At 72.2% G+C, this 111,689-nt stretch carries 112 protein-coding genes and 2 pseudogenes (1 of these 114 running past the window's edge); 64 read left to right on the forward strand and 50 right to left on the reverse strand.

Translation table 11 applies throughout. The features are described 5' to 3' along the window. The first annotated feature begins 255 nt into the window (after positions 1–255). The 5 genes from AB0K14_RS31435 (at position 256) to AB0K14_RS31455 (ending at position 6,934) form a co-directional block, all read left to right on the forward strand. On the forward strand, positions 256–744 hold the full coding sequence (locus AB0K14_RS31435; protein ID WP_360457184.1) for a SigE family RNA polymerase sigma factor: 489 nt from the start codon (positions 256–258) through the stop codon (positions 742–744). A gap of 13 nt (positions 745–757) precedes the next feature. After that, the gene (locus AB0K14_RS31440) at positions 758–1,669 is read left to right on the forward strand and encodes a hypothetical protein (RefSeq protein WP_360457187.1); all 912 of its coding nucleotides are present in this window, start codon (positions 758–760) and stop codon (positions 1,667–1,669) included. Positions 1,670–2,297: 628 nt separating this feature from the next. Beyond that, a complete protein-coding gene (locus AB0K14_RS31445) occupies positions 2,298–3,767 on the forward strand; it encodes a non-reducing end alpha-L-arabinofuranosidase family hydrolase (RefSeq protein ID WP_360457190.1) in 1,470 nt (489 codons plus the stop codon). A 372-nt stretch (positions 3,768–4,139) separates the two neighbouring features. Continuing rightward, entirely contained in the window at positions 4,140–4,766 is a 627-nt protein-coding gene (locus AB0K14_RS31450) for a helix-turn-helix domain-containing protein (protein WP_360457193.1), read from the forward strand. 5 nt (positions 4,767–4,771) lie between these two features. Next, positions 4,772–6,934, forward strand: a complete 2,163-nt coding sequence (locus AB0K14_RS31455; RefSeq protein ID WP_360457196.1) for an MMPL family transporter — start codon at positions 4,772–4,774, stop codon at positions 6,932–6,934. Between the two features lie 46 nt (positions 6,935–6,980). Here AB0K14_RS31455 and AB0K14_RS31460 read toward each other — a convergent pair whose 3' ends face one another. Further along, positions 6,981–7,724 (reverse strand): NAD(P)H-binding protein, encoded by a 744-nt coding sequence (locus tag AB0K14_RS31460; RefSeq protein WP_360457199.1) that lies wholly within the window; start codon positions 7,722–7,724, stop codon positions 6,981–6,983. Between the two features lie 81 nt (positions 7,725–7,805). Here AB0K14_RS31460 and AB0K14_RS31465 point away from each other — a divergent pair, with 81 nt between their 5' ends. The 5 genes from AB0K14_RS31465 (at position 7,806) to AB0K14_RS31485 (ending at position 11,077) form a co-directional block, all read left to right on the forward strand. Continuing rightward, on the forward strand, positions 7,806–8,300 hold the full coding sequence (locus AB0K14_RS31465) for an Rrf2 family transcriptional regulator (RefSeq protein ID WP_360457202.1): 495 nt from the start codon (positions 7,806–7,808) through the stop codon (positions 8,298–8,300). 116 nt (positions 8,301–8,416) lie between these two features. After that, complete coding sequence (locus AB0K14_RS31470; RefSeq protein WP_360457205.1) at positions 8,417–8,710, forward strand: hypothetical protein; 294 nt, start codon at positions 8,417–8,419, stop codon at positions 8,708–8,710. Next, a complete protein-coding gene (locus tag AB0K14_RS31475; protein WP_360457208.1) occupies positions 8,710–10,083 on the forward strand; it encodes a putative T7SS-secreted protein in 1,374 nt (457 codons plus the stop codon). The genes AB0K14_RS31470 and AB0K14_RS31475 overlap by 1 nt, the downstream gene beginning before the upstream one ends. A 29-nt stretch (positions 10,084–10,112) precedes the next feature. Further along, entirely contained in the window at positions 10,113–10,598 is a 486-nt protein-coding gene (locus tag AB0K14_RS31480; RefSeq protein ID WP_360457211.1) for a hypothetical protein, read from the forward strand. After that, positions 10,595–11,077, forward strand: coding sequence for a YbaB/EbfC family nucleoid-associated protein (locus AB0K14_RS31485; RefSeq protein WP_360457214.1), 483 nt, complete (start codon positions 10,595–10,597; stop codon positions 11,075–11,077). The genes AB0K14_RS31480 and AB0K14_RS31485 overlap by 4 nt, the downstream gene beginning before the upstream one ends. 149 nt (positions 11,078–11,226) lie before the next feature. On the opposite strand, the gene AB0K14_RS31490 is transcribed toward AB0K14_RS31485, so the two are convergent. After that, complete coding sequence (locus AB0K14_RS31490) at positions 11,227–12,129, reverse strand: acyl-CoA desaturase (RefSeq protein WP_360457518.1); 903 nt, start codon at positions 12,127–12,129, stop codon at positions 11,227–11,229. A 244-nt stretch (positions 12,130–12,373) separates the two neighbouring features. After that, complete coding sequence (locus tag AB0K14_RS31495) at positions 12,374–12,574, reverse strand: cold-shock protein (RefSeq protein WP_360457217.1); 201 nt, start codon at positions 12,572–12,574, stop codon at positions 12,374–12,376. A 474-nt stretch (positions 12,575–13,048) separates the two neighbouring features. On the opposite strand from AB0K14_RS31495, the gene AB0K14_RS31500 reads away from it, so the two are divergent. Further along, positions 13,049–13,201: a hypothetical protein gene (locus AB0K14_RS31500; RefSeq protein ID WP_360457220.1), complete on the forward strand. Its 153-nt coding sequence runs from the start codon at positions 13,049–13,051 to the stop codon at positions 13,199–13,201. Between the two features lie 92 nt (positions 13,202–13,293). Here AB0K14_RS31500 and AB0K14_RS31505 read toward each other — a convergent pair whose 3' ends face one another. The 4 genes from AB0K14_RS31505 to AB0K14_RS31520 all read right to left on the reverse strand — a co-directional run bounded on the left by AB0K14_RS31505 (position 13,294) and on the right by AB0K14_RS31520 (position 17,807). Further along, positions 13,294–14,175 carry a carbohydrate-binding protein gene (locus AB0K14_RS31505; RefSeq protein WP_360457224.1) on the reverse strand — a complete coding sequence of 294 codons (882 nt, stop codon included), beginning with the start codon at positions 14,173–14,175 and terminating at the stop codon, positions 13,294–13,296. A gap of 135 nt (positions 14,176–14,310) precedes the next feature. Next, positions 14,311–15,240, reverse strand: a complete 930-nt coding sequence (locus AB0K14_RS31510; protein ID WP_360457227.1) for a helix-turn-helix domain-containing protein — start codon at positions 15,238–15,240, stop codon at positions 14,311–14,313. Positions 15,241–15,413: 173 nt separating this feature from the next. Then, positions 15,414–16,895, reverse strand: coding sequence for an ATP-binding protein (locus tag AB0K14_RS31515; protein WP_360457230.1), 1,482 nt, complete (start codon positions 16,893–16,895; stop codon positions 15,414–15,416). A gap of 63 nt (positions 16,896–16,958) precedes the next feature. Further along, positions 16,959–17,807 (reverse strand): AraC family transcriptional regulator, encoded by an 849-nt coding sequence (locus AB0K14_RS31520; RefSeq protein WP_360457233.1) that lies wholly within the window; start codon positions 17,805–17,807, stop codon positions 16,959–16,961. On the opposite strand from AB0K14_RS31520, the gene AB0K14_RS31525 reads away from it, so the two are divergent. The 4 genes from AB0K14_RS31525 to AB0K14_RS31540 are packed head-to-tail and all read left to right on the forward strand — an operon-like array spanning position 17,794 to position 21,152. After that, positions 17,794–18,024 carry a DUF4345 family protein gene (locus AB0K14_RS31525; protein ID WP_360457235.1) on the forward strand — a complete coding sequence of 77 codons (231 nt, stop codon included), beginning with the start codon at positions 17,794–17,796 and terminating at the stop codon, positions 18,022–18,024. The two genes, AB0K14_RS31520 and AB0K14_RS31525, sit on opposite strands and share 14 nt — an antisense overlap. 9 nt (positions 18,025–18,033) lie before the next feature. Further along, positions 18,034–19,842, forward strand: a complete 1,809-nt coding sequence (gene recQ / locus AB0K14_RS31530) for a DNA helicase RecQ (protein ID WP_360457238.1) — start codon at positions 18,034–18,036, stop codon at positions 19,840–19,842. Next, complete coding sequence (locus tag AB0K14_RS31535; RefSeq protein WP_360457241.1) at positions 19,839–20,636, forward strand: pentapeptide repeat-containing protein; 798 nt, start codon at positions 19,839–19,841, stop codon at positions 20,634–20,636. The genes recQ and AB0K14_RS31535 overlap by 4 nt, the downstream gene beginning before the upstream one ends. 60 nt (positions 20,637–20,696) lie before the next feature. Further along, entirely contained in the window at positions 20,697–21,152 is a 456-nt protein-coding gene (locus AB0K14_RS31540) for a hypothetical protein (protein WP_360457243.1), read from the forward strand. On the opposite strand, the gene AB0K14_RS31545 is transcribed toward AB0K14_RS31540, so the two are convergent. Then, positions 21,106–23,121: an NACHT domain-containing protein gene (locus tag AB0K14_RS31545; RefSeq protein ID WP_360457246.1), complete on the reverse strand. Its 2,016-nt coding sequence runs from the start codon at positions 23,119–23,121 to the stop codon at positions 21,106–21,108. The genes AB0K14_RS31540 and AB0K14_RS31545 overlap by 47 nt on opposite strands. Positions 23,122–23,297: 176 nt before the next feature. Next, a complete protein-coding gene (locus AB0K14_RS31550; RefSeq protein WP_360457249.1) occupies positions 23,298–24,098 on the reverse strand; it encodes an alpha/beta fold hydrolase in 801 nt (266 codons plus the stop codon). Between the two features lie 91 nt (positions 24,099–24,189). Here AB0K14_RS31550 and AB0K14_RS31555 point away from each other — a divergent pair, with 91 nt between their 5' ends. Continuing rightward, positions 24,190–24,573: a RidA family protein gene (locus tag AB0K14_RS31555; protein ID WP_360457252.1), complete on the forward strand. Its 384-nt coding sequence runs from the start codon at positions 24,190–24,192 to the stop codon at positions 24,571–24,573. A 35-nt stretch (positions 24,574–24,608) separates the two neighbouring features. Here the strand turns inward: AB0K14_RS31555 and AB0K14_RS31560 are convergent, their stop codons facing one another. The 5 genes from AB0K14_RS31560 to AB0K14_RS31580 form a co-directional block, all read right to left on the reverse strand. Next, positions 24,609–25,028, reverse strand: coding sequence for a CoA-binding protein (locus tag AB0K14_RS31560; RefSeq protein ID WP_360457255.1), 420 nt, complete (start codon positions 25,026–25,028; stop codon positions 24,609–24,611). A gap of 127 nt (positions 25,029–25,155) precedes the next feature. Further along, entirely contained in the window at positions 25,156–25,980 is an 825-nt protein-coding gene (locus AB0K14_RS31565) for a serine protease (RefSeq protein ID WP_360457258.1), read from the reverse strand. A 254-nt stretch (positions 25,981–26,234) separates the two neighbouring features. Next, on the reverse strand, positions 26,235–27,734 hold the full coding sequence (locus AB0K14_RS31570; RefSeq protein WP_360457261.1) for an aldehyde dehydrogenase family protein: 1,500 nt from the start codon (positions 27,732–27,734) through the stop codon (positions 26,235–26,237). A 119-nt stretch (positions 27,735–27,853) separates the two neighbouring features. Beyond that, positions 27,854–28,363, reverse strand: coding sequence for a DinB family protein (locus AB0K14_RS31575; RefSeq protein WP_360457264.1), 510 nt, complete (start codon positions 28,361–28,363; stop codon positions 27,854–27,856). 10 nt (positions 28,364–28,373) lie between these two features. Beyond that, positions 28,374–29,966 carry a thiamine pyrophosphate-binding protein gene (locus AB0K14_RS31580; RefSeq protein ID WP_360457267.1) on the reverse strand — a complete coding sequence of 531 codons (1,593 nt, stop codon included), beginning with the start codon at positions 29,964–29,966 and terminating at the stop codon, positions 28,374–28,376. 396 nt (positions 29,967–30,362) lie between these two features. Between AB0K14_RS31580 and AB0K14_RS31585 the strand changes: the two genes are divergently transcribed. The 7 genes from AB0K14_RS31585 to AB0K14_RS31615 all read left to right on the forward strand — a co-directional run bounded on the left by AB0K14_RS31585 (position 30,363) and on the right by AB0K14_RS31615 (position 37,355). Further along, positions 30,363–31,325 (forward strand): hypothetical protein, encoded by a 963-nt coding sequence (locus AB0K14_RS31585; protein ID WP_360457270.1) that lies wholly within the window; start codon positions 30,363–30,365, stop codon positions 31,323–31,325. A gap of 251 nt (positions 31,326–31,576) precedes the next feature. Continuing rightward, positions 31,577–32,182, forward strand: coding sequence for a response regulator (locus AB0K14_RS31590; RefSeq protein WP_053718528.1), 606 nt, complete (start codon positions 31,577–31,579; stop codon positions 32,180–32,182). 278 nt (positions 32,183–32,460) lie between these two features. Then, complete coding sequence (locus tag AB0K14_RS31595; protein ID WP_360457273.1) at positions 32,461–33,636, forward strand: branched-chain amino acid ABC transporter substrate-binding protein; 1,176 nt, start codon at positions 32,461–32,463, stop codon at positions 33,634–33,636. A 126-nt stretch (positions 33,637–33,762) separates the two neighbouring features. Further along, entirely contained in the window at positions 33,763–34,725 is a 963-nt protein-coding gene (locus AB0K14_RS31600; protein ID WP_360457276.1) for a branched-chain amino acid ABC transporter permease, read from the forward strand. After that, entirely contained in the window at positions 34,722–35,888 is a 1,167-nt protein-coding gene (locus AB0K14_RS31605; protein WP_360457279.1) for a branched-chain amino acid ABC transporter permease, read from the forward strand. Before AB0K14_RS31600 ends, AB0K14_RS31605 begins: the two co-directional genes overlap by 4 nt. Positions 35,889–35,920: 32 nt before the next feature. Continuing rightward, positions 35,921–36,661, forward strand: a complete 741-nt coding sequence (locus AB0K14_RS31610) for an ABC transporter ATP-binding protein (RefSeq protein WP_360457521.1) — start codon at positions 35,921–35,923, stop codon at positions 36,659–36,661. Beyond that, entirely contained in the window at positions 36,651–37,355 is a 705-nt protein-coding gene (locus AB0K14_RS31615; RefSeq protein ID WP_360457282.1) for an ABC transporter ATP-binding protein, read from the forward strand. Before AB0K14_RS31610 ends, AB0K14_RS31615 begins: the two co-directional genes overlap by 11 nt. Positions 37,356–37,383: 28 nt before the next feature. Here the strand turns inward: AB0K14_RS31615 and AB0K14_RS31620 are convergent, their stop codons facing one another. After that, positions 37,384–37,944 carry a DUF4352 domain-containing protein gene (locus tag AB0K14_RS31620; RefSeq protein ID WP_360457285.1) on the reverse strand — a complete coding sequence of 187 codons (561 nt, stop codon included), beginning with the start codon at positions 37,942–37,944 and terminating at the stop codon, positions 37,384–37,386. A gap of 85 nt (positions 37,945–38,029) precedes the next feature. Next, positions 38,030–38,482, reverse strand: coding sequence for a hotdog fold thioesterase (locus tag AB0K14_RS31625; protein WP_360457288.1), 453 nt, complete (start codon positions 38,480–38,482; stop codon positions 38,030–38,032). Between the two features lie 51 nt (positions 38,483–38,533). Here AB0K14_RS31625 and polA point away from each other — a divergent pair, with 51 nt between their 5' ends. Beyond that, positions 38,534–41,209 carry a DNA polymerase I gene (gene polA / locus AB0K14_RS31630; protein ID WP_360457291.1) on the forward strand — a complete coding sequence of 892 codons (2,676 nt, stop codon included), beginning with the start codon at positions 38,534–38,536 and terminating at the stop codon, positions 41,207–41,209. A 16-nt stretch (positions 41,210–41,225) separates the two neighbouring features. On the opposite strand, the gene AB0K14_RS31635 is transcribed toward polA, so the two are convergent. Beyond that, positions 41,226–41,591, reverse strand: a complete 366-nt coding sequence (locus tag AB0K14_RS31635) for a hypothetical protein (protein ID WP_360457294.1) — start codon at positions 41,589–41,591, stop codon at positions 41,226–41,228. 301 nt (positions 41,592–41,892) lie between these two features. On the opposite strand from AB0K14_RS31635, the gene AB0K14_RS31640 reads away from it, so the two are divergent. Further along, the gene (locus AB0K14_RS31640; protein WP_360457296.1) at positions 41,893–42,342 is read left to right on the forward strand and encodes a hypothetical protein; all 450 of its coding nucleotides are present in this window, start codon (positions 41,893–41,895) and stop codon (positions 42,340–42,342) included. On the opposite strand, the gene AB0K14_RS31645 is transcribed toward AB0K14_RS31640, so the two are convergent. Next, positions 42,331–42,786 carry a helix-turn-helix domain-containing protein gene (locus tag AB0K14_RS31645; RefSeq protein ID WP_360457299.1) on the reverse strand — a complete coding sequence of 152 codons (456 nt, stop codon included), beginning with the start codon at positions 42,784–42,786 and terminating at the stop codon, positions 42,331–42,333. The genes AB0K14_RS31640 and AB0K14_RS31645 overlap by 12 nt on opposite strands. Before the next feature lie 77 nt (positions 42,787–42,863). Between AB0K14_RS31645 and AB0K14_RS31650 the strand changes: the two genes are divergently transcribed. The 5 genes from AB0K14_RS31650 (at position 42,864) to AB0K14_RS31670 (ending at position 47,287) form a co-directional block, all read left to right on the forward strand. Continuing rightward, complete coding sequence (locus tag AB0K14_RS31650) at positions 42,864–43,367, forward strand: GNAT family N-acetyltransferase (RefSeq protein WP_360457302.1); 504 nt, start codon at positions 42,864–42,866, stop codon at positions 43,365–43,367. Positions 43,368–43,372: 5 nt separating this feature from the next. Then, on the forward strand, positions 43,373–44,683 hold the full coding sequence (locus tag AB0K14_RS31655; protein WP_364339589.1) for a hypothetical protein: 1,311 nt from the start codon (positions 43,373–43,375) through the stop codon (positions 44,681–44,683). Between the two features lie 115 nt (positions 44,684–44,798). After that, positions 44,799–46,091, forward strand: a complete 1,293-nt coding sequence (locus AB0K14_RS31660; protein WP_360457308.1) for a Gfo/Idh/MocA family oxidoreductase — start codon at positions 44,799–44,801, stop codon at positions 46,089–46,091. Between the two features lie 9 nt (positions 46,092–46,100). Further along, positions 46,101–46,697: an AAA family ATPase gene (locus AB0K14_RS31665; protein ID WP_360457311.1), complete on the forward strand. Its 597-nt coding sequence runs from the start codon at positions 46,101–46,103 to the stop codon at positions 46,695–46,697. After that, a complete protein-coding gene (locus tag AB0K14_RS31670; protein WP_360457314.1) occupies positions 46,694–47,287 on the forward strand; it encodes a hypothetical protein in 594 nt (197 codons plus the stop codon). Before AB0K14_RS31665 ends, AB0K14_RS31670 begins: the two co-directional genes overlap by 4 nt. Before the next feature lie 63 nt (positions 47,288–47,350). On the opposite strand, the gene AB0K14_RS31675 is transcribed toward AB0K14_RS31670, so the two are convergent. The 4 genes from AB0K14_RS31675 to AB0K14_RS31690 all read right to left on the reverse strand — a co-directional run bounded on the left by AB0K14_RS31675 (position 47,351) and on the right by AB0K14_RS31690 (position 52,423). Further along, entirely contained in the window at positions 47,351–47,944 is a 594-nt protein-coding gene (locus AB0K14_RS31675) for a TetR/AcrR family transcriptional regulator (protein ID WP_360457316.1), read from the reverse strand. After that, a complete protein-coding gene (locus tag AB0K14_RS31680) occupies positions 47,941–49,836 on the reverse strand; it encodes a YhgE/Pip domain-containing protein (RefSeq protein WP_360457524.1) in 1,896 nt (631 codons plus the stop codon). The genes AB0K14_RS31675 and AB0K14_RS31680 overlap by 4 nt, the downstream gene beginning before the upstream one ends. Before the next feature lie 703 nt (positions 49,837–50,539). Next, complete coding sequence (locus tag AB0K14_RS31685; protein ID WP_360457319.1) at positions 50,540–51,463, reverse strand: GNAT family N-acetyltransferase; 924 nt, start codon at positions 51,461–51,463, stop codon at positions 50,540–50,542. A gap of 120 nt (positions 51,464–51,583) precedes the next feature. Further along, positions 51,584–52,423 (reverse strand): class I SAM-dependent methyltransferase, encoded by an 840-nt coding sequence (locus AB0K14_RS31690; RefSeq protein WP_360457322.1) that lies wholly within the window; start codon positions 52,421–52,423, stop codon positions 51,584–51,586. Positions 52,424–52,615: 192 nt separating this feature from the next. Between AB0K14_RS31690 and rpsA the strand changes: the two genes are divergently transcribed. The 3 genes from rpsA (at position 52,616) to coaE (ending at position 56,067) form a co-directional block, all read left to right on the forward strand. Then, positions 52,616–54,115, forward strand: a complete 1,500-nt coding sequence (rpsA, locus tag AB0K14_RS31695; protein WP_360457325.1) for a 30S ribosomal protein S1 — start codon at positions 52,616–52,618, stop codon at positions 54,113–54,115. Between the two features lie 139 nt (positions 54,116–54,254). After that, on the forward strand, positions 54,255–54,863 hold the full coding sequence (locus AB0K14_RS31700; protein WP_360457328.1) for a hypothetical protein: 609 nt from the start codon (positions 54,255–54,257) through the stop codon (positions 54,861–54,863). Positions 54,864–54,891: 28 nt separating this feature from the next. Then, positions 54,892–56,067: a dephospho-CoA kinase gene (gene coaE, locus AB0K14_RS31705; protein WP_360457330.1), complete on the forward strand. Its 1,176-nt coding sequence runs from the start codon at positions 54,892–54,894 to the stop codon at positions 56,065–56,067. Here the strand turns inward: coaE and AB0K14_RS31710 are convergent. Together AB0K14_RS31710 and AB0K14_RS31715 are read right to left on the reverse strand one after the other, a co-directional pair. After that, complete coding sequence (locus AB0K14_RS31710) at positions 56,043–56,561, reverse strand: hypothetical protein (protein WP_360457333.1); 519 nt, start codon at positions 56,559–56,561, stop codon at positions 56,043–56,045. The genes coaE and AB0K14_RS31710 overlap by 25 nt on opposite strands. Positions 56,562–56,698: 137 nt before the next feature. Beyond that, entirely contained in the window at positions 56,699–57,211 is a 513-nt protein-coding gene (locus AB0K14_RS31715; RefSeq protein WP_360457527.1) for a DUF402 domain-containing protein, read from the reverse strand. A 108-nt stretch (positions 57,212–57,319) separates the two neighbouring features. Here AB0K14_RS31715 and AB0K14_RS31720 point away from each other — a divergent pair, with 108 nt between their 5' ends. From AB0K14_RS31720 to AB0K14_RS31735, 4 genes are all read left to right on the forward strand, one after another. Continuing rightward, the gene (locus tag AB0K14_RS31720; protein WP_360457336.1) at positions 57,320–58,630 is read left to right on the forward strand and encodes a DUF5685 family protein; all 1,311 of its coding nucleotides are present in this window, start codon (positions 57,320–57,322) and stop codon (positions 58,628–58,630) included. A 71-nt stretch (positions 58,631–58,701) separates the two neighbouring features. Next, positions 58,702–60,858 (forward strand): excinuclease ABC subunit UvrB, encoded by a 2,157-nt coding sequence (gene uvrB / locus AB0K14_RS31725; protein WP_360457339.1) that lies wholly within the window; start codon positions 58,702–58,704, stop codon positions 60,856–60,858. A gap of 359 nt (positions 60,859–61,217) precedes the next feature. Further along, positions 61,218–61,559 (forward strand): hypothetical protein, encoded by a 342-nt coding sequence (locus tag AB0K14_RS31730; RefSeq protein ID WP_360457342.1) that lies wholly within the window; start codon positions 61,218–61,220, stop codon positions 61,557–61,559. Next, positions 61,556–62,587 carry a lysostaphin resistance A-like protein gene (locus tag AB0K14_RS31735; RefSeq protein ID WP_360457345.1) on the forward strand — a complete coding sequence of 344 codons (1,032 nt, stop codon included), beginning with the start codon at positions 61,556–61,558 and terminating at the stop codon, positions 62,585–62,587. The genes AB0K14_RS31730 and AB0K14_RS31735 overlap by 4 nt, the downstream gene beginning before the upstream one ends. A gap of 32 nt (positions 62,588–62,619) precedes the next feature. Here the strand turns inward: AB0K14_RS31735 and AB0K14_RS31740 are convergent, their stop codons facing one another. Continuing rightward, positions 62,620–63,012: a hypothetical protein gene (locus tag AB0K14_RS31740; protein ID WP_360457348.1), complete on the reverse strand. Its 393-nt coding sequence runs from the start codon at positions 63,010–63,012 to the stop codon at positions 62,620–62,622. A 45-nt stretch (positions 63,013–63,057) separates the two neighbouring features. Between AB0K14_RS31740 and AB0K14_RS31745 the strand changes: the two genes are divergently transcribed. Next, positions 63,058–63,411, forward strand: coding sequence for an MmcQ/YjbR family DNA-binding protein (locus tag AB0K14_RS31745; protein ID WP_360457351.1), 354 nt, complete (start codon positions 63,058–63,060; stop codon positions 63,409–63,411). Positions 63,412–63,472: 61 nt separating this feature from the next. Here the strand turns inward: AB0K14_RS31745 and AB0K14_RS31750 are convergent, their stop codons facing one another. Both AB0K14_RS31750 and AB0K14_RS31755 read right to left on the reverse strand, forming a co-directional pair. Beyond that, positions 63,473–64,399, reverse strand: coding sequence for an ABC transporter permease subunit (locus tag AB0K14_RS31750; RefSeq protein ID WP_360457354.1), 927 nt, complete (start codon positions 64,397–64,399; stop codon positions 63,473–63,475). Continuing rightward, positions 64,399–67,269 (reverse strand): alpha/beta fold hydrolase, encoded by a 2,871-nt coding sequence (locus AB0K14_RS31755; protein ID WP_360457357.1) that lies wholly within the window; start codon positions 67,267–67,269, stop codon positions 64,399–64,401. The genes AB0K14_RS31750 and AB0K14_RS31755 overlap by 1 nt, the downstream gene beginning before the upstream one ends. Positions 67,270–67,560: 291 nt before the next feature. Between AB0K14_RS31755 and AB0K14_RS31760 the strand changes: the two genes are divergently transcribed. The 5 genes from AB0K14_RS31760 to AB0K14_RS31780 all read left to right on the forward strand — a co-directional run bounded on the left by AB0K14_RS31760 (position 67,561) and on the right by AB0K14_RS31780 (position 72,574). Next, a complete protein-coding gene (locus AB0K14_RS31760; protein ID WP_360457360.1) occupies positions 67,561–68,580 on the forward strand; it encodes a TerC family protein in 1,020 nt (339 codons plus the stop codon). Positions 68,581–68,633: 53 nt separating this feature from the next. Next, positions 68,634–70,544, forward strand: a complete 1,911-nt coding sequence (locus AB0K14_RS31765) for a S9 family peptidase (RefSeq protein WP_360457363.1) — start codon at positions 68,634–68,636, stop codon at positions 70,542–70,544. 72 nt (positions 70,545–70,616) lie between these two features. Continuing rightward, positions 70,617–71,300 (forward strand): Crp/Fnr family transcriptional regulator, encoded by a 684-nt coding sequence (locus tag AB0K14_RS31770; protein WP_360457366.1) that lies wholly within the window; start codon positions 70,617–70,619, stop codon positions 71,298–71,300. Positions 71,301–71,359: 59 nt separating this feature from the next. Further along, a complete protein-coding gene (locus tag AB0K14_RS31775; RefSeq protein ID WP_360457369.1) occupies positions 71,360–71,953 on the forward strand; it encodes a hypothetical protein in 594 nt (197 codons plus the stop codon). A gap of 57 nt (positions 71,954–72,010) precedes the next feature. Further along, positions 72,011–72,574, forward strand: a complete 564-nt coding sequence (locus AB0K14_RS31780; protein ID WP_360457372.1) for a GNAT family N-acetyltransferase — start codon at positions 72,011–72,013, stop codon at positions 72,572–72,574. On the opposite strand, the gene AB0K14_RS31785 is transcribed toward AB0K14_RS31780, so the two are convergent. Both AB0K14_RS31785 and AB0K14_RS31790 read right to left on the reverse strand, forming a co-directional pair. Next, positions 72,556–73,212 (reverse strand): RES family NAD+ phosphorylase, encoded by a 657-nt coding sequence (locus AB0K14_RS31785; RefSeq protein ID WP_360457375.1) that lies wholly within the window; start codon positions 73,210–73,212, stop codon positions 72,556–72,558. The two genes, AB0K14_RS31780 and AB0K14_RS31785, sit on opposite strands and share 19 nt — an antisense overlap. 40 nt (positions 73,213–73,252) lie before the next feature. Beyond that, on the reverse strand, positions 73,253–73,837 hold the full coding sequence (locus AB0K14_RS31790; RefSeq protein WP_360457378.1) for a DNA-binding protein: 585 nt from the start codon (positions 73,835–73,837) through the stop codon (positions 73,253–73,255). A 157-nt stretch (positions 73,838–73,994) separates the two neighbouring features. On the opposite strand from AB0K14_RS31790, the gene AB0K14_RS31795 reads away from it, so the two are divergent. After that, entirely contained in the window at positions 73,995–75,200 is a 1,206-nt protein-coding gene (locus AB0K14_RS31795) for a glycosyltransferase 87 family protein (RefSeq protein WP_360457381.1), read from the forward strand. A gap of 14 nt (positions 75,201–75,214) precedes the next feature. On the opposite strand, the gene AB0K14_RS31800 is transcribed toward AB0K14_RS31795, so the two are convergent. From AB0K14_RS31800 to AB0K14_RS31825, 6 genes are all read right to left on the reverse strand, one after another. Continuing rightward, entirely contained in the window at positions 75,215–76,177 is a 963-nt protein-coding gene (locus AB0K14_RS31800) for a hypothetical protein (RefSeq protein WP_360457385.1), read from the reverse strand. 145 nt (positions 76,178–76,322) lie between these two features. After that, positions 76,323–76,685, reverse strand: a complete 363-nt coding sequence (locus AB0K14_RS31805) for a hypothetical protein (RefSeq protein WP_360457388.1) — start codon at positions 76,683–76,685, stop codon at positions 76,323–76,325. A 5-nt stretch (positions 76,686–76,690) separates the two neighbouring features. Then, positions 76,691–80,884 (reverse strand): hypothetical protein, encoded by a 4,194-nt coding sequence (locus AB0K14_RS31810; protein ID WP_360457391.1) that lies wholly within the window; start codon positions 80,882–80,884, stop codon positions 76,691–76,693. Further along, positions 80,884–81,186 carry a type VII secretion target gene (locus tag AB0K14_RS31815; RefSeq protein ID WP_360457394.1) on the reverse strand — a complete coding sequence of 101 codons (303 nt, stop codon included), beginning with the start codon at positions 81,184–81,186 and terminating at the stop codon, positions 80,884–80,886. Before AB0K14_RS31815 ends, AB0K14_RS31810 begins: the two co-directional genes overlap by 1 nt. 45 nt (positions 81,187–81,231) lie before the next feature. Then, positions 81,232–81,816: a YbaB/EbfC family nucleoid-associated protein gene (locus AB0K14_RS31820; protein ID WP_360457397.1), complete on the reverse strand. Its 585-nt coding sequence runs from the start codon at positions 81,814–81,816 to the stop codon at positions 81,232–81,234. A 93-nt stretch (positions 81,817–81,909) separates the two neighbouring features. Beyond that, positions 81,910–82,284: an FKBP-type peptidyl-prolyl cis-trans isomerase gene (locus tag AB0K14_RS31825; protein ID WP_360457400.1), complete on the reverse strand. Its 375-nt coding sequence runs from the start codon at positions 82,282–82,284 to the stop codon at positions 81,910–81,912. 134 nt (positions 82,285–82,418) lie between these two features. Between AB0K14_RS31825 and AB0K14_RS31830 the strand changes: the two genes are divergently transcribed. Beyond that, complete coding sequence (locus AB0K14_RS31830; RefSeq protein WP_360457403.1) at positions 82,419–84,362, forward strand: beta-propeller domain-containing protein; 1,944 nt, start codon at positions 82,419–82,421, stop codon at positions 84,360–84,362. Positions 84,363–84,371: 9 nt separating this feature from the next. Here AB0K14_RS31830 and AB0K14_RS31835 read toward each other — a convergent pair whose 3' ends face one another. Continuing rightward, the gene (locus AB0K14_RS31835; RefSeq protein WP_360457530.1) at positions 84,372–85,124 is read right to left on the reverse strand and encodes an EI24 domain-containing protein; all 753 of its coding nucleotides are present in this window, start codon (positions 85,122–85,124) and stop codon (positions 84,372–84,374) included. A 112-nt stretch (positions 85,125–85,236) separates the two neighbouring features. On the opposite strand from AB0K14_RS31835, the gene AB0K14_RS31840 reads away from it, so the two are divergent. Together AB0K14_RS31840 and AB0K14_RS31845 are read left to right on the forward strand one after the other, a co-directional pair. Further along, positions 85,237–86,562, forward strand: a complete 1,326-nt coding sequence (locus AB0K14_RS31840; protein WP_360457406.1) for a helix-turn-helix transcriptional regulator — start codon at positions 85,237–85,239, stop codon at positions 86,560–86,562. A gap of 116 nt (positions 86,563–86,678) precedes the next feature. Then, positions 86,679–86,915, forward strand: a complete 237-nt coding sequence (locus AB0K14_RS31845; RefSeq protein ID WP_360457409.1) for a hypothetical protein — start codon at positions 86,679–86,681, stop codon at positions 86,913–86,915. A gap of 82 nt (positions 86,916–86,997) precedes the next feature. On the opposite strand, the gene AB0K14_RS31850 is transcribed toward AB0K14_RS31845, so the two are convergent. Both AB0K14_RS31850 and AB0K14_RS31855 read right to left on the reverse strand, forming a co-directional pair. Beyond that, positions 86,998–87,435 (reverse strand): SRPBCC family protein, encoded by a 438-nt coding sequence (locus AB0K14_RS31850; protein ID WP_360457412.1) that lies wholly within the window; start codon positions 87,433–87,435, stop codon positions 86,998–87,000. Between the two features lie 52 nt (positions 87,436–87,487). Next, positions 87,488–87,670, reverse strand: coding sequence for a hypothetical protein (locus AB0K14_RS31855; RefSeq protein WP_360457415.1), 183 nt, complete (start codon positions 87,668–87,670; stop codon positions 87,488–87,490). Positions 87,671–87,692: 22 nt separating this feature from the next. On the opposite strand from AB0K14_RS31855, the gene AB0K14_RS31860 reads away from it, so the two are divergent. Continuing rightward, on the forward strand, positions 87,693–87,854 hold the full coding sequence (locus AB0K14_RS31860) for a hypothetical protein (protein ID WP_360457418.1): 162 nt from the start codon (positions 87,693–87,695) through the stop codon (positions 87,852–87,854). Positions 87,855–87,905: 51 nt separating this feature from the next. Here the strand turns inward: AB0K14_RS31860 and AB0K14_RS31865 are convergent, their stop codons facing one another. Further along, entirely contained in the window at positions 87,906–88,352 is a 447-nt protein-coding gene (locus AB0K14_RS31865; RefSeq protein WP_360457421.1) for a DUF309 domain-containing protein, read from the reverse strand. Positions 88,353–88,416: 64 nt separating this feature from the next. On the opposite strand from AB0K14_RS31865, the gene AB0K14_RS31870 reads away from it, so the two are divergent. Both AB0K14_RS31870 and AB0K14_RS31875 read left to right on the forward strand, forming a co-directional pair. Beyond that, positions 88,417–89,454, forward strand: a complete 1,038-nt coding sequence (locus AB0K14_RS31870; RefSeq protein ID WP_360457424.1) for a DNA polymerase IV — start codon at positions 88,417–88,419, stop codon at positions 89,452–89,454. Next, positions 89,451–90,008 (forward strand): dihydrofolate reductase family protein, encoded by a 558-nt coding sequence (locus tag AB0K14_RS31875; protein WP_360457427.1) that lies wholly within the window; start codon positions 89,451–89,453, stop codon positions 90,006–90,008. The genes AB0K14_RS31870 and AB0K14_RS31875 overlap by 4 nt, the downstream gene beginning before the upstream one ends. 33 nt (positions 90,009–90,041) lie before the next feature. Here AB0K14_RS31875 and AB0K14_RS31880 read toward each other — a convergent pair whose 3' ends face one another. Next, the gene (locus AB0K14_RS31880; protein ID WP_360457430.1) at positions 90,042–90,839 is read right to left on the reverse strand and encodes an SDR family NAD(P)-dependent oxidoreductase; all 798 of its coding nucleotides are present in this window, start codon (positions 90,837–90,839) and stop codon (positions 90,042–90,044) included. 48 nt (positions 90,840–90,887) lie between these two features. Between AB0K14_RS31880 and AB0K14_RS31885 the strand changes: the two genes are divergently transcribed. Then, entirely contained in the window at positions 90,888–91,286 is a 399-nt protein-coding gene (locus tag AB0K14_RS31885) for a helix-turn-helix domain-containing protein (protein WP_360457433.1), read from the forward strand. Between the two features lie 97 nt (positions 91,287–91,383). Here AB0K14_RS31885 and AB0K14_RS31890 read toward each other — a convergent pair whose 3' ends face one another. Continuing rightward, on the reverse strand, positions 91,384–92,046 hold the full coding sequence (locus AB0K14_RS31890) for a trypsin-like serine protease (RefSeq protein ID WP_360457533.1): 663 nt from the start codon (positions 92,044–92,046) through the stop codon (positions 91,384–91,386). Between the two features lie 178 nt (positions 92,047–92,224). Between AB0K14_RS31890 and AB0K14_RS31895 the strand changes: the two genes are divergently transcribed. Beyond that, positions 92,225–93,058 (forward strand): ADP-ribosylglycohydrolase family protein, encoded by an 834-nt coding sequence (locus tag AB0K14_RS31895; protein WP_360457436.1) that lies wholly within the window; start codon positions 92,225–92,227, stop codon positions 93,056–93,058. On the opposite strand, the gene AB0K14_RS31900 is transcribed toward AB0K14_RS31895, so the two are convergent. From AB0K14_RS31900 to AB0K14_RS31915, 4 genes and pseudogenes are all read right to left on the reverse strand, one after another. Then, positions 93,046–93,906 carry an SRPBCC family protein gene (locus tag AB0K14_RS31900; protein ID WP_360457439.1) on the reverse strand — a complete coding sequence of 287 codons (861 nt, stop codon included), beginning with the start codon at positions 93,904–93,906 and terminating at the stop codon, positions 93,046–93,048. The genes AB0K14_RS31895 and AB0K14_RS31900 overlap by 13 nt on opposite strands. 215 nt (positions 93,907–94,121) lie before the next feature. After that, a pseudogene (locus AB0K14_RS31905) lies at positions 94,122–94,421 on the reverse strand (metalloregulator ArsR/SmtB family transcription factor); the annotation flags it as partial. A 37-nt stretch (positions 94,422–94,458) separates the two neighbouring features. After that, on the reverse strand, positions 94,459–95,208 hold the full coding sequence (locus AB0K14_RS31910; RefSeq protein WP_360457442.1) for an alpha/beta hydrolase: 750 nt from the start codon (positions 95,206–95,208) through the stop codon (positions 94,459–94,461). Positions 95,209–95,226: 18 nt separating this feature from the next. Next, positions 95,227–96,150 carry a sigma-70 family RNA polymerase sigma factor gene (locus AB0K14_RS31915; protein ID WP_360457445.1) on the reverse strand — a complete coding sequence of 308 codons (924 nt, stop codon included), beginning with the start codon at positions 96,148–96,150 and terminating at the stop codon, positions 95,227–95,229. Positions 96,151–96,254: 104 nt separating this feature from the next. Here AB0K14_RS31915 and AB0K14_RS31920 point away from each other — a divergent pair, with 104 nt between their 5' ends. The 6 genes from AB0K14_RS31920 (at position 96,255) to AB0K14_RS31945 (ending at position 100,665) form a co-directional block, all read left to right on the forward strand. Continuing rightward, positions 96,255–97,388 (forward strand): PLP-dependent aminotransferase family protein, encoded by a 1,134-nt coding sequence (locus tag AB0K14_RS31920; protein WP_360457448.1) that lies wholly within the window; start codon positions 96,255–96,257, stop codon positions 97,386–97,388. 89 nt (positions 97,389–97,477) lie between these two features. Further along, on the forward strand, positions 97,478–97,864 hold the full coding sequence (locus AB0K14_RS31925) for a hypothetical protein (RefSeq protein WP_360457451.1): 387 nt from the start codon (positions 97,478–97,480) through the stop codon (positions 97,862–97,864). A gap of 32 nt (positions 97,865–97,896) precedes the next feature. Further along, positions 97,897–98,967 carry a histidine kinase gene (locus AB0K14_RS31930; protein ID WP_360457454.1) on the forward strand — a complete coding sequence of 357 codons (1,071 nt, stop codon included), beginning with the start codon at positions 97,897–97,899 and terminating at the stop codon, positions 98,965–98,967. Further along, positions 98,964–99,569 (forward strand): response regulator transcription factor, encoded by a 606-nt coding sequence (locus AB0K14_RS31935; RefSeq protein WP_360457457.1) that lies wholly within the window; start codon positions 98,964–98,966, stop codon positions 99,567–99,569. The genes AB0K14_RS31930 and AB0K14_RS31935 overlap by 4 nt, the downstream gene beginning before the upstream one ends. A 135-nt stretch (positions 99,570–99,704) precedes the next feature. Continuing rightward, complete coding sequence (locus AB0K14_RS31940) at positions 99,705–100,124, forward strand: hypothetical protein (RefSeq protein ID WP_360457460.1); 420 nt, start codon at positions 99,705–99,707, stop codon at positions 100,122–100,124. A 13-nt stretch (positions 100,125–100,137) separates the two neighbouring features. Beyond that, complete coding sequence (locus AB0K14_RS31945; RefSeq protein ID WP_360457463.1) at positions 100,138–100,665, forward strand: hypothetical protein; 528 nt, start codon at positions 100,138–100,140, stop codon at positions 100,663–100,665. 12 nt (positions 100,666–100,677) lie between these two features. Here AB0K14_RS31945 and AB0K14_RS31950 read toward each other — a convergent pair whose 3' ends face one another. The 3 genes from AB0K14_RS31950 to rnhA form a co-directional block, all read right to left on the reverse strand. After that, positions 100,678–101,871 (reverse strand): hypothetical protein, encoded by a 1,194-nt coding sequence (locus AB0K14_RS31950; RefSeq protein ID WP_360457466.1) that lies wholly within the window; start codon positions 101,869–101,871, stop codon positions 100,678–100,680. Between the two features lie 14 nt (positions 101,872–101,885). Further along, entirely contained in the window at positions 101,886–102,731 is an 846-nt protein-coding gene (locus tag AB0K14_RS31955; protein ID WP_360457469.1) for a hypothetical protein, read from the reverse strand. A gap of 106 nt (positions 102,732–102,837) precedes the next feature. Beyond that, positions 102,838–103,329 (reverse strand): ribonuclease HI, encoded by a 492-nt coding sequence (rnhA, locus tag AB0K14_RS31960; RefSeq protein ID WP_360457472.1) that lies wholly within the window; start codon positions 103,327–103,329, stop codon positions 102,838–102,840. 144 nt (positions 103,330–103,473) lie between these two features. On the opposite strand from rnhA, the gene AB0K14_RS31965 reads away from it, so the two are divergent. After that, on the forward strand, positions 103,474–104,253 hold the full coding sequence (locus AB0K14_RS31965) for a methyltransferase domain-containing protein (protein ID WP_360457475.1): 780 nt from the start codon (positions 103,474–103,476) through the stop codon (positions 104,251–104,253). Between the two features lie 33 nt (positions 104,254–104,286). After that, on the forward strand, positions 104,287–104,886 hold the full coding sequence (locus AB0K14_RS31970) for a hypothetical protein (protein WP_360457478.1): 600 nt from the start codon (positions 104,287–104,289) through the stop codon (positions 104,884–104,886). Positions 104,887–105,036: 150 nt separating this feature from the next. Here AB0K14_RS31970 and AB0K14_RS31975 read toward each other — a convergent pair whose 3' ends face one another. Further along, positions 105,037–105,714 carry an MBL fold metallo-hydrolase gene (locus AB0K14_RS31975; RefSeq protein ID WP_360457481.1) on the reverse strand — a complete coding sequence of 226 codons (678 nt, stop codon included), beginning with the start codon at positions 105,712–105,714 and terminating at the stop codon, positions 105,037–105,039. Positions 105,715–105,830: 116 nt separating this feature from the next. On the opposite strand from AB0K14_RS31975, the pseudogene AB0K14_RS31980 reads away from it, so the two are divergent. After that, positions 105,831–106,769, forward strand: a pseudogene (locus tag AB0K14_RS31980) (acyltransferase); the annotation flags it as partial. A gap of 101 nt (positions 106,770–106,870) precedes the next feature. On the opposite strand, the gene AB0K14_RS31985 reads toward AB0K14_RS31980, so the two are convergent. Continuing rightward, positions 106,871–107,662, reverse strand: a complete 792-nt coding sequence (locus AB0K14_RS31985; RefSeq protein ID WP_360457484.1) for a maleylpyruvate isomerase family mycothiol-dependent enzyme — start codon at positions 107,660–107,662, stop codon at positions 106,871–106,873. A 230-nt stretch (positions 107,663–107,892) separates the two neighbouring features. Here AB0K14_RS31985 and uvrA point away from each other — a divergent pair, with 230 nt between their 5' ends. The 3 genes from uvrA to AB0K14_RS32000 all read left to right on the forward strand — a co-directional run. Continuing rightward, positions 107,893–110,766: an excinuclease ABC subunit UvrA gene (gene uvrA, locus AB0K14_RS31990; RefSeq protein WP_360457487.1), complete on the forward strand. Its 2,874-nt coding sequence runs from the start codon at positions 107,893–107,895 to the stop codon at positions 110,764–110,766. Positions 110,767–110,879: 113 nt separating this feature from the next. After that, positions 110,880–111,347 carry a polyketide cyclase gene (locus AB0K14_RS31995; protein WP_360457494.1) on the forward strand — a complete coding sequence of 156 codons (468 nt, stop codon included), beginning with the start codon at positions 110,880–110,882 and terminating at the stop codon, positions 111,345–111,347. Positions 111,348–111,437: 90 nt separating this feature from the next. Next, a protein-coding gene (locus tag AB0K14_RS32000; protein ID WP_360457497.1) for a hypothetical protein crosses the window boundary here: on the forward strand, positions 111,438–111,689 show its 5' portion. Its footprint extends 639 nt past the window's final position; 252 of the gene's 891 nt are visible here — the first part of the coding sequence; the start codon lies at positions 111,438–111,440; its stop codon lies off the right edge, out of view.

A 111,689-nucleotide genomic window follows, 5' to 3' on the forward strand; every position in this document is an offset into this window, starting at 1 on the left:
CGTCGGCCTACTCCTGGCCACCGGCCAGGCACACACCCGACCAGCCCACCACAAGAAGGGCACCAAACCCCGCCGAACAGCTTAAACGGCAAGCTGAGTGTCCGTTCCCGAGCGTGAGCGGATGAGGCGCTTCGATGCGCGGACGAGAGAACTATCGCTGGGACTTCCGTTCGGATTCATCCCGACCAGAGGCAACCTCGGCGCATCCGAGGCGCGTTCCTGCTGTTGTAAAGGCACAACACAGGAGGTCACCGGGTGAAACGCGCCGAGGAGGACACGTACCGCGAGTACGTGACGGCTCGGATGGAGACGATGCGCCGCACCGCGTACCTCCTGTGCCGGGACTGGCACACCGCGGACGACGTCGTGTCGATCACCATCGGCAAGCTGTACCGGCACTGGCCGAGGGTCGGCGCGACACCCGGTATCGACGCGTACGTCCGCAAGGCGCTGCTGCGCACCTGGCTGGACGAGAAGCGCAGGCCGTGGCGTCGTGAGCAGGCCGTCGAGGAGCTGCCCGAGCTGCCGACGGCGGAGGAGTTCGCCGTGGTCGGCCGGGCACAGCTGCTCGACCTGCTCGACGGGCTGCCGCCCAAGCGCAGGGCCGCGGTGGTGTTGCGCCTCTACTGCGATCTCTCGGTGGAGGAGACCGCCGAGATCCTCGGTTGCTCGGTGGGCACCGTGAAGAGCCAGACCGCGCGAGGGCTCGACACGTTGCGCGCCAAGGCAGCGCAGTCCGACTAGCGAGAGGTGCGTGATGGACAAGCAACTGTTCGACGACGCGATCGGGGAGGTGCCGCCGTCCACGGTCGACGTGGACGCGGTCATCGTCCGCGGCCGCCGCGCGGCCCGGCTTCGCCGCGTGACGCACCCGGCGGTCGCGGCCGGGGTGGCCGTGGTGCTGCTGACCGGTGTGGCCGCGTACTCGATGACACCGGGCGACGACGGTGGCGTGACCGTCGGCACGGCAGCCCCGACGTCTACCACGGCGCCACCGGCCTCGACGCCGTCGCGGCCGAGGGCGCAACCGTCCGGGCACGACCAGCCGGGCGTGGTCACGCTCCCGCCGATCCCGGACCCGGTGCCGCCACCGCAGTGCGAACAGGGCGACCTGGAGACCGTCGCCGAGGCCGCTGGGCGCCTCACCCGGGCCGCCACGAAGGCCGTGCGGGAACGGCGTCCGGACGTGCAGCTCGTGGCGAACGCGGAGTTCCCGGCGGGTACGCCCCGAGGGCCGTTGGAGTTCTACCAGACGGTCGAGCCGGCGTACCCCGACGTGTCCGTCTGCGACGTCCGGGCCACTCTCCACGCCTGGGCGACGGCCAGCACACCACTCGGGGACGGCAACATCGGGTTCGATACCCGGCCCGCCTTCTTTCCCACGCTGAGTCCGCTGTGCGGCGAGGAGGGCACCCTCGACCGGACCCACTGCGCGGAAGTCACCGGACCCCGGGGGGAGAAGATCCTCACCGAGGTGTTCGAGTTCGAGCGGGGCACCCGCAAGCACCAGGTGCAGGTCATCCGCGCGGACGGCACGTGGCTGCGGATCGAGTCCGAGAACGTCGCCACGGTCAAAGGCAGTGGCGGACCGACCGCGCCCGCGCCTCCGTTCACCGTCGAGCAGCTCATCGCCATCGGCACCGACCCGGCGCTGACGCTGTTCCCGTAGGTCGGCGGGCAAGCGCCACCCGAGCCGGCCCCGGACGGGCACCGTCACCGACCCGGCCGGTTCGGGTGGCCACCGACCCGCGACGGGCAGATCACCAGGCCGATCGTCATCTCGCCCGAGAACAGGCGGCCGGCTCCCGGTTCGGGGTCGGTACGGGGGTTCGGTCTGAGCGGCTTTGTCCTTTTCGGACACCTCTGGGTCGGTGAAGACGAACGGGTAGCCGTATATGGCGTCGGGCCGGATCAGGGGGAAGGGTCAGGCCGCCGGCACTCCGAGTCGCGCTACCCGGATCGCGACCTGAGGCAACGGTCGGCGAATGGCGGAGGTTAGCCCGCCGGTCGGGCTTCGACGAGGCCGAGCGTCTCATACGGGACATTCCTCGAAAACCTTCCCGTTACATCTTGACGCGGTCGATGTTATCGCTCACAGTCCACGTGGTGCGGTCAGTCGCACCGCCGGTCGGCCATCCAACACCCACACACCTCAATATCCCGGCACGGATCGTCCTCGAATGTTAGCGCTAACACGTTACTTTTCGAGCAGTTTTCCGTGCGCGGATGTCGTCGGGGTCGGCGCCGATGCGGCCCGCCTCATGTCGGCGGTCCCCCACGATGAAAGGAACGATGCCATGTCGGTTGGGTTTGCGCGCACCGCGAGGTGGCGGCCGGGGTTGGCCGCCGCGGCGGTCCTGGCGGTCCTGGGCGGGCTGCTCACGGTGGCCACGACGCCGGCGTCGGCCGCCACGGTGGACACCACCGCCTGGTACGTACTGGTGAACCGCAACAGCGGCAAGGCCCTCGACGTCAACGGCGCGTCCACCGCCGACGGCGCCAACCTCGTCCAGTGGGCCCGCACCAACGCCAACAACCAGCAGTTCCAGTTCGTGGACTCGGGCGGCGGCTACTACCGGTTGCGCGCGCGGCACTCCGGCAAGGTGCTCGACGTCTTCAACTGGTCGTCGGCCGACGGTGCCGCGGTCGTGCAGTGGCCCGACGGCAACGGTGCCAACCAGCAGTTCCGGCTGGCCGACTCCGACAGCGGCTACGTCCGGCTGGTCAACCGCAACAGCGGGAAGGTGGTGGAGGTGCAGGGCGCCTCGACCGCCGACGGCGGCGGCGTGGTGCAGTACAGCGACTGGAACGGCAGCAACCAGCAGTGGCAGCTCGTCCGGGTCGGTGGGGGCGGCGGCACCTGCACCCTGCCGTCGTCGTACCGCTGGACGTCGACCGGCCCGCTGGCGACCCCGAAGTCGGGGTGGGTCTCGCTCAAGGACTTCAGCGCCGTCGTCCACAACGGCCGGAAGCTCGTCTACGGCACGTCGCACGACACCGGGACCGCCTGGGGAGGCATGAGCTTCAGCCCCTTCACGAACTGGTCCGACATGGCGACCGCCACCCAGAACACGTTGTCCTTCAGCGCCGTCGCGCCGACGCTGTTCTACTTCGCCCCGAAGAACATCTGGGTGATCGCCTACCAGTGGGGTTGGCCGGACACCTTCTCCTACCGGACGTCGAGCGACCCCACCAACCCCAACGGCTGGTCCGCGCAGCAGACGCTGTTCACGGGCACCCTCCCCAAGGGGGCACCTCTCGACCAGACCCTCATCGCTGACGACAGGAACATGTACATGTTCTTCGCCGACGACCTCGGCGGCATCTACCGGGCCAGCATGCCCATCGGGAACTTCCCGGGCAGTTTCGGCTCCAGCTACACGAAGATCATGAGCGACACACCGGAGAACCTGTTCGAGGCGGTCGAGGTCTACAAGGTCCAGGGCCAGAACCAGTACCTCATGATCGTCGAGGCGCAGGGGTCGAACGGGCGCTTCTTCCGCTCGTTCACCGCCACCAGCCTGGACGGCACGTGGACCCCGCAGGCCGACACCCAGGGCAACCCCTTCGCCGGCAAGGCCAACAGCGGTGCCACCTGGACCAACGACATCAGCCACGGCGACCTGGTGCGCACCAACCCCGATCAGACCAAGACCATCGACCCCTGCAACCTCCAGTTGCTCTACCAGGGCCGCGACCCCCGTTCTGACGGCATGGACTACGGCAAGCTGCCCTACCTGCCGGGTGTGCTGACGCTGCAACGCTGACCAGTGGCGTGACGCAGGTCCGGCTCGGGCGTTCCTGACGTCCGCGGGCGAGGACGTACGCCGAACCGGGTGAGCGTCAGGAACGTGTGGAACTGGAGCGGCGGGCTCGGCACAAAGCCGAGCCCGCCCGCGCACGCGGGGAACCCGGGGTGGTCACCGGACGGCGGCGGGGACCTTCTCATTGAGGACGGGCTGAAGGCTGCTTGCAGTGTCCAGGCGCCTATATGGCCTGCTTATGCGGTGTCGCCAGAGGGGGCGCGGCTCTGTGGACGTTTCACCGGCTGGTGCGGGTGCCGGTGAGTGACGGAACCCACCTACCGGGTCGGTCGGCTTACCGACCGAATCGGTCGGTAAGTCTGTACCGTGGTGGACATGGCACGGGCACTGCGCGGGATGACCGAGGACCAGTTGCTCGATCGCGTGGCCGGGCTCTTCGCACGGCACGGGTTCGATCACACGTCGGTGAAGGACCTGGCCGACGCGGTCGGGTTGTCGAAAGCCGGGTTGTTGCACCACTACCCGACCAAGGAAGCGCTGTTCGAGGCCGCGCTGGACGTCGGCCGCACGCACAGCAGGCACCTGCTGGAGCAGGCGGCGCGGATGCCCGTCGGCCCGGCGCGGGACCGGCGGGCGGTGGAGCTGCTGGTCGACTTCGCGTTCGACCGCCCCGGCCTGATCGCCCTGGAGTCACGCGCGATCGGCATGCTGGGCGCCGACGACGTGGACCGCAACCGCCTGGACGCCTTCTCCCAGCACGTCTTCGTGGTGTTCGGCGTCGAGCCGGACGGCGACGACACCGAGCGGCTCGTCCGGGTCGTCGGGATGCTCAGCGCCCTGGCCGTGCTGAGCCTGGCGGCCAACCACGCGGGCGAGAAGACCGCGTGGCGGCCGCACATCATCGCCACCTGCCTGGACGCGCTCGGTCACCGCGACACCTCCCCGGTCGCCCCATCCCCGGCCGGCCCCTCCCCATCCGTCCCCACCCCCGCGGAGGCCTGACCCCCATGGCACGCCTGCTCTACCGACTCGGCCTCGGCGCGCACCGCCGCCGCCTGGTCGTCGTCCTGCTGTGGCTGCTGGTGCTCGGCGGCACGGGCGTCGGCGCGGCCACCCTGGCCGGGCCGACCTCCGGTTCCTTCTCCATCCCCGGCCAGGAGTCCACCACCGCCCTGGACAAGATCTCCGAGGAGTTCGGCACGGGTGGCGGCGCGACCGCACGGGTGGTCGTCAGCGCCCCCGACGGCGGCAAGGTGACCTCTCCCGAACACGCCCAGGAGCTCGCCGCGCTGGTGGGGGAGCTGTCCGAACTGCCGGGCGTCACGTCGGCGACCAACCCGCTCGACCCGCGGGCCCCGACCGTGAACGCCGACCAGGACGTCGCCTACAGCACGGTCACCTTCGAGGCCCCGGTCGGCGAGGTCACCGAGGCGCAGCGCACCGCGCTCGTCGACGCCACGCGGGACGTGCGCGGGCTGACCGCGGAGGTCACCGGCGAGGCCACCCAGGCCCCGCCGCACGTGGGCGGCCCCGCGGAGATCATCGGCGTGGCCATCGCGCTGCTGGTCCTCGCCATCACCTACGGCTCGCTCGTGCTGGCCGGCATGAACCTGCTGACCGCCGCCGTCGGCGTGGGCATCGGCGCGCTGGGCGTCACCATCGCCTCCGGCTTCATGGACCTGCAGTCCACGACACCCATCCTGGCCGCGATGCTCGGCCTGGCGGTCGGCATCGACTACGCCCTGTTCATCATCAACCGCTACCGGCAGGAGCTGCGCCGGGGCCGGGACGTGGGCGACGCCATCGGCACGGCCGTGGGCACCGCCGGCTCCGCGGTGGTGACCGCCGGCCTGACCGTGGTCATCGCGCTGGCGGGCCTGGCCGTCGTCGGCATCCCGTTCCTGACCCAGATGGGCGTCGCCGCCGCGGTGACCATCGTGGTCGCGGTGCTCGTCGCGGTCACGCTGGTGCCCGCCGTGCTGGGCTTCCTCGGCCGCCGCGTGCTGCCGCGCAAGCAGCGCACCGCACCGGTCGAGCAGGTCGAGGACGCCGGGGACGCCGGGCGCGGCTTCTTCCGCGGCTGGATCGGCGGTGTCACCCGCAACCGGGTGGTGGCGCTGCTGCTGGCGGTCGCCGGGCTCGGCGCGATCTCGCTGCCCGTGCTGTCGATGGAGACCACCCTGGTCGCCGCGCCGGCCGCCGACTCGACGCAGGCCCGTGCGGAGCGGACGCTCGCCGACGGATTCGGCGAGGGCTTCAACGGTCCGCTGGTGGTGCTGTTCGAAGGCGACAACGCCGCCGGGACGGCCGCCGCGGCCGCCGGGACCATCCAGGGCGCCGGTGACATCGCGCTCGTCACGCCGCCAGTGCCCAACGCCGACGGCACCGCCGCCATGGTCACCGTCATCCCGAAGTCCGGGCCGGCGACGCAGGCCACCGAACAGCTGGTCACCGACCTGCGCGAACGGCTGGCCGACGTGGACGGCGCGACCACCTACGTCACCGGCGCCACCGCCGTGAGCGTGGACGTGGCCGTCGCCCTGGACGAGGCCATGCCGGTCTACCTGGCGCTGGTCGTCGGCCTCGCCCTGGTGCTGCTGGTCCTGGTGTTCCGGTCGCTGCTGGTCCCGCTGGTGGGCGTGCTGGGGTTCCTGCTCACCATCGGCGCCTCGCTCGGCGCGACGGTCGCGGTGTTCCAGTGGGGTTGGCTGGCCGACGCGGTCAACCTCGACACCACCGGCCCGCTGCTGAGCCTCACCCCGATCCTGATGGTGGGCATCCTGTTCGGCCTCGCGATGGACTACCAGATCTTCCTGGTGTCCCGGATGCACGAGGCGCACCACCACGGCAGGCCGCCGCTCGACGCGATCCGCACCGGTTTCGGGCAGGCCGCGCCCGTGGTGGTCGCCGCCGCGCTGATCATGTTCTCGGTGTTCGCCGGGTTCGTGCCGGCGGGCGAGGGTCCGATGAAGTCCATCGCGTTCGCGCTGGCCATCGGCATCCTGGTGGACGCGTTCGTGGTCCGCATGGTCATCGTGCCCGCCGCGCTGGCCCTGCTGGGCGAGAAGGCCTGGTGGCTGCCGAAGTGGCTGCGCCGGCTGCCGGCCCTCGACGTGGAGGGCGCCGCGCTGGAGCAGGACCGCAAGGAACTGGTCGACGCGACGCGGTGACCGCGACGGGTCCGGCGTCGGGCACCGGCGCCGGACCCGTGCGGGTTCACACCGACTTCGCGAGCCACTCGTCGAACGTGGTCGGCGCGATGCGGGCGCCCTCGCCCGGCAGCAGCGCGTTCCCGGCCATCTCCAAGCCGAACACACCCGACCACGTCGGCACCAGGCGCACGTCCCGGCCACGCGCCTGGTACGTGCGCCGTGCCATGTCGACGAGGTCCTGCGTCTCGGGACCTGCGACGTCCGCGTGACGACCCCGCGGCTCGCCGACGGCGACCTCGGCGAGGATGTCGGCCACGTCCTGCGGCGCGATCGGCTGCACCAGCAGCGGCGCGATGGCGGCGACGCCGTCCCGCTCGGTCCAGTCCGCGACCATCTCGGCGAAGTCGTGGAACTGCGTGGCGGGGACGATCGTCCACGGCACGGGGCTCGCGGCGACCAGGCGTTCCTGCTCGCGCTTGCCCGCGTAGTGCACGTTGCCCTCGATGTCCGCGATGCCGACGATCGACAGCAGCACGTGGTGCCGGACGCCGGCCCGCGCCTCGGCGTCGAGCAGGTTCCGGGTCATCCCGCCGAACAGGCGCACGGTCTCGGCGCGGTCGGCCGAGGGCGCGTTGACCGCGTCGACCACCGCGTCGACCCCGGTCAGCGCCTCGGCGAGGCCTTCGCCGGTCGACAGGTCCACGCCGAGCGAACGGCTGATGCGCACGACCTCGTGCCCGCCCCGTTCCAGGGTGGCCGCGGTGAGGGAGCCGATGTTGCCGGTCGCGCCGGCGACTGCGATCCGCATGACGATCCTTCCGTTCGGACGTGTGCGGTCAACCTATCTCGGACTAAATAGATCTGCAATGTCTTGGATAGACTGGGCGGCGTGAAGCTGCCTGTGAGCACGGAGTGGGTCCTGCACTGCGCGACCACCCTGGCGCAACTCGACCCCGGTGCCACGGCGTCCGCGGCCCAGCTCGCCGCCTACTACGACCTGCCGGCGCCCTACCTGGCCAAGCAGCTCCAGGCCCTGGTCCGGGCGGGCGTGCTGACCGCGACCACCGGGCCGCGCGGCGGTTTCCGGCTCGCCCGGCCCGCGTCGGAGATCACGTTGTTGCACGTGGTCGAGGCCGTCGACGGCGCGTCCTCGCCGTACGAGTGCCAGGAGATCCGCCAACGGGGCCGCGGCGCGCTGCCCGCGCGGGACTGCCAGAACACGTGCCTGCTCGCGGCCAAGATGGCCGCCGCGCACGACGCGTGGCGGCGCAGCCTCGCCGCCGACTCGCTCGCCGACGTCGTCGCCGCGCTGCCGCCCACGGCTCCGGCCCGCACCCGGTCGCTCCTCGCGTCGACCGGGACCGCACCGCGCCGAACGCCCTGAGCGCGCGCTGAGGCCGTCCGCACGAACCGGATTCCGCCGAACGCCTGCGCGCCGACCGGAACCGGCGATATAGGTGTCCCCGGCACAGCAGGCACGGGGACGGGCGGGGTGTGGACGTGAGTGGGTTCGGGGCGGTGCCCGAGGAGTTGCGGCAGGCGGCCGGGAGGATCGGCGACGCGGGCGACCGGACCTCCGGCATGGTGTGGTGCGGGCCGAGCGGCGAGTACGGGCACGACGGGGTCGCCGGCGCGTGGGAGCTGTTCATCGAGGAGATGAAGGCGTACGTCGAGCGGCTGCGCCGGCAGGCCGACGAGCACGCCATCGGGTTGCGTGCGGCGGCGTCGTCCTACGTGGACGTCGACGGCGAGGGCGCGGCCGGGTTCGGTCGGCTCGACGGGCCGGTGTCCTGATGGCCGCGCGACTCGGCGAGACCGACGACCCCAAGGCGCTCGTCCCCGGTGAGCCGGAGCTGATCAGCGGCGACCTGCGGCAGCTGGTGCGGACGCTGCGGCAGGTCGTGGCCGTCGGCGAGGACCTCGCCCGGGTCGACCCCGGCGGCTGGAGCGGTGGCGCGAGCGGCGCGTTCCGGTCGGCCTTCCACGCCGAACCGCCCCGCTGGCTCCAGGCCGGCGCCGACATGGGCGGCGGCGGGCAGCTGCTGGCCGACTACGCCGACGCGCTGGTCGAGAGCCAGGGTGAGGCGCAGCGGGCCGTCGAGCTGTACCTGCAAGCCCGGGCCGCGTCCCGCCTGGCCGCCGCCGAGCACGACGCGATGGTGCTCTCCGGCACGGCCACCGCACCGTTCCGGGACCCCGGGCAGGCGGGCGCGGCCGAGGCGCAGAAGGTGCTCGACGACGCCCGCGAGGGCCTGTCCGGCATCGGCGACGTGGTGGCCAAGGCGCTCGGCTGGGAGTCCGACGGCAAGGGCGGCTACAAGAAGACGTTCGGCAAGGAGAAGTTCGGCGCCTCCCACCGCGAGACCGACGAGGAGGGCGAGGACACCGGCGGCTGGCAGTACGGCGTGGACGGGCGCTCGTACGAGAGCAAGTCCGGCAGCGAGTCCAAGCGCCTGCTCACCGAGGCGATCGGCGAGATCGCCGAGAAGTTCGGCGTCGACCTGCGCGAACGGGAGTGGGGCGAGGACGGGCACGCCGCGGTCAAGGAGGGGGAGGAGGACGGCGACTTCCGGGCCGGCCCGATCTCCGGCCAGGGCCGGGTCAGCGGCACGCTGCTCAGCGCGGAGGCCGAGGCGACCGCGACCGCGAGCTACTCGGGCGTGACGGTCGGCGCGAGCGCGGGCGCGTACCTGGCCACCGCCCACGCCGAGGGCGAGATCAAGGTCGGGCAGCACGCGAGCGTCTCGGGCAGCGCCGACGGCATGATCGGCGCGGCCGGCGAGGTGAAGGGCTCCATCGGGCTGCTCGGCGCCAAGGGCAACGCCGAGGCGTTCGCGGGCGCCAAGGTCTCCGGCGAGGCGGGCGCCGAGGTCGCGGGCATCGGCGCGGGCGTGAACGGCGAGGCCTGGGCCGGCATCGGCGGCCACGCGAGCGGTCAGTTCGGCATGGGCGAGGACGGCAAGTTCCACGTCGGCGGGTCGGTGGGGCTCGCGTTCGGCGTGGGTGGCAAGGTCGGGTTCGACGTCAGCGTCGACCCGGTCGAGGTCGTGGAGACGGTGGCCGACGTCGCGGACGACGTGGGCGAGATCGCGCAGGACGTCGGCCGCGGTGTCGGCAACGCGGCGGAGGGCGCGGGCCGCGCCATCGGCCGCCTGTTCGGCCGGTGAACGGCATGACCCCAGGAGGAGACCCAGGCATGGCCACCACCCTTCCGGTGCCGATCGAGTTCTCGTTGCCCGACGGGTGGCTCTCGGCTCCGCCCGACGAGGTCGGGGCGCCGCAGGCGGCGTTCGTCGCGCTGCACCCCGGTTCCAGCGCGGGGTTCACCGCGAACGTGACGATCAGCGGCGAGGTCCGCGCCGACGACGCCACCCTGGCGCAGATCGCCGAACGGGCCGCGGCCCGGCTGGCCGACGGCGTCGGCCCGGTCGAGGTCGGGCGGCGCAACGAGCTGGAGTCCGCCTACACGCAGGTGGTGCGGCTGACCGCGCCCGTCGGCGGACGTCCGGTGGACCTGGTGCAGTTGCAGGTGTTCCTGGCCATGGCGGACGTGCGCGACGAGCGCAGGCGTGCGGTGCTGCAGATCGTGCTCAGCGCGACGCCCGGCCAGTTCGAGGACCTGGTCGGCGACTTCCAGGCGTTCCTGGAGACCATCCGCCCGGACGAGGGGGCGACCCGGTGACCGAGTCCGCCGACATCCTGCTGCGCCGCATCGAGGCCATCGACACGGCCGCCGCCGACAACCGGTTGCGCGCGGAGTCCTACCGGCGCATGGCCGAGGGGCTCCGGGACGTGGTGGGCACGGCGACGTCACCCGACCGCGTGGTGACCGTGCTCGCCGGGTCGGACGGCGCGGTCAAGTCGATCACGTTCGGCCAGGCCGTGCGCTCGGTCGACCCCGCCGTGCTGTCCACCACCACGCTGCGCACCATCGCGCTGGCCCGCGCGGACGCGGCCCGCAAGCAGGCCGAGGTGGTCCGCGCGGCGTTGGGCGACACGACGCTGCTGGACCAGGTGCTGGCCGACGACCGGCGGGCGTTCGGCGACGAGCCGCCGCAGGAGCCCGTCGCGGTCACCGCGCCGCCCCGGATCGTGCGGCGTGCCGCGCCGGTGGAGGACGACGAGCCGGACATGGCCTACCGGAGTCGCGACGCCTGGTGATGCCGGGGCGTTCGTAGGTCCACTGTGGAGCGGCGGATGTCCTTCGGTGCAACCGGAAGTTCCGCCGGACGGGTGATGTGCCGGCGTGCTCTTCCCGCCAGACGCGGAACCGCCCGTGCCGATCGGGGCACGGGCGGTTCTCGACGGGGTCAGGCGGCGTTGGCCTTGAGCTTGCGCGCCAGGTGCTCGGGCCTGGCCCAGCGCACCTTGGTGGCCCAGCCCAGCTTCTCGAACGCCCAGATCAGGCGGGCCGTGATGTCGATCTGGCCGCGACGGACGCCGTGTCGCGCGCACGTCGGGTCGGCGTGGTGGGAGTTGTGCCACGACTCGCCCATGGAGGCGATGGCCAGCGGCCAGAAGTTGGCCGACTTGTCCCGCGCGGTGAACGGCCGGTCGCCGATCATGTGGCAGATCGAGTTCACCGACCACGTCACGTGGTGCAGCACGGCCACCCGGACCAGGCCCGCCCAGAAGAACGCGGTCAGCGCGCCCCACCAGCTCCACGTCACCAGGCCGCCGATGACGGCCGGCGACAGCAGCGTGACCACGGTCAACGCCGGGAACCAGCGGTTCACGCGCTGGATGTCGGGGTCGGCGAGCAGGTCGGGCGCGAAGCGCGCCGCGTTGGTCTGCTCGCGGTCGAACAGCCAGCCCAGGTGCGCGTGCCAGAACCCCTTGGCCAACGCGCCCGCGGACGTGCCGAACCGCCAGGGGGAGTGCGGGTCGCCGTCGCGGTCGGCGTAGGCGTGGTGCCTGCGGTGGTCGGCGACCCAGTCGATGACCGGGCCCTGCATGGCCATGCTGCCGACGACGGCGAGCGCGATCCGCAACCCGCGGTTGGCGGTGAACGCGCCGTGGGTGAAGTAGCGGTGGAAACCGGCCGTCACGCCCAGGCACGTCAGCGTGTAGAAGAACAGCGCGAGGCCGATGTCGACCCACCCGAGGCCCCAGCCCCAGGCGAACGGGACCGCGGCGGCCAGGGCGAGGGCCGGGACGACGACGAAGAGCTTGACCAGGAACACCTGGGTCGAGGACTTCTCACCGGCGAACATCGGTTCCGGTGCGGTGCGGGAACGGTCCGCGGTGGAATCCGCGGTGGAACCGGTCCGGAGTGCTTCGGTCACGAGCGATACCTCCGTGCGTGCGGTGACGGGGTCTCCGCCGCCGGGGTCTCGGGCGATCGGTGTGGAAATACCCGACGCCCCGCAGTTCCAAACCGGGACCGCGGGGCGTCGGGCTTCGAGTCTCCGTCAGCGTCACCGCCGGTAGGAGCAAGCGAAAGGGGTCAGGCGGACATCAGATGGCGCGGACGCCGACGGCCTGGGGACCCTTGGGGCCCTGGTTGACGTCGAACTCGACGCGCTGGTTCTCCTCCAGGCTGCGGTAGCCGTCGCCCTGGATCTCCGAGTAGTGCACGAACACGTCCGGGCCGCCCTCCTGCGCGAGGAAGCCGAAGCCCTTCTCCGAGTTGAACCACTTCACGGTGCCCTGAGTCATGATCTCTCCTTTGGCGGTGCTGGATGCGGAACCCCGATCGGGGCTCCGGGTCGGATTCAGACGACGACTTCTCCAGCTTGTCCCGCAAGGCAAAGGAAGAACTTCGTCCGCAACATCATTCCCGCGAAACTACGATGGAAACACGGACACAAGATTGACGACCACCCCGTACAACCCGGCGGAGGCCCGGATGGTTCCCGCGGGCCGCCCGGAGTGAGTCAGGTCACCCGTCGGGGAGCCCCGCGCCGGTCCGGCGACCGCCGGGAGGATCCGAAGTGGACGCCTCGGTGCGGGCCCGCCCCCGACACGCTCACCGTAACGCTGTGGCGGTAACGGCACCACGACGTGTACCGTAGTCGCCATCGGGGGCGTTCCTTTCTTCTGAACCCCGAACACCCTCGCTCCGTGCGGGGATCTCCGGACCGGCATCGCCGACCGTGAGCACGCAGCGGACGCGAAGAAAGTCGGAAACACATGTCATCCACGTACCAAGAGCTGTTCAGCCACCCGGACACGGACAAGCCGGAGGACACCAGCGGTCCGCGCCGGGACGAGCAGCGCTCCTACACCGACCTGTTCCGCGAGCCGGCCGACGTGCCGCCGCAGAACACCGGCAGCACCTCCTGACCAGCACTCACTGAGCGTTCAGGTCTGGTGAGGGAACCCCTCGGCGTCCATGCACGCCGAGGGGTTCCCCCGCACGCGTCAGACCGCCGCGCTCACTCCGCGCGCCACAACGCGGGCACGTTCGGTGGTTCCCAGCCCGGCTGGGCGAGGTGCCCCTGCAAGCACACGTACCCGACGCCGTTGTGGGTGACGCGGGCGCCCGCCGCGTAGTTCGTGCCCGCCGCCCACGTGCCGCCGCCCGGCGAGGACGGGGTGGTGGTCGTGGTGGAGGTCGGGCGCGTCGTGGTGGTCGTCTGCGGCACGTTCAGCACGAAGTCGAACTTCGCCTCACGGCCGCCGCCCACGGTCCGCACCTCCATCAGCAGCCGCGGGTCGAAGATGCTGTCGGTGTTGTTGCGCGGCTCGCCCGGGAAGTACAGCTGGGTGGTGAGCACCGGACGACCGGGCGCCTGCACCTTCACGTGGATGTGCCGGGTGCGGCCGGGGTAGAGGCCGGGCACGATCGTGGTCAGCGTGAACGAGCCGTCCGGGTTGGTGAACTGGTGCCCGCGGAAGCGGAAGCCGCTGTTGTCGTACACCCCGTTGACGTCGGCCTGCCAGAAGTCCATCAGCACGTTGCCGATCGGCAGGCACGCGCGCCCGAACACGTAACCGGTGACGGTCAGGCGGGTGCCCGGCGTGCCGGCGTCGACCAGCGACGTGCGGCGCGGCGAGTTCGGCTTGAAGTACGGGCCCTCGGTCTGCGGCGGGGTCGGGTCGTCACCGTCGTCGCACTCCGGCGTCAACTCCACCGGACCGCCGTTCGCACCGACCGTGCGGGCCAACGCGGGCACGCCCATCAGGGCCACCGGCAGCGCCACCCCCGCGGCGACCGCGGCGCGCAGCACCGTCTTGCGGCTGAGGTGGTGGGCGTCCGTACCGTCGCCGGGTGGGTCCGCGGTCGTGCCGCGGGCGCCGTCCGTGGATGCGTCCATAGCCTGCTCCTTTGAGCCAGCTCCTCGTGGGGGCTTGGTCGGGATCAACCCGAACCTACGGACGCGGCCCACCCCCGACGATGGACTGACGCCGCTGGTCGTGGTGATCCTCGCGGTCGCCGTTGCGCGCCGCGCTCACTGTGAACGCCCGGTCCCGGGATGCCTGGCCCGGTCCGCCCGCCGGAACGCGCCGGGGCTCACGCCCGCCTCACGCCGGAAGAACCGGCAGAAGTACGCGGGATCGGCGAAGCCCACCCGGTCCGCCACCTGCCGCACGGTCAGGTCGGTCTTCACCAGCAGCCTTTGCGCCTCCTGCGTGCGCACCTGGCGGACCAGCTGCGACGGTGTCCGCCCGGTCGCCGCCTTCACCGCCTCGGTCAGGTAGCCGGGGGTGACACCGATCCGCTCCGCGTACGCGCGCACCGACCACAGCCGGTGGTCCGTGCGGCCGGCCAGCCGGATGAACTCCTCGGCGACCGCGCCGGGTCGGGTCGGTGGCGTCGCGTCCGGCGTGGCGTCCGGCGTCGCGGACAACCGCGCGGCACGCACGACCAGCACGTGCAGCAGTGCCCGCAGCACCGTCTCGACGCCCGCCTCGGCACGCCGGTACTCGTCGTGCAGCTCGGCGATCGACCGGTCGATCCGGGCGTGCGCCCGCTCGTCCAGCGTCAGCCAGGGCCGTTCGCTCAACCGGCGCAGCAGCTCGCGGTCGGCGGGGTGGTCGAGCAGGAAGTCGTCGGTGAACAGCAGCACTGATCCGTGCAGGTCACGGGCGTCCTCCCAGTGGTGCACCTGGCCGGGCGCGATCACGCACAGGTGCGGCGGGCGCAGCTGCCAGCGGGCGAGGTCGACCACGTGCGTGCCAGTGCCGCCGGTGACGTGCACGATCTCGTGGAAGGTGTGCCGGTGCGGGAACGACGCCCGCGACATCGGCCCGATCGTGTCGAACGTGCCGACCGCGAACGGCAGCGCGTCGGGCACCGGCACCTCCAGCCGGTGCACCGGCAGCTCGCCCTCGCGTGGCGCCCGGCAGGGCGTTCCCGGTAACACCGTGGTGCCGCGCATCGCCGGCCTCCTCTCCGTCGCCGGACCTGAGGTCCAGACCAATTACCCGCTCCGGGACACCCTGGCACGGGCCGTTTCGGAGCGGAACACGTCGGAGCGGGTGGCCCGCGGAGGAGACCGACCCCCCAACGCCCGACCGTCGGGCGCGGGCGGGCGCTCGCGGCCCGCGGCGCTCACCCGCCCGGGTAGAGCCCGGGCTGCGCCACGCCGGCCGCGCGCGGTGCGGTGAAGGTCGGGCCGCGTGGCGCTTCCTGCGGTCCGGGCCGCCCGCCGAGCAGCACGTTGGTCAGCGAGGCCCGTTCGTCGACCATCGCGCGAGCCACGTCGGCGAGCTCGTCGCCGATCACCGGCACGCCGCCCGTGCCGTCGGCGCGCACCGCGCCCAGCACGGCCCGCCGCAGCAACTCCTTGATGAACGACGCCGTGACGCCTTCGGTGACCTCGACCACCGGTGCGAGGTCGGCGCGCAGGTCCACCCCGCGCCCGTAGAGCTCGAGCAGCCTGCGCCGGCCCTCGGCGTCGGGCCGCGGCACCTCGACGGCCAGGTCGATCCGGCCCGGCCGGTCGGCCAGCGCCCGCTCCAGCTCGTCGGCCCGGTTCGTGGTGAGCACGAACGTGACGTCCGCGTCCGCGCCGACGCCGTCCATCGCGTCGAGCAGCGTGAACAGCAGCGGGTTCGCCGGGCCGGCCGCGTAGCCGCGGTCCATGGCCACCAGGTCGACGTCCTCCACCACGACCATCGACGGCTGCAACCGCCGCGCCAACGCCGCCGCCTGGCCGATGAGCCGCATCGCCTGGCCGGTCAGCAGGATCACCGTGCAGTCGCCCAACCGGCTCATCAGGTACCGCACGGTGTGCGTCTTGCCGGTGCCGGGCGGGCCGTGCAGCAGCAGCCCGCGCTTGAGGTGCTGCCCGGCGGCGAGGAGCCGTTCGGAGTGCTCGGCGATGCCGACCACGTGCTCCTCGATCGAGTCCAGCACGCCATCCGGCAGCACCACGTCGTCCGCGTCGAGCGCGGGCCGGGGCAGGAACGTCACCAGCTCGTTGCCCCGGTGCTCGCTCACCCCGAACGCCAGCACCTGACGGCGGAACACGTCGTGCTCGCGCATCAACCGCTCGATCTCGCCGCCCACCGCCCGTGCCGCCGCGCGATCGGCCGAGAGCACCTCCAGCCGGCACATCGGCGGCCCGTAGTCGTTGCTGCCGCGGATGCCGACGAACACCGGCGTGCCGTCGGGGGCGGTGGTCGGCGCCAACCCCAGCTGGACGACCTCCACGCTGTCCTCCGGCCCCACGGCGGCGGTGGCGTAGTCGGCCGCGCCGAGCTCGTAGGCCATCGCGTGCCGGGCCGACAGGATCATCCCCATGATGTCCTCGTGGCCGCGGTGCTGACCTCCGACCCCGAACCACTCGACGTCCGGCGTGTGCGCCGCGAGGTACGCGTCGACACCGCGCTGGAGGTTGACGTGCTCCCACGCCTCGAACCGCGTGGCGACGGACAACACCTGCGACAGGTCGCAACCCAGGTGATCGCGCACGCGCGCGATCAACGGCGCCGCCTCACCGTCCTGCTCGACCATGTTCGCGGCCGCCTGCACCAGGCGCCGCACGCTGCTCGCAAGCGCTTTCGCGTCATCCCCGGAGAGTTCCCCCATGACCTGCCACCCCCTGCACCCCATCATCACGCACGGGGGTCGTCTTGTCGCGCGTCCTGGTCGTCAGCGCACCACGTCGGTCGTGACCGGGTGCCGGAGGCTGCCCGGCGGCACGCCGAACGCGCGCTTGAACGCGCGGGAGAACGCCGCCTCGGACCGGTAGCCGAAGCGGTGCGCGGTGCTGGACAGGGGTTCCGCGGTCCGCCTCAGGTGCGCGTGGGCCAGCCGCATGCGGCACTCGGTCAGGTAGCGCATCGCCGGCTCGCCGACCAGGGCGGTGAACCGCGCCGCGAACGCCGAGCGGGACAGGTTGGCGTGCCGGGCGAGTTCGGCGACGGTCCACGGGTGCTCCGGCGCCCGGTGGATCGACAGCAGCGCCCGGCCCACGTGCTCGTCGCGCACGGCGGCCAACCAGCCCTGGTCGGCCTCGGGCGCCGAGTCCAGCCAGGACCGGATCGCCTGCACGACCAGGATGTCGGCCAGGCGCGTGATGACGGTCTCGCCGCCCGCCCTCGGCGTGCGCGCCTCGAAGGCCATGAACCGCAGGGTGCTGCGCAGCCACCCCGCCGTGTCGTCGTTCCACGTCCCGACGTGCAGGACCAGGGGCAGCTGCCTGACCAGGCGTTGCGCGGTCACGTGGTCGAAGCGGACGGCGCCGTGGTCGACGCGGGTGACCTCGCCGCCGCCACCGTGGCGCAGCACCTCGAAGCGGTCTCCGATCCGCTCGACCGGGATGTCGAACAGGGGTGAGGTCGGCGTGCCCGGCGCGCTGCGCACCCGGTGCGGTGTGCCGTGCGGGATCAAGGTCAGGTCACCCTGCTCCAGCACGCGCGGCTCGGCGCCGTCGACCTCCAGCACGCACCGGCCCGCCACCACCACCTGGAACGTCGGCGCGTTCGTGCCGGGCCTCACCGCCACCGCCGCCGCGCTCGGTGCCCTGATCCACCTCTCCTACGGCCTGTCCCGCCTGCTCGGCGCGGCCGTGGACGGGCTGCCCGCGGCCGGCCTGGTCACCGCCGCCGGGGTGGAGCTGCTCCTCGGCGCCGCCTGCGCCTGCGTCGTCGTCCGCCTCCGCCGCACGAGGGCCGCCGGCGCCGCGTCCGACGGGGGTGTCGGAGGGGTCCGTTAGGATTGCGCGATGGCTTCGCAAGAGGTGCTGCGAAGGGTCTTCGGGTACGAGTCCTTTCGCGGGGAGCAGCAGGACATCGTCGACCACGTCGTCTCCGGCGGCGATGCGCTGGTGCTCATGCCGACCGGGGGCGGCAAGTCGTTGTGCTACCAGATCCCGTCGCTGGTGCGCGAGGGCACCGGTGTCGTCGTCTCGCCGTTGATCGCGTTGATGCAGGACCAGGTGGACGCGCTGCGCGACCTCGGCGTCCGCGCCGGCTTCCTCAACTCCAGCCAGTTCCCCGACGAGCGCGCCATGGTCGAGGCCGAGTTCCTGGCCGGCGACCTGGACCTGCTCTACCTCGCCCCGGAACGCCTGCGCACCGAGCAGACCACCCGGCTGCTGGAGCGCGGCAGGATCGCGCTGTTCGCCATCGACGAGGCGCACTGCGTCTCCCAGTGGGGCCACGACTTCCGACCCGAGTACCTGGCGCTGTCGCACCTGCACGAGCGGTGGCCGGAGGTGCCCCGCATCGCGCTCACCGCGACCGCCACCCCGGCCACGCACGCCGAGATCGCCGAGCGCCTCAACCTCGGTGACGCCAAGCACTTCGTGGCGAGCTTCGACCGCCCCAACATCCAGTACCGCATCGTGCCCAAGAACGAGCCGAAGAAGCAGCTGCTGGAACTGCTGCGCACCGAGCACCAGGGCGACGCGGGCATCGTCTACTGCCTGTCGCGCAACTCGGTGGACAAGACCGCCGAGTTCCTCACCCAGAACGGCATCCCCGCCCTGCCCTACCACGCGGGCCTGGACGGGGGCACCCGCGCGCGCAACCAGTCCCGGTTCCTGCGCGAGGACGGCCTGGTGATGGTCGCCACCATCGCGTTCGGCATGGGCATCGACAAGCCGGACGTCCGGTTCGTCGCGCACCTGGACCTGCCGAAGTCCGTCGAGGGCTACTACCAGGAGACGGGCCGCGCGGGCCGTGACGGGTTGCCGTCCACCGCGTGGCTGGCCTACGGCCTGCAGGACGTCGTCCAGCAGCGCAAGATGATCGACGACTCCGAGGGCGACCAGCAGCACCGCCGCAAGCTCATGGCGCACCTCGACGCGATGCTGGCGCTGTGCGAGACCGTCGAGTGCCGCCGCGTGCGCCTGCTCGACTACTTCGGCCAGTCCGGCACGCCGTGCGGCAACTGCGACACGTGCCTCGCGCCGCCGGAGACGTGGGACGGCACGGTGGCCGCGCAGAAGGCGCTGTCCACCGTCGTGCGGCTGCGCAACGAGCGGCGGCAGAAGTTCGGCGCGGGCCAGACGATCGACATCCTGCTCGGCCGCAAGACCGCGAAGGTCATCCAGCACGACCACGACCAGCTGAAGGTCTTCGGCATCGGCACGGAGCTCAACGAGAGCGGCTGGCGCGGCGTGATCCGGCAGCTGCTGGCCCAAGGCCTGCTCGCGGTGGAGGGCGAGTACTCCACGCTGGTCACCACGCCCGGCAGCGACGAGGTGCTGTTCCAGGGCCGCAAGGTGGCGATGCGGCGCGAGCCGGAGCGCCTGGCCAAGGTCAAGACCGCCAAGCCGGCCAAGGGCGCGGCGGCGCAGGTGGAGCTGACCGCCGAGGCCGTGCCGGTGTTCGAGAAGCTGCGGACGTGGCGGACCGCGCAGGCCAGGGAGCAGGGCGTGCCGCCCTACATCATCTTCAACGACGCCACGCTGCGGCAGATCGCCACGTCCACGCCCACGACGTTGGACGAGCTGAGCGCGATCAGCGGTGTCGGCGAGAACAAGCTGGCCAAGTACGGCCAGGAGATCCTGGACACGTTGAGCGCATGAACGAGCTCCGCGCCGACTGCACCCGCTGCTTCGCCCTGTGCTGCGTGGTGCCGGCGTTCGCCAAGTCGGTCGACTTCGCCCTCGACAAGCCCGCCCGCACACCGTGCCCGAACCTGCGCGAGGACTTCCGCTGCGGCGTCCACGCGAACCTGCGGGACACCGGTTTCACCGGCTGCACGGTCTACGACTGCTTCGGCGCGGGCCAGCAGGTGGCGCAGGTGACGTTCGGCGGCAGGAGCTGGCGTGACGACCCGGCGTCGGCCGCGACCATGTTCGACGTCTTCCCGGTCGTGCGGCAGCTGCACGAACTGCTCTGGTACCTGACCGAGGCGCTGGACCTGGAGCCCGCCCGCGCCCTGCACCCGGCGGCACGGGAGCTGAGGGCGGAGATCGGGGAGCTCACCGCGGGCACGCCGGAGGAGCTGCTCAAGCTGGACGTGGGCCCGTACTGGGAGCGGGCGAACGCCCTGCTGCTGCGGGCCAGCGAACTGACCCGCGGCAAGGGCCGGAACCGACGCGGCGCGGACCTGATCGGCAAGGACCTCAAGGGCGCGGACCTGCGGGCGTCCACCCTGCGCGGCGCGTACCTGATCGGCGCCGACCTGACGAACGCGGACCTGCGGCTGGTCGACTTCATCGGCGCGGACCTGCGCGGCGCCGAGCTGTCCGGCGCCGACCTGACCGGCAGCCTGTTCCTCACCCAGGCCCAGGTGGACGCGGCCAAGGGCGACGGCGCGACCGTGCTGCCGAAGTCCCTGACCCGCCCGGCGCACTGGGTACGTCGCCAGGCGTAGGCGCGCGAGCCGCCGTCGGGCCGACGCGGTGACGAGGTCGTCCCGGCCACGCTGTGCGCCATGAAGCCGAGAGCACGCAAGTCGTGGCTGTTGCTGCACGTCATCTCGTCCGTCGGCTGGCTCGGCGTCACGATCGGGATGCTCGTGCTGGCGATCGCCGCGTTCGACGCGCCGCAGCTCTACCAGGCGATGTCGCTGCTCGGCGACCTCGTCGTGCTGCCGCTGGCGTTGGGCGCGCTGGTCACCGGCTTGGTGCTGTCGCTCGGCACGAAGTGGGGACTGGTGAAGCACCGGTGGGTGCTGGTGAAGTTCGTGCTGACCGTCATCGCCGTCGTGGCCACGACGTTCTCGCTGCGCTCGGGTCTGCACGAGGCGGCGGACGGCGTCGTGGGCACGGCCGGCGGTGACGTCCTGGCGGCGGCGTGCGTGTCGTTGGCGTTCTACACGGTCAACACGGTGCTGTCGGTGTTCAAGCCGTGGGGTCGGACCCGGTGGGGCCGAGTTCGGGAGGGCTGAGCTCGGCGCGCCTGCGCTCGACGTTCGCGGCCAGCTCCGCCGGGTCGCACTCGGCGAGGTGGTCGCGGACCAGGTCGTGCGGGAACCGGTGGGCGTCCACGAGCAGCACCCGGTCCCGCGCGGACTGGAGGATCGCCTTGCGGCGCAACGGGAACTCGTCCAGCGCGAGCGGTCGGGCGAGCAGCTCGGCCAGCGGGTGCCACGGCCGGTTCGTGATCGGCGTGACGGCGAGGCCGACCAGCAGACCGGTCACCGCGCCCCACGCCGACGGGCGGACGTCCGCGCCCGCGAGCGCCGCGAGACCCACCCCGACCGCGCCGGCGGCGGGCAACCAGCGCAGGCCGGTGGCCGGCCGGACGCGCACCCCCGACCACACCTCGCGCAGACCGCCGATGAACGCGCCGACGAGCGCGCCCGACCCGAGCCCGATGCCCACCGCGGCCACCAGGTCCGGCGAGGGCCCGGTCAGCACCATCACCCCGGCGGGCACGAGCGCGCACACCACCGCCCAGTACCGGTCGCGGGTGTTGCCGTACCCGACGGCCAGCGTGACCACGACGACCAGTCCGTAGGCGACCGGGGCGGGCCACCGCGCGGCCAGCGTCCCGAGCAGGCCGCCGAGCGCGGCGACCCCGCCGACCGCCAGCGCACCGGCCACGAAACCCGTTGCCGCCCAGACGTTCCCGCGCCGCGGATCACCACGCGTCACGCGGAAGGCGCTGTGCGGCACGGCGACCGTGATGACGGCGGCGACCGCGCCCGTCACCAGACCGAGCCGCACACCGATCACGAAGCACATCGCCGCCGCCGCACCCGCCAACGCGCCCGGCGCGGCACGCCGGAACATCCGCCACACCACCGCCGAGCCGACGAAGTCCAGCCACACGTGCCGCGCGGGCAGCCGGGACCGGGCCACGAGGTCGCGCTTGCGCCGGGCGATGCGGGCCAGGAACCGCAGCGCCCGCACCGTCCGCTCCGGACGGTGCGGGCCCCGTGCCGCCGACTCGACCACGTAGGTGTCCAGCACACCCCGGTACTCCGCGCGCCCGGCCCGGTAGGCCAGCGCCAACAGGGCGAACGCGAGTGGCGTGCGCACGTCGTCCCACAGGTCGGGGTTCTTCTCCAGCTCGTCGTGCAGGCCGTCCAGGCGCGGTCCGCACGCGGCGATCAGCTCCAGCACCGCGTTGCGCGACAACGGTTCCACCTGGACGACGTCGTAGCGCGGCAGGTGCTCGTGCTCGTCGCCCTCGGTGCACAGCACCACCTGCGGCACGTTCAGCGCGGTGATCCAGGCCAGGCACTCGACCCGGTCGGCCGGCGCCAGCTCGTCCAGCCCGTCGAACAGCAGCACGAGGTTGCGCTCCCGCAGCCACGCGCGGCCGACCCGCGGCGCGATCCGGTACCGGTCGGCGAGCACGCGCAGCAGCCATTCGCCGAAGTCGTCGTCGCGCCGCCACCCGCCCAGGTCCACGACCACCGGTATCGGCTGGATCGGGTCGTTCACGGCCCGCGTGAGCAGCGCCCGGGCCAGCTCCAGCAGCAACGTCGTCTTGCCCGCGCCCGGCCCGCCCACCACGACCAGCGGGTGGCGGACCCGCGTCGGCAGGCGCGGTCCCACCCCGGGCACGACACCGAGCTTGAGCCGCACCTGCTCCGCCAGCGACCCGTCCACCCGCGCCCGGACGAACCGCTCCACCCGGTCCAGCGCCGCCCGCCGGTTGGTCGGGTGCGCGGGACGTCGTCGCCGCAGCAGCGCGCCCAGCGGTTCCCAGGCCGCGAGCAAGGCGGTGACGACCGACAGCGCGCCCAGCGCCGCCCACAGCCACCGCGCGTACGGGCCGAGCACCCGCGGCGCTGATCCGCCGGTGGCGGCGTTGATCGCGACGGGGACGAGCACGAGGAACGTCACCCCGCCGACCACGATCAGGGCGACCAGGCGGGTGGTGCGGCCGAGCCGACGCACGTCCATGTGTCCCTCCACCAGGTCGCGATCGACGGTAACGGCGTTCGCAGCGCGGTGGTAGGAGAGTCTCCGTGGTCGATCGGTCACCGTCGGTGGTCACGTGGAGCACAACGGCGCCCGCGCGTGGGTGGTTCAGTCCCGGACGCGGTACTGGGGTCCGGTCGTGGGACCGGCGCCCGGGCTCAGCCCCGGAGGAAGTCGACCAGCAGCCGGTTCACCGCGGCCGGCTGTTCGAGGAAGCCGAAGTGGCCCGCGTCGGCCACCTCCTCGTACCGCGCGCCCGGGATGGCCGCGGCCACCTCGCGGGCCAGGTGGGCGGGCAGCACCCGGTCGTCGGCGAAGCCCACCACCAGGCACGGCACGGTGATGGCGCGGTAGGCGTCGAGCCGGTCGTCGAACTCGTTCATCTCCATCTGCGCCCGCACGCCCTTGCTCACCGCCGACCCGGTGTACTCGAACACGTCCAGCCAGTCCCGCACGCCCACCGGGTCGCGCAGCGTCGCGGGGGAGAGGTTCAGCACCGCGTTCACCGCCGCGAAGTACCGCGCGGGCAGGGTGATCCCCCGGTCGTGCAGCTCACGCTCGCCCCGCGACAACGCGGTCTGCACGGCGTCGTTGCGGCCCGCTGTCGCCAGCATCACCGCCTTCGACACCAGGTCCGGGCGGGCCAGCGCGAGTTCCTGCGTCACCCGCGCGCCCATGGACGTGCCGACCACGTGCGCCCGCCCGCCCAGCGACTCGATCAGCGCCGCGACGTCGCCGACCAGGTCTCCGATCACCATCCCGGACGCGCACTCGTCGGTCGGCGGGATGCCCCGGTTGTCGACCGTCGCGACCCGGAACCCGGCCGCCCGCAGCGCGGGCACCTGGTGCGCGTGCCACACCCGGCCCGGGCTGCCGGTGCCCATCACCATGACGACGAGGTCGCCCTCGCCCTCCACCTGGTAGCTGAGGTTGATCCCGTTGAGCGCGACGACCGGCATGGCGGGCAGGTTACCCACCGGCTCCATACGCCTGCTATCGCCGCGCGGAAACCGCTGCGAGGTCGGCGTGCGCGCCGCTTATGGTGCACCCATGAGACGAGCGATCCTGTCCGGTTCCACCTTCGAAGAGCAGATCGGCTACGCGCGGGCCGTCGTCGACGGCGAGTGGGTGCACGTCTCGGGCACGACCGGGTTCGACTACACCGCGATGACCATCTCCGACGACGTGGTGGCGCAGGCCGAGCAGTGCCTGGCCAACATCGGTGCGGCGCTGGCCGAGGCGGGGTCCGGCTTCGCCGACGTGGTGCGCGTGACCTACTACCTGCCCGACGCCGAGGACTTCGAGCCGTGCTGGCCCGTGCTGCGGGCGGTGTTCGGCGACGTGCGCCCGGCCGCCACGATGCTGGAGTGCGGCCTGGCCGACCCGAGGATGCGCATCGAGATCGAGGTCACCGCCCGCCGCCGGTCCGGCTGAGCGGGCGGTCCGGCTGAGCGGGCGGTCCGGCGCGGTCAGCGCGGTCCGTGCGCGGACCACTCGATGGCGGGACACCGGTCCATGACCACGTCCAGCCCGGCCGCCGTGGCCCGCTCGTACGCGGCCTCGTCGAGCACGTCGAGCTGGAACCACACCGCCTTCGCGCCGATCTCCACCGCCTCGTCGGCGAATTGGCCGGCGGCCTCGGACCGGCGGAACACGTCGACCACGTCGACCGGGAACGGGATGTCGGCCAGCGTCGCGTAACCCTGCTCGCCGTGCACGGTCGGCGCGTCCGGGTGCACGGGCACGATCCGCTTGCCGCGCTGCTGGAGGAACCTGGCCACGCCGTAGGCGGCGCGGTTCGGGTGGTCGGCCAGCCCGACGACGGCCCACGTCTCGCCGTCGGCCAGGATGCGGCGGATCTTGTCGGTGTCACCCCACGGTTCGGTCATGGCACCAGCGTAGAACGGGCCGACCCGGAGGACGTCCGCACCGACCGGCCCGGCTGCGGACCACCACCGTCGACCGCCGCCGGGGCAACCCGATGGCGGCGGTCCGAGCCTCGTCCGGTGGGCGGTGCTAGCCCGCCTGCGGTCGCGGCAGCCCGCAGCCCGGGGCGGTCAGATCCACCCGGCCGCCCCCGGTCAGGCAAGGCACGATCTGGTGGGTCTGCTGCGCGTACCCGATGCCCTGGCGCACGGTGATCTCGCCGTTCGCGTCGACCTCGCACGGGTTGTTGACCGTGCACCGCTCGCCGTCCTCGTTGCCGGTGTTGTTCACCGCGACCACCTTGCCGGTGGCGGCGTCCACCACCGGCGAGCCCGACGTGCCGCCCCTCGTGCGGCACGCCTCGGTGTAGCGCATGGAGTCCTTCCAGCTCCACCGGCCCTCGCGCAACTCGTGCACGTAGCCGTCGGCCTGGCAGGAGTAGATGTGCTGCCAGTAGCCGGACACCACGCGGACCTCGATGCCGGCGGCCGGGCGCTCCGGCGAGAGCTCCAGCGCCCGCGCGCCCAGCGCCTCGACCTCGCCGTAGGTGGCGGTGAGCCGGTAGAGCGCGACATCGGTGGTGGTCATCGTCGCGTAGACCAGGCCGGCCGCGCGCAGCGTGCCGAGCGAGCCCACGCCGTCGCGGTCGAGCAGGGTGAACCTCCGGTCCGCCGGCTGGTCGACCGTGACCTCGCCGGGGTCCATGAACCGCACGCAGTGCCCGTTCGTCATGACCAGGGCCGGGTCGGACGGCTGGTGGTCGGGCGGCCGGACCACCGAGCCGGAGCAGCCGTTCATCGACACGGCGCCGGTGAAGTCGACGTCCGCCCGCGTGGGGGCCGACGGCGCGGCGGACGCGGTCGCGGCGGGCAGGGACAGCACGAGCGCGGCGAGCACCGCTACCAGATGGCGCATGGCCGTTGATCCAATCAGCCGCCGCCGGACGGCGCACGCCCGTTCACCCGCTAGCGGTACCACCGAGTCCGGGCGGCGGTGTCCTGTGGGTCGGCGGGCTGGCGGACACCCGGAGCGGGTCGGACACCAGCCGCGAACCGCCGAGGTCGGTGGTGGGCCGCAAGCCGAGCGAGTCGGCCGGCGCGAACGCCCCGGCCAGGTCGTTCACCGGCCCACGCCCGCGTCTCGTCACCCCGCTCGCCGCCCGTACCCGGTCAGGACAGCCGGAAGTCGAGGTCCGCCTCGACCGAGAGCGTGTCCACCTGCGCCTTCTGCAACGCCCCCGAGTGGTCCCAGTTCATCGACTGCCAGCGGGTGAACTGGTCGAGCACCCACACCCCGGACTGCCGGGAACCGTTGCCCGACTTGCCGTTCCCGCCGAACGGCAGGTGCGCCTCCGCGCCGGAGGTCGAGTTGTTGACGCTCACCATGCCCGCGCCGGTGCCGGCCCGGAACGCGAACGCCTTCGCCGGGTCGGTGGTGTAGATCGCGCACGACAGGCCGTAGCCGGGCAGGTTGCCCAGCTCGATCGCCTCGTCCAGCGCGCGGTAGGAGGTGACGCCGACGATCGGCCCGAACGTCTCGTGCCGGAACACGTCGTCGTCCGGGCGGACGCCGGCCACCACGACCGGGTGGTAGAACAGGCCGCGGTCCGGGTCGCCGCGGAAACCCTTGCGCGGGTTGGCTCCCGTGATCCGGCCAAGACCCGTGGAGCCGTGCGTGACGTGGTGGTCGCGGATCCAGCCCAGGTGCTCCTCGAAGCCCAGCGCGAACTTCCGGTCCATCATCGGCCCGTACAGCACGTCGTCGAACGGGTCGCCGACGACGGCGGCCTCGGTGGCGGCGGCGAACCGGCGCAGGAACTCGTCGTGCACCTGCTCGTGCACGATGACCGTGCCCAACGACGTGCACCGCTGCCCGCCGGTGCCGAACCCGGAGAACAACGCGCCCCGCACCGCCAGGTCCAGGTCGGCGTCCTCGGTGACGACCATCGGGTTCTTGCCGCCCAGTTCGAGGCACGGCGTCTGGAGGTGCCGCCCGCACAGCTCGCCGATCCGCGACCCCACCGCGGACGAGCCGGTGAACGCCACCTTGTGCACGGACCGCTCCGCGAGCGCCAGTTCCAGGCCCCGGAAGGTCTCCTCGCCGTCGGCGAAAACGAGCTCGACCAGCCCGGCGGGCACGCCGGCGCGCGTCACGAGGTCGTGGAAGGCCTGCGCGCAGGCGGCCGAGTACTCGGCGGGCTTCCACACCACCGAGTTGCCGCACAGCAGCGCGGGCACGATGCTCCACGAGGGCACGGCCACCGGGAAGTTGCCCGCGGTGACGACCGCCGCCACCCCGACCGGTTCGCGGAACGTGAACAACTGCTTGTCCGGCATCTCCGAGGGCACGGTCTGCCCGTAGAGCCTGCGGCCCTCGCCCGAGAAGAACGTGCAGGTGTCCACCACCTCCCGCACCTCACCGCGCGCCTCGGGCAGGGGTTTGCCGATCTCCCGGGCCACGATCCGGGCCAGCGCCTCGGCGTTCGCCTCGACCAGCCGCCCGATGTTCGCCACCACCTGCCCGCGCACCGGCGCGGGCACCCGCGCCCACTCCCGCTGGGCCCGGTGCGCCCGACGCGCGGCGGCGGCGAACTCCTCCGCGCCGACCAGGTCGACACGCGTGACGACATCGGACAGGTCGGCGGGGTTCGTGGACACGTAGGTCGGCATGTGCCCAGCGTCGTCCGCGGGAGGTCGGGTGCCAAGGGGACGATCGGTCGGAACGCGGGTGCGGCCGACGGTGCCGGCTCCGGTGCCGCGCGGGCGGCGGGATCCCGGCGTCGGCGCGGCTACTCGCCCTTCTCGCCGTCCGCCAGTTCGCGCAGGAAGTCCAGGTGACCGACGTGCCGGCCGGTCTCCTGCACCAGGTGGGCCAGCACCCAGCGCACCGTGCGGCCGTTGCCGTCGTGGTCGCCGCGCGTGCGGTCGGCCGGTCCGAGCCCCTCCAGCGCACGGGCCGACCGCTCCCACTCGGCCCGGTACTCGGCGATCACCGACTCGACCGTGTCGCCCTCGTGCAACCGCCACGACGCGTCCGCGTCCTCGCCCCACAGCGACGGCAGCTCCACACCGCCCACCTCGATCGACAACCACCACCGCTCCACCGCCGTCAGGTGCCGCAGCACGCCGAGCGCGCTCACCACCGGCGAGGTCGGCATCGGCGTGGCGGAGGCGTCCGCCCAGCTCAGGCCCTCCACCTTCGCCACCGCCGTCAACCGCAGGAAGGTCAGGAAGTCGGTCAGCAACCGCAGCTCGTCGTCGGCGTCCGCCGCGGGCCACACGCGTTCGTTCGAACTCATGTTCGACACCCTAGGTCACGCCGTTCTTCCGGTACCACCGCGGCGAGGTGGTGACCGGTGGCTTCAGCGCCGCCGTCCGCACGACCAGGACGTTCGGCCCCGGTCGTCCCGCGTACTCGTCCAGCCGCTCGCGGAACGCCGCGCCGAAGCCGTCCACGAGGCAGGCCTCGACCCCGAAGCTGCCGGCCAGCGCGACGAAGTCCGGCGACCGCAGGTCCACCCCGAACGGCTCGTGCCCGGCCCGCGCCTGGTCGTGGCGCAGCATCCCGTACCCGCCGTCGTCCACCAGCACCACGGTCACCGGCAGCCGCTCCTGCGCGGCGGTGGCCAGGTCGCCGCACGCGAACAGGAACCCGCCGTCGCCGCAGACCGCGACCACCCGACCGGTCAACGCCGCGCCCAGCGCCGCCGGGAAGCCGAACCCGAGCGTGCCCCACCCCACCGGGTAGGCCAGCCCGCGCGGCCGGGTGATCCGGCCGAACCCGCCGACCCAGTACCCGGCCACGCACATGTCGGCCACCACCCGGCGCCCCTCCAGCGCCTCCAGCAGGGGCACCGCCCGCGGCTCGTCCGCCTCCACCGCCTTGCGCACCAGGTCGTTCAGCTCGGCCACCCGCCCGGCGACGCCGGTGTCGGCGCGCGCGGGCACCGCCTCGGCCAGCGCCGACACCACCATCCGCGCGTCACCGCGCAGCGTCACGTCGGGCCGGTAGTTGCGGATGGCCTCCACGTTGATGTTCAGCAACCCGGGCGGCGCGGGCTGCAACCAGTTCTGCGTCATCATCCCGTCGAAGTCGCTGCCGACCCCGATGACCAGGTCGGCGTCGTCCCACAGGGCGCCGACCTCGGGCAGCTGCACCGGCCCGTGGACCACGTGCGGGTGGTCGACGAACCCCCGCGCGCCGTACGTGGTGACGATCGGGGCGCCGATCCGCTCGGCCAACCCGGCGACCGCCTCGCCCGCGCCCGACCGCGCGGCGCCGCCACCGGCCCAGATCAGCGGGCGCTCGGCGGCCGCCACCAACGCCACCCCCGCGCTCACGTCCGGCACGTCCGGCGCACGGGTCGGGATGCGGCTCCACCCGCCGGCGTCCGCGGTGAGGAAGTCGGTCGGCACGCCCAGGTACACCGGCCCGTGCGGCGCGGTGGTGGCCAGCAGCGCGGCGCTGTCGGCGTAGGTGCCGATCGACTCGGCCGCCCGCAGCGTCCACCCGCCCTTGACCACCGGCAGGAACATCGCCCGCTGGTCACGCGTCTCGTGCAGGGTTCCCCGGTACTCGCCGGGGCGGCGCAGCGTCGACGGGATGTCGGTGGCGATCACCAGCACCGGCGACCCGGAGGCGTAGGCCTCGCCGGTCGCGCCGAGGCAGTTGGCCGCGCCCGGACCTGTGGTCACCAGCGCGACGCCCAGCCGACCGGTCGCCCTGGCGTAGCCGTCGGCCGCGTACACCGCCGTCTGCTCGTGCCGGACGCCGACCAACCGGATGCCGGAGGTCCGCAGCGCCTCCCAGACGGGCAGGTTGTGCACACCGGGCAGCCCGAACACGACTTCGACGCCGTGCGCGGCCAGCACACCCAGCAACCGCTCCGCCCCGCTCACCATGAGCCAGACGCTAGGGACGCCGGGCCTTCCCGGCAACGCCACAGGCGATGTCACCACGGCCCGTCGAGCCGGACGGCCGCCGAACCGGACGCGCCGGGCGTCCTGGGCGTGCGGGCGTGCCGGGCCTGCGGGAGTGCTGAGCGGGCAGGAGTGCTGGGGTGCGGGAGTTCCGGGGGTGCGGGAGCGCCGGGCGGGCCTGGGCCGTGTCCGCCTTTGCTATCGTCGGCAACGGCGTGTGTGAGCAGACGTGAGGCTGGAGCCACTCCCCGGCAACCGGGTGGCGTGATCCGCCGCGGGGTGAGGGCACCCCTGCTCATGGAGGACCACCGAAAACCGTTGAACGACGCGTGACGCGTCCTTGTTGCGCCGAGCCGGGCGGCGGGAGCGAGGACTGCCATGGCGCGATCGTCGTTGACCGAGCAGCTGGTCGACCTACGCCGGAGCTACACCGGCGAGAACCTCACCCAAGTCGTGCCCGCGGTGAAGGCGGTGCTGCACGACCTGCCCGGCGAACTCCGCGAACGCGTGGTCGACGCGTTGCGCGGCAAGGCCGACGTGCGCGGCCTGTTCCTGCCCGACGCGCAGGGCGACGACCAGCGGGTGCTCGAATGCGTGGTGCTGAAAGCGGGTCTGGACGCCGCCGGGCACCTCCAGCTGCGCCCGCCGGCCAGCATGTTGCGCCCGGCGCACGCGTTCCGCACCGTCGAGCCCGCCGAGCGACCGCGCGTGCACCTCACCGAGCACGCCCTCGGCCCGCTGCTGTACGAGCTGCTGCCGCGCCACGACGAGTCGTGGGTGGCGGGCGTGGCCGGCCTGCGCGTCACCCACCACCCGCGTTCGGTGGAGCTGCGGCTGGTCGGGCTCGACGCCGCGGTGCACCTCGCGGGCGTGGACGAGCGGGCGTGGGCCGAGGGGCTGAAGTACGTGCACAACCTGCTCGAAGGTCGCGGCATGGGCGGCGTGTTCATCGACGGCCCGCTCACCGCGGTCGAGCGCGACCACCTGGACGAGACGCCGTACCCGACGGGCGTGGGCAGCGCGGTGCTGCGCCGCTACCGGCTGTTCGGCGCCGCGCCGTGGGTGCGCGCGTTGGCGCGGGGCGACCAGTGGTGGGTGGAGTGGCCCGCGGGCCTGGGCGTGCCGAAGATCGCCGACCGGCTGCTGCACCCCGTGTTCGGCCTGCCCGGTTCTGTGGAAGTTCCCAGTGCCGGCGGCGGCCTCGGCATCTCCACCGGGTGGTACGACCTGTTCCTGCGCGAGGTCGACGGCCCGGACCCCGAGCACGAGTCCGCGCTGGCCGCGGTCGAGTGGCCGCAGGGCGTCACGGGCTGGTGGGAGCCGCCGCAAGCGGTGCGGTGAGTCCGCACCGCCGGTCCGGTGGGAACCGCCGCGAGCGGTGAGGTGGATCGGCCACCCCTGGCGGGGACGCCCGCCAGGGGTGGTGTCGACCCGTGGCGTTCGGCCGAGCGGATCCGTCCGAGCCGACCAAGTCGGCGCCGGTGGCCGTGATCACGGCCCGACCGAGCGGGCGTGGCCGGGCACGCCGGTAGACTGCGGTTTCGTCCGACGCGACCGCGTCGAGCCGCCGTCAGAGTGTCAGGAGGACCCCGGTGACCCATCAGGCTGCCGAGGCCCAGCCCGAGGTCGCGCCCCGGCGCGTGCTCGTGGCCGAGGACGAAGCCCTCATCCGACTCGACCTGGTCGAGATGCTGCGCGAAGAGGGGTACGAGGTGGCCGGTCAGGCCGCCGACGGCGACGAGGCGGTCACGCTGGCCACCGAGTTGCGGCCAGACCTGGTCATCATGGACGTGAAGATGCCAAAGGTCGACGGCATCGAGGCCGCGTCGGTGATCGCGGGCAAGCGCATCGCGCCGGTCGTCATCCTCACCGCGTTCAGCCAGCGCGACCTGGTGGAGCGCGCGCGGGACGCGGGCGCGATGGCCTACCTGGTCAAGCCGTTCGCCAAGCGCGACCTGGTGCCCGCGATCGAGTTGGCGATGAGCCGGTTCGCGGAGTTGCAGGCGCTGGAGAACGAGGTCGCGGGGCTGACCGAGCGGCTGGAGACGCGCAAGGTCGTCGAACGCGCCAAGGGATTGCTGATGACCAAGCAGGGTCTGTCGGAGCCCGAGGCATTCCGCTGGGTGCAGCGCACCGCGATGGACCGGCGCACGACCATGAAGGCCGTGGCCGAAGCCGTCATCGAAAACTTCGGGTGAGTATCCCCGCGAGTGATACACGTTCGAGTATCGGACAGTCGGCCGGGTCATTCTCGGTTACTGCCCGCATTGGCGTTGTGACCTGCGGCGATTTGAGCTGGATTTAAGCTTCTTAACCGCAGGGCATTTCCCGGTGACTACCGTCACGATGTGGACACAGAGCAGTAAGACCACCTGTTCAGCGAACTCAACTGAAGCTACGTTCCTGCCCTAACCCACGCCCTCGTGTGAGGGCTCCGCCTACCGGCGGGATGGTTGGTGTCATGGGAGGTATTCCGGTGTCAGGAGCACGACTCGGCCGAGTTCTGGCGCTGGCGGCGGCTTCGTCGCTGGTGCTCGCGGCTTGCGCTGGAGGCGGCGGCGGTGGCGACGCGGGTGGCGACGTCACGTCGGTCAAGATCGGGTTCATGGGTGACCTCACCGGTGAGAACTCGGCGATCGTGATCCCGCCCCGGAACGGGGCCGTGATGGCGGTCGAGGAGTACAACGCCAAGAACCCCAAGGTCAAGATCGAGCTGGTGCCGTACGACAGCCAGGGCAAGCCGGACCAGGCGACCTCGCTGATCACGAAGGCGGTCACCCAGGACAAGATCGTCGGCCTGATCGGTCCGGCGTTCTCCGGTGAGTCCAAGGCCATCGGCGGCCAGCTGGAGGAGAGCAAGATCCCCAGCGTCTCGCCGTCCGCCACTAACCCCGGTCTGGCGAAGAACAACTGGACCTACTGGCACCGCGTCGTGGCCAACGACGACGACCAGGGCCCCGGCATCGCCGACTTCCTGGTCAAGGCCAAGAGCCCGAAGAAGGCGTTCGTCCTGTCCGACGACCAGGAGTACAGCGTCGGCCTGGCCGACGCCGTCGCCAAGTCGTTCGAGGGCTCGGGCGTCACGGTCGAGCGCGACAAGTTCGCCAAGGACGCGTCGGACTACTCGTCCACCGTCACGAAGGTCGCCGCGTCCAACCCGGACGTGATCGTCTTCGGTGGCTACTACGCGCAGGCCGGCCGCCTGCTCAAGCAGCTGCGCGACGGTGGCGTGAAGGCCACGTTCGCCTCCGGTGACGGCTCGCTCGACCAGCAGCTGGTGACCGGCGCGGGTACCGAGGCCGCCGAGGGCGCCGTCCTCGCCTGCCCGTGCAAGATCCCGTTCGGTGAGGCCACCGGTGAGCTGAAGACGTTCGCGGACAACTACAAGAAGAGCGCCAACACCGACCCGGCGATCTACGCGACCGAGGGTTACGACGCCGCCACCGCCTTCATCAAGGCCGTCGAGGCGGGCAACACCACCGGCGAGAAGATCAACGCCTACCTGAAGACGATCGAGTTCGAGGGTATCTCCAAGCCGATCAAGTTCAAGGCGAACGGCGAGCCGGAGAACAACGCGATCTTCGTCTACCAGGTCAAGGGCGGGGTTCTCAAGCTGCTCGGTCCGGCGGAGGAAGCGAAGCTGGAGGGCTGATCCGACCAGGATCAGGCAAGCAAGCTAGCGCGCTGGGGAGCGGGAGCGTCGTGGGAACGACTGCTCCCGCTCCCCACCACTATGGCGAAGTTTCTCTCCCCGCCCGTCTCGTGAGGCAAACCTGTCATGCTTGATGATTTCCTCAACCAGTTCCTACCCAGCACGGTGGGCGGACTGGTGTTCGGCTCCATCTACGCGCTCGTCGCCCTCGGCTACACGATGGTCTACGGCGTGCTGCGTCTGATCAACTTCGCGCACTCCGAGATCTTCATGATCGGCACGTTCACGTCGCTCGTGGTGATCACCGCGATCGCGCCCGCGTCGCCGCTGACCGGGATCGCGCTGTTCGGCGTGATGTTGTTGATCATCGTGCTCTCCGCCGCGATCTCCGGCGGCGCCGCGGTCCTGCTGGAGCTGGTGGCCTACCGGCCGCTGCGCAGGAAGGGCGCCACCCGGCTCACCGCGCTGATCTCCGCGATCGGCGCGTCGCTGTTCCTGCAAGAGCTGTTCGCGCTGGTCATCATCCCCTGGTTGACCGGCAAGCCCGGTCGCAACCAGCAGTCCGCGCCCCGCATCGTCGACCGCGACACCGTGTTCACCATCGGCAACGCGGCCATCCGCACCGACCACATCATCGTGGTGGTCGCCGCGGTCATCATGATGATCGCGCTGGACCGCCTGGTGAACAAGACCAAGATCGGTCGCGGCATCCGCGCCACCGCGCAGGACCCCGAGGCGGCGGTCCTCATGGGTGTCAGCATCGACAACATCGTGCGGATCACGTTCCTGCTCGGCGGCGCGATGGCGGGCGTCGCCGGCGCGCTGTACCTGATGGAGTTCGAGAACACAGTTTTCAACGTCGGTTTCGTGCTCGGCATCAAGGCGTTCACCGCCGCCGTGCTCGGCGGTATCGGCAACCTTCGCGGCGCCCTCCTCGGCGGTATCGTGCTCGGTCTCATCGAGAACTGGGGCGCGATCTTCCTGGGTTCGGAGTGGAAGGACGTGATCGCGTTCACCGTGCTGGTGGTCGTGCTGATGTTCCGGCCCACCGGCATCCTGGGCGAATCCCTGCAGAAGGCCCGCGCATGAAAGGCAACGGAGTGACTGGCAACGCGAATCCGTTGAGGCGCCTGGGCGCCCTGTTCGACGGCGCCCGCGACTGGTGGGAACACGCCAAGGTGTGGCAGCGGTACCTCGTGTACCTCGGCGCGATCGTGTTCGCGCTCATCCTGCCCGCGCCGGTGATCGGCGAGTTCATGTCGCCCGGTTCGGACTGGACCACGGTGCTGATCTACCCGATCGGCACCTACATGCTGCTGGCCATCGGCCTGAACGTCGTGGTCGGCCAGGCGGGTCTGCTCGACCTCGGTTTCGTCGCGTTCTTCGCGATCGGCGGCTACTCGGTGGCCTACTTCGCCACCCAGTACGGCTGGAACTACTGGGCGACCGTGGTGTTCGGCATCCTGCTGGCCGCCGTCTCCGGCGTCATCCTCGGCGCGCCGACGCTGCGCCTGCGCGGCGACTACCTGGCGATCGTCACGCTCGGCTTCGGTGAGATCGTCCGCATCACCGCGAACAACACCGACGAGATCGGCGGCGCGCGCGGCATCACCAACGTGCCGCACCCGCCGGACATCCCCGGTGTGGTCGAGTTCGCGCTCCTGCCCGCGCCGTACTACTACCTGATGCTGATCGCCATCGTGCTGGTCATCATCTTCTCGGTGCGGCTGCAGAAGAGCCGGGTCGGCCGCGCGTGGGCGGCGATCCGCGAGGACGAGGACGCGGCCGAGCTGATGGGCGTGCCGACGTTCAAGTTCAAGCTGCTCGCGTTCGCCATCGGCGCCACGATCGGCGGCCTGGCCGGCGGCATCTACGCGGGCAAGGCCGTGTTCATCGAGCCGAACACGTTCCCGTTCATCCTGTCCGCGACCATCCTCGCCGCGGTCGTGCTCGGCGGCTCGGGCAACCTGCCCGGCGTGATGCTGGGCGCGTTCGTCATCGCCTGGCTGCCCGAGCGGTTCCGCGAGGTCGACTGGCTCAAGGCCGCGCTCGGCGGCAAGGACCCGGCCGAGTACCGCATCCTGCTGTTCGGCGGCGTGCTGGTGCTGATGATGGCGCTGCGGCCGGAGGGCCTGCTGCCCTCACGGCGGCGCAAGGCCGAGTTGCACGAGGGCACCGGCGGCATGGGCACCATGGGCGCCGAGGTCCCGGGTCCGGACACCGATGTCTCGACGACGGAGGCGGCCAAGTGAGCACTCCCGTCCTGCAACTGGACAACGTGACCATGCGCTTCGGCGGCGTGGTCGCCCTGCGCGAGGCGAAGCTCAGCATCGCCCCGGGCGAGATCTTCGCCCTGATCGGCCCCAACGGCGCGGGCAAGACCACGGTGTTCAACGTGGTCACCGGCGTCTACCAGCCCACCGAGGGCCAGGTGCTGTTCAACGGCGCGCGGATCGACGGCGACAAGCGGTTCAAGATCACCAAGCTGGGCATCGCCCGCACGTTCCAGAACATCCGGCTGTTCCACAACATGTCGGCGCTGGAGAACGTGATGGTCGGCGCGGACGCGCACCACAAGACCGGTGCGGTCGGCGCCACGCTCAACCTGCCCTGGCACCGCAAGGAGGAGAAGCGCGGCCGCGAGCTGGCCCGGGAGCTGCTGGACTTCGTCGGCATCCCCGGCCGGATGAGCGAGACCGCGAAGAACCTGCCCTACGGCGACCAGCGGCGGCTGGAGATCGCCCGCGCGCTGGCCACGGACCCGAAGCTGCTGCTCCTCGACGAGCCCGCGGCGGGCATGAACCCGGCCGAGAAGGAGTCGCTGCAGGCGCTCATCCGCAAGATCCGCGACAGCGGCCGGACCGTCCTGCTGATCGAGCACGACATGAGCCTGGTCATGGGCGTCAGCGACCGGGTGGCGGTGCTGGACTTCGGCCAGCTGATCGCAGAAGGGCTCCCGCAAGAGGTGCAGAACAACCCGAAGGTCATCGAGGCGTACCTGGGGGTGTCCGAAGATGCTTCTTGAGATCAAGGACATCCACGTCCACTACGGCAAGATCGCCGCGATCAAGGGCATCAGCCTGCAGGTGGAGGACGGTGAGATCGTCTCGCTCATCGGCGCCAACGGCGCGGGCAAGACGACCACGCTGAAGACCATCTCCGGGTTGCGCCCGCTGACCAGCGGGCAGGTGCTGTTCAACGGCGAGGACATCTCCAAGATGCCCGGCCACAAGCGGGTCATGGCGGGCATCGGCCAGTCACCGGAAGGCCGCGGCGTGTTCCCCGGCATGACGGTGCAGGAGAACCTGCTGATGGGCGCCTACACCCGCAAGGACGCGCTGGACGCCGACCTGGCCGAGGTCTACGAGCTGTTCCCGCGGCTGGCGGAGCGCAAGAACCAGTTCGGCGGCACCATGTCCGGCGGCGAGCAGCAGATGATCGCCATCGGCCGGGCGTTGATGACCAAGCCGAAGGTGCTCCTGCTGGACGAGCCGTCGATGGGCCTCGCGCCCATGCTCATCGCGCAGATCTTCGAGATCATCAAGGAGATCAACAAGCGCGGCACGACCGTGCTGCTGGTCGAGCAGAACGCGCAGCAGGCGCTGAAGCTCTCCCACCGCGCGTACGTGCTGGAGACGGGCCGGGTCGTGAAGAGCGCGCCCGGACCGGAGCTGCTGGACGACCCCCAGGTGCGCGCGGCGTACCTCGGCGGTCACTGACCGTCCACCCGGGATCCCGCCGGCCCGGCTACGGCTGGGCCAGCGGGATCTCGGTGCTCGACTCGTCCTTCAGGTCGGTCAGCGTCGGCCCGCCGTACACGCGCAGGGCCAGCGGCTTGGCGTCCTTGGGCAGGTCGTAGTAGACGTCGTACTCCAGGCGCACGTTCGCGCCGAGGTCGATCGTCTCCGGCTGCCGCTTGATCGTCATGGCCTGGCTGTCCGTCGTGTGCTCGACCTCGTGGTCGTCCACCAGCACGTGCCGGCGCGCGGCGAACGACACGCTGCTGCGGCCGTTGTTGACCACGCTCATCCGGATCCGCACGAACTGGCCCTTGGCGTGGAACTCGGCGTGGCTGCCGATCAGCGTCGGGATCTCCGTGGTGAGCCCGACCAGCGTGAACGCCGTGTCGCCGTCCGCGGTGGTGGGTATCTTGAGCGGCTTCTCGTCCGGCCGCACGGTCTGCGGCGGCACCGGGTAGGTCGCCGCCGGCGAGGCCGTCGTCTCGGGACCCGCCACGACCGGCGCGTCCCCGCACCCGGCCGCCACCAGCACCGCGGCCGTCACCGCCACCAGACGCCGCACGCCCACCTCCGACTCGTCGGTTCTCCCCCTGGATCGCACACCCTGAATTGCACACCCTGAATTGCACACCCGGTGGGACCGGACCGCACCTTCACGCCTTCGGTGGGTCTTCGGCCGGGGCGTCGTCCTTCCGGACGTCCTTGAGGAAGCAGGTCAGCCGGGCGGTGCAGGCGCGCCGCCCCTGCTCGTCGGTGATCACGATCTCGTAGGTGGCGGTGCTGCGACCGCGGTGGATCGGCGTGCACACCCCCGTGACGATGCCCTCCGCGACGCCCCGGTGGTGCGTGCAGGACAGCTCCAGCCCCACGGCCAGCCGCTCCGGCGCCGCGTGCATGGCCGCCGCGACCGAGCCGAGCGTCTCCGCCAGCACCGCGTTCGCGCCGCCGTGCAGCAGCCCGTACGGCTGCCGGTTGCCCTTCACCGGCATCGTGCCGACCAGCCGATCGGCATCCCATCGGGTGATCTCGATGCCGAGCTTCGAGGTCAGCTGTTCGTGCGCGACGGCCTGGTCGGCGCCTGGGATGTCCTCGGGTGCTGGCGTCACGGTTGCTCCAGTCGGTGCAGAACTGTCGGACCCCCACCCTAGACTCGGCGCGTGAGCACTTCAGAAGCCTCCCGCCTGCTGCTGGTCGACGGCCACTCCATGGCCTACCGCGCCTTCTTCGCGCTGCCCAAGGAGAACTTCCAGACGGGCACGGGCCAGACCACCAACGCGGTCTACGGCTTCACGTCGATGCTCATCAACCTGCTGCGCGACGAGAAGCCCACGCACGTCGCGGTGGCGTTCGACGTCTCGCGCAAGACCTTCCGCACCGAGGCCTACGCGGCGTACAAGGCCGGTCGCAGCGAGACACCGGACGAGTTCCGCGGCCAGGTCAGCCTCATCGAGGACGTGCTGGGTACGCTGTCCATCCCCACGCTGTCCAAGGCCAACTTCGAGGCCGACGACCTGATCGCCACCCTCACCACGCAGGCCACGGCGCTGGGCTTCGAGGTGCTGATCTGCACCGGCGACCGCGACGCGTTGCAGCTGGTCACCGACAAGGTGACGGTGTTGTACCCGGTCAAGGGCGTCTCCGAGATGGCCCGCTACACCCCCGAGCTGGTGCTGGAGAAGCAGGGCGTGCCGCCCGAGCTGTACGCCGACTACGCGGCGGTGCGCGGCGACTCGTCGGACAACCTGCCGAACACCCCTGGCGTCGGCCCGAAGACGATCGTGAAGCTGCTCACCCAGTTCGGCTCGCTGAACGGGCTCATCGACCACGTCGACGAGGTGCCCGGCAAGGTGGGCGACGCGCTGCGGGCCAACCTGGCCAACATCATGCTGAACCGGCAGCTCACCGAGCTGGTGCGGGACGTGGAGCTGCCCGTGGGGCCAGCGGAGCTGGAGGCCAGGCCGTGGGACCGCGACGCGGTGCACCGGCTGTTCGACGAGCTGGAGTTCCGGGTGCTGCGGGACCGGCTGTTCGCCACCCTGCCCACGGCCGAGCCGGAGGCCGAGGAGGGCTTCACGGTCAGCGGCGGCGCGGTGGGTGTCGGCGAGGTGGCGTCGTGGCTCGACGCGCACGCGCGCTCCGGCCGGGTCGGCATCGCGTTCCGCACCTCCGGTGAGGACCTGGAGGGCCTGGCGCTGGCCGCGGTCGGCGGCGAGGGCGGGTACGTCGAGGTCGCCTCCCTGACCGAGGCCGACGAGAACGCGCTGGCCGCGTGGCTGGCCGACGAGTCGGTGACCAAGGCGGCGCACGACCTGAAGCTGCCGCTGCGCCGGCTGCGGGCGCGCGGCTGGCGGCTGCGCGGCGTGAACAGCGACACGGCGCTGGCCGCCTACCTGGTGCGGCCAGGCCAGCGCTCGTTCGCGCTGGACGACCTGGCGCTGCGCTACCTCAAGCGCGAGCTGCGGGCCGAGGAGCCCGACGACGGGCAGCTGTCGCTGCTGGCCGACGAGGACGAGGAGCGCCAGAAGACCGCGCAGGCCGCGATCGTGCGCGCGTTCGCGGTGGCGGAGCTGGCCGACGCGCTGGACGCGGAGCTGGTCGACACCGGTCAGGAATCGCTGCTGGCGACCCTGGAGCTGCCGCTGATGATGGTGCTGGACGAGGTGGAGGCGGTCGGCATCGCGATCGACGCCGAGCACCTGGCGGCGCTGGAGGCGCACTTCGCGGCGGGCGTGAAGCAGGCCGCGCAGGACGCGTACTCGGTGATCGGCAAGGAGATCAACCTCGGCTCGCCCAAGCAGCTGCAGACGGTGCTGTTCGACGAGCTGCAGATGCCGAAGACGAAGAAGACCAAGACCGGGTACACCACCGACGCGGACGCGTTGCAGAACCTGTTCGAGTCGACCCAGCACCCGTTCCTGCAGCACCTGCTCGCGCACCGGGACGTGACCAGGCTGAAGTCGACCGTCGACGGGCTGCTCAAGTCGGTCGCCGACGACGGCCGGATCCACACCACGTTCCACCAGACGATCGCGGCGACCGGGCGGCTGTCGTCCACCGACCCGAACCTGCAGAACATCCCGATCCGCACCGACGAGGGCAGGCGGATCCGCGAGGCGTTCGTGGTCGGACCGGGCTACGCCGAGCTGATGACCGCGGACTACAGCCAGATCGAGATGCGGATCATGGCGCACCTGTCCGAGGACGCGGGCCTGATCGAGGCGTTCCGCAGCGGTGAGGACCTGCACACGTTCGTCGCGTCGCGCGCGTTCTCCGTGCCGACCTCGGAGGTCACCGGCGAGCAGCGCCGCCGGGTGAAGGCCATGTCCTACGGGTTGGCCTACGGGCTGTCGGAGTACGGGCTGGCGCAGCAGCTGCGGATCTCGGCGGCCGAGGCGCGGGAGCAGAAGGAGGCGTACTTCGCCCGGTTCGGCGGGGTGCGCGACTACCTGCACGCCGTGGTCGAGGACGCGCGGAAGAAGGGCTACACCGAGACGATCCTCGGTCGCCGGCGCTACCTGCCCGACCTCACCAGCGACAACCGGCAGCGCCGGGAGATGGCCGAGCGGATGGCGTTGAACGCGCCGATCCAGGGCAGCGCGGCGGACATCATCAAGGTCGCGATGCTCGGCGTGTTCCGGGCGCTGGAGGAGTCGGGCCTGCGGTCGCGGATGCTCCTGCAGGTGCACGACGAACTGGTGCTGGAGATCGCCGAGGGCGAGCGGGAGCAGGTGGAGGCCCTGGTGCGCGCGGAAATGGGCGGTGCGTACGAATTGTCGGTGGCGATGGAGGTCTCAGTGGGCGTCGGCCGTTCCTGGGACGCCGCCGCCCACTGAGAATTCCGTTCGTCCGTCAGTCGAGGTAGCAGTACCAGCTGTACTCGTCCGCCTCGTCCCAGTAAGCGGGCTTCGCCCATTGTTTGTTGTACTGCCACTGGCAGGCGGCGTACATGTTGATGTCCTCCAGGCTGCCGTCCTGCCGGACGCAGTACCAGGACCAGACGTTGTTCGGGGGCTGGTTGGTGACGTCGCGGTGACCCAGCTTGCGGCAGAACTCCCAGAGGTTCACGCCGCCGAGGACCTGCTGCCGCGGGGCCTCCGAGGCGGTGACCGCGGCGTCCGTCGGCGTGGCGGGTGCGGCGAGCGCGCCGACCGCCGGGCCGAGCGCGAGCGCGATCCCGAGTGCCGTCACCGCCAGCACCTTGGTCATTCTCATCATCGGTTTTTCTCCTCGTCGGGGGATGTCGGCTATTACGCCGAGTCCTTCCGAATATAGGAGTCAAATTTCCGTGTCAGCAATGCCCGGTTAGAGTGTCACTCCGTTGTCCGGTGGCATGCGACAATCACCGGAAAGAGGTGGGAAATGACGGTAACGCACACGAGTGGTGACGCTTTTCCGGTCCGTTACCCACTGCGGGCGTCACCGCCGGGGACGGTCGGCCGTCGTCACGGCTGCGGGTACCCGTACTTCTCTCCGGTCGCCGCCGGGTGAGGATTCCTCGTGACGACGGGGGGCGACGATGGTCGACAGGCCGGTGCTGGACGGTGGGGCCGCGTGGTCGCGGATGTTCCTCCCGATCGGCGTGTTCCTCGCCCTGTTCGGCGTGCTGAACTTCGCCGAGCTCCCCCTGGGCTGGAAGGACCGCCAGCAGCAGGTCGGCCGGTACCTGGACGCCACCCTGGAGCTCGGCGCCGACTGGGTCATGCCGGTGATCTGGTTGGCCAAGCTGGTCGAGCTGGCGCTGGGCCTGGTCGCCGTCGCCGCCGTGCTGCGGCGGAGCACCCGGTGGCTCGCCGCGGCCGTGGTCGGCTGGCTGGCGTGGTTCACCCTGTTCACCGCCATGGACGTGTGGGCGGCCGACCGCGTCGAGCTCCAGGAGCACACCGTCTACTTCGTCATGTTCGCGGTGCTGCTCGGGTTGATCTTCGTGGTCTCGGCCGTGGAGCGGTTCCTGCGCTCACGCGGGTGAGTCGCGCAGCGGCGTGACGCGCACGTCCCGCGCGGTCAGCACGTCGCCGCACCCCTCGCACGACACGTGCACCCCGATGTCCCCGCCGCAGGTGCGGTGGTGCAGGTCGAACGACGGCCCCTCGTCGGGGGACATCCAGCGGTCGCCCCACTTCCGCAGGGCGACCAGCACCGGGTAGAGGTCCAGGCCCTTCTCGGTCAGCCGGTACTCGTACCGCGTCCGCACGTCCTTGTAGGCCTCGCGGCGGAGGATGCCCTCCTCGACCAGCGTGCCCAGGCGCTCGGTCAGCACGCTGCGCGAGATGTCCATCGCGGTCTGGAAGTCCTCGAACCGCCGCGTGCCCAGGAACGCTTGCCGCAGCAGCAGCAACGTCCACCGCTCACCCAGCAGGGCGGCGGGCAGCGACACGGTGCACAGCTCGTCGGCAACCTTCACGTGGGCCATGCCCACTGACGATACCCCTTGCGTTCGAAAAACGGATCCAGCTAGGGTTCGGAATCCGAACTCAAGGGGCGCCCGCCATGAAAGTCCGTGAACTGCACGCCGCCGAGGCGGGCAACGCCGTCGACGCCGTCTTCCAGGGCCTGTCCCCGCGCAGCCGCTACCTGCGCTTCCACGCGCCCGTGCCGCGCCTCACCGCGGCCATGCGCCGCCGCCTCACCGACCTGGACGGCCACCGCAAGGCCGCCGTCGTGGCGGTGTGCCACCGCGAGCCGATCGGCATCGCCCGCCTGATCGCCACCGGCGAGGCCACCGCCGAGATCGCGCTCGCCGTGGTCGACCCGTGGCAGCGCAAGGGCGTGGGCACCAAGCTCGTGGCCGCACTCGGTCGGCTCGCCACCGACCTGCGCTACACCGAGCTGCACGGCGACGTCCTGGGGGAGAACCAGCCGATGCTGCGCCTGGTCGCCCGCGTCTTCCCCGGCGCGCGGCTGACCCGCGACGAGGACGACGTCATCCGGGTGAGCTACCCGTTGACCTTCGAGTTGACCCACGAGGAGCTGGTGGCGGACCTCCGGTGGTGAGCAGAATGGGCGACATGCGACGGATCTTCGGGTTGGCGCTCGTCCTGGTCCTGCTGGCACCACCGGCCGTGGCGGCCACACCGCCCGGTGACCAGCCGCTACCCGGGTACACCATCGACAACCCGCCGCTGCCACCCGCACAGGTGGGCGGCGAACCGTCACGGGTGCTCCAGGGCGTGCACGAGCACGCGGCCTACACCATCGAGGTCCCGCCGCGCTGGAACGGCCGCCTCGCCATGTGGGCGCACGGCTACCGCGGCGCGACCACCGTGCTCACCGTCGACCCGCCCGCCTACGGCCTGCGCCAGAAGCTCCTCGACCAGGGCTTCGCCTGGGCCGCGTCGAGCTACTACGCCAACGCCTACGACGTGAAGGCGGGCGTGCTCGGCACCCACGGCCTGGCGAAGCACTTCCACCGGCTCGTCGGCAAGCCCCGGGACACCTTCGTCATCGGCGTCTCCATGGGCGGCCACGTCATCGGCCGGTCGCTGGAGCAGTTCCCCGGCTTCTACCGGGGCGCCCTGCCGCTGTGCGGTGTGCTCGGCGACCAGGAGCTGTTCGACTTCCTCGTCGACTACAACCTCACCGCGCAGGCCCTCAGCGGCATCCGCGCCTGGCCCGTGCCGAAGGACTACCTGACCGCGGTCGTGCCGCGCATCCAGGCGGAGCTCGGCCTGACCGGCGTCCCGAACGAGCGCGGCGCGCAGTTCGCCGCCATCGTCACCAACCGCAGCGGCGGCCCGCGGCCCGGCGCGGCGCCCGCGTTCACGTTCTGGAAGGACTTCCTGGTCGCGCTCGCGGCGTCGGCGTCCGGCGAGGGCCTGGCCGCCGACCCGGGCCAGGTCGCCACCAACGCCCTGACCCGGTACGAGCCGAACGCGCCGGTCGACGTCAACCGCGCCGTCCAGCGCGTGCTGCCGGAGAACCTGAGGGCCCGCCTCACGCCGAAGCTGACCGAGGTGCCGCGCATCGTCGGGCGCCCGACCGCGCCGGTGCTGTCGCTGCACGGCCTGGGCGACCTGTTCGTGCCGTTCTCGATGGAGCAGGTCTACCAGCGCGACGTCCGGCGCAACGGCAGGGGCGACCTGCTCGTGCAGCGGGCGATCCGCGCGGTCGACCACTGCGAGTTCAGCCCGAACGAAGTCGGCGCCGCCTGGGACGACCTGGTGACCTGGGTCGACACCGGTCGCCGGCCCGCCGGGGACCGGGTGGACGACCCGGCGGTGGTGGCCGCGCCGGACTACGGCTGCCGGTTCAGCGACCCCACCGCCCACACCGTGCCCGGCAACACCCGCCGCCTCTTCCCGGCCTGCTAGGCGGGGGTTTCCCGCGGCCGGTCCGGCGTCGCCGCCCATCGGGTGGGAACCGTCCTTGACGGTGTGCGGTCGTGCCGGGCTAGCGTGTGGAAAACGCTTACCAGGAGGGTTGGGCATGGCACGCAGGCGTTACGCGGTCGTCGGCACCGGCGCGCGGGCGGAGTTGCACGTCGACGCGATCGTCGAGCACGCCGACCAGGGCGAGCTGGTGGCGTTCTGCGACGTCAACCCCACCCGGATGGCCGTGCACAACGAGCGCCTCGACCGGCCCGTCCCGACCTACGCCGCCGAGGACTTCCTCCGCATGATCGAGGTCGAGCGGGTCGACGTCGTCGTGGTCTGCACGGTCGACCGCCACCACGACACCTACATCGTGGAGGCGCTGGACGCGGGCTGCGACGTCGTCACCGAGAAGCCGATGACGGTCGACCCCGCCGGCGTCGGCAAGGTCTTCGACGCGGTGGAGCGCAACGACGGCAAGGTCGCCGTCACGTTCAACTACCGGTACAACCCGGTGCACGAGAAGGTCCGCGAGCTGCTGGCCGGCGGCGCGGTCGGCGAGATCGGCTCGGTGCACTTCGAGTGGCTGCTCGACGTCCGCCACGGCGCCGACTACTTCCGCCGCTGGCACCGCGACAAGGCCAACTCCGGCGGCCTCCTGGTGCACAAGGCCACCCACCACTTCGACCTGCTGAACTGGTGGGTCGGCTCGGTGCCCGAGGTCGTCTACGCGCACGGCCGGCTGTTCTTCTACGGCGACGAGAACGGCAAGCGCCACGGCCACCACCGGCCCTACGACCGGGTGCACGGCTCGCCCCAGGCGCGGGACGACCCGTTCGCGCTGCACCTGGAGCGCGACGCCTGGCTGCGCCGGCTCTACCTCGACGCCGAGCACGAGGACGGCTACCACCGCGACCGGAATCCGTTCGCGCCCGGTGTGTCCATTGAGGACGACATGTCGGTGCTCGTACGGTACGCCGGCGGCGCGAACCTGACCTACCACCTCACGGCCTACTCGCCATGGGAGGGCTACCGGCTGATGGTCAACGGCAGCCGCGGCAGGTTGGAGCTGGAGGTCGTGGAGAACGGCTGGGTCAGCGGGCAGCAGCCCGCGGTGCACGGCCGGGAGGCCAACCCCGAGGAGGGCGGGGTCCGGCTGACCGTGCAACCGCTGTTCGGGCGCGCGGCGGAGATCCCGGTGGAGTCCGGTGGCGCGGGGCACGGTGGGGCCGATCGGCGGATGACCGACGTGCTCTACGGGGCGCCCGGCCAGGACGACCCGCTCGGGCGTCGGGCCACGCACCGCGACGGCGCGTTGTCCCTGCTCACGGGGTTCGCCGCGAACCGCAGCACGGAGACCGGAGGACCGGTGCGCGTGGCGGAGTTGCTCGACCCCGGTTGGCGGTAGCCTGGCGCGGTGCCGCTCCTGGGACCAGCCGACGAGTTGCCGCACCCGCCGCGCCGGGTGCTCGTGGCCGGCACGTCCGGCTCCGGGAAATCGACCCTGGCCAGTCTCGTCGCACGGACGCTCGGCCTGTCCTATGTGGAGATGGACTCGCTGTTCCACGGTCCACAGTGGACCGCGAGGTCGGAGTTCGAGGCCGACGTGCGGCGGTTGGTCAAGGGTGACGCGTGGGCCACGGAGTGGCAGTACAGCCTGGTGCGGCCGGTGCTGCTGGAGCACGCCGACACGTTGCTCTGGTTGGACCACCCGCGGCACGTGGTGATGCGCCGGGTGACGGTGCGCACCGCGGTGCGCCGGATCCGCCGCCAGGAGCTGTGGAACGGCAACGTCGAACCGCCCCTGCGCACGGTGTTCACCGATCCGGAGCACCTGTTGCGGTGGGCGTGGAAGTCGCACGCCCGCACCGGCGAGCGGATCCGCGAGGTGCTCCGGGGCGAGCACGCGGATCGACTCGCGGTGGTGCGGCTGCGCGGGCAGCGTGAGGTCGACCAATGGCGGTCCGGCCCGTTGCGACGGGCCGCGGAGCGCGGTGAGGAGTCGGTGCGATGAGCGGGCGGACGGCGTTGGTGCTGGGCGGCACCGGGATGTTGAAGGGGTGCGCGGACGAGCTGTTGGCGCAGGGGTGGCAGGTGGTGCTGCCCAGTCGGCGGCCCGAGGGCGTGCTGGGCAGTGCGGCCAGGGCGGCCCTGCGCGGCCGCGGCCACGTGCCGCACCTGAGCGGCGTCGAGGGGTCCAAGGTCGCGGTGGCGGCGGACTGGGCCAGACCGGCGGAGCTGGCCGACCGGGTCCGCGAGGTGGTGGACCGGCCGGCCGACCTGCTCGTGGCGTGGGTGCACGCGAGTTACCGGGACGACGTGCTGGGCGCCGTCGCGCCCCTGCTCGCACCGCACGCCCCGGTGGTCGAGGTGCACGACAGCGGCGCGATCCACGCGGTGCGCGGCGTGCCGGACCCGGCCCTGCCGGGCCACCCGACGCAGCAGGTGGTGCTGGGCTTCGTCCGGCACGGCGCCGGCACCCGCTGGCTCAGCCACGAGGAGGCGTCGGTCGGTGTCCTCGAAGCCGTCCACCGCGCCCTGGACAACCGGCCGCCGTCGGTGCACCAGGTGGGCGAGATCGACACCTGGGTGATGCGGCACTAGCGACTCGGGGTCTCGCGCCGGCCGTGCCGCACGTGGTCCCGTCGATCGACCCCGAGCCGGGGCCTAACCCGGCCGCAGGCCCCGGACCAGAGACAACACCGACTCGCGCACCTCGGCGAGGCTGCGTTCGGGCTGGAAGACCTGCCAGTCCAGCGCGATCACCAGCAGCGTGCCGAACAACGCCGCCGACGCCGTGCCGACCTGCACGCCGTCGGGCAGCCGGCCCGCGTCGGAGAGCCGCTGCATCTGGCCGCGCACGATCGACACGATGTCGTCGCGCAGCAGGCTCAACGTGTCGTGCCACTGGCCGGGCGTGCGCCACAGCTCCGAGACCAGCAACTGCCCGAACGCCGGGTACTCGGCGAAGAACCCGAGCATCCCGTCCACCAGCGACGCCATCGCCGACGCCGTCCCGTCCTGCTCCTCGGCCGCCTTCAACCGCGCGGCCAGCAGGTCGACCCCGTGCCGCAGCAGCGCGTCGACCAGCGCGTCCTTGCTGGCGAAGTTGTAGTAGACGGTGCCCTTCGCCACGCCGGCCTCGGCGGCGATCTCGTCCACCGTCACGCTCGCCGCGCCCCGCTCGCCGACGAGCCGCAGCGCGGCGTCGAACAGCTTCTGCTTGGTCGCGGCGGTGCGGCCGGGGCGCGCGCCGGTCACAGCACCAGTTCCGGTTTCAGACGGGTGGGTGTCCACACCCGCTGCTTGTACGCGGCGAGCGTCGCCAAGGCAAGGCCCGCGGCCAGGTAGCCGACCAGGATCAGCGCGTCCCGGCCGACGCCGCCCAGCGACCCGCCGTACATGAGGTGCCGCAGGCCGTCGACGGCGTAGCCCATGGGCAGCCCGTAGTGCAGCGGGTACAGCGGCACCGGGATGGTCTGCCACGGGAACGTGCCGCCCGCGCTGACCAGCTGCAGGATCAGCAGCACCAGGCCGATGAACTTGCCGACCGCGCCGAACAGGGCGTTCAACGCGTGCAGCACGGCCACGAACGTCGCCGACACCAGCAGCAGGAACGCCAGCGCGCCCAGCGGGTGCGACGGCCGGATGCCCACCACCAGCGTGACCGCCGCGTACATCACCACGACCTGCGCCGCGCCGAGCAGCGCACCGGGCAGCCACCCGCCCAACGCCACCCGCAGCGGCGACCGGCCGGCCGCGAGCCCGCGTCGGGACAGCGGCTTGAGCAGCAGGAACAGCACGAACGCGCCGATCCAGGTGGCCAGCCCGAGGAAGAACGGCGCCAGGCCCGCGCCGTAGCTGCCCGCGGACGTCTGGCTCACCCCGCGCACGTTCACCGGGTCGCCGATGGTCCGCGCGGTCGACTCGCGAGTCGGGTCGTCGGGGTTCGGGATCTGCGAGACACCGGCGGCCAGCCCGTCGCGCAGCTGGTTCGCGCCGTCCACCAGCTGCGCCTCCCCGTCACGCAGCCGGCCCGCGCCGTCGCGCACCTGCGCCGCGCCGGACGAGACCTGCGCCGCGCCGTCGTCGAGCCGGGTGATGGCGTCGGTCAACGCCGGTGTGCTCGCGGCCAGGCGCGCCGCGCCGTCGGAGACCTGCTTCGCGCCGTCCGCGAGCGTGCGCAGCTGCCCGGCCGTGCCCTGGACCTTGGCGTTGGCGTCGTCCACGGGCCTGCGGACCTCGCCCACGGCGCCGAGCACGCGCTGGACGTCCTCCTCGGGGAGCCCGAGGGCGCGCAGCCGGGTGGCCAGCTCGCCGTTCGCCGCGTTCAGCCGGTCGACCAGGCCCTGCGCCTTGGCGGCGTAGTCCTCGGCGGTCCTGGCGGCGGTCTCGTTGCCGTCGGCCACCTGCTCGGCCCCGGACGCCAGCTGCTGCGACTGCGCCGGCAGGCCCGCGGTCGAGTCGCGCAGCCGGGTGAGGCCGGACGAGACCTGCGCCGCGCCGTCGGCCAGCGGCCCGGCGCCGTCGGCGAGCTGCCGCGCCCCGGTGTGGGCGTCCTGCTGGCCGGTGGCGAGCTTCGTCGCGCCGTCGGCGGCCTCGGCGGTCTTCTGCCGGATCGTGGAGAAGCCGAGCAGCAACCGGTCCGCGGCCTCCGCGCCCACCCGCACCGACACCGACCGGCGCACCTCGGCCACGACCTGGTTGGCGATGGTGGAGCCGAGGTAGTTGTTCGCGTCGTTCGTGGTCAGCACGATGACGCCCTGCCTCGGGGTGAAGTCGCCGGTCGACAGCAGGGACCGGGAGAAGTCCTCTGGCAGGGTCAGCGCGAACGTGTAGGTCCCGTTGCGCACGCCCTCCTCGGCTCCGGCCGCGTCGACCCGGTGCCAGTCGAACTTGTCGCCGTCGACCAGCTCCTCGGCCACGTCGTGGCCCGCGTCCAGCTGCGTGCCGTCGCTCGCGGTCGCGCCCCTGTCCTCCACGACCAGCGCGGCGGGCACCTGGTTGAGGTGCGCGTACGGGTCTTTGTTGGCGTACAGGTACAGCGCCGCGTAGAGCAGCGGCACCAGCGTCAGCGCCAGCACCGCGAGCCTGGGCAGCGTGCCGGAGGTGATCCGGCGCAGCTCGTTGCGGGCGATCCGGACGGCGGTCACTCGGACTCCTCGCTGTCTTCGCTGGTGTTGTCCTCGCCGATCCGCGCGACGGGGATGTCGAGCACGGCGGCGCTGGTCGTGGTGCACAGGGCGACGACCGACCGGTCGGGCGTCACGTGCCGGCGTGCCAGCTCCACCCACCCCTCCGGGTCGCCGTGGTAGCGGTCGGGGCTGTCCAGCACGAGCGCCGGGGCGGCCCGCGGCCAGCTCCAGCATCAGCGCGCACCGGGTGGCGGCGGGCACCTGCTCGAACCGGCGGTCCAGGTGCTCGTCCGCGCCACGCTCGACCAGCCAGTCGGCCACCGCCCTGCGCCCGCTGCGGGCACCGTTGAGGGCCAGTTCCTCGCCCACCACGCCGGCCAGGGTCAGCGACCCCTCGGGCTCGCTGACGTCGGGTGAGTCGACCAGCACGACGTGCTCGCGCAGCTCGGCGGCCGAGGGGGAGACCTCGCCGGTGCTCGGGCGCATCCGGCCGGACAGCACCAGGCCCAGCGCGGTGTGCCCGGTGCCCGGATCACCGGCCACCAGCACCAGCTCGCCCGGTCCGACCCGCAGCGACGTGGGCTTCAGCAGCGGGCCGTGCGGTCCGTCGACGCCGACGCGCCGGGCGTGGATCTGCACTGCGGACCTCCTTTTGAACTGACTGGTCAGTTCAAATAGTGGTCCGCGTGCGGCCGCCCCGCAACCTGACGCGGTGTGACGCCTAGCGCAGCGCCCCGGCGGGTCGGACCTCCCACATCGTCCACAGTGGACGATAACCCTGGCGCGGCCAGAACACCGAGGAGAGCGGGTTCGGCGGGTTGTAGTACAGGTAGGTGCCGACCGTGCCCAACCGGTGCAGCTCCCGGTGCGCGTGCGCCATCAGCCGGCGGCCCACCCCGGTGCCGCGGGCACCCGGCAGCACCGACACGCAGTTCACGTAACCCCAGCGGCCGTGCGGCAGCCTGGTCGAGGTCCAGTTGCCCGGCTCCGACGTCACCACCGCGCACTCGGCCAGCGCGACCGCGATGCCGTCCCGCTCGGCCAGCCACGCCGGGCCGCCGCTCGCCAGCCGCTCGGCCAACGTCCGCCGCTTGAGCTCCGCCGCGTCCGGCCGGTGCACCGTCGAACCCACCATGGACGAGTAGCGCAGCTCGGCCAGCGCGAGCGCGAGCACCGTCTCCAGGTCCGCGGGCGTGGCCCGGCGGATCGTCACCGCGTCCGTCACCGGCGGGGGAGGGGCCTGCCGCACGGCGATCACGGTCAGCGGCACCAGCCCGTGGTCCAGCATCGCCCTGGTCGCCTCCGCGTCCCGGCTCGGCCAGGTCAGCACGCACGCCGAGTCCCGCTCGGCCGGCGCCAGCAGGTCGAGCCGCTTGCGCCACGCGCGCAGCAGCGCGTCCATGCCCGCCGCGCCCGTGGCACCCAGCAGCGGGGTCAGCTCCCACACCTCGGTGGCCGACCAGAGCCGGGCGGGCGAGCGCCGGTCGTGCACCTGGCGCTGGAGCACGCCCGCGACCCTGGTGCCGTCCGGCAGCGCGGCGGTGATGACGTCGCCGTCCGGCGGTGCGACCACCGCGGGCAGCAGCGGGTCGACGCTCGCGAAGCGCGCGTTCTGCGCCTCCATCAGCCCTTGACCGACGGTCATGCCAGGCAGGCTACTCAGCTCCCCGGGTGATCCCGGCGGACGCGCGGGCGGCGTCCCGGTGATTCGGGTCCCGGGCGGTCGTGCCGGTGGTGCGGGCCCGCACGGCGTCCGCCGGGCTGATCAGGGCCGCGGCGGCTTGCGGGTGCGGAAGATCGCGGTGCCGGGGAACAGCCGGCCGCGCAGCGGGCTCCACTGCCCCCACGTGCGGGTGTGCCCGGCGGGCCACTCCGGCTCCACCACGTCCAGCAGCTCCAGGCCCGCGCCCACGAGCGCGCGCACGTAGTCACCGGTGGTGCGGTGGTGCTCCACGTACGTCGCCCGGCCGGAGTCGTCGACCTCCACGTACGGGGTGCGGTCGAAGTACGACTGCGTGACGGTCAGCCCGCCGGGACCCGGGTCGTCCGGGAAGATCCACCGGATCGGGTGAGTCACCGAGAAGACCCACGGCGCGCCCGGCCGCAGCACCCGTGCCACCTCGTCGAAGACCTCGCCCACGTCGGCCACGAACGGCACTCCGCCGAACGCCGAGCAGGCCGCGTCGAAGCTGCCCGAGGCGAACGGCAGCTGGTCGGCGCTGGCCTGCACCAGCGGCACGGCCACCCCGGTCGCCGCGTTCGCCACCGCCGCGTGCCGCAGCATCCCGGCCGAGATGTCGAACGCCACCGCGTGCGCGCCGCGCGAGGTCAGCCACCGGGCGCACGGCGCGGAGCCGCAGCCGACCTCCAGCACCCGGCGTCCGCGCACGTCACCGAGGTAGCCGGCCTCCTGCTCGCGGACGCCCTCGGGGCACCACACGAAGTCCGCCGCGCCCAGGAAGTCGCCGTGCTCGGCGTGGTAGTCGTCGGCGTCGGCGTCCCACCACATCCGGTTGGCCGCGCGGGACTCGGCCGCGTCGACGCCCCGCTTGGCGATGCCGGTGGTGCCGAGCGCTCGTTCGGCGCTCGCGTGCTGGTCGGACACACTGCTCCATTCAAGGGTGCCGGTTTGCCCGGCGGACGTCGCGCCGCGTACGATATCGCCCGCGTAGTGGGTTCGCGTTGTCCTCGATCGCCTGATCTCCTGGTGAGTCGGTCTTCTCGGTGGGGCGTGCCCTCCGCGTAGCGTTGAACCCGCAGGCCACCAACCCCAATCCGTACCGGAGCCACCTACCTAATGTCCACCGACACCACCACTGTCCCGGTTGCCGCTGCGCCGAAGCAGGTCGCCATCAACGATATCGGGACGGAGGAGGACTTCCTCGCTGCTATCGACAAGACGATCAAGTACTTCAACGACGGCGATATCGTCGAGGGCACCATCGTCAAGGTCGACCGGGACGAGGTCCTGCTCGACATCGGCTACAAGACCGAGGGCGTCATCCCCTCGCGCGAGTTGTCGATCAAGCACGACGTCGACCCCAACGAGGTCGTCAAGGTTGGTGACGAGGTCGAGGCGCTTGTTCTCCAGAAGGAGGACAAGGAAGGTCGGCTGATCCTCTCCAAGAAGCGTGCTCAGTACGAGCGCGCCTGGGGCACCATCGAGGCGCTCAAGGAGAAGGACGAGCCCGTCAAGGGCACGGTCATCGAGGTCGTCAAGGGCGGCCTCATCCTGGACATCGGCCTGCGCGGCTTCCTCCCCGCCTCCCTCGTCGAGATGCGTCGCGTCCGCGACCTCCAGCCCTACGTCGGCCGCGAGCTCGAAGCGAAGATCATCGAGCTGGACAAGAACCGCAACAACGTGGTCCTGTCCCGCCGCGCGTGGCTGGAGCAGACCCAGTCCGAGGTCCGCAGCGAGTTCCTCAACCAGCTGCAGAAGGGCCAGGTCCGCAAGGGCGTCGTGTCCTCCATCGTCAACTTCGGTGCCTTCGTGGACCTGGGTGGCGTGGACGGCCTGGTGCACGTCTCGGAGCTGTCCTGGAAGCACATCGACCACCCCTCCGAGGTCGTCGAGGTCGGCCAGGAGGTCACGGTCGAGGTCCTGGACGTCGACATGGAGCGCGAGCGCGTGTCGCTGTCGCTCAAGGCGACGCAGGAAGACCCGTGGCGCCAGTTCGCCCGCACCCACGCGATCGGCCAGATCGTGCCGGGCAAGGTCACCAAGCTGGTTCCGTTCGGCGCGTTCGTCCGGGTGGACGAGGGCATCGAGGGCCTGGTCCACATCTCCGAGCTGGCCGAGCGCCACGTCGAGATCCCGGAGCAGGTCGTGCAGGTCGGCGACGACGTCATGGTCAAGGTCATCGACATCGACCTGGACCGCCGCCGCATCTCGCTGTCGCTCAAGCAGGCCAACGAGGGCTTCACGGTCGACTCCGAGTTCGACCCGACCCAGTACGGCATGGCCGCCGAGTACGACGACCAGGGGAACTACATCTACCCCGAGGGCTTCGACCCGGAGACCCAGGAGTGGCAGGAAGGCTTCGACAAGCAGCGCGAGGAGTGGGAGCGGCAGTACGCCGAGGCCCACACGCGCTACGAGGCCCACATGAAGCAGGTCGCCAAGGCCGCCGCGGCCGAGGAAGAGGCTGCGGGGGAGACGAACTACTCCTCCGGTGGCGAGGCCCCGGCCGCGACCGCGACGTCCAGCAGCACGGGCGCCCCGGCTCAGGCCGGCGGCACCCTGGCCAGCGACGAGCAGCTGGCCGCGTTGCGCGAGAAGCTGTCGGGCGGCGCCTGAGCAGCACCGGTCGGCGGATCCTCGCCGGCTGACTGAACGACCGATCGCCCCTCGCCCACCTCGGGCGGGGGGCGATCGTCGTTCACTCCTTCGGGGGTTCGTAGGCGTTGTCGTGCGCTAAGTTGAGAATGCTATGAGCATGCGGACGACGGTGTTGGCGGCGATGGTGGTGCTCTTGTGCGCGGGCTGCGCCGCCGTGCAGCAGGGGCCGGTGGCACAGCCCGCGATCCCGACGATCCTGCCGCCCACCACGATCAGCCGCGTCCCGCAGATGGTGGACCGCCCGATCCCGGACGACTGCGAGCTGGTCGTCCCGGTCGAGGTGTTCCACCAGCGCCTCGGGCGCGAGCTGCCGGGTGAGCTGAAGACCATCATCGGCATCCCCGAGCCGTCGCTCGGCCGCACCGGCAAGATCGACTGCTACTACGCGGTGCCGGAGCGCCAGCCCATCGCCAACGCACCCGTCGTCATCGGGTTGGCCACCTACGCCGACGAGCCGACGGCCACCGGCCGGGTCGCCGAGAGCGTGACCCTCGAACGCCAGGAGGGCGCCACGGTGGCCGAGGTCGACGTGGGCAAGAAGAAGGGCCAGTTCGTCAGCACCAAGGACGAGCGGTTGGTCATGGGTTCGCTGGGCAAGACCACGTACGTGGTCCGCGCGAAGGCCGGTGTGCTGCCGGACGACGCGATCGGCGGCTTCCTCGCGGCGCTGGCCCAGCAGTCGATGACGCCCATCGAGGGCGCCTGAGGATCTTCCGCGTGGCAGGCTGGTCGTCATGTTGCGCGTGGGTCTCTCCGGGGGAATCGGGTCGGGCAAGTCGACGGTGGCGGGCAGGCTCGCCGAACACGGCGCGGTGGTGGTCGACGCCGACCTGCTGGCGCGGGAGGTGGTCGAGCCGGGCACCGACGGCCTGCGCGAGGTCGTGGCGGCGTTCGGCGCGGAGGTCCTCGGTCCGGACGGGGCGCTGAACCGGCCCGCGCTCGCGGCGAAGGTGTTCGGCGACGAGCAGGCCCTGGCCACCCTCAACGGCATCACGCACCCGCGGATCGCGGCCCGCACGGGCGAGCTGATCGCCGCCGCGCCCGACGACGCGATCGTCGTGCACGACGTCCCGCTGCTGGTGGAGAAGGACATGGCGCCGCTCTACCACCTGGTGGTGATCGTGCACGCGGAGCTCGACCAGCGCATCGCCCGGCTGCGCGACCGCGGCCTGGCGGAGGAGGACGCGCGCAAGCGCATCGCCGCGCAGGCCGACGACGAGCGCCGCCGCGCCGTCGCGGACGTGTGGCTGGACAACTCCGGCACGCCCGACCTGGTGCTGGCCGAGGTCGACGCGCTGTGGGCCGACCGGTTGGTGCGCTACGAGTCGAACGTCCGGCTGCGCCGCTACGCCGCCGGCGCCCCGATCGTGGTGCCGTACGACCCGACCTGGCCGGTGCAGGCCGAGCGGATCGCGGCCCGCGTCCGGCTCGCCGCCGGTGGCCGCCGGGTCGAGCACATCGGCTCCACGTCCGTGCCCGGTCTCGCCGCGAAGGACGTGCTGGACTTCCAGCTGGCCGTGCGGTCGCTGGAGGAGGCCGCGGAGCTGGAGGAGGCGTTGGCGCAGGCGGGCTTCCCGGGCCTGGGCCTCGTCGAGGACAGCGTGAGGTACGAGGGCGACGCGCCGGAGGACTGGCACAAGCGGCTGCACGCGGGCGCGGACCCGGGACGACGGGTCAACCTGCACGTCCGGGTGGAGGGCGGTCCGCCGTGGGACTGGGCGATGAGGTTCCGCGACTGGCTGCGGGCGGACGCGGCGGCGCGGGACGAGTACGCGGCGCTGAAGCTGGAACTGGCGCGCAAGCACCGGGGTGACGCGGAGGGTTTCGCCTACGGCGAGTCGAAGGAGCCGTGGATGGCCGCGGCGACCGCCCGGGTGGACGCCTTCTACAGGGACGGCCAGGCGTCGTAGATGCCCCGGTGGGTCAGCCACGCGCCGAGGTCGTGGCGGTGGAGGCTGACCTCTTCGAGGGTGCGGTGCACGATGCGCAACGCCTGGTCGGCGTCGTCGGGTCCGAGGACGCGCCCGGCGACGGCGGCGGCGAACTCCTCGCAGCGCACGATCCGCGCGGTCGTGCCGCCCGGCACGGCCAGGCCGAGGAGCAGGTCGGTGGTGCGCCACGAGCGGCCGTCGCGCTGCACGCGGACCGCGCTGAGCACGCTCGGGCCGCTGCGCGCGTGTCTGGACCGGGGGCGGTGGTGCGTCAACCGGAGTCCGAGGTCCGGCATCAACCAGGTGACCTCCGAATCGGAGAACGGGTCCTCCGGCGTGGGGCACTCCAGCCGCAGTCCCCAGTGCTCGACCCGGCACGTCGACAGACGCCGCGACATGCCGCTGGAGTAGCTGCGAACTGCGCTGATGGTGTCGACCACGTCGACGAGCTGAGGTGTGATGACCGCTCCCACGCGACCCGAGGGTAGCCGGAAGTGTGCTCCCGGTAACTAAGCGGGTCGATTCGTTACATCACGGTCTGTGTGGTATGCGGTCTCTATCGGGTGACGGGACACGGATGGCGGTTGACCAGCGAGTGTGACGTTCTGTACTACCGGCGACGCCAGGTAGTGATCGTTCCCTGGGCCGCGAGCCAGCGCACCGCGTCGTGCCCGTGCGCGGCGATGCCGGCCACCGCACGGTACGTCGTCTCCAACGCCCACTGCGCCCGGTCGGCCTTGATGAGCCCTTGGTCCAGCGCGGTCAGCAACTCGTCGGTGTCCAGCACGGTCACGCTGCGGCCGGTGCGCACCACCAGGTCCAGGTAGAGGTCGACGGTCTTCCACACCGACCCGCTGGAGCTGATCTCCACCACGTCCACGTACAGGTCGTAGTCGCGCTCGTGGCCGGGGTGCCAGGACTGCCGGGTGACGCGCAGGCCGTGCGCGGGCAGCAGCCACGACTCGAAGTGGGACAGGTGCGGGTGGCCGGGCACCGGGCGGAACATGTAGAGGCCGTGCCCGGTGAGCCGGTACTCCTCGACGCCGCGCAGGTGGCCCTTGGGGTCGGTGTTGCTCTTGGCGTCGAGGTCGAAGTACTCGATCTTCGGCGGGTGGATGTGCATGCGTGTCCCGGCGGCGCTCGACGTCACAGCGCCGACCTTAGATACCGACACCGGCCGAACACCCCTTCCTGTCACCCGAAAGTAGGATGATCGCTTACTCTTCCCGCCATGTTCGGCATCATCCGCCCCTGCCGCAACCGCCTGGGCCCCGAGCTGCGCGAGTCGTGGCTGGCGCACCTGTGCGGGCTGTGCCTGGCGCTGCGCGACGACCACGGTCACCTGGCCCGCGTGGTCACCAACTACGACGGCCTGGTGATCTCCGCGTTGGTGGAGGCGCAGGCGGGACGGTCGCGGCGCTCCGCCGGGCCGTGCGCCCTGAGAGGCATGCAGTCGGCCGACGTCGCCGTGGGCACGGGCGCGCGCCTGGCCGCGTCGGTGTCCCTGGTGCTGGCGTCGGCGAAGGTCGGCGACCACGTGGCCGACGGGGACGGTGTGTTCGCGCGGGCGCCGATGCGCGGTGTGGGCAGGCAGGTGGCGCGGCGGTGGGCGGCGCAGGCGTCGGAGACGGGCCTCGACCTGGGCTTCGACACCGCCGTGCTGGTGGACGCCGTGCGGCGGCAGTCGGCGGTGGAGGCCTCGGCCGGGCCCGGCTCGTCGGTGCTGGCCGTGACGGAGCCGACCGAGACGGCGGCGGGCGAGGCCGTGGCGCAGACCGCGGTGCTGGCCGGGCGTCCGGGCAACGCGGGCCCCTTGCGGGAGGTCGGGCGGCTGTTCGGGCGGTTGGCGCACCTGCTGGACGCGGTGGAGGACCTGGCGGCCGACCGCGCGTCCGGCGCGTGGAACCCGCTGGTGGCGACCGGCACGACGCTCGACGAGGCGCGGCGGCTGTGCGACGACGCGGCGCTGGGCATGAAGCTCGCGATGAAGGAGGTCGAGTTCGCCGACGACCGGCTCGTGCACACGCTGCTGGTGCACGAGGTCCAGGAGTCGATCCGGCGGGCGTTCGGCGACCCGCACTCGCACGGGCCGCACTCGCACGGGCCGCACTCGCACAACCCGCCGCCCCCGCCCGGCTGGCAGCCCGCGCCGGGCATGTACCCGCCGCCCGGCCAACCCGGTCCCCACGGCCACCCCGGCCCGTACGGCGGCCAGGTGCCGCCTCCCGGTCCCGTGCCGCCGCCGTCGGCGCCCGGCCACGGCGGACCGCCCGTCCCGCCGACGGGCAGCCGGAAGGGTCGGCGCGGCGGTGGGCCACCCCCGCCCGGCAGCGGCCTGTGGTGCTGGCCGAAGCTGAAGGTGCCGCCGGTGACCCGCGGCGCGTTCCTCGGCTGCCTGGCCGTGCTCTACCAGTGCGGCACGTGCCAGTACTGCTGCCGCGACCCGTACCCCGGCCCGTTCAGCGGCAAGCCGCGCGAGGCGTGGTGCAACTGCGACTGCGGCTCCGGCTGCGACTGCAACGGCTGCGACTGCAACTGCTGACCCCGCTCCCGCGACGGGTGTGACCTGGTCCGGATCGAAAATTGTCGTACCCACGGCGTACCGTCGTAGCCGTGGCATTCCCAACCGAGATCCCGGTCAAGGCGCACTCGTCGCACCGTCCCGTCGGTGACATCCCCCGCACCGAGGGGAAGTTCCGCGTGGTCAGCGACTACCAGCCGGCGGGCGACCAGCCGGCGGCGATCGCGGACCTCGAACGGCGCGTCCGCGCCGGGGAGAAGGACATCGTGCTGCTCGGGGCGACCGGCACGGGCAAGTCGGCCACCACCGCGTGGCTGGTGGAGAAGGTGCAGCGGCCCACGCTGGTGATGGCGCCGAACAAGACGCTGGCGGCGCAGCTGGCGAACGAGCTGAAGGGGTTCTTCCCGGACAACGCGGTGGAGTACTTCGTCAGCTACTACGACTACTACCAGCCCGAGGCGTACATCCCGCAGACCGACACCTACATCGAGAAGGACTCCTCGATCAACGAGGACGTCGAGCGGTTGCGCCACTCGGCCACGATGAGCCTGCTCACCAGGCGTGACGTGATCGTGGTCGCGTCCGTGTCGTGCATCTACGGCCTCGGCACGCCGCAGTCGTACCTGGACCGGTCGATCAAGCTGGAGGTGGGCGTCGAGGTCGAGCGCGACCTGCTGCTGCGCGCCCTGGTCGACATCCAGTACACGCGCAACGACATCGCGTTCAACCGCGGCACGTTCCGCGTCCGCGGCGACACGGTGGAGATCATCCCGGCGTACGAGGAGCTGGCGCTGCGGGTCGAGTTCTTCGGCGACGAGATCGACAAGCTGTACTACCTGCACCCCCTGACCGGCGACGTGGTCAAGGAGGTGGAGGAGCTGCGCATCTTCCCGGCCACCCACTACGTGGCCGGGCCCGATCGCATGGAGAAGGCGATCCGCAACATCGAGGCCGAGCTGGCCGACCGGCTGGCGACCCTCGAACGGCAGGGCAAGCTCCTCGAAGCCCAGCGGCTGCGCATGCGCACCTCCTACGACATCGAGATGATGCGCCAGGTCGGCTTCTGCAACGGCATCGAGAACTACTCGCGCCACATCGACGACCGCGGTCCCGGCACCGCGCCCGCGACCCTCATCGACTACTTCCCGGACGACTTCCTGCTGGTCGTGGACGAGTCGCACGTGACCGTGCCGCAGATCGGCGGCATGTACGAGGGCGACGCGTCGCGCAAGCGCAACCTGGTGGAGCACGGCTTCCGGCTGCCCAGCGCGCTGGACAACCGCCCGCTCACCTGGGAGGAGTTCGCCGACCGGATCGGCCAGACCGTCTACCTCTCGGCCACGCCCGGTCCGTACGAGATGGGCCAGACCGGCGGCGAGTTCGTCGAGCAGGTCATCCGCCCGACCGGGCTGATCGACCCGGAGGTCGTGGTCAAGCCGACCGAGGGCCAGATCGACGACCTGGTGCACGAGATCCGGGTGCGGGCCGAGAAGGACGAGCGGGTGCTGGTCACCACGCTGACCAAGAAGATGGCCGAGGACCTCACCGACTACCTGCTCGAACTGGGCATCCGCGTCCGCTACCTGCACTCCGAGGTCGACACCCTGCGCCGGGTGGAACTGCTCCGCCAACTCCGCCTGGGCGACTACGACGTGCTGATCGGCATCAACCTGCTCCGCGAGGGCCTCGACCTGCCCGAGGTGTCCCTGGTCTCGATCCTGGACGCGGACAAGGAGGGCTTCCTCCGCTCGGGCACCAGCCTGATCCAGACCATCGGCCGCGCGGCCCGCAACGTGTCCGGCCAGGTCCACATGTACGCCGACCGGATCACCGACTCGATGCGGCACGCGATCGACGAGACCAACCGCAGGCGGGCCAAGCAGGTCGCCTACAACGAGGAGCGGGGCCTCGACCCGCAGCCGTTGCGGAAGAAGATCACCGACATCCTGGAGCAGGTCTACGCCGAGGCCGAGGACGCCATCGCCCCCGGCGGCTCGGGCCGCAACGCCTCGCGCGGCAAGAAGCCGACCGGCGACCCCGGCGCGAACGGCCGCGCCAGCTCGGGCGTCCTGGCCGACCGCGACACCGGCAACATGGCCCGCTCCGAACTGGCCGACCTGGTCCAACAACTGACGGACCAGATGATGAACGCGGCCCGCGAACTGCAATTCGAACTGGCCGCCCGCCTGCGCGACGAGATCCAGGACCTGAAGAAGGAACTGCGCGGCATGGACGCCGCCTTCAAGTAGCCCGCGCCCTCGGCGGCGCCAGACCGGCTCGGACCCGCGATCCACTCGTGGTGGGCTGGTGCCGGACACCACGCCCGACCCAGGTCGTCTCCAGCCGGCGACGACCTGGGGACGGTGGGATCGTGCCCGGGTACGCCCGACCTCGGCGGCGGCGGGTCACTCGCGGTGCGGTGATGCCGGTGCGCATCCGGCCCCGAGGGGCTCAGTTGGCGCGGCCGGCGAACTGTTCGCGGTGCGGCGGCGCGCGGTCGCTCGGTTGGTCGATTACATCGGATTCCCCCACTCCGGCTACTCCTGGTCGCCGAACGACTACATTCCAGGGTTGGGCAGCGGTGGACCCGGGAGGCGGTCGAGCGCGGATGAACTGGCTCACGCCCGTCCTCGCGCTGGTGGCGGGGACGATGACCGCCACGGCCGCCTTCCTCGGCGCGAGGATGACCGCTCGGCAGCGCGACCGCACGGACCAGCGCGAGGAGTGGTTCCGGAGGTTCCAGTGGGCGACCACGCTGTGCCTGTCCGAGTCGAGCAGGGAGAGGACGGTCGGCCTGGACATCCTGGACGAGATAGCGAAGTCCAGGTTGGCCGGACCGGACGAGTGGAAACTGATCGAGAAGTTCTCCGAGGCCGCGCTGGCCAGGTACCCACAGCAGGTCGACGCTCCCGCGGAACCGGCCGGTGAAGAGGGCGGGGAGGCGCGGTGAACCACAAGCCCCCCTCGCCTGAGGTCCGTGACGAGATGATCGCCGCCGCCCGCCTGCGGCAGACGCTGGACGCGAAGCTCGGGAAGAACACAGCCGAGTCGGTCGCAAGCCTGGCGGCCGAGACACCGCACGGCCCGCGACAGCACCGCACGACCGAGGAGATCGCGGCCGCCGCTCGGCTCCGGAACACCCTTGACGAGCGGCTCGGGAGGACCAGGTCGCGATCGAGGCGCGTTGCCGCGGTTCAGCGCGTCGACCACCGGACGCTCAACGCCGTGTCCGCCCGCAGGACGCCGCCGCGAGGTGGGGTTCTCGCCACCCTGACCGTTCCCGTGCGCCGGGAGTCGTCGCCGGAGGAGACGCCTCGTCATCGCTGGGGCCTGGCCTCGTTCCTGCTCGTCCAACCCCTCCTGCTGGTGTCGCTGACCCTGTCCGGACCTCCGGAACAGGGCGGACCCGCGGCGATGCTGTGGTTAATCGCCCCGACGGTGCTCGCGGCCACCATCGCAGTGCTGATCACGGTCTACCGCGGCAACGGGCCGGTCACCGACCTGCGGCTGACCTTCTCCTGGTCGGACCTGCGGGCGGGGCTCAAGCTCGGCACCGCAGGGGTCGTCGTCGGCTACGTCGTCACCCTGCTGTGGATGAGGTTCGTGGACGCATCTCCACCGGGCCTCGCCGGGCTCGGATCACCCGCGAACTTCACGGTCGTACAGGGGATCGTGCTGTTCGTGTACCTGTGGCTGGTCCTGCCGGTCTGCGAGGAGATCATCTACCGCGGCCTGCTCTGGGGAGGCTTCGAACGGCATCAGTGGAACCGGTTGTTGGTTTTCGTGCTGACCACGGCCGTGTACACGGTGAACCACCTGGATCGGGTGATCCCCGTGATCGTGCTGTACGGCCTCGTCACCGGCCTGGCCAGGCTTGTCACACGCCGACTGCTCGCGAGCGTCGTCACGCACCAGGTGATCAACTTCCTGCCGGCGTTGGCCGTGCTGCTGGCGTCGGTGGGTGCCATCCCGTCGTAGGTCGGCCGACACCACGCCCGCACCACCGGCGCCTACCGCACCGTCAGGGCGGCCCGCACCTTCCCGACCACCGCGCTCTCCGCCTCGCCCACACGCCCGTCCGCCGACGCGACCTCGGTGCAGATCGCCAGCACGGCCGCCGGGAACGTCTCCGCCTCCTCCGGCGCCTTCACCGCCAGGATGTCGACCGAGCGCCGCAACGCGTCGAGCACACCGGCCTCCACGTCGGCCGTCGAACCCTCGGGTAGCTCGGGACGCGCCGCACCGAGCACCTGCCGCAGCCGCGGCGAGAACGTCGCCAGCGCCCGGATGCCCGCGTGGCTCTCCTCGTCCAACGCGCCGGGCTCGGCCGTGGACACCAGCACCATCGCGCCGAAGACGGCCGTGCGCAGGGTCCGGCTCTCCTCGTCCGTGTAGACAGTCACGTGATCACTCTAAATGCCGAAGATGCCGCGGGTTAGCGTGACGCCATGACGCTGGACGACGTGATCGAGCACTGCCTCACCAAGCCCGGAGCCGAGGAGACCTACCCGTTCGGCGACGGCGAGCTGTGCTGCAAGGTCGGTGGCAAGATCTTCGCGTTCATCGGCCTGGACGGCGGCAGCGTCGGCGTGAAGTCGGGTGCCACCGCCGAGGAGGCCGCGCAGTGGCGCGAGCGGTACCCGGACGACATCACGGTCAGCGCCTACATCGGCCGCTACGGGTGGAACCGGGTCCGGCTCGACGGAGCCGTGCCCGCCGACGAGCTGCTCGACCTGCTCGACCTCTCCTACGACTCCATCGTGGCCAAGCTGCCCAGGTCGAAGCGCCCGACGCCGTCCTAGCCGGAAAGGACGAACGGCGCACCGGGAGGAAACCCGGTGCGCCGCTCTCACCCACGAAACGTCAGCTGGTGATGTCCTTGCGGGCGAACTTCCGCGCCGCCAGCAGCGTGAAGAACGCCCCGTACGCCAGCGCCGAGAACGTGCCCTTCGCCATCTGCGACCAGTCGACGTCCGACGACAGCAGGTCCGCCCACGCCAACGCGTAGTGCGTCGGCAGGTAGTCCCGCAGGCCTTCCAACGCGGTGATCTGGTCCAGGATCTGCGACACGATCGACGCCACCACCGCGCCGCCCACCGCGCCGAGCGGCGCGTCCGTGGACACCGACAGGTACAGCGCCAGCCCGGCCACCCAGAACAGGTGGATCGAGATGTAGACCACGGCCAGCGCCACGCCGTAGACCCCGGCGCCGAAGGACGCGGCCTCACCGGTCGGCGACACCGCCTCCCCGGCCCCGTACCAGATCACGCCCACGACCAGCGCCACCGCCGGCAGCAGCGCCAGCGCGAACACCGACATCAACCCGGACGCCAACGCCTTGCGGCGCAGCAGCCGGTGCCGGGGGATCGGCGCGGCCAGCAGGTACTTCAACGACGACCACGACGCCTCGCTCGCGATCGTGTCGCCGAAGAACAGCGCCACGATCATCGGCAGCAGGAAGCTGCCGCTCACGAACAGCGTCAGGATCACGAAGTTCACGCCGCTGGCCGTGGCCAGGTCGACGAACCCGCCGGCCCGCCGGTTCGGCGACGCCTGCCCCAGCTCGAAGGCCACCACCAGGATGAACGGCAGCAGCACCAGGAAACCCAGCACCAACTGCGTCCGCCTGCGGCGCAGCTGCCGCACCAACTCCACCCGCACGGGCAACGTCCGCCCGGCCCGGTACCCGACCTTCGACCCGTCCGGGGCGACCGACGAGTGCTCGGCCTCCGCGGCGTCGGTCAGATCGGAGATCGCCGCCGGATCGGTGTGCACACCGTTCTCGCTCATCACTCGCCCACCAACTCGAGGAACGCGTCTTCCAACCGGCGGCGCGGACCGGCCTGGTCCACCGCCACGCCCGCTGCCACGAGCGCTTGCAACGCCGACGCACGCGGTGTGCCGTTGAGGCTCGCGTGGACCTGCTCGCCGTCCACGTGCACGTCGTGCACGCCGGACATGCCGCGCAGCACGGTGGCCGCCTCGTCGGGCTGGTCGACCCGGAAGCTCGCCTCGCCGCTGCCCGTCGCGATCTCGTCGACCAGACCGGCCGCGACCAGTGAACCCTTGTGCATCACGACCACGTGGGTGCACGTCTGCTCGACCTCGGCGAGCAGGTGGGACGACACCAGCACGGTCCGCCCGGCCGCCGCGTAGCGGCGCAGCACCTCGCGCATCTGGTGGATCTGGGGCGGGTCGAGCCCGTTGGTCGGCTCGTCCAGCACCAGCAGGTCCGGCAGGCCGAGCATCGCCTGTGCGATCGCCAACCGCTGCCGCATGCCCTGGCTGTAGGTCCGCACCCGTCGGTGCACGGCGTTGCCCAGACCCGCGATCTCCAGGGCCTCCTCGACGTGCGCCTGCTCCAGCGGACGGCCGGTCGCCGCCCAGTACAGCCTCAGGTTCTCCGCGCCGGACAGGTGCGGCAGGAAGCCGGAGCCCTCGACGAACGACCCGATCCGCGACAGCACGGGCGCGCCGGGGCTCACCCGGTGCCCGAACACCCTGATCCCGCCCTCGGTGGGTCGGATCAGGCCCATCAACATGCGCAACGTGGTGGTCTTGCCGGCGCCGTTGGGCCCGAGCAGGCCCAGCACCTGGCCGTGCTCCACCCGGAACGACAGGTCCTTCACCGCGGTCAACCCGCCGGGGTAGGACTTGGTCAGACCTTCGATCACCAGCGGCACCGACTCCAACGAGGGGTCGACGTCCGCGGTCAGCCTGCGGCGGAACCACGCGACGACGGCCGTGATGAGGCAGACGATCAGTACGATCGCGATGCCCCACAGCGCGGCGGTCGGCACCTCGCTGGTCGCGTTCGCGCCAGGCACCACCGGCACCGACAGCGCGGGCGAGGCCAGCGAGATCCGGTACGCGGCGGGCTCGGCGGCGTTCGAGTACGCCATGTCGGTGGTGGACACGACCAGCTGGAGCCGGTGGTCGGCCTCGACCGGCCGGACCGCGCCGGGCAGCGTCACGGTGACCTCGACCGGCGTGCCGTCGGCGGGCAGGTTCGCCACCCGCACCGGCGCGACCGCCGAGCCGGGCAGCGTCCGCACGCCGCTCGCGTCCGCGTCGTACAGCTTCACGAACAGCACCGCGCCCTCGGCGGGCACCGGCTGTCCCGGCACGGCGGACACGCGCAGCCGCACGGTCGACGCGCCGGTCAGCAGGGTCTGCGCGGTCTGCGGCTCGCTCTGGAACACCGCCGCCTGACCGGGCAGGTCGATCGACAGCCGCGACGACAGCGAACTGGACCGCGACACCACCGACCCGAGCCCGGGCAGGCTGGACACCGCCGCCGGGTTGCCGCCCGCCGGGTTCACCACGACCTGCTCGCGGCCGGTCAGCGGCACGTCCTTGCGCTCGGTGGTGGACGAGACGTTCAGGCCCGGGTAGCTCGGTGCGACGACGTTGCGCAACGACGGCGCACCGCTGCTGCGGAACGCGCCGACCACCGTGTACTCGAAGCTCGTGCCCGGGTCGGCGCCCTCGCCCTCCAGGTGGAACGCCATCCAGTCGGCGATCTGGCCGCGCAGCTCGGGGCCGGGCGAGCCGCCGTCGTGGCCGCCCGCGTACCAGACGACCTTGACCTTGGCGCCGTTCGCGGCGATCTGGCGGGCGTTGGCGTCGGCCTGGTCGAGGCCGAACAGGGTGTCCTGCTCGCCCTGCACCAGCAGCGTCGGCTGGGTGATCTTGTCCGTGACCGAGGACGGCGACGCGCGGCGGAGCACCTCCAACGTCTGCGGCCCGGCCTTGCCGGTGGTCGCGACCTCGGTGTAGGCGGCGCACACGTCGGCCTGGAACCGGCCGCACGCGCCGTTGAGCGGCCCGGCGGGCCGGGGGTCGCCCTGCTGCTGCGGCGCGGTGATCGCCGCGGCGGCGCTGTCGACGGCCTGGCCGTCGTCGTCGTCCTGACCGGGCTCGCTGGCCTCCTGGCCGGGGTTGGTGGCGTCCGCGCCGGACAGGCCGGCGGAGAAGAAGATGCCCGCCCACGAGCGCTTGAACACGCCGTCGTCGGCGAACGCGCCGGCCGCCGGGGTGGTGTCCCGCACGTCGTCGGCGCGCGCCGAGTTGGGCAGCAGCGCCTGGGCCAGGTCGTTGTAGGTGATGACCGGGGCGATGGTGTCCACCCGCGGGTCGACGCCCGCGAGCGACAGCGCCAGCGCGCCGCCGTAGGAGCCGCCGGTCACACCGACCTTCGGGTCTCCGCCGCCATCGGTCACCACCTCCTCGCGGGTGGCCAGCCAGTCGAGCAGCTTCTGCGCGTCGCGCACCTCGTGGTCGAGCGAGTTCAGCGCGATCTGGCCGGTGCTGCGGCCGAAGCCGCGCGCCGAGTAGGCCAGCACGACGAATCCCCGCTGGGCCAGCTCGGTGGCCTGGGAGGCGACGGCGTCCTTGCTGCCGCCGAAGCCGTGGGGCAGCAGGACGGCGGGCGCCGGAGTGCGTTCGGGCAGGTAAAGGGTGGTGTCGATCTGCACGGTGCGGTCGCTGTCCGGACTTTCCGGCACGTCGATCACCGCGTCGCGGGTGCTCACCGGGACTGGGTCGTCCCCCTGGCGCGTGAAGACCACGATGGCGCCCACGAGGGCGACCAACACGACTAGCGCGGGGAGCGACCACCTGCCGCGGAGGCGGTTGAGGGAGGCCACGGAGTTGACCATAGGCGTGATTACCTGAGAACGGGCTGTCAGCGCGGCGTCGCGCTCTCAGCGGAACCGGCCGGTCGCGGGCCCCGTCGCGGGCCCGGTCGGGTGCCCCTGATCACCTCCGCTGGCGCGAACCCGCATTCATGCGTGAGACTGTGGGATGCGTGGAGGGGAGTACTCCCTCGCGGCGGTGTCGTCAGCACGGAGCCTGGCGTGAGGTTCCCGGTGCCGCCGGTCGGTCGTTCCAAGCCGGCGGAGGAGACCTCCGGTCATTGGCGTGCGCGCGATGCACCGGAGGTTTACTAGATGTCTGTCCCTGTGTGGCTGTGGTTCGCCACGATCGCCGGCCTGCTGGTCCTGCTGGCCATCGACCTCTTCATCGTCGACCGCAAACCGCATGAGGTCACCATCGGTGAAGCGGCCCGGTGGGTGACCTTCTACGTGGGTGTGGCGATCCTGTTCGGGCTCGGCATCTGGTTGTGGTCGGGCGGTGTCTACGCGGGTGAGTTCTTCGCGGGGTACATCACCGAGTACTCGCTGAGCGTCGACAACCTGTTCATCTTCTTGATCATCATGACCACCTTCAAGGTGCCCGCGATCCACCAGCACAAGGTGCTGCTGATCGGCATCCTGATGGCGCTGGTCATGCGCGGCATCTTCATCGCCGTCGGCGCGGCGGTCATCGCGCAGTTCAGCTGGGTCTTCTACCTCTTCGGCGCGTTCCTCATCTACACCGGCTACAAGCTGGCGCGGACGGACCACAACGAGGAGGAAGAGGAGTACAAGGAGAACATCGCGCTGCGGGTGGTCCGCAAGGTCTACCCGGTGACCGACAGCTACCAGGGCTCGAAGTCGTTCGTGAAGATCGCCGGCAGGCGGTTCGTCACGCCGATGTTCATCGTCATCGTCGCGATCGGCACCACGGACCTGCTGTTCGCGCTGGACTCCATCCCGGCGATCTTCGGCCTGACCAAGGAGCCGTTCCTGGTCTTCACCGCCAACGCGTTCGCCCTGATGGGTCTGCGGCAGCTGTACTTCCTGCTCGGCGGCCTGCTGAACAAGCTGGTGTACCTGTCGATCGGCCTGTCGGTGATCCTGGGCTTCATCGGCGTGAAGCTGATCCTGGAGGCGCTGCACACCAACTCGCTGCCGTTCCTCAACGACGGTGAGCCGCTGCACGTGCCGACCATCGGCATCGAGGTCTCGCTGTCGGTGATCATCGGCGTGCTGGCCATCACCACGATCGCCAGCCTGATCAAGGTGCGGCGCCACCCCGAGTCGGTCAAGCCGGTGCCCGCTCCGCCCGCTCCCAGTGACCATCTGTGAGCGTCAAAATCTCGTAAGCCTTGCTAATAATCGTTGGGGTAACGTGCTGAAGCGTGCGCCCCGATGACTTGCAGTCGTTGACCCAGCCCGGCTCCGTGACGGTGCGTGGGGACCTCGTCCTGGTGAACGTCGCCACCCCCGACGTCGCCGCGAACGCCTACCGGGGCGGGCTGCACCGCGTCGCCCTGGACGGCGGCGGGACGAGGCGTTGGACGTGGGCGGAACGCGACCTGGCACCCCGGATCTCCCCGGACGGCCGCTGGGTCGCGTTCCTGCGCGTCACCGAACGCGGCAAGCCGCCGCAGCTGCACGTGATGCCCGCCGACGGCGGCGAGGCCCGCGCGCTCACCGACCTGGCGCTCGGCGCGGGCGTGCCGGTGTGGGCGCCGGACTCGCGGCGGATCGCGTTCACCTCGCGGGTTCCCGAAGCCGGTCGCTACGGCGCGCCGCTCGTCGAGGGCGGGGAAGCCCCGACGCCGGACGCCGAGGCACCGCGGCACATCACCCGGCTCGACTACCGGCTGGACGACGTCGGCTTCACCGCCGACCGGCACGCGCGGCTGTTCACCGCGGACGTGCTGGACCCCGACGCCGAGCCGGTGGAGCTGACCGACGGCACGTTCTCCGCCGCGGAGCCCGCCTGGACCGCCGACGGCGAGTCGGTGCTGTTCGTGGCCGAACGAGACCTCGGCGCGGTCGAGGTGTTCGCCAACGACGTGTACTCCGTGCCCGCGTCCGGCGGCGCGCCCGAGCTGGTCGTGCGCACCCCCGGCTGGGCCTCGAACCCGGTCGCGCTGGCCGACGGCGGCGTGCTGTTCTACTCGCCCGAGCAGGCGCCGCACACGGCCGCCATCGCGCGCAACACGAGCCTGTGGCGGTTCGACGGCGAGCGGCTGGCCCGGCTCACCGACATGGAGACGGTGGACTGCGAGAAGGCCGCGGGCACGCCGGTGGTGACCGACGCGGGCGTGCTCGTGGCGGTCCGGAACCGGGGCGCGGTCGAGCTGCGCCGGGTGCCGCTGGACGCCGACCACGCCGTGCTGTCGGACCTGGAGCTGCTCGCGGGCGACCGGGCCGAGGTGAAGTCGTTCGCCGCCGACGGCGACCGGATCGTGGCCGTGGTGTCGACGGCGGACAACACCGGCGAGGTCGAGCTGGTCGGCGGCGGCACGCTGACCGACTTCGGCTCGACCGTGCCGCTGCGGCCGTCGGTGGAGCTGACGGGCACGGCGCCGGACGGCTACCCGGTGCACGGCTGGGTGGTGCTGCCCGAGGGCGAGGGGCCGCACCCCGTGCTGCTGGCCGTGCACGGCGGCCCGTTCATGTACCACACCTGGGGTTTCTTCGACGAGGCGCAGGTCTACGCCGCCGCCGGTTACGCGGTCGTGCTGCCCAACCCCCGCGGGTCCGCGGGCTACGGCCAGGCGCACGGCCAGGCCGTGATCGGCGGCTTCGGCACGGTCGACGTGGACGACATCCTGGCCGTGCTCGACGTCGCGCTGGAGCGCCCGGACCTCGACGCCGACCGCGTCGGCGTGATGGGTGGCTCCTACGGCGGCTTCATGACCTCGTGGTTGGCCGCGCACCACGGCGAGCGGTTCCGCGCCGGGTGGAGCGAGCGCGCGGTCAACGCCTGGGACTCGTTCGCCGGGTCGTCGGACATCGGCTGGTTCTTCACCGACGCCTACTGCGGCCCCGGCCTGGAGGCGCAGCGCGCGATGAGCCCGCTGACCTACGCCGAGAAGATCTCCATGCCGTTCATGGTGGTGCACTCCGAGCACGACTGGCGCTGCCCCCTCGAACAGGCGCAGCGGATGTTCGTCGCCCTGCGCCGCAACGGCGTCGAGGCCGAGATGCTGGTGTTCCCCGGCGAGGGCCACGAGCTGACCCGCTCGGGCAAGCCGCGCCACCGCGCGCAGCGGTTCGACGCGGTCCTCGACTGGTGGGCCCGCCACTTGGGCTGAACCGGTCGCGATCGGCAGACCGCACCCCCGCGCGAGCGGCACACTGGTCGCTCGCGGAGGAGGTGTCACGAGATGGCGATCCCCTCGGGTTGGCCCACCGGCACGTACCTGGAGACGGTGTCCGCCGCCGGTCGTGAGGCGTTGTTGCGGCTCGGCGCGCCGAAGGTGTTCCGGCGCGGCGAGCCGCTGGTGCGCGAGGCCGAGCGGTCCGACCACGTGGTCGTGCTCCTCCAGGGGCTGGTCAAGGCGACCGTGACGCTGGAGAACGGTCGGGTCGCGCTGCTCAACGTCAAGGTCGGCGGCGACCTGGTCGGCGAGATGGCGTTCCTGACCGGCAAACCGCGCTCGGCGACCGTGACCGCATGCGTCGACACCCGCACGAGGGTGGTCACCGCGGCGCAGTTCACCGACTTCCTCACCCGGTTCCCGGCCGCCCACTTCGACCTGGACCGGATGATCCTGCGCACGCTAGAGTGGGGCGAGCAGCGGCGCACGGACTTCACCGGCTACCCGGCGACCGTGCGGCTGGCCCGCGTCCTGGCGTACCTCACCGACGCCTACGGCAACCAGGGCGACGACGGCATCGCGCTGAAGCTCAACCTCACCCAGGCCGAGATCGGGTCGCTCGTCGGCGTGGAGGAGGACACCGCGCGCCGGGAGTTCCGCACGTTGCGCGACCGCGGGGTCATCACCATGGGGTACCGGGCCACCACGATCGTCGACCGCGACGTGTTGCGGACGATCGCCGAACTCTGACACCGGGAAACCCGGTGATCGCCCTACTTCCGCGCGCGGACCGGCGGGATGCTCCTGGTGTGACGCTGGAAATGGTGACGCCCCTCCGCGGACTGGTCTACCGCCTCGTGGTGGCCGTGGACGTCGAGGGCTACAGCAAGCTCGACGCGCTGGACCAGTCCCTGGTCCAGTCGCGGTTGAGCGACGTGCTGGACGCGGCCGCCCGCAACGCCGGGCTGGACCGCGGCCTGTGGTACCGGCAGGTGCGCGGGGACGGCGAACTGGCCGTGCTGCCCACCGACGCCGACGCCGCGTGGGTGGTCGCCCACTTCACCGAGCAGCTCGCCGAGGCGTTGGCCCGCCTGCGCGCCGCGGGCACACCGCTGCGGATGCGCGTGGCCATGCACTGCGGTCCGCTCACCGCGGGCGCGTTCGGACTGGTCGGCGACGCCCCGATCGTGACCTGCCGGCTGCTCGACGCCAAGGCGGTCCGCGACGCGCTGGCCGCCGCCGAGGACGACCTGGTGCTGGTGATCTCGCAGCAGTTGCACGACGACGTCGTGCGCACCCGGTTCCACGACCTCGACCCGTCGCGCTTCCGGCCGACCCGGTTCCGGGTGAAGAGCCAGGTGTACTCGGGCTACCTGTGCCCCGGGCCGCCGCGGCGGGGCTGATGACGGGTTGACCCAATGGCTAGCGGCCGGCGCGGTGCTTGCGGCACGCTCTCAAGGATGCAGTGGACCGTGCGGGCCGGACGGCCCGACGACGCGCCCGAGATCGCCAGGATCAACGTGGACGCCTGGCAGCACTCGTACCGCGGGATAGTGGACGACCCGGTGCTGGACCGGATGCTGCCCGAGAGCAGGCTCCCGGCGTGGGCCCGCGTGCTGCGGCTGCCCGAACCCAGTCGGGTGTTCGTCGCGGTCGACGAGGGCACCGGCCGGATCGGCGCCTACTGCGCGGTCGACGCGGTCCGCGAGTCCAAGGACGCGCACCCGGACCTGCACACCGGCGAGCTGGTGGCGATCTACGCCGACCCCCGCTACCACGGTCAGGGCGCGGGGCACGAGGTGCACGAGGCCGGGCTGCGCCACCTCCTGGACCAGGGGTTCCGGTACGCGGTCCTGTGGGTGTTCCAGGACAACGCCCGCAGCCGGGGGTTCTACGAGTCGCACGGCTGGCGCCACGACGGGCTGGTGCACTGCTACGAGCTGGGCGACCAGGAGCTGCCCGAGGTCCGCTACGGCCGGTTCCTGCCCGCGCCGCGCCGGCGGGGTCAGCCGAGCAGGGTGTAGTTGAGCTCCTCGCACACCCGCGCCAGCGGCAGGTCCAGGCCGGGGTGCTCCAACGGCAGCAGCACGTCCGGCGAGGCGGGCAGGCCCGTGCCGCCCGGAGGGTCCCACAGGCACACCGCCGGGGCGCCGGAGTCCATCGACGAGCGGTACCACAGCCCGTCCAGCTCCGGGTAGGCCGCGCGGATCGCCCGCGCCCACTGCTGCGTGATCGCCTTGGGGCCGGAGCTGATCTCCTGCGACGCGCCCGCCCTGGTGGGCCACAGCCCGGTCAGGTCGAGCAGCCGCAGCGTCCGCCGCGGCCGCAGCACGACCAGGAACGGGCTGCGGGTCCGCCGGTCCACCACCGAGGTCGCCTGGAACACCTCGGCCACCGACGTCCGCACGGTCAGCCCGAAGTACAGCACCCCCTGGTCGTGGGCGTGCGTGGGCGAGCCGTCCGGGCCGGGCGGCTGGGTGTCGAAGCGCGCGTGCGCCAGCGGGCCGGTGTAGCGGAAGCTGTTCCACCGCTGCGGGTGCAGTCCCTTCGCGGCGAAGACGCGCACCAACCGGGTGGCCCGGTGCACCGCCACGACGTCCTCGGTGCGGCGCAGCGTCGCCTGGAGCACAGCGGGAGAGGGCGGCTGGGGGAGCCGTGACATTCGCGTCCAAGGTTCTCGACGAGGAGGGGCGGCGACCGGGTCAGACGGGCGTGCCCAGCTGCGCGGCCAGTGCCGCCACCCGGCGGGGTTCGCCACCGGCCAGCAACCACTCCCGCGGCGTCGTGGGCGCGCCGTCCACCACCAGGTCCTCCTGCGCGGTCGTCATGAACCCGGCCACCACGAGCGCGGGCTGGTCCGGTGGCACGGCGGCCAGCACGGCCTCCAGCCCCGGCAGCACGCCGGCACCCGCGAACTGCCAGGCGGGCAGCCGCCAGCTGCCCCGGTCCTTCCAGCCGACCAGGCGGCCGACGCCGAGCCGGTGCCTGATGCGGCTGGTGTCCACGCCCAGCTGTTGCGCGGCCTCGGCGACGGTCAGCGCCGAGTCGCGCAGCACGGCGTGCGCGACCACGGACCGCGCACGGCCCTGGTCGTCGACCACGCGGTGCGGGCTGAGGTCGAGGCCCACGTCGACCAGCGCGTCGCGCTGGTCCGGTGGGAAGTAGCTCGCCGGATCCGGGTGTGGTGGAGCGAGCTTCTTCGCCGCGTCGGCCACGAGCGACAGGAACTCGTCGGGGGTGACCTGCAGCCCTGCCTTGGCCAACACCGCCTCCAGCGCGGGACTCATGCGCACAGGGTATCCCGCGCGTGCGCTTCTGTGCGCATACGTAACCCGATCGTCGGAACCTGTCGACAGAGTGCGCACACCTAGCGACTCTACGTAAACATTCGAGGTGGGGCATGGTGACCTGGGACTCACCTGGCAGCCGGCTACGATGCGCCGGATGGAAGGCGGGGGTGGTCCGGTGGCGGTACCGGTGCGGGTGGACAAGCGGGTGGCGGCCGTCGCGGGCCTGTGGGCGGGCGCCGTGGTGACCGCGCTGGTCGTGGTGCTGAGCCGGTCCGGGGGTGACATCGGCCTGCTCGACCTGCGCGTGTACCGCACGGGCGGCGAGGCGTGGCTGGAAGGCTTCCGGCTGTACTCCGACGGGTTCCCGAAGCCCTTGGCCGGCCCGCCGTTCCCGTTCACCTACCCGCCGCTGGCCGCGGTGCTGTTCAGCCCGCTCGCGGTGGTGCCGTGGTCGGCGGCCGTGCTGATCTGGACCGGCGTCGGCCTCGCGCTGCTCACGGGTGTCTGCCTGGTGACCGCCGAGCACGCCTACGGCCGCACCCGGCGCGCGCTGTTCCTGGGTCTGGGCGTCGCCCTCGGGTCGCTGCTGCTCGAACCCGTCATCGCGACGCTCGACTTCGGCCAGATCAACCTCGTGCTGCTCGGCCTGGCCGCGCTGGACTGCCTGCTGCCCAAGACGCCGTGGCCCCGCGGCCTGCTGATCGGGCTCGCCGCCGCCATCAAGCTCACGCCGATGGTGTTCGTGCTGTTCTTCCTGCCGCGCAAGCGGATCAAGCCGGTCGTCACGGCGGTCGCGTCGTTCGTCGGGTTCAGCCTCGTCGGCTTCGCCGCCGCGCCGACCGACAGCAAGCAGTACTGGTTCGACGCCCTGCTCGACCCGGGCCGCGTCGGCGGCCTCGACTACGTGGCCAACCAGTCGCTGCGCGGCGTGGTCAACCGCTGGGGGCTCACCGGCACCGGCGAGTCCGCCCTGTGGGCGCTGCTGTGCCTGGCCACCGTCGCCCTGGTGTGGGTGGCCGTCGCCCGGGCGGGGGACGACGAGGTGGCCGCGCTGATGGCGGTCGCCGTCGGCGGGCTGCTCGTGTCGCCGGTGTCGTGGACGCACCACTGGGTGTGGGTGGTGCCCGGGATCGTCTACCTGCTGCACCGGTGCTGGCCGTGGGGCGCGGCCCTGGCGTTCCTCTTCTGGCTCGCACCCATGTGGTACATGCCGTACGAGAACAAGCTGGAGCAGACCTGGACGTGGTGGCAGCAGGTCATCGGCAACGCCTACGTCTGGGCGGGCCTGGCCGCCGTCGTCGTGCTGGCCCTGCGGCCCCGGGCAGGCCGTGATCGGCCGCCCGTGACCAGCGGCCCGTGACGAGCCGCCCGTGATCAGCCGCCCGTGATCAGCGCGACCGCGCGTTCGCGGGTCGGTTCGTCCACCTCGGCCAGCCGGAAACCGCGGGCCACGATGTGCTCGACCAGGTCCGGCTCCGGCGGGAGGCCGTGCTTGCGCAGGTAGTGCGGCACGGCGCCGGCCCAGATCCAGGCGCCGTCGGTGCGGAAGTTCAGCGGCACGTCCTGGTCGCTCGGCACGAACTCGTCCACGTCCAGGTTGCGCGCGGCCAGCACGACCGGCGCGCCCTCCAGGTAGGTCAGCAGCGCGTCGGCCAGCTGGGGGTCGATCACCTGCCGGTTGACCACCGGGTGACCCGCCTCGTCGCGGCCGTCGTAGACGAGCGCGGTGCGCAGGCCGCCGTCCGGTTGCGGGGTCTCGGGCTGTGCGGGCGGCTGCGGGGTTGCGGGCTGCGGGGTTGCGGGCTGCGGGGTTGCGGGCTGCGGGGTTGCGGGCTGCGGGGTTGCGGGCTGCGGGGTTGCGGGCTGCGCGGTCTCGGGCTCGGCGGGCGGTGGCAGGGGCGGCAGGCCCACGCGCTGCCGCAGCCACGGCGGGATCCGCTCGTCCTGGCGGGGGAACGTGCGCAGCTCGTCCTGGAAGCCGATCACCGGCGGTGCGTTGCGCCAGCGCGGCTCGTCCTCGGCGTTGAAGTCGACGGAGAACGCGGCCGGCGCCTCGATCTCGTACACCGCGCTCAGCCACGTGCCGCGCACCGGCTCGTACATCCCGGTCCGCAGCTGCCCGAACAGCTGCACGACGTCCATCGGCGGGCGCACCGGCCGCCACTGCCCGTCGGGGCCCGCGAACGCCAGGTCCACCTCGATGTGCCGACCCGCCGCCCGGTACTCGGCCCGGATCCGCTGCCACCCCGGTGGCAGGGCGGGGAGCATGGCGCGGCCGATCTGCTTGACGAGCTGGTTCTGCTCCTGCTCGGTCAGCGGTGTGGCTGGCTGGCTCATGCGTCGAACACCCCTTTTGGCTCCCCCCGAACACGGTGGGCTGATCTTAACGGCCACACCACGAGCGCGTGGTCCGGTTGGGGGAGACCACAGGCCGGGCCCTGGCGCCCGGACCCACGCGGGCCGACCGCCGTACCGGTGCCGTTCAGAGGCCGCGGGTGATGGCCGACTTCTTCTCCTCCAGCAGCGTGCCGTCCTCGTCCCAGCGCTGCAGGTGGATCAGCTCGCCGTACTTGTTGAACAGGGTGTACTCGGCGAGTCGGCCGTTGGCGTGCCACTGCCGCCACTCGCCCACCGCCGAACCGCGGTCGGACTGGCCCTCCAACCGCTTGGCGCCGTCCGCGTACCACTCGAACTGGGGACCGTGCTCCAGGCCGTCCTGGTAGCCGGTGATGCCCAGCGTGAGTCCCTGGCCGTCGGTGTCCACCACTTCTCCGGTGAACGGCAGGCCTTGGTGGAGGACGCGCGAGGCCGAATCCATCGTGGTTTCTTCGCTGTTGACCCGCATCGTCCTCACCGTGGTGTTACGGAGTGCTTCTCGTACCGGTAGTCGTCCGGGTGGAAGGAGTACCGGCCAGTGTAACTGGGCACGCCGCGCAGGACGTTGTCGCAGTTCGCGCAGCAACCCGCCGGTTCGCCCTTCCTCATGCCACCACCGGTGTCGCCGTGGCCGTCCTTCAACCAGCGCGGGTCGACCCGCATCTCGTCGAGCACCTCGGGGCTCAACGGGACGTCCGGGTTCTCCCGCTGGCGGGCCCAGAGCAACTCGTTGGCCGCCTTGATCTCGGCGTGCCGGAGCGGGATGTCGGTGTGCGCCTTGCCGTCGAAGATGGCGGGATTGCCGTTGTCGAACCGGTTGGGCACGAACACGCCGTCGCTCTCCTGCACGCCGTGCCGCCAGTCCGCCAGGTTCTTGTAGTTGTCCAGCAGCAGCGGGTGCAGCTCCTCGACCTGGAGCGGCTGGTTGGAGCGACCGTTGATGCCCTCGGTGACCATGCCTGTCCGGAGGTCGATCGCCACGGCCGAGCACGGACCGTCCTTGCGGGGGTGCATGTGCGGCGCGATCTGCTCCACGCGCTCCCTCGCCAGGTTGTCGACGTACTCGCCGACCGGGACGCCGTCGATCTCCTCGATGAGGCCGTCGGTGCGCTTGGTGACGCGCGGATCGCCTTCGGGGAACACGTCGAGCACGGCGCCGCGTCGCGGGTCGGGCGGGGGACCATCCGGGTTGGCCCGGGGCGTGACGCCCGGGTCCGCCGTGTTCACCTGCGACAGGTCCAGCGGCTCGGCGACCGGTTCCACCGCGGTCGGCGGCACGTACCGCTCCTCCGCGCCGTCCGTGCCCGTGGTGCCGTCCGGATCGCCCTCGTCGTGCGGGTCCGGGTCGTCGGGATCGTCCCGGCCCCGGTCCCTGGCGTCGGTGGGGTCGAGGTCGTGCTTGTCGGCGTCGTCGGTGCCGGGGACGAAGCCGTCCTCGCTCGCTTTGGTGGTGGTGCCGTCGGGGCGGTGGGTCTCCCACTCGCCGTTGGGCGGGATCCTGGGTTGGCGGTTGCCGTTGGCGTCGATGTCGGCGTCGCTGGTGTAGACGCGGCCCGATGCGTCGGTCCAGGCGGGTTTGGTGGGTGCGAGGACGTCGGCGCCGGTGTGGCGGGAGAGGCGGTTGGCGAAGTCGTTGCTGCCGGCGTCGCAGCCGATGAGGCGGATGGGGGTCTTGCCGTCCCAGCCGTTGCGCCGGAGGAGGTCGCCGTACTGCTCGGGGGTGTAGGTGTGGTTGCCGATGCGGGCCCGGCCGTCGGGGGTGACGTGGACGTCGGCGGTGAAGTAGCGGGGGTCGGCGGGGACGCGGTGGGGCAGGTCGCCCATGTCGGGGTCGCCGCGGTGGTGCGAGATGCCGGCCGGGGTGGTCTCGCCGTGCCGGGCGTGCGCCTCGTCGATGTCCGGCCGGTCGGTGTTCGCGGTGCCGCTGTCCGGCCGGTCGCTGTCGGGCTTGTCGCTATCGGGCTTGTCGCCGTCGGGCCGGTCGCTGTCGGGCCGGTCGCCGTGCGGGTCGTGGTCGCGGTGGGGCTGCGTCCACGGGTCGGTGTCGCGGCGTTGGTCGGGGATGCCGTCCGGGTCGCGGCGCGGTGGGACCTGGGCGTCCGGGTCGCGCCGGGGGGACGGTGTCTGCGCGTCTGGGTGCCGCTGGGGTGGTGGGCCGCCGTCGAACGGCCGGTTCGGGGTGTGCGGCACCGGCCCGTCGCCGCCGCGTGGGCGGGCGAGGTCCGGGCTGCCGTCGCGCTGGTGCGGCGGGCCCGCCGGGCTGTTCGGCGAGTGCGGCGCGTACGGGTTCACCGGCCCGTTGCGAGGTGCGTTGGGGTGCGGTGGACCGGCCTGCGACGGGTTGGTGTGGGACGGCCCGTGGTGTGGCGGGTTCGCGTGCGGCGGCCCGGCATGCGGTGGCCCTGCGTGTGGCGGCCCGGCATGGGGTGGCCCTGCGTGCGGTGGCCCTGCGTGTGGTGGACCGGCGTGCGGTGGCGTCGGACCGCCTTGAGGGCGGGTGTTGCCGGGGCCGGTGTGCGCCGGGCTGGATCCGCCGGAGCCGGTGTGGGACGGGTTCGGGCCCGCGTGCGGACCGCCGTGAGGCGTGCCGGGTCCCGCGTGCGGCGGCCCGGAGTGCGGTGGGCCCGCGTGCGGCGGCCCGGTATGGGATGGCCCGGCATGGGACGGGCCTGCGTGTGATGGCCCTGCGTGTGATGGCCCTGCGTGTGACGGGCCAGGGTGCGGCGGCCCCGCGTGTGACGGGCTGGTGCCGGAAGGCCGGTGCGAGGAGGGCGTGACGTTCTCGGGGCCGCGTGCGGAAGGGACGCCGGAGCCGAGGTCGCCGCGGCTGCCGGGTGTTCCGGTCCACCCTCCGCCGCCGCCCGGACGCGGGCCACCGCCACCGGGTGCGCCGCCACCTCCAGGGGTGCCGCCGCCGGCCGGTGCGCCGCCCGCAGGGCTGCCGGTCGGTGCCGGGGAGCCGGGGTTGGGTTGGTTGGACTGCGGCCCGGTGTTGGGACTGGCGGTCTGCGGGTGGTCGGGGCGTGCCGGGGCCTCGGGGGTCGCGGCGTTGGCCGTGGAGGTGTGGTCGAAACGCGGTTGGCCGGCCGGGTTCGGCGCGCCACCGCCGGATGAACCGCTACCGCCCGAAGAACCGCTACCGCCCGAAGAACCGCCGCCGGGCGAGCCGCCGCCACCGCTGTAGGAACCGCCGTTGCCGGGTGAACCGCCGCCGGGCGAACCGGCCCCAGGTGAACCGGCCCCAGGTGAACCGGCCCCAGGTGAACTGCTGGGTGAGCCGTTGCTGGGTGAGCCGTTGCCGGGCGAACCGCTGCCGGGTGAGCCGACGCCGGAGGGCGTGTTGCTGCCGGTGCCAGGGCTACCGGTGCCGGGGCTGCCGGTGCCGCTGTAGTTGCCGGGACTGGAGCTGGTGGGGGTGTTGCCGCCTGGTCCGCCCCGGTGTTCGCCCACGGGAACGGGCCGGCCGGGGGGCGGGCTGTTGCCTGGCGGAGGGGTGTTGCCCGGAGTGGGGGTGTTGCCGCGGGGCGGGTCGTTGTCCGGGGTGCCGGTGTCGCGTCCGGGGCGTGGGGTGGCGCCGGGCGCGTCGGCGGGGTCGCCGCGGCCGGGCCTGGGGGTGGTCGGGTCGGCCGTGGTGGTGCTGGAGGTGGTGGTGGTGTCGGTGGGGCGGGAGGACGGCGTGGCGGGGTCGCCGGTGCCGGTGTCGCGGCCGGTGCCCGAGGGCGTGCCGCCGGTGCCGCCGGTGCCGTCGGAGGTGTTGCCGCTGCCGCCGGGAGTGCTGGAGGTGCCGGTGGGGGCGTCGACATCGGTCCTGCCGGTCTGGAGGAAGCCGCCCTTCTTGATGTTCTTCGGGTCGAGCACGTCCAGGCCGGTGACCTTGCCCGCCAGTTTGCCGACGACCTTCATGATCTTCTCGAAGACCTCGACCAGACGCTTGAGCATCGGCGAGACCTTCTTGATCGTGTCCAGCAGGTCCTGGATGATCTTGGCGATCTTCGTGGCCCACTTCGAGATCGCGGTCACCGCCTGCGCCACGATCACCGGCGTGCCGAACCCGAGGGTGAACACCGCCTCCAACACCCAGGCGATCAACTTCCCGACCAGGTCGGCGATCAGGTCGCGCACCATCTCGCGCACGAACCCGACCACCATCCCCATCAGGCCCACGACCGTGCCCACCGAACCCGCCGCCGACGCCGCACCGCTCAACGCGTCGCCGTGCACCGCCGAGTTGGTCTGGTAGGTCTGCGCGGCCGCCCCGGTCCAGCCCTCGGTGCCCCGCGCCACCGCCGCCGCGTACTCCTCGGCGACCTTCCCCAGCTCGGCCGCCACGTTGTTCCACGTCGTGGAGTAGGACTCGATCACCGGCGGGTTCCCGGCCAGCCAGTCCAGCATGTCCTTGAGCGGCTGCACGTGCTCCATCAGGAACGACGCCGCGGAGGACATCAACGTCCCGAACGGGTCGATGGCCATCGCCGCGGCGTCCGCGGCCAGACCCACCATGCCCAACCCGCCCGCGACCCAGTTGCCCTCCGCGAACCCGTTGAACGTGTCCATCGCCGACTCCGCGATGGAAATGCCCGTGGCCCAACCGTTGTCACCGGTGCCGGCGTTGAAGAACGCGCCCGACTCGGCCGGGGGCGCCGCCACCAACGGGTTCTCGCCCGCCATCACTCACCGACCTTGAAGCTGTCCCTGATCGCGTCTTCCATCTCGCGGTACTGGTCGACGGTGTCCTTCACGGCCTTGCCGGCGGCCTCCATCGCCTCCACCGCGCCCTGCAACGCGTCGAGCCCCCACTGCTCGACCGGGTCGAGCATCATCCGGAACGGCTGGCAGATGATGCCGTACGCGTCGGTCGGCATGCTCACCGTCTTGGCCGCGTCCACCGCGCCCTGCAACCGCGCGCCGAGGTCGGTCAACTGCTTGCTGTGCGCTTCGAGGCTGTCCGCGACGATCTCGAAACCGGCCATGCGATCCCCCTGGAAGGCTGGACAGGAAAGTGAGGGCGGTCCGACCTAGGAGAGGAAGGACTGTCCGCCGAAGTCGTCGTCCTCGTCCTGCCCGCGCGCGGGCCTGCGCGGCGGCGGCGGGGTGGACGGCGGGCCGGCGGGCGGGGCGGGGCGTGAGGTCGGCGCGTCGTCGTCCTCGATGCCGAACCGGATCTCACGGCCGACCGGCGGAGGCGCGGGTTCCTCGTGCGGCGGGGCGGGGAAGTTGCGCTTCGCCTCGTCGAACAGCACGTTGGCCGTCTCGTCCTGCGTGCCGATGGTCTCGGCCATGGCCTGCTGGAGCAGCTCCGGGATGCGGGACTGCGCGCGCTGCAACGTCCTCATCACCTGGGCCGACACCTCGGCCATCCGCTTGTCCCGCGCGGACTCGGCGATCTCCAGGTTGGTCAGGATGCCGTTCGAGCCGATGGTGAGCCGCACCGAGCCGTCGCGCGAGGCCTCGGAGATGGACAGGCCCTGCACGCGGGCGGCCATCTCCTGGTAGCGCTCGGCCTTCTGCTCGATGCTCTGCCGCCACTGGCCGAGCATCCGCTCGGACGCGCCGATGTCCTCGGGCACGGTGGCTTCCCCCTTGCGGTGACGTTGGTCCATTCAGGATGACGCAATGGTGAACGGCCCGGTTCCGCCTCGCGGCCAAATGCTCCGAACGGAGCACCGGGCGGAACCGGACCGCGGTCCCGCAGCTCAGCTCAGGTCGAGCAGGTCCACCACGAAGATCAGCGTCTCGCCGGGCTTGATCACGCCGCCCGCGCCGCGGTCGCCGTAACCCAGGTGCGCCGGGATGACGAGCTTGCGCCGGCCGCCGACCTTCATGCCCGCGACACCGCGGTCCCAGCCGGCGATGACGCGACCCGCGCCCAGCGGGAAGCTGAACGCCTCGCCGCGGTCCCAGGAGGCGTCGAACTGCTCGCCGGTCGACTGCGACACACCGACGTAGTGCACGTGCACTTGCTGACCGGGCGTCGCCTCGGGCCCGTCGCCGACCGTGATGTCCTCGATCACCAGGTCGGCGGGCGTCGCGCCCTCGTACTTCTCGACCACGGGCTTGGTCGGGGCCATGTGACTCTCCTGTGTGTTGGCGGATCGGTCGCGGCTACTCAATCACGTCACCGCCGGTGCGACCGAACGGCCTACACCGGTGGCCGGAACCCGGCCCGCGCAACCGTTTGGCAGGTTCGTCCCGTCCTGGTGACATGAGGCGATGGTCCTGGGGAACGCGGGCGGCGCTGTTCGGCGGCGCGGCGCTGGTAGTGGGGGTGAGCGCGGCCTCCGCCGTGCCCACGCCGGTGGACGACTGGCGGGTCGTGCCGCCGGTCGAAGCGGTGCCGGTGGAGCTGGTGGCGTTCGACACGTGCGACGCGGCGCTGACCGAGCTGCGGGAAGCGATCTCGCCGCACGTCGGCGTGTACGGGCTGGGGGGCCACGGCTTCCTGGCCAAGGCCGACGGCGACGTGGCGATGAGCAGCCCGGCCGACGCGCGGGCGGGCAGCTCGGCGCGGGAGTCGGCCGCCGTGCCCGAGCACTCGAAGACCAACGCCCACGAGGCGGGCGTGGACGAGCCGGACCTGGTCAAGACCGACGGCGAGCGGGTCGTGACGGTCGCGGACGGCAAGCTCCGCGTGCTGGACGTGGCCACCCAGCGGCTCACGGGCACGCTCGACGTCCCCGCCGGCCACGCCTCCCAGCTGTTGCTGCACGAGGACCGCGCGCTCGTCGTCGGCAGCGGGCAGGGCATGGCCGGGCAGGGCATCGCGGTCGACGGCCCGCACGAGGTGTACTCCGACGACTCGTCGGTGACGCTGGTCGACTTGTCCGGCGAGCCGCGCGTCCTCGGCACGCTCACCGTGCACGGCCGGTACGTCGACGCCCGGCAGGTCGGCGGTGTGGTGCGGGTGGTCGTGCACTCGGGTCCGCGGCTGCCGTGGGTCTACCCGACGGACGGCCGCAGCGAGGCGGAGTCGCTGATCGCGAACCGCGAACTCGTGGCCACCGCGCCGATCGAGTCGTGGTTGCCGCGCTACCGGTCGACCGCCGCCGACGGCTCCAGCTCGGAGGGCGCGCTGGTGGCGTGCGACCGGGTCAGCCACCCGGTGGACCAGCCGGCCACGTCGATGCTGTCCGTGCTGACGTTCGACTTCCCCGGCGAGCTCGGCAACGGCGACGCGGTGACGATCATGGCCGACGGCGACACCGTCTACGGCACCGGCACCTCGCTGTACGTGGCCGACGACCACCACCTGCGGCCGATGACGCGGTCCGCGCCGACCGCCCCGCCGACCACCGCGATCCACCAGTTCGACGTCTCCCAGCCGGGTCCGCCCCGGCACGTGGCGTCCGGCCAGGTCCCCGGCGTGCTGCTCAACCAGTACTCGCTGTCCGAGCACCAGGGGCACCTGAGGGTCGCCACGACGACCGCGGACGCGCCGGGCATCCCGGAGCAGGCGCCCGCCACGCAGAGCGCGGTGACCGTGCTCAAGCGGGACGGCGCGACGCTCGCGCAGGTCGGCAAGGTCGACGGGTTGGGTCTGGGCGAGCGGATCTACAGCGTCCGGTTCGCCGGCCCGGTCGGGTACGTGGTGACGTTCCGGCAGGTCGACCCGCTCTACACGCTGGACCTGTCCGACCCGGCCAAGCCGCGCAAGGTGGGCGAGCTGAAGATCACCGGCTACTCGGCGTACCTGCACCCCGCCGGTGACGGCAAGCTGATCGGCGTCGGTCAGGAGGCCACCGAGCAGGGCCGCACCACCGGCACGCAGGTGTCGCTGTTCGACGTGTCGAACCCGGCCGCGCCGACCAAGGTCGCGGGCCACCACCTGCCCGGCGGGCACTCCGAGGTCGAGTTCGACCCGCACGCGTTCCTGTACTGGCCCGCGCGCGACCTCGTGGTGCTGCCGGTGCTGACCATGCCCGCGGACCGCGCGCCGGAGAAGTCGACGTCGAGCGGCCTGCTGGTGCTGCGGCTCGGTGACGGCGCGTTCTCCGCGTTGGGCACGGTCCGGCACGACGAGTCGAGCTACGACACGGGCATCCGCCGGGCCATGGTGATCGGCGACGACCTGTGGACGGTGTCCGCCACCGGTGTGCGGGTCAGCCGGATCGACGGGCTGCAGACGCGGGCGTGGGTGCCGTTCGCCTGAGCCGCCGGCTCACTTGATCTGGTTGTGGAGCAGGCGGTGCGCGAGGACCGTGCCGCCTGCCATGGCCGCCGGCAGCACGACCAGCGCCGCCAACGGGACCAGGCACAGCAGGTAGGTCGGCACGGCGAAGCCGAGCGTGACGGCCCGTCGCTTGCGCAGCGTCCGCCTGCGCACGTCGAGCTTGAGGCCGCGGCGGGTGAACGGGATGGCGGTCAGCTCGATCGACAGCAGCGTCGCGTTGACGAGCACGGCGATGACCGGCACCACCGTCTGCCCGACGACGGGGATGAACCCGGCGGCGAACAGCGGGATGGCGCACAGGATCGCGATGCCGACCAGCAGCACGGCGTCGCGCACGCCGACCGCCGCCGACCTCAGCCAGGGCACCTGCTCGGCCTCGGGCACGCCGCCGAGGTGCGTGTCCTCGACGGTTTCCGCGATGTGCTCGTAGAACGGGCCGCCGATGATCAACGTGATCGCGGTGAACAGCAGCAGCCCGATCGCGACGAACGCGCCGATGATCGAGAACCCGGCGGCGAACCGCGTGGCCGTGCGCAGGCCTTCGCTCCAGTCGTCGGCGAACGGCGTGACCCAGGCCGCGATGTCGTCGATCCACATCGCGAGCCCCACGACACCGCCGATCAGCAGCACGGTCGTCAGCAACGCCGGGATCGCGCCGATGAGCAGCAGCTTGGGCGACCGGAACACCAGTCCGAAACCCTGGCCGAGCAGTCCGACACCGGTCGAGAAGTCCCGCAGCACCCTGATCACGGCCGGAGCATAGCCGCGGTCGCGCGGGCGAAGCCCCGATCCGGCGGTCGCGCGGCTCTGGGAGCGGTGCCAGGATGCTTGATCTCTGGGGAAGGAACAGGCCATGGCACTGGATCGCACCAACGTGAACGCGGGACGGCCCGACGCGGTGGTGTCGCGCTCGCCGCTGCCCCCGCTGCCCCGGTCGTTATGGGCCAGCCCCGAGGTGCGCGACGCGGTCCGCGAGCGGTCGCCCGGCGCGGTCGTGGCGATCGCGAGGCGGGCGCACGGCCTGCGCCAGGACGAACTCGGCTCGCTCGCCGGGTTCTCCCAGTCGGCCGTCTCGCGGCTGGAGTCCGGCAGCAACATCGCCTACGACCTGCGCGTGCTGCGGCCGTTGCAACGCCTGCTCGGCATCCCGGCGCACCTGCTCGGCCTGGCCGACGACTCGCTGCCGGTGCTGGGGCGCGACCTCGACCGCCTCGCGCCCGGCTTCGCGGGCGGGCTGGACGGCGTGGTCGGCCTCGACCCGGACTCGGTGACCGCGCTCGCCGACGCGGTGGTGCTCGGCGGCGACCGACCGGCCGACGGCGCGCTGAGCCGGCTGCTGGTGCTGCGGCGCGTCGTCAACGACGCGCACAACTGGCGCAGCTCCAGCGCGCTGATGTCCACCACGCGGACGATGTACGACTACGTCGACGTGCTGCGCCGTTCGGCGCGTGGGGAGCAGCGCCGCGGCCTGGTCGGCGTCGCCGCCCTGTACGCCGAGTTCCTCGGCTGGATGCACGAGGAGTCCGACGACCCGCACGGCGCGCTCCGGTGGACCACCCGCGCGCTGGAGCAGGGCCAGGCCGCGGAGGACCGGGACGTGGTCGCCTACTCCTACGTCCGGCTGTCGCAGCTCGCCGAGGCCGACGGTGACGTCGACCGCGTGATCGGGCTGGCCCGTGCCGGTGGCCGCGAGCACGGCGCGAGCCCGATGGTGCGGGCGCTGGCGTTGCGCCAGGAGGCCCGCGGCCTGGCCGTCGCGGGTGACGAGGCGTCCTGCATGGACCGCCTGGACCGGGCGGACGAGCAGTACCGGCGCGTCGAATCGCCCAGCGACGAGGAGTACTGGATCGGCTACTGCCTCGGCGCCGACCACTTCGAGGCCGAGCGCGCCGCGAGCTGGCTGGCCCTGGGCGAGCCGCGCCGGGCGATCGAGGTCTACGAGGACGTGCGGCGACGCCGGTGGCGGCGGATGTGCGTGTGGGAGCGAGGGGTGCACGTGGCCAAGCTCGCGTACGCGCACACCATGGCGGGCGAGGTCGACCACGCCGCGGCGTTGGCCTACGAGGCGCTCGACACCGCCCGCGCCACCGGGTCGGCCAACGTGCTGCGGGAGTTGGGCCGGCTCGGCGCCTGGGAGGGTGCGCGCGACGTGGCGGAACTCGCCCGGGCGTTCCGCTGAACCGGTTCCTATGCGACTTGCGGGTACCACGGCGGCGATTCGGCGTCGACCCGCCGTAACCGGTCGGTCACCGCGCACGATGGGAGGATGACCCGACCGGACGAGCTGGTGACGACGTGAACGCCTCGCAGCGCTCCGAGGAGCCCGTCCTGCTCGTGCGCAGGCGTGGCGACCTCGTGGGGGAGTGGGAGCGCAGCTGCCACCTGGCGCCGTTGCCCGATGGGACGCGGTCGACCCTGGTGACGCTGTGCGGTGAGCGGATCGACGTCGGCACGGCGGAGTTGCTGCCCGAACCCGAGGGCATGCCGTGCGTGGCGTGCCTGCTGGCGTCACCCGCGCGGCAGGTCGGTTGACCGCCGCGCGATCGACGGACGTGCGGTGAATCGGCGTTCGCGATCAACGGGGAACCGGCGTGCGGGGAACCGGTGTGCGCGGTCAACCGACGTGGTGGGCCAGGTCGCGCAGGTCCTTGCGGACGTTGTGCCGGACGAACCGCGCCATGAGCGGGCCGACCAGCCGGTAGTGCCTGCTCGCGTCGCCGCGGATGCGGATGGAGGCCATCGTGCCGCCGGTCGGCGCGACGTCGAACCGGTAGGTCACGTGCATCGGGAACGGCCCCGCCACCGACCGCATCTCCAGCAGCCCCGGCGGCTCGTGCGCCACGACCCGCAGCACGTAGTCGATCCGCTTGCCCAGGAAGTGCGCGGTGCGCGTGACCTCGGCGCCGACGCCGAACCCGCCGCCGGGCGCGGGAGAGCTCAACTCGGCCCGCTTGATGCCCTGCGTCCACTCGTGGTCGTGCCGCCAGTCCATCGCGTACCCCGCCACCACCTCGGGCGGCTGGGGGATGAATCGGCGCGCGGACACGTCCACGCGCCGATTGTCCACCCGGGACCGCGCCCGCACCGGGCGGGCACGGCTGTGGTCAGCGGCGACGGCGGAAGCTGAGCGCCCGCGCGCCGGCACCGACGCCGGCCAGGTGCAACGCCACGCACAGCAGGCCGGCCATGAGCAGCGTCCCGCCGTCCAGCACGGAGCCCAGCGAGGCGTTCACCAGGTCGAGCAGGAGGGCGAGACCGAAGATGACCGCGGCGATGATCGCGAACACGGGGGACCTCCATAGTGGGGTGATGACCACCAGTTACCCCGCCGCGGGAGCTCTCAAGCAGGCGTTCGGCCCAACTTCGAGCCCCGAGCAGCTCAACGGCTCCGCGTTCGGCACGTCGATCCCGTGGAAGCCCGACCGGTCGTGGAACGCGCGGACGGCAGTGTCCGCCGTCCCGATGGCGTAGCCGACCGCGCGGTCCCGGTCGTCGGCCACGGCTCCAGGGCGGTGTAGCGCGTCACGAACCCTTGGTCAGCCGCGGCACGCCGTCGCCCGTCGCGGCCCAGGCCACCAGGCCCGCCACGTCCACCCCGTGCGGCGGGTCGTCGAGGTAGGGGGAGATGTTGCGCGAGCCCCGGCCCAGCAGCGCCGACGCGCCGGCCGCGTTGCCGCGCGCGCCGTGGGTCAGCCCCACGGCCAGTTGCGCCAACCCGCGCCACAGCTCCCGTTCGGGCTCCGGAGCCGCCTTCCACGCGTCCTCCAGCACTTCGTGCGCGTGGAACGGCCGGCCGAGGTCCAGCAGGCGCTGCGCCTCGGTCAGCGCCTCCTCGGGCGTGCGGGGCACGCCCTCCGGTTGGCGCTCGACGCCCGCGAGCCCGTAGGGCAGCGGGCGGCCGAGCCCGTCACGGGGTCGCGCGTTGCGGGCCCGGCCCTGCTCGTCGCGGTCACGTGGGCTGGTCGGCACGTCTTGATCGTGTCACGAAGTCCGCGCGCGCGAAACAGCGCGACCCTGCCCGATACTGGCTGACGTGTCCGAACAGGACTGGGTCCTGCACGTCGACCTCGACCAGTTCATCGCGGCGGTCGAGATCGCGCGCCGGCCCGAGCTGCGCGGCAGGCCCGTGGTCGTCGGAGGAACAGGCGACCCGACGCGACGCGCCGTGGTGGCCACCGCGTCCTACGAGGCCAGGGAGTTCGGCGTGCACTCGGGGATGCCGTTGCGGCTGGCGAAGAAGCGCTGCCCCGACGCGGTGTTCCTGCCGTCCGACCCGCCCGCCTACGAAGAGGTGTCCGCGCACGTGATGGACGTGCTGCGCGAGCTGCCCGCGGTGGTCGAGGTGATCGGCTGGGACGAGGCGTTCCTGGGCGCGCGCACCGACGACCCGGAGGCGTTGGCGGAGGCCGCGCGGCGTGCGGTCGAGGAGGGGACCGGGTTGGCGAGCTCGGTCGGCATCGGTGACAACAAGCTGCGCGCGAAGCTCGCCACCGGGTTCGCCAAACCCGCCGGGGTGTACCGGCTGACCAGGGACAACTGGGTGGAGGTGATGGCCGGGCGGCCGGTGACCGCGTTGTGGGGCATCGGGTCGCGGACCGCGGCCAAGCTCGCGGAGTCGGACCTGCGCACGGTCGCGGACCTGGCGCGGGCCGACCCGGAGGCGCTGGCCGCGCGGTTCGGCCCGGCGATGGGGCCGCACCTGCGGCGGCTCGCGCTGGGCGCGGGCGACACGACCGTCACCGCGACGCCGTGGGTGGCGAAGTCGCGCAGCCGGGAGACGACGTTCCAACAGGACCTCACGGACCCGGACGAGATCGGGGAGCAGCTCCGGCTGCTCGCGCGACGGGTGGTCGACGACGTGCGGGCGGAAGGTCGGCCCGCGGTCCGGGTGGTGGTGAAGGTGCGGTTCGCGCCGTTCTTCACCTCCACGCGGGGCGTGGCGCTGGCCGAGCCGACGATGGACGCCGGGCCGATCGAGGCGGCGGCCTTGGCGGCGTTGGCTAGGTTCGACGACACACGAGCCGTGCGCCTGCTGGGGGTGCGCGCCGAGTTCGCCGGAGGACGACCGTGACCACAGTGGTGTTGAACGGCTCGGTGTCGCTGGACGGCTACAGCGCCGGGCCTAATGTGAGCGACGACCACCCGATGGGCGAGGGGGGCGAACGACTGCACCACTGGCTGTTCGCCGAGGGGTCGGACGGTGACGCGGCGTTCGCGGCGTCGGTCGGCGCGGTCGTGCTCGGCAGGCGGACGTTCGACGTGGGGCTGCGGCACTGGCAGGACACGCCGTTCCCGGTGCCGAGCTTCGTGCTCACCCACGAGCAGCGCCCGCCGCTGGTGATGAGGTCGGCGGCGTTCACGTTCGTCACCGACGGCCCGGAGAGCGCGATCAGCCAGGCCCGCGCGGCGGCGGGGGACAAGGTCGTGCTGGTCATGGCGGCCGCGGAGTCGGCTCGGCACGTGCTGCGCGCCGGCCTGGTCGACGAGATCCGGCTCCAGCTCGTGCCCGTGCTGCTCGGCGGGGGCTCGCGGCTGCTGGACGGCCTGCACCCGACCGAGCTGGAGCGGATCGAGGCGGTGGAGGCGGGCGACGTCGTGCACCTGCGGTTCCGCGTGCTCCGGTGAGCCGGCCGATCCGCGTCACCGCGCGGATCCGCGTCACCGCGCCGAGGCGGTGACGCCCTCCAGCACGGTGTAGAGGCGGGCGGCGGCGGTCCGGTCGAACTCGGGCCTGGCCAGGTCGACCGGCGTGCCCGCGCGGGACGCGGTGAGGGACGCGGCGGGCGGGTCCGCCAGGAACCGGTGGACCTGGCCCGCCGCGTCGGCCGTCGACCGGGCGAACAGCCGGGCCGCGAGGTCCAGCGCCCGGCCGCGCAACCCGCCGACCTGCGCGCCGAGCCCGCTGTCCACGAACATCGGGTTGTGCAGCACGTACCGCACGGCGCTGCCCGGGTGCCGGTCGGCGAAACCGGCGCCGAGCAGGTCGACCGCCCGCGCGCCCTGGCTGACCGCCCCCAGCGCCCGGTAGCCGCGGCTCAGCGCCAGGTCGTCCCACCGGATCCCCGGCCCCCGCAACCCGGCCACGCCGCACAGGCTCACCACCACCGGCGCCGCCGACCGCTCCAGCACCGGCAACAACCGTTCCACCAGCGCGAACCGGCTCACCGCGTAGAGCGCGAACGAGTGCTCCAGGCCGTCGGCGGTGACCACGCGGCGGGGGTTGAACCGGCCCGCGCCGAGCACGAGGTGGTCGACCACGTCGAACCGCGACGCCACCTCGTCGGCGACCGCGGCGGTGCCGGCGATCGTGGCGAGGTCACCCCGGACCAGCTCGACCCCGTCCGGCGCGGCGGCCGACCGGCCCACCACCGCGACCCGGTGCCCCTCGCGCGCCAACCGCGCCGCCAGTGCCTTCCCGATGCCGTTCGTGCCGCCCGTGATCACCGTGTTCGCCATAACCTGGAGCTTGGAGCCCGCCGCGACGCCCCGGAAGAAGGCACATCCATGTCACTGGTCCCGGTGCCGGTCACGGCCGCCGACCGCGCCGCCTGCTCGGTGTCCGACCTGCTGACCCGGGTCGGCGAGAAGTGGAGCCTGCTGGTGCTGGTCCTGGTGGCCGAACGCCCCTACGGCTTCAACGAACTGGACCGCGCGGTGCACGAGCTGAGCCGCCGCATCCTCACCCGCACGCTGCGCAACCTGGAACGCGACGGCCTGGTCAGCCGGCACGTGCGGCCCGGCAAGGCCGCCGGCGTGGAGTACGCGGCGACCCCGCTGGGCCGTTCCCTGCTGGACCTCGTCGTCCCCTTGGGACAGTGGGTGCTGCGGCACGGCACCGAGATCGAGGCCGCGCGTTCGGCCTACGACAACGCGTCCGGCCGCTCTCTGTCCACACTGGACTGAGAGTCCGGTCGGCGGCGCACGGCCACCCGGTGGCCCGCTCGCGCGACCGGGTCGTGCCGTGACGGCGCGGTCGCGCGAGCGGGTTCCACCCGAGTGGTCAGACGCCGGCGATGGACTGGATCCAGGACCGGTACCGCGTCACGTTGGTGTAGGCGGTGGTGGTCTGCCGGTCGCTGGTGGACGCGACGCCGACCTGCACGCCGCCCGCCATCATCGGGCCGCCCGAGTCGCCGCCCGCGGTGATGCCGTCACCGCGCCGGGCGCAGATCGCGCTGCCGCCGTAGGCGTCGGTGCAGCCACCGGTGACGGTCACGTTCGCGACCTTCAGGTACTGCGACTGGCAGTTGATCTCCGAGCCGCACCGGGACGTCGCGCCCCAGCCGTAGACCTGCACGTTCTGGCCCACGGTGACCGAGCCCGGCTGGCCGAGCCGGGCGTAGGTCGCGGACACGGAGCGGTCGAGCCGGACCAGCGACAGGTCCGACGAGTGGTTGTGGGTCTGGACGCCGTTGGCCATCGTGCCACCGGAGGTCTGGTCGAGGCTGCCGATGCGGAACGACAGCCCACCGCCGCTGACGCAGTGCTTCGCGGTCAGGATCCACGTGGGCGCGATGATGGTCGCGCTGCACGTCTGCCTGCCGTTGGAGAACAGCCGGGCCGCCCACGGGGCGTTGCTCGCGTAGCTGCCGCCGATGATGTACGGCGTCACGCCGCCCTCCTCCGCGGGCGCGGCCGACGCCGACGGGACGAGGGCGAGCAGGGAGAGCAACGCGGCTGCGAGCGCAGGGATCAACCTGGTGATGCGCAAGGTTCCTCGATTCCGAAGACACGCGATTTCTCGCGCACAGGGGTGTCTTGGGTCACGAGATTCGTACCACTCGATCAGGTGAAAAGGGATATATCGAATCGGTTATAACGCGGCGGATAGCGTGTGCTCCATGCTCGTCGAACTGGCCATCGGGGACGCGTACGGCGCGGGCTTCGAGTACGCCGATCCCGCCTACGTGACCAGGCACAACACCCTGTCCGGGTACGTGCCGCACCCCCGGCACCACGGCATCCGCCCCGGCTCGTACACCGACGACACGCAGATGACGTTGGCGTTGGCGGAGCTGCGGGCGTCCGGTGCGCCGTGGACGCCCGAGTCGGTGGCGTCGGCGTTCGTGACCGCGTTCCACCGCGACCGGCGGGAGGGGTACGCGCGTGGTTTCCAGGCGTTCCTGGAGACCGTGCACACCGGCGCGGAGTTCCTGGCGCGCATCCGCCCCGACAGCGACAAGAGCGGCGCGGCGATGCGCGCCGCCCCGGCCGGTCTGCTGCCCGCCGTGGCCGACGTGCTGCACCACACCGACGTGCAGGCCAAGGTCACCCACGACACGCCGGACGGGGTGGCGTCGGCGCGGGCGGCCGCGTTGGCCGTGCACTACTGCCACCACGGGCTGGGGCCGGTGGCGGAGGTCGGCTCGTGGATCGCCGACCGGCTGGGTTCGGGGGTGTGGGCGCGGCCGTGGCGTGGCAAGGTCGGGTCGAAGGGCGTGATGAGCGTGCGCGCGGCCTTGACCGCGCTGGCCGGCGGCGGCTCGTTGAGCTCGGTCCTGCGCGAGTGCGTCGCCTTCACCGGCGACGTCGACACGGTGGCGACGGTCGCCCTGGCCGCCGCGTCACGTTCCGCCGAGATCCGCGCCGACCTGCCCGCGGTGCTGGTGGACGGCCTGGAGAACGGGCCGTTCGGGCGCGACCACCTGGCCCGGGTCGACGCTCAGCTCGGGTAGCGCTCGCGGTAGCGGCGGACCAGCTCGGCGACCCGCGCCGGCGGCCACGGGCGGAGGTCGCCGAAGGTCGCCGCGAAGAACAGCTCCAGGTGCGCGTGCCACGCCGCGAGCGCTTGCGGCGCGAACGCCGGGTCGGTGATCGCGTGCGTCAGCTCCACCGAGGTGCCCTGCTCGGGGTCGTGCCGGAACTCCCAGCGCACCCGGCCGGTCGGCGAGTCGAACGCCAGCACGCGCGGTTCGGTGCGCTCGACCAGCGGGCCGGCCGGCACGTGCGGGTTGGTGGCGCGGGTGGGCACGCCCTGCTCGCCCTCGGTGAGCAGGGACCACACCTCGTCCAGCGGGCGCCAGACGAGGTCGCGGACGAACCGCACCACGCCGTCGTCCAGCCGGCCCTCGTCCAGCCCGAACTCGCGGATGTAGTGCTCCATCGGGCCGCGCACGTCCGCCGGCGGCTCGAACGGGCGGTCGGCGAGCCGGGCCTCCAGGCCCGCCAGGCAGGTGTCCCAGCCCGCGGCGTTGCGCCCGGCGCCGTGCTCGTCGCCGAGGACGTGCGTGAACACCAGCAGGCAGCCGCGCTCGTGCGGCAGCAGTTCGAACCGCAGGACGTCGGTGCTCCAGCGGAACGCGAACACCCGCGGCGGGTCGAACTCCAGCACCTCCCCGGTGGTGACCTGGTCGGGGAAGGAGAACGTCATCACCCGCCCGTCGATCGCCACCTCCGCCGGGAACCAGTGCGCCAGCTCGCCGGGCTCGGTGACCGCCCGCCACACCGAGGCCGGTGGGTGCGCGAGCACCCGTTCGAACCTCAGCACGGGCTTGCCGTCGATGTGCCGCAACTCGGTGCTCATCGGCTCATCCCGTCCGCCTCGCCGCCCACCTGTCCACTCCGGTCCACTCGGTCAGTCCCGCCCAACCGTCCACTCCGGTCCACTCGGCCGCTCTCGCCCGCCTGGCCACTCCCGCCTACCTGTCCACTCCCGCCCGCCTTGCCGCTCCCGCCCGCCTGTTCGCTCCCGGCCACCTGTCCACTCCCGTCCGCTTCGCCACTCGCGTCCGCTCGGCCGACCGCGTCCAGTCGCCGTTCCAACGCGTCGAGGCTGTCCTCCCACATCCGCCGGTAGGGCGCGAGCCAGGCGTCGACCTCGGCCAACGGCCCCGGCCGCAGCCGGTAGAGCCGCCGCTGGGCGTCCCGCCGGACCTCCACCAACCCGGCCTCGCGCAGCACCTTCAGGTGCTTGGACACCGTCGGCTGGCTCACCGACAGCCCGTCGACCAGGTCGTTGACCGGCCGCTCGCCGTCGCGCAGCACGTCGAGGATCCAACGGCGCTGCGGGTCGGCGAGCACCGCGAACGTAGATGCCATGACGGCAATATAGCCGCCTAGGCATACACGCTGTCAATCAGGCGCCCACCCCCGCCCGGCGGATCGGCATGAGCGGCGCGGGGGTGGTGGTCAGGAAGTCCGCCACCAGGGACGCGCACTGCTCCGGCCGCTCGAACGGCATCAGGTGCGAGGTGCCCGGCAGCACGCACAGCTGCGCGTCCGGGAGCCCCTGGTACATCGCGACGGTGTGTTCCAGGTGCACGATGTCGTCGTCGCTGCCCAGCACCAGCGTGGGGCTGGTGATGGCGGCCAGGTCGACCACGTCGGGGTCGTGCGCGGCGCGGGCGAACTTGTCCACCACCACCGGCAGGTGGTCGCGCCCGTCCGGCGACACCTCGGCGTACCGGTCGGCGATCTCGGCGGGCAGCTCGCCGCCCGCCTCGGGCAGGAACACCCAGCCGTCCTTGGCGTAGGCCGAGTTCAGCACCACGAGCCTGCGCACCAGGTCCGGTCTGCGCTGTGCCACGCCGAGCGCCACCACGCCACCGGCGCTGTAGCCCGCAAGGTGCGCCGGGCCGCCGACCACCTGCTCCAGGAACGCGATCACGTCACCGGCCAGCACGTCGAGCGGCACCGGGCCGGGCACGTCCGGCGTCCGCCCGTGGCCCCGGCGGTCCACCAGGAACACCCGGAAGCGGTCCGCCAACCGCGCCAGGCTCGGCTCGAAGTCGCGCGAGTCGCTGAACCCGCCGTGCAGCAGCACCAGCGGCTCGCCCTCGCCGCGCACCTCGTACCAGGTGCGCACGCCGTTCACCGTCTCGTACATCCAGACCTCCCGTGTGTCTCACCTACTCGTACGGGAGGGGACCGACAAAATCATCGGCAACTCGAAGAGGTCGAAGAACCGATCACCCAAAAAGGTGGTCGACCCGACCACCAGCCCGCCCGAGAACTCCACCAGCACCAAGGCGAACGGGCGGAGCACGCCCTCGTCGTCCGGCCGGTACTGGCCGAACGCCGGCGCCCCGTTGGCCCACGTCGGCACCAGGCGCGCGGTCTCGCAGCCGCTGTCCGGGTAGGACAGCGCGGTCGCGATGTCGGCCCGGCCGCGCAGCCACCACGCGAACGGCGGCATCGTCATCGTCGCGTCCTCGTGCAGCAACGCCACCAACGTCGCCACGTCGTGCCGCTCGAACGCCGTGGTGTAGCGCTCCAGCAGTGCCCGGTCGAACGGCTGCAACGGCGCGGGCTTGCGGTCGGCGAGCGTGGCGCGTGCGCGTTGCAGCGCGCTGTTCACCGCGGCGACCGTCGTGGACAGCAGGGTGGCCACTTCGGACGCCCGCCAGCACAGCACGTCCCGCAGGATCAGCACCGCCCGCTGCCGCGGCGGCAGGCGCTGCAACGCGGCCACGAACGCCAGCCGCACCGTCTCCCGCCCCACCGCCACCTCGTCGGCGGGCAGCACCCGCGCGTCCGGGACCGGGTGCACCCACCTCTCCTCCGGCAGGGGCGCGCCCAGCGGTGTGCCGACGGAGGCGGGCGGGGTCAGGTCCATCGCCGACGCCCGCCGCTGCGCGCTGCGCAGCATGTCCAGGCACACGTTCGTGGCGATCGAGTACAGCCACGTCCGCAGCGAGCCCCGCCCCGGGTCGAACGTGCGCCACGCCCGCACGAACGCCTCCTGCACGGCGTCCTCGGCCTCGAACGGCCCGCCGAGCATGCGGTAGCAGTAGCCGGTCAGCTCCACGCGGTGCGCTTCCAGGTCCACACCCACACGTTAGGATGAAGCTGGCTCCTCGACCCCAGCGCAGCCGACTTCATGCGTGGCACGACCGCGTGAACTTCTCCGCTCGACGATTCCGAGGAGCCCTCATGCCGCGCACGTTCGCCGGCTCGCCCGTCCGCGACCTGCTCGCCCTCACCTCCCGCCCCGAGGTCATCTCCTTCGCGGGCGGCCTGCCCGCGCCCGAGCTGTTCGACGTCGACGGCCTGCGCACGGCCTTCGACCAGGCGCTGTCGCGCCGTTCCCTGCAGTACGCGCCCACCGAGGGCGACGTGGACCTGCGCGACCTGGTCGCCGACCGGCTCACCTCGCGCGGCCTGCCCACCGGCGCGGCGGACCTGCTCGTCACCACGGGTTCGCAGCAGGCGTTGGCGCTGGTGGTGACCGCCCTGCTGGAGCCGGGCGCGGTGGTCGCGGTCGAGGAGCCGACCTACCTGGCCGCGCTGCAGTGCTTCCAGCTCGCCGGCGCGCGGATCGTGCCCGTCGCGGGCGACGAGCACGGCATGGACCCGGCCGCGCTGGCCGAGGTGGTCGAGCGGGACCGCCCGGAGCTGCTGTACCTGGTGCCCACGTTCGCCAACCCGACCGGGCGGACGATGAGCGCGGCGCGGCGGGCCGAGGTCGCCGCGCTCGCCGACCGGCACGGCCTGTGGGTGGTCGAGGACGACCCGTACGGCGAACTGCGCTACCGGGGCGAGCCGGTGCCGCCGCTGGCCACGATGAGCGACCACGTGCTGTACGCGGGGAGCTTCTCCAAGGTCGGCGCGCCCGGCATGCGGCTGGGTTGGCTGCGCGCGCCCGAGTCGGTCATGCGCACGCTGGTGATCGTCAAGCAGGCGGCGGACCTGCACACCTCCGCCATCGACCAGGCCGCGGCGGCGGTCTACCTGAAGGCCAACGACCTCGACGAGCACGTCCGCGGCCTGTGCGCGGCCTACCGGGAGCGGCGGGATGCGATGGTCGCGGCGCTGCCGGCCGCGGCGCCCGACGGGACGCGGTGGAGCGACCCGGACGGCGGGATGTTCGTGTGGGTGACCCTGCCGGGCGGGGTGGACGCGGCCGCGCTGCTGACGTCGGCGTTGGAGCGCGACGTGGCGTTCGTGCCCGGCGCGCCGTTCTACGCGACCACGCCGGACCGGTCGACGCTGCGGCTGTCGTTCACCACCAACACGGTCGACCGGATCGCGGAGGGCATGGGCAGGCTGGCGGCCGTGCTGCGGTAGCGGTGCACGGCCGGACCGTGCGTTCCGCACGGTTTCCGGTGACACCGCGGGGGTGGGTGTTGCGCGTGGCCCGCCGCACCGTGGTTCCCATGAGACGTTCTTCGGTCTACTCCCTGGTGATCTCCACGGCGCTCGGCACCGCGATCGTCGCCGACGGCGACGACTGGACCGGCTTCGGCACGTGGGGCCTGGTCGCGTGCGCGCTGGCCTACCTGCTGTTCGGGCTGGTGCGGGGCGAGCTGCGGCGGCCGGCGCTGGTGTGGGCGCAACTCGGCGGCGTGGCGGTGTTCGGCGCGGTGGCGGCGGTGGCGCTGCTGGTCGACCCCGACGTCGGCCGGTACGTGGTGGCGGCGGGGTGGTTGGCGCACGCCGCGTGGGACCTCGTGCACTTCCGCGCCAAGCTGGTGGTGCCCACCTGGTACGCGCTCGGCTGCGTCGTGGTCGACACGTTCGTGGCGGTGTCGCTGGCATGGTGAGGAACTGTTCGCGGTGGGGGGAGGTGCGCGTGATGCGGCGGGCGAGGGTGCTCACGCTGGTGTCGCTGGGCGTGGCGTGGTCGACCAGCCTGGTCGGCCCGGGGATCGGCGTGCTGCGGGAGACCCGGCCGGCCTGGGTGGTGGCGGGGTTGGTCGGCGTGCTGCTGTTCGGCGTCGCGCACGCGGGCGTGCTGTACGCGGTGGTGACGCCGGGTGTCGCGCGGGCGCGGTGGGACGCGGCTTTCGCGGCGGCCTCGTTGCTGTCGGTGCCGTTGTTGGCGCCGGTGGCGGCGGGGCGGTGGGACACGTGGGCGTGGGTCGGCGCGGCGCTCGTCGGGACCGCTCCGGTGCTGGTGCGGCGGTGGTGGGTGGCGGCGCCCGTCGTGGTCGCGGTGGCCGCGGCGCTGTCGGCGGAACCGCTGCGGGCGTCGGTGGTCGCCGGTGGGATCGGCGTCGGGTTGGCGCTGGCGCACGTGCTGCCGGTGTGGCTGTGGGACCTCGTGGTGCAGGCGCGGCGCGGTCGTGAGGCGCGGGCCCGGCTGGCGGTGGTCGAGGAGCGGCTGCGGTTCGCGCGGGACGTGCACGACGTGCTGGGGCACCGGTTGACCGTGATCGCGCTGAAGGCGGAGCTGGCCTCGCGGCTGGCGGTGGTGGACGGCGTGCGTGCGGGCGCGGAGGCGGACGAGGTGCGGGTGCTGGCCTCGTCGGCGTTGGCGGACCTGCGGCAGGCCGTGCACGGTTACCGGACCGTGGAGCTGGAGGAGCAGGCGTCGGCGATCGGGCAGGTGTTGACCTCGTCCGGGGTGCGGTGCACGGTGTCGGTGCCGGCGGGGCTGCCGCCGGTGTCGCGCGAGCTGTCGTGGGCGATGCGGGAGGCGGGCACGAACGTGCTGCGGCACAGCCGGGCGCGGTGGTGCACGATCGACGTCGAGGTCGGCGCCGGGGAGGTGCGGTTGACCGTGGCCAACGACGGCGCGACCGGCGTGCGGGGGCACGGGTCGGGGTTGAGCGGGCTGGCCGAGCGGCTGGCCCGGGTGGGCGGGACGGTGCGCACGGGGGAGGAGGACGGGGTGTTCACGCTGGTGGCGACCGTGCGGCCGTGATACGCGTGCTGCTGGCCGACGACGAGGAGCTGATCCGCGTCGCGGTGGCGGCGTTGCTCGGGCTGGAGCCGGACATCGAGGTCGTCGCGCAGGCCGCGGACGGGCGGGAGGCGGTGCGCGTGGCGTTGGCGCACCGGCCGGACGTGGCCGTGGTGGACCTGCAGATGCCGTCGCTGGACGGGTTCGAGGTGACCGCGGCGCTGGCGTCGTCCCTGCCGGGGTGCTCGGTGGTGATCCTGACCGGCCGCGGCAAGCCGCCGCACCTGCGGCGCGCGCTGTCGACCGGCGCGAAGGGGTTCCTGCCCAAGGGGTCGCCGGGCGGCGCGCTGGCCGACGTGATCCGGCGGGTGCACGGCGGCGCCCGGTACGTCGACCCGGAGTTGGCGGCGGACGCGCTGACCACGCCGCCGTGCCCGTTGACGCCGCGCGAGCTGGAGGTCCTGCGGCTCGCGGAGTACGACACGCCGGCGGCGGTGATCGCGCGCCGGACGCACCTGTCCGCCGGCACCGTGCGCAACTACCTGGCCGCGGCGGTGGCGAAGCTCGGCGCGACCAGCCGTGCGGAGGCCTACCTGACCGCGCACGACAACGGCTGGCTGTGATCCCCGGTCCGGCCCGGTCCGGGGACCGGTTCCACCGGACCGCCGGCAGGTAGCGGAAGTTTCCGGGGGCCGCGGGCTTGGCCGCCGGCCCCCGCGTCCCTACTTTCGAGGCATCCCAAGGAAAAGAGGGGCCTCATGACCGACTACGCGCCGCCGATCCCGTCACCGTCCCCGCCACCACCGCCGCAGTCGCCGCCGGAACCGCCGTCGCCGTCCGGGTCGCGGGGCGCGGTCGTGCTGCTGAGCGTGCTCGTCGTGCTGCTGGTCGGCGCGGCCGTGTCGGCCATCGTGCTGTTCGTGGGCGCGAAGGACGAGCACGGGCTGGAGGTCCAGCGCCTGGACCAGGCGGGCCGGTCGCTCACCGAGGCCCAGGACCGCCTCGCGGCGACCGACACGGCCAACGACGACGTGGCGAACCAGATCTCCCGGCTGGAGACGCAGAACGCGGAGCTGCGCAAGTGCGCGGTGCCGGCCAAGGACACGATCATCGCGGCCCGGGACGGCGACGACGCGGCCCTCGGCCCCGCGGTCTCCCGCGCGTCGGACAACTGCTGAGCTGGGAGCACCCATGACCACGCCCGAAGCCGACCGCCAGCCCACGACCCCGCCGCAACCGTTCGCGCAGCCGTTCGCACCACCGCTCGCGCCGCCGCCGTTCACCTCCGAACCCGCGTCCGGGCAGGCGCAGCAGTTCCCGGCGCTCCAGCCGCCTCAGCCGCCGCAGTCCCAGCCGGCACCGCCGCCGGCCCGCCCGAGCCGTGCGCCGGTCGTCGTGCTGATCGCGCTGGCCGCCGTGCTCGCCATCGCCACCGCCACGTTCACCGTCCTCTACTTCGGCGAACGAGCCGACCGCGACGGCGTGGCCGCGACCGTCGTGGACCGCGAGCGCAGCCTCGCCGACCTGAGGGGGCAGCAGGAAGAGCTCGACGCGGCCCTGGAGTCCAACCGGTCGCGCCAGTCCACCCTGTCCACCGAGAACGGCCTGCTCAGCACCTGCGTGGAGGCCGCCAAGGGCTACTTCGACCTGCCGCCGGGGCGGACGCCGGAGTCCTCACGCCTGTTCGAGGTCATGTACGACACGTGCCCGTTGATCTGACCGCGGCCCCGCTCACCGGTTCACGAACACGCCCGCGGTGCGGACGCCCTTGGTGTGGTCGAAGCCGTGGGCGAGGACGACCACCCGGCCGTCCTTCTCGGCCGCCCCCCGCAGCGAGCCCTCCCGGTGGTAGGGCTCCAGCTGCGTGAAGCTCCACGACGTCCCCTCGTCGGTCCGCCACACCGCGGGCAGCCCCACCGTGCCGCCCCGGGGCACTGCCTGGCCGAAGACGAGGATGCCGCCGCCGACCGCGATCGCCTGCTCGACCACCAGCCCCGCGAACTCGTCGGGGATCGGCAGGCGAACCGGCGTCGACCAGGACCTGCCGTCGTCGGACCTGGTGAAGCTGTGCGCGTCGAAGATCAGGGTCGAGCCGTCGGACGACGCCGCGGTGCTGCCCCACAGCAGCGGCACGTCCTCGTGCAGGTCGACGAGTTTCCCCGTCCGGGTGAGGGCGACGATGTTGCCGTACGGCTGCTCCCCGGTGTGCTCGTTGCCGCCGCAACCGCCCAGGAAGAGGTGGCCGAGCTCCGTGGTGGCGCGGTTGGCGAAGGAGCAGACGAACGGGAAGGCGTCCGCGGAGCGCCAGGTCCGCCGTCCGTCGACCGGCGCCCGGGCCCAGGAGAGCGAGTCGTAGAGGAGTGCCCACTCACCGTCCAGCGAGGCGCCGGCGATCTCCGCGGCGGTGCCCAGGGGGTTGCCCGTCTCGGCCGGCGGCACGGTGTAGGTGTGGAAGGGGAACTCGTCCGAGACGTCCTGCCAGACCACGCCGTCGGCGGTGGCGAACGCGGCCGGGCGCGTGGGGTACGAACCGTCTCGCCGCTCCCTCGTGAAGGCGTACGCCTTGCCGTCGTGCTCGGCCAGCATGTAGGTGCCGTAGGCGTTCCCCGGCAGGCCCGGGAAGAGGTTGTCCAGGGGTGCCCGCCGCCACGACGTGCCGTCCGGGGAGAACCAGAACCGCACCGTCGACTCCCGGACCGCGATGAACCCGGCGGCGAAGGAGACGACGAGGTCCGCGTCGAACGGGCGGCCGTCGCCGCTGATCTCCTCGATCGACGTGAACCGCCACGACTCCGGCTGCGCGGCGGGTTCGACAGGGGCGGCCGGACGTGCGTCGGCCGCGTTCGGACGACCGCCTGGCGCCGTGCTGGAGACGAGGAGCGACAGGAGGGCGACAACCGCGACCACCTTGATCAACGGGCGCATCGGTGCTCAGGTCCTCACTCGCAGGGTGGCTTGTCCAGGCTCGGCACGGTCTCGTACCACCGGCCCGGTTCGGTCGTGCCGGGATTCGACTCGTAGACGGCCGCGTCGGTGCTTCCGCCGATCGACAACAACGGATTTTCGACCGAACCGACCGTTCTGGTGTATTCGTGGCCGCGGTAGGAGTACTTGACCTCCAAAAGCCACCGGTAGGTACCCGAGCAACCCGTCACGTCGACGAAGAAGGTGAAGGGATCGTCCACCTTCACCACCCGGTCCACGAAGTCGAGCGGCTGCACCTTGCCCTCGTCGTCGACCTTGGCGAAGGACCCGGTTTCCAGGTCGAGTTGGTAGGGCGCCCGCGGCCACGCGCCCGGTTCACCGCCGCAGGTGGCCGGTTGGGACAGCAGCCAGTCGACGGCGACCTCGTCGGTCCTGGTGACGTGCTTGGGCTGCACGCTGTTGACGACGACCTCGTTGTCCTTGCTCGTGCGCAGGGAAACGTAGAGGGTGCCGCGGCCCCACGCCCCGGCTCCCGCTTTCACGGCGGTCTGCCTGGGGTCCTCGGCGAAGGTGATGCCGAGGTCGTCGAGCCCTTTCCCGCCCTTCGGCATCGCCACCACACCGGCGAGGTCGCAGCCGAACTTCAGCGGCCACCGGGTTTCGATCGAGGTGGGGTCGACACCGGTCGAGCCGACCACGACGTCGACCGCCTCCTGGAAGAAGACGGTGGCCATCACCGCGGTCAGCACCAAAGGGGCGACGATGGCGTACACCGCCACCCGCCGACTCTTCCGCTGCGAATTCCCCTGCTCTACCGCGACCGCGTCCGCCCTGTTGCCGCGGCCTTTCCGGCGCCCCATGGACGCAGGATAACGAGCCCGTGCCGCGTTATCCGCCGGTCGACGAGATCGTGACCGCGCGCCGTTCGCGGGGGAATTGCTTCGGGGTCGAATGGAATTGCCGGGCTCAACTCCCGTCGTGCACGACGTCCGCCCGCAGGTCCGACTCCGTCGCCGCGCGGACGCCGCGGACCGCGAGCCGGTCCGCGCGCTCGTTCTCCGGGTGCCCGGCGTGCCCCTTCACCCAGTGCCACTCGACCTGGTGGGGTGCGGCGGCGGCGTCGAGGCGCTGCCACAGGTCGACGTTCTTGACCGGCTGCCTGCTCGTGGTGAGCCAGCCGTTGGCCTTCCACTTGGCCATCCAGGACAGGACGCCGTTGCGGACGTACGTGCTGTCGGTGTAGATCCGCACCGCGGACGGCCGCTTGAGCGTCTCCAACGCCCGGATCGGGGCCATCAGCTCCATCCGGTTGTTGGTGGTGGCCGTCGACTCCCCGCCGAACAGGTCACGCTCGTGCGCCCCGTACCGCAGCACGGCGCCCCACCCGCCCGGTCCGGGGTTCCCGCTGCACGCGCCGTCGGTGTAGATCTCCACCACCTGCTCCATGCGGCGCAACATACCGAGTGGGCCGGGCCGCTCCGCCGCGCGACCGCCTTCCGCCGCGCGACCGCCATTGCCCCGGGCGACCGCCGTTCCGCCGCGCCGTTGCGCCGAAAGCGCAATCGCTGTCGTCGCACCGGCGGCCGTGGGCACGCTGGGGACATGGCACTGGGTTTCAGGGGTGAGGTGGCGGAGTTCTACCACCGGTACCGGCGGGGGTATCCGCCCGCGGTGTTCGACGCGCTGGTGGAGTCGTTCAGGCTGACGCCGGACGACGTCGCGGTGGACCTCGGGTGCGGCACCGGTCAGGTGACGGTGCCCCTCGCGGCCCGGGTCCGCGCGGTGGTCGGGGTCGACCCGGAGCCGGACATGCTGGCGCACGGCCGGCGTGCGGCGGCGGAGCGGGGTGCGGCGAACCTGGCCTGGGTGGTCGGGACGGACGCCGACGTGCCCGCGTTGCGCGGGGTGCTCGGCGACGGGTCGGTCGGCGTGGTCACGATCGGCCAGGCGCTGCACTGGATGCGGCCCGACGACCTGTTCCGCGACGTGTTCCCGCTGGTCCGGTCGGGTGGGGGTGTGGCCGTGCTGACCAACGGCACCCCGCTGTGGTTGCAGGACACCGACTGGTCGCGGGCGTTGCGCGGGTGCCTGGAGCAGTGGCTGGGTCAGCCGGCGGGCAACGCGTGCGGCACGGACGAGGAGAGCCAGGCGCGGTACCGGGAGAGCCTGGCCGGCGCCGGGTTCCGGGTGGACGTGCACGGTGTGGACTACGTCGGCACGCTGGACGTCGAGTCCATTGTGGGCGGTGTCCTCTCGGCGCTGCCCGTCGACCGGCTCCCGGCGCGGCGTGCGGACTTCACCGAGCGGATCCGCCGTGCGCTCGAACCCCACGGGCCGTTCACCGAGCACGTGCACGTGACCGTGCTGACCGGCCGGAAGTGAGGGCCGCGCCGCGGGTTGGGCGAGGATGGGCGGGTGAAGTGGACACGGGCGGTGCGGCACGTCGAGGAGTTGGCGGTCAAGTGCGGTGAGCTGGCGAGCCTGCCGACCTCGATCCAGCCGTTGCGGGTGGTGCGGTTGTGGGCCGTGGGCGACGTCCTCGGCGAGCCACGTGATCTCGAACAGGTGACCGTCGCCGTGGTGGTCGACCTGCCGGTCGACGACGTGCCGTGGTTGAGCGAGCCGCACGGCGCGGAGCACTGGGCCAACGCGACGCGGGTGGCGAGGAACCCGATCAGGGCCCTGTGGCGGTCGGCGCACGCCCCGGTCTGGAACCACCACGTCCACCGGCCCGTGCTGGTCTGGGACCCGGTGGACGGGGTGGTGGAGGAGGCGGTCGCGGCCCTCGCGGACGGGCGCGGCGAGCAGTTCCGACTGCCGGCGCCGGGAGCGGACGAGGTGCGGGCGCGGCTGCGCGACGAGCTGGCCGTGAGCCTGCGCGCCCTGCGCCGCCACAGCCGCGCCTACGAGGAGAAGCGCTGGAGCCCCGGCAAGCTCACCGCCGTCTCGGACGCCCTGTGGCGCGTCGGCGACGGCTACCTCGACGTACTGGACGCCGTGGAGCGGAACGCGTAGCGGATCCAACCCACAACCGCCGCGCGTGCGGGTGGGCGTCCCGGGCCGACCCCGTCGGGTGCGTCACCCGGAGGGGTCGGCCGGCCGTGGATCAGGTCGGCGTCGAGGAGGTCGCGGACCCTCTCGCAACGGCTTTCCGGGATCCGCGAGTCACCAGCCGCGCGAACGCCACTCGTCCAGGTGAGGACGTTCAGCCCCCAGGGTGGAGTCGTCCCCGTGACCGGGGTAGAACCAGGTGTCGTCCGGTAGTTCGGCGAAGATCCGGGACGACACGTCGTCGATCAACGAGGCGAAGTCCGAGGGCGACGTGGTCTTGCCCACGCCGCCCGGGAACAGAGAGTCACCGGTGAACAGGTGGGGGTGGCCGGTCGGGTCGCGGTACAGCAGGGCGATCGAGCCCGGCGTGTGGCCGCGCAGGTGGACCACCGTCAGGGGGACCTCGCCGACGTGCACGGTGTCCCCGTGCCCGACCAGCACGTCCGGCGGGATGGGGAGCACGTCCGCGTCCGCCGCGTGCGCGACGGTGTTCGAGCCGTTCGCCCCCGCCACCGCGCCCAGGGCGCCCCAGTGGTCGGCGTGCTGGTGGGTGGTCACCACCGTCTTCAGCCTCGGCCGGTTCACCGAGTGCCCGACCAGGTCCGACAGCCGCTGCGGGTCGGCCGCCGCGTCGATGAGCAGACCCTCGTTCGTCGCACGGCAGACCAGCAGGTACGCGTTGTTGTCCATCGGCCCCACCGAGACCTTCGTGATGGTCAACGCGTCCAGGGTGCGCCGTGCCGCCGGTCCGCCCGGCGATACATGCCCCGTGTAGTCCTCTAGTACGTCCACAATGGCCGACCGTATCCGACCGGACACCCTTCAGGACCCCCGCACGTCGACCCCTTAGGGTTTGTAACGCTCGCCGCCGCCACTCCGATGTCGTCTGATTAGGGTTCTTCCACCTCGTGCCTACCAAACGTCGGATCAACTGGGACGTCCTGCGCATCCTGGCCGTGCTGTGCGTGCTCCTCCAGCACGCCACCCACGCCGGACCGTCCGTCCACTCCGAACTCGGCCGACCGTCCTTCGTCTTCGCCCTGGAGTTCGGCGCCAGCGGGCTCGTCGTCCTCTCCGCCTACTTCGCCTGCGCCTCGCTGGCCAAGGGCGAACCGGCCCGCTTCCTGCGCCACCGCCTGGCCCGCCTGGTCCCGGCCTACGTGGTGGCCGCCACCGGCACGTACGCCGTGCTGCGCCACCTGGCACCGGAGGGCTGGAGCCACCTCGAACCGCGCGACCTGCTCTTCAACGTCCTCATGCTGCAGAACTGGTTCCCCGGCGTCCGCCTGGTCGACTTCTCCTACTGGACCCTCCCGGTGCAGGTCACGGGCTTCGTCGCGGGCGCGCTGCTGGCCTCGCGCGTCCGCGGCCGGGCGGTCAAGCCGCTGCTCTGGACGCTCGTCGTCGCACCCCTGGTCACCAGGGTCTGGACGGTCGAGCCCGGCGCGATCCGCACCCTCTACGACGGCCTGGGCGTGCACCGCGGGCAGCTGTTCGCCATCGGCGTCGGCATCTGGCTGTGGTCGCGGGCGCGGCTCGGCGACCGGCACCTGTTCGCGCTGCTCACCGCGTCACTGCTGGCCCAAGCCGTGCACAGCGCCGACCTCGCGTCGACCATCGGGCTCGGCGTGCTGCTGATCGGCGTGTGCGCCGCGGCGGGCGGCCCGGACTGGGACGTCGCGCCCCTGCGCGTGCTCGCCCGGCCCATCAGGTGGCTGGCCGGCATCTCCTACGGCGTCTACCTGGTCCACCAGGAGATCGGCTACCTGGTGATGGCGAAGGTCGCGCCGCACGGCGGGCCGTGGGCGGAGCTGGCGGCCTTCACCGGCACCGCCGTCGTCCTGGGCTGGCTGCTCACCAAGTTCGTGGAACGGCCGGCGCACCGGGTGCTCACGGCGAGCCGGCCGGCCGTGGCGGGCGTCCTGCTCAGCGCCCACCTGCACGCCGCTCAGAGCCACTTGGGCAGCGTCGGCACCGTCCCGTTCAGCCGCGCACCGCTCTGGCGGCCGGTGAGCCACGCCAGCACGTCGGCCGCCGCGCCGTTCACCGCGGCCGACGTCCCGCCCGCCGCGGTCAGCTCCCAGCTGCGCTGACGACCGTCCGGGAACACCGCCTCGACCCGCACGGCGGGCACGTCGGCCCGGTCGGCGTACTGGCCGACGACGTCCTCCAGGAAGTGCTCCAGCAGGTGCGGCGGCAGGTCGGCGAACCCGGTGCCGCGGTCCAGGTCGACGAGGTGGAACCACACCTCGCGCAGCCGCAGCCATGGCACCCGGTGCGCCAGGAACGGCCCCGCCTTCGGGTGCACGACCTCCGCCTCCCACGCGGTGGGCGGCAGCTCGCGGGCGGCCGTGGCGAAGCGCTGGCACGCCGCGTCGAGGTCGGCGCGCAGCAGCTGCGGCAGCCGGCCCGAGCCCTCGGCGATGTCGGCGTCGCGGTCGGCCGCGCTCGGGTACATCTGGTGCTCCACGCCGGTCTTGGCCCACGTGAGCAGGTTCACCAGGGCGTCGGCGTTGCGTGCGAGGTGCGTCACCACGTGGCCCCGGCTCCAGCCCGGCAGCAGGCTCGGACCGCGCAGCGCCACCAGGTCCAGCTCGGCGACGACCTCGTACAACGCCCGCGTCGCACGTTCGACCTCGGCGAGCCCGGCGACCGCGTCCTGGACCGCGGCCGACTGCTCTCGGGGCGCGGGTACGCTCGTCTGGGCGGATCGGACCTGGGCGGCATCAGCGAAGCTCATGGGCACCTCATCCCGGCGTATGCGGCCGAACGGCCTATCACCCCAGCGTAGGGGCGTTCACTACCGACCGGTAGAGCCGTTGGCGCACGATCGTGGAAGTGCCCGGAACGGGTTTTGTCGGTGCCCGCCCCTAGCATGGTTGACGCCCTCCCCGACAGGGCTGACGCAGTGGTCCGATACGCTTTTCGAACGTCTGTTCGGGGGAAGGTCAAAAACCGAAGGGAACCGTTGTGGCAGACCGGCTTGTCGTTCGCGGGGCGCGCGAGCACAACCTGCGAGGGGTGGACCTCGACCTGCCGAGGGACAGCCTCATCGTGTTCACCGGGCTGTCCGGCTCGGGCAAGTCCAGCCTCGCCTTCGACACGATCTTCGCCGAGGGCCAGCGCCGCTACGTCGAGTCGCTGTCGGCGTACGCGCGGCAGTTCCTCGGCCAGATGGACAAGCCGGACGTCGACTTCATCGAGGGCCTGTCGCCCGCGGTGTCGATCGACCAGAAGTCCACCAGCCGCAACCCGCGCTCGACCGTGGGCACCATCACCGAGGTCTACGACTACCTGCGGCTGCTCTACGCCCGCGCGGGCAAGGCGCACTGCCCCACCTGCGGCGAGGCGATCAGCAAGCAGACGCCGCAGCAGATCGTGGACCAGGTGCTGGCGATGGAGTCGGGCACCAAGTTCCAGGTGCTCGCCCCCGTCATCCGGGGCCGCAAGGGCGAGTACCTCGACCTGTTCTCCACCCTCCAGTCGCAGGGCTACTCGCGCGCCAAGGTCGACGGCGTCGTGTACGCCCTCGGCGAGGTGCCGAAGCTGAAGAAGCAGGAGAAGCACGACATCGCGGTCGTGATCGACCGGCTGAGCGTGAAGACGAGCGCCAAGCAGCGGCTGACCGACTCGGTGGAGACGGCGCTGCGGCTGGCCGACGGCCTGGTCGAGCTGGAGTTCGTGGACGTCCCGGAGACCGACCCGCGCCGGGTGCGCGGCTTCTCGGAGAACCTGGCCTGCCCGAACGGCCACCCGCTGGCGATCGAGGACCTGGAGCCGCGGTCGTTCTCGTTCAACTCGCCCTATGGCGCGTGCCCGGCGTGCACCGGCATCGGCGTGCGCAAGGAGGTCGACCCGGAGCTGGTCGTGCCGGACGACGAGCTGTCGCTGGCCGAGGGCGCGATCGCGCCGTGGGCCTCCGGCCAGACCGCCGAGTACTTCACCCGCCTGCTGGAGTCGCTGGGCCTCGCGATCGGGTTCCGCACGGACACGCCGTGGCGGCAGCTGCCCGCCAAGGTGCAGAAGGCGGTGCTGCACGGCGTCGACGAGCAGGTCAACGTCCGCTACAAGAACCGCTACGGCCGCGAGCGCTCCTACTACGCCAACTACGAGGGCGTGATCCCGTTCCTGGAACGGCGGCAGGAGCAGACCGAGTCCGAGTACATGCGGGAGAAGTACGAGGGCTACATGCGGGAGGTGCCGTGCCCCACCTGCCAGGGCACCCGCCTCAAGCCGGAGATCCTGGCCGTCACGCTGCACCACGGGCGCAAGGGCGACAAGTCCATCGCCGAGGTGTGCAACATGTCGGTGGCCGAGTGCTCGGAGTTCCTCGACGGGCTCAAGCTGGGCAAGCGCGAGTCGATGATCGCGGGCGCGGTGCTCAAGGAGATCCAGGCCCGGCTGCACTTCCTGCTCGACGTGGGCCTGAACTACCTGTCGCTGGACCGCGCGTCCGGCACCCTCTCCGGTGGTGAGGCGCAGCGGATCAGGTTGGCCACGCAGATCGGCTCGGGCCTGGTCGGCGTGCTGTACGTGCTGGACGAGCCGTCGATCGGCCTGCACCAGCGCGACAACCACAAGCTGATCGAGACCCTCATCCGGCTGCGCGACCTGGGCAACACGCTGATCGTCGTCGAGCACGACGAGGACACCATCCGCACCTCCGACTGGGTGGTCGACATCGGCCCCGGCGCGGGTGAGCACGGCGGCAAGGTCGTGCACAGCGGCCCGTACCGGGAGCTGCTCAAGAACAAGGAGTCGATCACCGGCGCCTACCTGGCGGGGCGCAAGGAGATCGCGATGCCCGCCACCCGCCGCAAGGTCGACAAGAAGCGGCAGCTCACGGTGGTCGGCGCGCGCGAGCACAACCTGCGCGGCATCGACGTGTCGTTCCCGCTCGGCTGCCTGGTCTCGGTCACCGGCGTGTCCGGTTCGGGCAAGTCCACGCTGGTCAACGACATCCTGGCGACGGTGCTGGCGAACAAGCTCAACGGCGCGCGGCAGGTGCCGGGCAGGCACACCCGGGTGCGCGGGTTGGACCAGGTCGACAAGCTGGTGCAGGTCGACCAGTCGCCGATCGGCCGCACGCCCCGGTCGAACGCGGCCACCTACACGGGTGTGTTCGACCACATCCGCAAGCTGTTCGCGGCCACCACCGAGGCGAAGGTGCGCGGCTACCAGCCGGGCCGGTTCTCGTTCAACGTCAAGGGCGGGCGCTGCGAGGCGTGCGCGGGCGACGGCACGATCAAGATCGAGATGAACTTCCTGCCGGACGTGTACGTGCCGTGCGAGGTGTGCAAGGGCGCCCGGTACAACCGCGAGACGCTGGAAGTGCACTACAAGGGCAAGACGATCTCCGAGGTCCTCGACATGCCGATCGAGGAGGCCGCGACGTTCTTCGAGCCGATCAACGCGATCCACCGGCACCTGCGCACGCTGGTCGACGTCGGCCTGGGGTACGTGCGGCTGGGGCAGCCCGCGCCGACCCTGTCCGGCGGCGAGGCGCAGCGGGTGAAGCTGGCGGCGGAGCTGCAGAAGCGGTCCACCGGCAAGACGGTGTACATCCTCGACGAGCCGACGACCGGTCTGCACTTCGAGGACATCCGCAAGCTGCTCGGCGTGATCAACGGGTTGGTCGACAAGGGCAACACGGTGATCGTGATCGAGCACAACCTCGACGTGGTCAAGACCTCGGACTGGCTGGTCGACATGGGTCCCGAGGGCGGGTCCGGCGGCGGCATGGTGGTGGCCGAGGGCACGCCGGAGCAGGTCGCGGAGGTCGAGGACAGCTACACCGGGCAGTTCCTGCGCGAGGTGCTGCCCGCGACGGCGGCGGTCGGCTGACCGTTCGCGCGGGAGGTCGAACCGGGCACCCGGGACCGACCGAGGCACCCGGGAGGTCAGACCCGGGCACGCAGGAGGTTGGACCGGTGGCCGGCGTGGGCAACCATGGCGGCATGCCGCTGAACTCCTACCGCTTCCGCAGCGTCTGGTCGGTGGACACCTCGCCGGGGCACGCCTTCGAGGTGCTCGCCGACCTGGGCAGTTACCCGCAGTGGTGGCGGGAGGTGCGTGCCGCCCGCCAGGTCGCCGAGGACGCGGCCGAGCTGCGGTGCCGTTCCGTGCTGCCCTACGACCTGGTGTTCCAGGCGCACCACAACGCCCGGGAGCCGGAGGCGGGCTTGCTGCGCGCCGACCTGGTCGGAGACCTGGACGGCACGGCGAGCTGGCGCATCTTCCCCGAGGGCGCCGGGTCGCGGCTGCTCTACGAGCAGGAGGTGGTGGTGCGCAAGCCGCTGCTGCGCGGCCTGGCGCTGGTGAGCCGACCGCTGCTCAAGGCCAACCACGAGCTGATGATGCGCAGCGGCCAGCGCGGTCTGCGCACCTACCTGGCCGGGTTCCGGGCGGCGCTGGAGAACAGCTGAGACCGGGCGCGGAAAATCACCGGATCCGGGTGAACCGTCCGGGCTCGCCGTGCGTGTGGGTGGCATCCGATCGCCTCAGGGAGGTCCACCATGACCCGCACTCGTGCCGTCGTCGCCGCCGTCCTCGGTATCGCCCTGCTCGGCGCTTGCGGCACCGCGACCCAGGAGGGCACCGCGCGGCCCGCGGGGCGGGAGCAGGCGTCGGGGCCGGTCGCGGGTGAACCGGCGAAGGCGGGCGGCGAGATCGCCCCGCCCGAACAGCCGGTGCTGACCACCGCCGTGGTGCCGGGCCTGGGCACGGTGCTGACCGACGGTGAGGGCCTGACGCTGTACCGGTTCGAC

The sequence above is a fragment of the Actinosynnema sp. NPDC050801 genome (assembly GCF_040673975.1).
Lineage (GTDB): Bacteria > Actinomycetota > Actinomycetes > Mycobacteriales > Pseudonocardiaceae > Actinosynnema.

Bases quoted from the DNA above. Each gene is read 5' to 3' on its own strand.
- AB0K14_RS31475 (WP_360457208.1), top strand. From the start codon at position 8,710: ATGGCCGCGCGACTCGGCGAGACCGACGACCCCAAGGCGCTCGTCCCC.
- AB0K14_RS31930 (WP_360457454.1), top strand. From the start codon at position 97,897: ATGCGGCGGGCGAGGGTGCTCACGCTGGTGTCGCTGGGCGTGGCGTGG.
- AB0K14_RS31950 (WP_360457466.1), bottom strand. From the start codon at position 101,871: ATGCGCCCGTTGATCAAGGTGGTCGCGGTTGTCGCCCTCCTGTCGCTC.
- AB0K14_RS31790 (WP_360457378.1), bottom strand. From the start codon at position 73,837: ATGAGTCCCGCGCTGGAGGCGGTGTTGGCCAAGGCAGGGCTGCAGGTC.
- AB0K14_RS31715 (WP_360457527.1), bottom strand. From the start codon at position 57,211: ATGCACATCCACCCGCCGAAGATCGAGTACTTCGACCTCGACGCCAAG.
- AB0K14_RS31825 (WP_360457400.1), bottom strand. From the start codon at position 82,284: ATGGCCCCGACCAAGCCCGTGGTCGAGAAGTACGAGGGCGCGACGCCC.
- AB0K14_RS31500 (WP_360457220.1), top strand. From the start codon at position 13,049: ATGTCATCCACGTACCAAGAGCTGTTCAGCCACCCGGACACGGACAAG.
- AB0K14_RS31640 (WP_360457296.1), top strand. From the start codon at position 41,893: ATGGTCGACAGGCCGGTGCTGGACGGTGGGGCCGCGTGGTCGCGGATG.
- AB0K14_RS31820 (WP_360457397.1), bottom strand. From the start codon at position 81,816: ATGGACCAACGTCACCGCAAGGGGGAAGCCACCGTGCCCGAGGACATC.
- AB0K14_RS31840 (WP_360457406.1), top strand. From the start codon at position 85,237: ATGGCACTGGATCGCACCAACGTGAACGCGGGACGGCCCGACGCGGTG.
- AB0K14_RS31480 (WP_360457211.1), top strand. From the start codon at position 10,113: ATGGCCACCACCCTTCCGGTGCCGATCGAGTTCTCGTTGCCCGACGGG.
- AB0K14_RS31550 (WP_360457249.1), bottom strand. From the start codon at position 24,098: ATGCCGGTCGTCGCGCTCAACGGGATCAACCTCAGCTACCAGGTGGAG.
- AB0K14_RS31655 (WP_364339589.1), top strand. From the start codon at position 43,373: ATGGGCGACATGCGACGGATCTTCGGGTTGGCGCTCGTCCTGGTCCTG.
- AB0K14_RS31770 (WP_360457366.1), top strand. From the start codon at position 70,617: ATGGCGATCCCCTCGGGTTGGCCCACCGGCACGTACCTGGAGACGGTG.
- AB0K14_RS31670 (WP_360457314.1), top strand. From the start codon at position 46,694: ATGAGCGGGCGGACGGCGTTGGTGCTGGGCGGCACCGGGATGTTGAAG.
- AB0K14_RS31450 (WP_360457193.1), top strand. From the start codon at position 4,140: ATGGCACGGGCACTGCGCGGGATGACCGAGGACCAGTTGCTCGATCGC.
- AB0K14_RS31805 (WP_360457388.1), bottom strand. From the start codon at position 76,685: ATGCGGGTCAACAGCGAAGAAACCACGATGGATTCGGCCTCGCGCGTC.
- AB0K14_RS31785 (WP_360457375.1), bottom strand. From the start codon at position 73,212: ATGTCACGGCTCCCCCAGCCGCCCTCTCCCGCTGTGCTCCAGGCGACG.
- AB0K14_RS31445 (WP_360457190.1), top strand. From the start codon at position 2,298: ATGTCGGTTGGGTTTGCGCGCACCGCGAGGTGGCGGCCGGGGTTGGCC.
- rpsA (WP_360457325.1), top strand. From the start codon at position 52,616: ATGTCCACCGACACCACCACTGTCCCGGTTGCCGCTGCGCCGAAGCAG.
- AB0K14_RS31755 (WP_360457357.1), bottom strand. From the start codon at position 67,269: ATGGTCAACTCCGTGGCCTCCCTCAACCGCCTCCGCGGCAGGTGGTCG.
- AB0K14_RS31645 (WP_360457299.1), bottom strand. From the start codon at position 42,786: ATGGCCCACGTGAAGGTTGCCGACGAGCTGTGCACCGTGTCGCTGCCC.
- AB0K14_RS31555 (WP_360457252.1), top strand. From the start codon at position 24,190: ATGAGACGAGCGATCCTGTCCGGTTCCACCTTCGAAGAGCAGATCGGC.
- AB0K14_RS31580 (WP_360457267.1), bottom strand. From the start codon at position 29,966: ATGGTGAGCGGGGCGGAGCGGTTGCTGGGTGTGCTGGCCGCGCACGGC.
- AB0K14_RS31540 (WP_360457243.1), top strand. From the start codon at position 20,697: ATGAAGCCGAGAGCACGCAAGTCGTGGCTGTTGCTGCACGTCATCTCG.
- AB0K14_RS31750 (WP_360457354.1), bottom strand. From the start codon at position 64,399: ATGAGCGAGAACGGTGTGCACACCGATCCGGCGGCGATCTCCGATCTG.
- AB0K14_RS31575 (WP_360457264.1), bottom strand. From the start codon at position 28,363: ATGAGTTCGAACGAACGCGTGTGGCCCGCGGCGGACGCCGACGACGAG.
- AB0K14_RS31810 (WP_360457391.1), bottom strand. From the start codon at position 80,884: ATGGCGGGCGAGAACCCGTTGGTGGCGGCGCCCCCGGCCGAGTCGGGC.
- AB0K14_RS31885 (WP_360457433.1), top strand. From the start codon at position 90,888: ATGTCACTGGTCCCGGTGCCGGTCACGGCCGCCGACCGCGCCGCCTGC.
- AB0K14_RS31895 (WP_360457436.1), top strand. From the start codon at position 92,225: ATGCTCGTCGAACTGGCCATCGGGGACGCGTACGGCGCGGGCTTCGAG.
- recQ (WP_360457238.1), top strand. From the start codon at position 18,034: ATGGCTTCGCAAGAGGTGCTGCGAAGGGTCTTCGGGTACGAGTCCTTT.
- AB0K14_RS31505 (WP_360457224.1), bottom strand. From the start codon at position 14,175: ATGGACGCATCCACGGACGGCGCCCGCGGCACGACCGCGGACCCACCC.
- AB0K14_RS31610 (WP_360457521.1), top strand. From the start codon at position 35,921: ATGCGCTTCGGCGGCGTGGTCGCCCTGCGCGAGGCGAAGCTCAGCATC.
- AB0K14_RS31560 (WP_360457255.1), bottom strand. From the start codon at position 25,028: ATGACCGAACCGTGGGGTGACACCGACAAGATCCGCCGCATCCTGGCC.
- AB0K14_RS31615 (WP_360457282.1), top strand. From the start codon at position 36,651: ATGCTTCTTGAGATCAAGGACATCCACGTCCACTACGGCAAGATCGCC.
- AB0K14_RS31605 (WP_360457279.1), top strand. From the start codon at position 34,722: ATGAAAGGCAACGGAGTGACTGGCAACGCGAATCCGTTGAGGCGCCTG.
- AB0K14_RS31985 (WP_360457484.1), bottom strand. From the start codon at position 107,662: ATGAGCTTCGCTGATGCCGCCCAGGTCCGATCCGCCCAGACGAGCGTA.
- AB0K14_RS31685 (WP_360457319.1), bottom strand. From the start codon at position 51,463: ATGACCGTCGGTCAAGGGCTGATGGAGGCGCAGAACGCGCGCTTCGCG.
- AB0K14_RS31570 (WP_360457261.1), bottom strand. From the start codon at position 27,734: ATGCCGACCTACGTGTCCACGAACCCCGCCGACCTGTCCGATGTCGTC.
- AB0K14_RS31730 (WP_360457342.1), top strand. From the start codon at position 61,218: ATGAACTGGCTCACGCCCGTCCTCGCGCTGGTGGCGGGGACGATGACC.
- AB0K14_RS31565 (WP_360457258.1), bottom strand. From the start codon at position 25,980: ATGCGCCATCTGGTAGCGGTGCTCGCCGCGCTCGTGCTGTCCCTGCCC.
- AB0K14_RS31910 (WP_360457442.1), bottom strand. From the start codon at position 95,208: ATGTACGAGACGGTGAACGGCGTGCGCACCTGGTACGAGGTGCGCGGC.
- AB0K14_RS31510 (WP_360457227.1), bottom strand. From the start codon at position 15,240: ATGCGCGGCACCACGGTGTTACCGGGAACGCCCTGCCGGGCGCCACGC.
- AB0K14_RS31900 (WP_360457439.1), bottom strand. From the start codon at position 93,906: ATGAGCACCGAGTTGCGGCACATCGACGGCAAGCCCGTGCTGAGGTTC.
- AB0K14_RS31800 (WP_360457385.1), bottom strand. From the start codon at position 76,177: ATGAGCCAGCCAGCCACACCGCTGACCGAGCAGGAGCAGAACCAGCTC.
- AB0K14_RS31660 (WP_360457308.1), top strand. From the start codon at position 44,799: ATGGCACGCAGGCGTTACGCGGTCGTCGGCACCGGCGCGCGGGCGGAG.
- AB0K14_RS31635 (WP_360457294.1), bottom strand. From the start codon at position 41,591: ATGATGAGAATGACCAAGGTGCTGGCGGTGACGGCACTCGGGATCGCG.
- AB0K14_RS31965 (WP_360457475.1), top strand. From the start codon at position 103,474: ATGGCACTGGGTTTCAGGGGTGAGGTGGCGGAGTTCTACCACCGGTAC.
- AB0K14_RS31495 (WP_360457217.1), bottom strand. From the start codon at position 12,574: ATGACTCAGGGCACCGTGAAGTGGTTCAACTCGGAGAAGGGCTTCGGC.
- AB0K14_RS31830 (WP_360457403.1), top strand. From the start codon at position 82,419: ATGAGGCGATGGTCCTGGGGAACGCGGGCGGCGCTGTTCGGCGGCGCG.
- AB0K14_RS31455 (WP_360457196.1), top strand. From the start codon at position 4,772: ATGGCACGCCTGCTCTACCGACTCGGCCTCGGCGCGCACCGCCGCCGC.
- AB0K14_RS31720 (WP_360457336.1), top strand. From the start codon at position 57,320: ATGTTCGGCATCATCCGCCCCTGCCGCAACCGCCTGGGCCCCGAGCTG.
- AB0K14_RS31815 (WP_360457394.1), bottom strand. From the start codon at position 81,186: ATGGCCGGTTTCGAGATCGTCGCGGACAGCCTCGAAGCGCACAGCAAG.
- AB0K14_RS31795 (WP_360457381.1), top strand. From the start codon at position 73,995: ATGGAAGGCGGGGGTGGTCCGGTGGCGGTACCGGTGCGGGTGGACAAG.
- AB0K14_RS31545 (WP_360457246.1), bottom strand. From the start codon at position 23,121: ATGGACGTGCGTCGGCTCGGCCGCACCACCCGCCTGGTCGCCCTGATC.
- AB0K14_RS31955 (WP_360457469.1), bottom strand. From the start codon at position 102,731: ATGGGGCGCCGGAAAGGCCGCGGCAACAGGGCGGACGCGGTCGCGGTA.
- AB0K14_RS31920 (WP_360457448.1), top strand. From the start codon at position 96,255: ATGCCGCGCACGTTCGCCGGCTCGCCCGTCCGCGACCTGCTCGCCCTC.
- AB0K14_RS31650 (WP_360457302.1), top strand. From the start codon at position 42,864: ATGAAAGTCCGTGAACTGCACGCCGCCGAGGCGGGCAACGCCGTCGAC.
- AB0K14_RS31880 (WP_360457430.1), bottom strand. From the start codon at position 90,839: ATGGCGAACACGGTGATCACGGGCGGCACGAACGGCATCGGGAAGGCA.
- AB0K14_RS31760 (WP_360457360.1), top strand. From the start codon at position 67,561: ATGTCTGTCCCTGTGTGGCTGTGGTTCGCCACGATCGCCGGCCTGCTG.
- AB0K14_RS31460 (WP_360457199.1), bottom strand. From the start codon at position 7,724: ATGCGGATCGCAGTCGCCGGCGCGACCGGCAACATCGGCTCCCTCACC.
- AB0K14_RS31600 (WP_360457276.1), top strand. From the start codon at position 33,763: ATGCTTGATGATTTCCTCAACCAGTTCCTACCCAGCACGGTGGGCGGA.
- AB0K14_RS31490 (WP_360457518.1), bottom strand. From the start codon at position 12,129: ATGTTCGCCGGTGAGAAGTCCTCGACCCAGGTGTTCCTGGTCAAGCTC.
- AB0K14_RS31995 (WP_360457494.1), top strand. From the start codon at position 110,880: ATGCCGCTGAACTCCTACCGCTTCCGCAGCGTCTGGTCGGTGGACACC.
- AB0K14_RS31535 (WP_360457241.1), top strand. From the start codon at position 19,839: ATGAACGAGCTCCGCGCCGACTGCACCCGCTGCTTCGCCCTGTGCTGC.
- coaE (WP_360457330.1), top strand. From the start codon at position 54,892: ATGTTGCGCGTGGGTCTCTCCGGGGGAATCGGGTCGGGCAAGTCGACG.
- rnhA (WP_360457472.1), bottom strand. From the start codon at position 103,329: ATGTTGCGCCGCATGGAGCAGGTGGTGGAGATCTACACCGACGGCGCG.
- AB0K14_RS31585 (WP_360457270.1), top strand. From the start codon at position 30,363: ATGGCGCGATCGTCGTTGACCGAGCAGCTGGTCGACCTACGCCGGAGC.
- AB0K14_RS31940 (WP_360457460.1), top strand. From the start codon at position 99,705: ATGACCGACTACGCGCCGCCGATCCCGTCACCGTCCCCGCCACCACCG.
- AB0K14_RS31745 (WP_360457351.1), top strand. From the start codon at position 63,058: ATGACGCTGGACGACGTGATCGAGCACTGCCTCACCAAGCCCGGAGCC.
- AB0K14_RS31945 (WP_360457463.1), top strand. From the start codon at position 100,138: ATGACCACGCCCGAAGCCGACCGCCAGCCCACGACCCCGCCGCAACCG.
- AB0K14_RS31700 (WP_360457328.1), top strand. From the start codon at position 54,255: ATGCGGACGACGGTGTTGGCGGCGATGGTGGTGCTCTTGTGCGCGGGC.
- AB0K14_RS31860 (WP_360457418.1), top strand. From the start codon at position 87,693: ATGACCACCAGTTACCCCGCCGCGGGAGCTCTCAAGCAGGCGTTCGGC.
- AB0K14_RS31515 (WP_360457230.1), bottom strand. From the start codon at position 16,895: ATGGGGGAACTCTCCGGGGATGACGCGAAAGCGCTTGCGAGCAGCGTG.
- AB0K14_RS31925 (WP_360457451.1), top strand. From the start codon at position 97,478: ATGAGACGTTCTTCGGTCTACTCCCTGGTGATCTCCACGGCGCTCGGC.
- AB0K14_RS31440 (WP_360457187.1), top strand. From the start codon at position 758: ATGGACAAGCAACTGTTCGACGACGCGATCGGGGAGGTGCCGCCGTCC.
- AB0K14_RS31780 (WP_360457372.1), top strand. From the start codon at position 72,011: ATGCAGTGGACCGTGCGGGCCGGACGGCCCGACGACGCGCCCGAGATC.